This window comes from Streptomyces sp. NPDC046557, from assembly GCF_040645975.1.
In the GTDB taxonomy this organism is placed as follows: domain Bacteria; phylum Actinomycetota; class Actinomycetes; order Streptomycetales; family Streptomycetaceae; genus Streptomyces.
Map to the genome: position 1 here is coordinate 121121 of NZ_JBEYZH010000005.1, position 111957 is coordinate 233077.

Here is a 111957-nt window from a genome sequence, read left to right on the forward strand (position 1 = left end):
CCGACGGCGGCAGCGGCAGACGGTAGCGGTCCGCCAGGATCCGCCCCGCGTAGTCCTCCACTCCGCCTCCCCCGAGTGCGCCGGGCCCCTTTGGTCCCCGCGGACACGATACGTCGCCCGGAGCTCCCGCGTCCCGGGTTGACGAGGGCCGCCCCGGACGGGGCCGTCAGGCGGTCAGCCCAGGATCTGGAAGGTCTGGAACGCCGTGTCGCGCAGCTGCGTGCACTCGGGACCGTCCCACTGGTCGGCCGGGCAGCTGATCATGATGGCGTAACCGTGTTTGGCGTCGGCCCTGAAGCCCCGGTTGAGCACGCGGACCCGGGTGCCCTGCTGATCGCGTTCGAACTCCCAGTCGGCGACGGTCGGGTAGTCGCGGTAGCCGACGGTGTCGATCCGGCGCAGGTGGTAGCCGTTGCTGCTCGACGCGACGGCCGGCGCCAACTCGACCCAGGCGAGGCGGGCGTCCTTGCCCGGGCTGTCGGTGAAATCGACCTGGATGCTCGGGAAACCGCCGTTGCGACTGAAGATCGCACCGGAGTCCGTGCCGGCGGTCCCGGTCTGGTGGAAGCCCTCGGGCATGGCCATGGAGAAGTGGAACCGAAGGTTGGTCACCTGAGCGTAGCCGGCGGGCAGTGCGCCGCCCGGGGATCCGGGAGAGGCGCCCTGCCCCTGGCTCTGGCCCTGCCCGGGGTTGGGTGACGCGTCGTTCGCCGCGCCCCCCGGCGACGTGCTCGGGGTCGGGGTCGGGGTCGGGGTCGGGGTGGCGACCGTCGAACCGCCGGCCGAGGTGCGGGGGCTCGGCGTCCGGGAGGCGGACGGCTGCGGGCCGCCCTTGCCCTGGTTCTTGTGGCCGTCCGCGTCGTCATCGCTCAACGCGTAGGCGATCAGCGAGCCGACCAGGGCGAGCACGACCACCAGCCCGGCTATCGCCAGGGCTATGGTGCGGGGCGCCATCACATCGGTCAGCGGTGCCACGGCCTTCGCGGGCCGCGCCGGCGGGGCCTCGGCGGCCGAGGCCGCGGCCGCCTCCGCGGCGGCGGCCTTGCGGGCCGCCTTCAGCGCGGCGCGGGCCCGCTCTCGCTGCTCCCGCTCACGCCGCTCGCGTTCCTTCTTCTCCGCTTTCGCCGCGGCGGCCTCCGCCGCCTTGGCCGCCTTCTCGGCCTTCTCCGCCTTCTCGGCATCCGCCTTGTCCGCCGCCGCTTGGGCGTCGGCCAGGGATATCGCCCGGGTCTGCTCGACCGCCGGGGGCAGCACCTCCGGGACGGGTTCGGGCTCGGGGGCGTCGATGACGGCGGTGAGCATGGCCCGCGCCCGCACCTCGTCGAGGCGCTGGGCGGGGTCCTTGGCCAGCAGCCCGTAGATCACCTCGGTCAGCGGCCCGGCGTTCTTCGGCGGGTCCACCTGCTCGGTCATCACGGCGGTGAGGGTGGCGAGCGCGGACCCCTTGTCGTACGGGGGCACTCCCTCGACGGAGGCGTACAGCAGGCCGCCGAGCGACCACATGTCGGCGGGCGGGCCGGGCTTGTAGCCGCGGGCGCGCTCGGGGGAGATGTAGGAGGGGGCGCCGACGAGCATGCCGGTGGAGGTGATGGAGGGGTCACCCTCGACCTGCGCGATACCGAAGTCGGTGAGGACGACGCGGCCGTTGTCGGCCATGAGCACGTTGGACGGCTTCACGTCGCGGTGCAGGATGCCCTGGCGGTGGGCGGCACTCAACACGTCGAGCACCGCGAGCCCGACCTCGGCCGCCCGACGGGGGGTCAGGGCGCCGTGCTCGCGGATGAACTCCGCCAGCGAGGGGCCCTCGATGAGCTCCATGACGATCCACGGGCGGGCGTCCTCGTCGACGACGTCGTAGACGGTGACGGCGCCGCCACTGCGGATGCGGGCGATGGCCTTGGCCTCGCGGAGGGTACGGGTGATGAGCCGGCGCTTCTCGTCCTCGTCGACCCCGTTGCCGAAGCGGAGTTCCTTGACGGCGACCGTCCGGCCGAGGATCTCGTCCTCGGCGCGCCACACGGTCCCCATCCCGCCCTTGCCGAGTACGGCGCCCAACCGGTACCGGCCGGCCAGCAACCGCCCCCGGTCCCGGCCCGCGCGCTTCGCCTCGTCCGGCTTCCCGTGGGCGGCGCCGGGCTCGGCGTCGGCCGCGTTCGCCGCCACGGACTCGGCACGCCCCGGGTTCGTCGGCGCCGGGACCGCCTTCGCGGGCTCCGTAGCGCCCGAGCCCGGCTTCGCCCCGACTCGGGCCGCCTTGCCCGGATCCGCCTTCGCCCCCTGCGGCTCGGCGTCCGCGGGTACATCGACCGACGCCCCGGCAGCCGCCGGTTTCACTTCCGCGGACCCGGCGTCAGCACGCTTGGCGTCCGCCGGCTCCTCAGACACGGGCTTCCGTGCAGCCGGGACCGCCTTCGCATGGGCCGCCTCGTCAGCCCGCACCCCGTCCCGAGCCGCCTTGCCCAGATCCGCTTTCGGACCCCGCGAGGCCTCAACCGGCTTGCCGTCAACCGGCTCCTCCGGCCCGGGCTTCCGCGCAGCCGGAACCGCTTTCACGGGGGCCTTCACGGGTCCCGCCTCCGCCGGTTCCACCGTGCCCGAACCCGGCTTCGCCCCGGTGGGCCCTGCCTCGGTGGACTTCACGTCGGCGGGCTCGCCGCCCTCCGCCTTCACACCGGTTGCCCCGGCCTGAGCGGGCTTCGCGTCTGCGGACTCACCGCGGACGGGCTCGGCGTCGGCGGGCTCGGCGTCGGCGGGCTCGGCGTCATCCGCTTTCGCCGCCGCGCGCTCCGCCTTCACGGGCGCAGCCTCGTCCGACCGCACCGCGTCCCGGACCGCCTTGCTCAGGTTCGCCTTCGCGCCCAGCGCGGCCTCAACCGGCTTGCCGTCAACCGGCTCCTCCGGCACGGGCTTCCGCGCAGCCGGAACCGCCCTCGCGGGGGCCTTCGCGGGGGCCGGCTTCGCTCCGGACCCCGCCTCGCCCGCACCCCGATTCGCAGCGGCAGCATCTCCGGCGGCAGCTTCCCCGGCGGCAATGCCACCGGCAGGCGATTCGGTGTGATCCGGCTTCGACATGCGTCCCCTCTGCGATCGTGCAGCCTGCCCCGGCTGCCCCGGCAGCCGCCGGGGGGCACGGTAAACCGCCCCGGCAGAAACCTCATTGTTGCTCACTCCGCAACGGACGGGCGCCCCGGGTCCGCGGTTCCCCCCTCCCGGATCCCGGAGTTACAACGGAACGATGTCGGGCGCCCCGAGCCGCGCCGCGTCCGCCGTCTGGTCGTCCGGCTGGCGCTGCGATTCCCGCTCGGCCTCCACCCGCTTCTCGTAGTGCTCGACCTCTTTCTCGATCTGCTGCTTGTCCCACCCCAGGACCGGAGCCATCAACTCCGCGCACTCCCGCGCCGATCGCGTCCCCCGGTCGAACGTCTCGATCGAGATCCGCGTCCGCCGCGTCAGTACGTCCTCCAGGTGCCGCGCCCCCTCGTGCGAGGCGGCGTACACCACTTCTGCCCGCAGATAGTCGTCCGCACCCGGCAGCGGCTCCCCCAAACCCGGATCGGCCGCGATCAGGTCGAGCAACTCCTCCGTCAGCGAGCCGTACCGGTTCAACAGGTGCTCCACCCGCACCACATGCAGGCCCGTCCGCCCGGCGATGCGCGCGCGCCCGTTCCACAGCGCCCGGTACCCCTCCGCGCCCACCAGCGGCACGTCCTCCGTCACGCACTCGGCCACCCGCTGGTCCAAGCCGTGCACGGCCTCGTCCACCGCGTCCTTCGCCATGACCCGGTACGTCGTGTACTTGCCGCCCGCGACCACCACCAGCCCCGGCACCGGGTGCGCGACCGTGTGCTCGCGCGAGAGCTTGCTCGTCGCGTCGGACTCGCCCGCCAGCAGGGGCCGCAGGCCCGCGTACACGCCCTCGACGTCGTCCCGCGTCAGCGGCACCGCCAGCACCGAGTTCACGTGCTCCAGCAGGTAGTCGATGTCGGCGCTCGACGCCGCCGGATGCGCCTTGTCGAGGTCCCAGTCGGTGTCCGTGGTCCCCACGATCCAGTGCCGGCCCCACGGGATGACGAACAGCACGGACTTCTCGGTGCGCAGGATCAGCCCGGTGGAGGAGTTGATCCGGTCCTTCGGTACGACCAGATGGATGCCCTTCGACGCCCGGACGTGGAACTGACCGCGCTCCCCGATCAGCGCCTGGGTGTCGTCCGTCCACACGCCCGTCGCGTTGACGATCTGCTTGGCGCGGATCTCGTACTCCCCGCCGCCCTCGACGTCCCGGACCCGCGCGCCGACCACCCGTTCGCCCTCGCGCAGGAACCCGATGACCTTCGCCCCGTTGGCGCAGTGCGCCCCGTACACGGCGGCCGTGCGGACCAGAGTCGTCACGTACCGGGCGTCGTCCATTTGGGCGTCGTAGTACTGGAGGGCCCCCACGAGCGCGTCCTTGCGCAGGGCGGGCGCGATCCGCAACGCGCGCTTGCGCGAGAGGTGCCGGTGGGTCGGCAGGCCCCGGCCGTGGCCGCTGGACACCGACATCGCGTCATAGAGGGCCACGCCCGAGCCGGCGTAGAACCTCTCCCAGGCCGCGTGCTGGAGCGGATAGAGGAACGGGACGGGCTTGACCAGGTGCGGGGCCAGCCGTTCCAGCAGCAGGCCGCGCTCTTTCAGGGCCTCGCGGACGAGCGCGAAGTCGAGCATCTCCAGGTACCTGAGTCCGCCGTGGATCAGCTTGCTCGACCTGCTGGACGTGCCGCAGGCCCAGTCCCTGGCCTCCACCAGTCCGGTCGAAAGGCCCCTCGTCACGGCGTCGAGGGCGGTTCCGGCGCCGACCACGCCCGCGCCGACCACCAACAGGTCCAGTTCGCGTTCGGCCATTGCGGCGAGCGCCTCAGCGCGCTGCGCCGGTCCCAGTGTCGCTGTCCTCACGGCTGCCTCCCGTTGGTGCGGGCGAACCCGCTCGATGCGGGCGAACCCGCCTGCCGCGGGCGTACCCGTACACATCCCCGTCCACGATTCTCACCGGCCGCTCCCGACTCGGCCACCGCCTGTGGACAACACAACGGTAGCCATCCCCTCGGAATGCGACATTTCTGTCATATATATGCCTAGTCTGACATTGCGCCGGCTCCAATCACCACAGACCGGATCATCCGCATTCCGGGTCATCCGCGGACTTGCGCGCGCAGCCCGCTCATGTAAGGGAAGGGAAGGGACGGCTACCCCCATGCCCGCAGATCTCGCCGTCATCGGACTCGGCCACCTCGGCCTCCCCCTCGCCCAGGCGGCCGTCGCCGCCGGAATCGAGACAGTCGGCTACGACAGCGGTCCGGCCACGGACAGCACCCTCACCGCCGCCGAGATCCGCCGCATGTCGGCGGCCGGCTTCCGGATCACCACCAACCCCGCCGAGCTGGGCCGGGTCCGCACCGCCGTCATCTGCGCCCCCACCCAGCTCGGCGCCGACCGGGCCCTCGACCTCTCCGCCGTCGGCGAGGCCGGCCACACGCTCGCCGCCCGGCTGCGGCCCCACACCACCGTCATCCTCGAATCCGCGGCCCATCCGGGTGTCACCGAGGACTACCTGCTGCCGATCCTCGAAGCCGGCTCCGGACTGCGCGCCGGCCGGGACTTCCACCTGGCCTACTCCCCCAGCCGCCTCGACCCCGGCAACCGCACCCACGGCATCGCCAACACCCCCAAGGTCATCGGCGGTCTCACCCCCGCCTGCACCGAGTCGGCGCACGCCTTCTACGCCCGCATCACCGAGAAGGTCGTCCGCGCGCGGGGCCTGCGCGAGGCCGAGACCGTACAGCTGCTGGAAACCAACTACCGGCACGTCAACATCGCCCTCATGAACGAGATGGCGGTCCTCTGCCACGACATCGGCGTCGACCTCTGGGACGTCATCCGGTGCGCCGAGACCAAGCCGTACGGATACCAGGCGTTCCGCCCCGGCCCCGGCGTCGGCGGCCACGGCATCCCCCTGGACCCCACCTACCTCCCCCACACCACCCGCACCCCGGGCCACCCGCTGCGCATGGTCGGCCTGGCCCAGGAGATCAACACCCGGATGCCGCAGTACGTCATCCAACGCTCCGCCACCCTGCTGAACGAGCACGGCAAATCCGCGCGCGGCGCCCGCGTCCTGCTGCTCGGCGTCACGTACAAGCCGGACCTCGCGGACCAGGAGGGATCCCCGGCCCCGGAGATCGCGAGCCGGCTCATCGACCTCGGCGCGCTGATCAGCTACCACGACCCGTACATCTCGGGTTGGCGCGTCCGGGACCGGCCGGTCCCCCGGGCCGAATCGTTGTACGAGGCCGCGGCCAACGCCGATCTGACGATCCTGCTCCAACACCACCGCACGTACGACCTCCAAGGTCTCGCGGTGAAGGCCCAGTTGCTCCTCGACACCCGTGGCGCCAGCCCCCCGGGCGCCGCCCACCGGCTCTGACACGCCGCCAAATCCCCCCACCGGATGTCGGAGCGGCCTGCTGGCCTGCGGCGTCGCTTATCTCGCACTTACGTCCCTGGGACGTACATGCGTACGCATCCCTGGGGGGATTTCTTCATGAGTCAGCAGTTCCAGCCGCCCGCGCCCTCGTCGTACACCGAGGCGCCGACCCCGGCCCCGACCCGCCCGGGCAACCTCGGCCTCGGTCTCGTCGCCGCCGTCGTGGCGGCCCTGGTCGCGGCCGGCGTCTACGGCGGCATCATGCACGCCATCGAGCGCCAGATCGGCTACGCCGCCGTCGGCGTCGGCCTGCTCGTCGGCTACGCAGCCGGAAAGCTCGGTGGCCGCAACCCCGTCCTGCCCGTGGTCAGCGTCGTCCTGTCGCTGGGCTCCGTCTATGCCGGCCAGCTCTTCTTCACCGCGCTCGTGATGGCCGACGTCAACCACGTCGGCCTCGCCGATGTGCTGGACCAGGTCGGCATCGGCGGCGTGAACGACGTCTGGAAGGAGTCGGCCGAGATGGTCGACTACCTGTTCCTGGCGATCGGCGGCTTCATCGCCTTCGGCGCGGCCAAGAAGTCCGCGGCCTGACCCCGGACCACGCACGCCGCAGGGCCCGGCTCCCCCGATGGGGGAACCGGGCCCTGCGGCCGTACGGGGTGCGGAAGCCGCTCAGCGGCTGTGCTGGGAGTCCGCGACCGTGACCTCGACCCGCTGGAACTCCTTGAGCTCGCTGTAGCCGGTGGTGGCCATCGAGCGGCGCAGCGCACCGAAGATGTTCATCGAGCCGTCCATGGTGTGCGACGGTCCGGTGAGGATCTCCTCGGTGGTGCCCACCACGCCCAGGTTGACCTTCTTGCCGCGCGGCACGTCCTCGTGCACGGCCTCCATACCCCAGTGGTTGCCCTTGCCGGGCGCGTCCGTGGCACGGGCCAGCGGGGAGCCCATCATCACGGCGTCCGCGCCGCACGCGACGGCCTTGGGGATGTCCCCGGACCAGCCCACACCGCCGTCGGCGATGACGTGCACGTAGCGGCCGCCGGACTCGTCCATGTAGTCGCGGCGGGCCGCGGCCACGTCCGCGACGGCGGTGGCCATCGGGACCTGGATGCCGAGGACGTTGCGCGTGGTGTGCGCGGCGCCGCCGCCGAAGCCGACCAGGACGCCCGCGGCGCCGGTGCGCATCAGGTGCAGGGCCGCCGTGTACGTCGCGCAGCCGCCCACGATGACCGGCACGTCGAGCTCGTAGATGAACTGCTTCAGGTTCAGCGGCTCGGCGGCGCCGGAGACGTGCTCCGCCGACACCGTGGTGCCGCGGATCACGAAGATGTCCACGCCCGCCTCGACGACGGCCTTGGAGAACTCGGCGGTGCGCTGCGGGGAGAGCGCGGCGGCGGTGACGACACCGGAGTCGCGCACCTCCTTGATGCGCCGGCGGATCAGGTCCGCCTGGATCGGCGCGGAGTAGATCTCCTGGAGCCGACGGGTCGCGGACGCCTCGTCCAGCTCCGCGATCTCGTCGAGCAGCGGCTGCGGGTCCTCGTAGCGGGTCCACAGTCCTTCGAGGTTCAGCACGCCGAGGCCGCCGAGCTCGCCGATGCGGATCGCGGTCTGCGGGGAGACCACCGAGTCCATGGGGGCGGCCAGGAAGGGGAGCTCGAAGCGGTACGCATCGATCTGCCAGGCGATCGAGACCTCCTTCGGGTCCCGCGTACGCCGGCTCGGGACGATGGCGATGTCGTCGAACGCGTACGCCCTGCGGCCGCGCTTGCCGCGCCCGATCTCGATCTCAGTCACGTGTGGTGGCCTTTCCTCTGGGTCTGCCCGTCCAGTATCCCCGAACGCCGGCGGCCCGCGTTCCGGTGACCGCTGTACGGACGCATGACGCCGCACGGACGCACGGCGAAGGGGCGGCCCCGCCGTACGCGGGTCCGCCCCTTCATGGAACCGATCAGCCCTTGCGGGAGTAGTTCGGCGCCTCGACCGTCATCTGGATGTCGTGCGGGTGGCTCTCCTTGAGGCCCGCCGAGGTGATGCGGACGAAGCGGCCCCGGTCCTGCAGCTCGGGGACCGTACGACCGCCGACGTAGAACATCGACTGGCGCAGGCCGCCGACCAGCTGGTGAACGACCGCCGACAGGGGGCCGCGGTAGGGCACCTGGCCCTCGATGCCCTCGGGAATCAGCTTGTCGTCGCCGCCGACGCCTTCCTGGAAGTAGCGGTCCTTGGAGAAGGAGCGCTGGTCGCCGCGGGACTGCATCGCGCCGAGCGAGCCCATGCCGCGGTACGACTTGAACTGCTTGCCGTTGATGAAGAGCAGCTCGCCCGGGGACTCCTCACAGCCCGCGAGGAGCGAGCCGAGCATCACGGTGTCGGCGCCGGCGACGAGTGCCTTGGCGATGTCACCGGAGTACTGGAGGCCGCCGTCGCCGATGACCGGGACGCCCGCGGCCTTCGCGGCCAGCGCCGCCTCGTAGATGGCGGTGACCTGCGGGACGCCGATGCCGGCGACGACACGGGTGGTGCAGATGGAGCCCGGGCCGACGCCGACCTTGATGCCGTCACAGCCGGCGTCGATCAGTGCCTGGGCGCCGTCGCGGGTGGCGACGTTACCGCCGATGACATCGACACCGGAGTTCGACTTGATCTTGGCGACCATGTCGCCGACCAGGCGGGAGTGGCCGTGGGCGGTGTCGACGACGATGAAGTCGGCGCCCGCCTCGATCAGGGCCTGGGCGCGCTCGTAGGCGTCGCCGGCTACACCGACGGCCGCGCCGACGAGCAGCCGGCCGTCCTTGTCCTTGGCGGCGTTCGGGTACTTCTCGGCCTTGACGAAGTCCTTGACCGTGATGAGGCCCTTGAGGATGCCCGCGTCGTCGACGAGCGGCAGCTTCTCGATCTTGTGGCGGCGCAGCAGCTCCATGGCGTCCACACCGGAGATGCCGACCTTGCCCGTGACCAGCGGCATCGGGGTCATGACCTCGCGCACCTGGCGGCTGCGGTCCGACTCGAAGGCCATGTCGCGGTTGGTGACGATGCCCAGCAGCTTGCCGGCCGCGTCGGTGACCGGGACGCCGGAGATGCGGAACTTCGCGCAGAGCTGGTCGGCCTCGCCGAGCGTCGCGTCGGGGTGGACGGTGATCGGGTCGGTGACCATGCCCGACTCGGAGCGCTTGACCAGGTCGACCTGGTTGGCCTGGTCCGCGATGGAGAGGTTGCGGTGCAGCACGCCCACGCCGCCCTGGCGGGCCATCGCGATGGCCATGCGGGCCTCGGTGACCTTGTCCATGGCCGCGGAGAGCAGCGGGACGTTCACCCGGACGTTGCGGGAGATGAGGGAAGAGGTGTCGATCTCGTCCGGCGCCATGTCCGACGCGCCCGGCAGCAGCAGGACGTCGTCGTAGGTCAGTCCGAGCGTGGCGAATTTGTCGGGCACTCCGTCGGCGGTCATGACACCTTCCCAATGGTCTTGCTCAGCGCGGATGTCCATGCTAACGGGATCGTGAGGCGTCTCATTCCACTACCAAGGTCAACCGGCACTTTCGTCGGTTCCTACGACCGGTGGCGAAACGTTCCCTCTTGATCGGTACGGCTCGACTTCGACTCGACCACGACACGGTGACGGCTCGGCCACGGACTCGACTACTGCTCGGCCAGGGCCCGCAACCGACTGAGCGCCCGGTGCTGGGCCACCCGGACCGCGCCGGGGGACATGCCGAGCATCTGCCCGGTCTCCTCGGCGGTCAGTCCGACCGCCACCCGCAGGACGAGCAGCTCGCGCTGGTTCTCCGGAAGGTTGGCCAGCAGCTTCTTGGCCCAGGCGGCGTCGCTGCTGAGCAGCGCGCGCTCCTCGGGGCCCAGCGAGTCGTCGGGCCGTTCCGGCATCTCGTCGGACGGGACGGCGGTGCTTCCGGGGTGGCGCATGGCGGCCCGCTGGAGATCGGCCACCTTGTGCGCGGCGATGGCGAAGACGAACGCCTCGAAGGGGCGGCCGGTGTCGCGATAGCGCGGCAGCGCCATCAGGACGGCGACGCACACCTCCTGCGCGAGGTCCTCCACGAAGTGACGAGCGTCACCGGGAAGCCGCGACAGACGGGTACGGCAGTAGCGGATGGCGAGCGGGTGCACGAAGGCGAGCAGGTCGTGCGTGGCCTGCTCGTCGCCCTCCACCGCGCGTCGTACGAGCGCGCTGACAGCCCCGGCACCGCCGCCTTTGGCGGCGTCCGTGGGGCCGGTGGCCGTGGGTGACCCCTGGGCCTCGTCGTCGCGCATCGATCCATGGTGCCTTGGCGCGGGACCGTTCGTGGCACCGCGGCCCTGGTTGTGCGTCGAAGCGTTATGAGCGGGTGCGCCGGAACTCATGGTGTGCGCCCTCCCCTCCGCTCGGCCCGAATGATCCCTGAGGCCACATCTTCGAAAATGCGGCACACCCTCAAGGATGCGGCATCGCGCCCGAAGCGACACGTCCCCCGGATTGTGCCCCGCCAACCCCCGCTTGCGCAGCGGGTACGGCGGGACACTCTGGGTGGTCCGCCGTCAGCGGACCAGGCCCCAGCGGAACCCGAGTGCCACCGCGTGCGCCCGGTCCGAGGCGCCGAGCTTCTTGAAGAGCCGGCGGGCGTGCGTCTTGACCGTGTCCTCGGAGAGGAAGAGTTCGCGCCCGATCTCCGCGTTGGAACGGCCGTGGCTCATGCCCTCCAGCACCTGGATCTCGCGCGCGGTGAGGGTGGGCGCGGCGCCCATCTCGGCCGAACGGAGCCGGCGCGGAGCCAGTCGCCAGGTCGGGTCGGCGAGCGCCTGGGTGACCGTGGCCCGCAGTTCGGCGCGCGAGGCGTCCTTGTGCAGGTAACCCCGGGCTCCGGCGGCGACCGCGAGGGCCACGCCGTCCAGGTCCTCGGCGACCGTCAGCATGATGATGCGGGCGCCCGGGTCGGCCGAGAGCAGCCGGCGGACCGTCTCCACACCGCCGAGGCCCGGCATCCGTACATCCATCAGAATGAGATCGGAGCGGTCGGCACCCCAGCGGCGGAGGACTTCCTCGCCGTTGGCAGCCGTCGTCACACGCTCGACGCCGGGCACGGTGGCCACCGCGCGACGGAGCGCCTCTCGGGCAAGCGGGGAGTCGTCGCAGACGAGGACGGAAGTCATGACCGCCCTCCGCAGCTGATGCGCGTCACCTTGAGCCTCCAGGCTGGTACGTATCGTCACCTGTGCGGTCGATGCCCCCGGACACCTGTCCGAGAACTTCTTGGTTCAACCGCCTTCGCACTCTCAACGATGGTCACTCGAAAGAGTTACGGGTCGGACGGACACCTTCGGCACTCTACGTGAGGACGCGATCACGGCGCAGGAGCCACGAGCCCCCCGTCCTCCATCTGGAGCTATGACCTATTTGGCGGCTTTCCTTCCGTTCGCCATGTGTCTGAGGCTAGATTCCCAATGAGTCATATTTACATCTACTACGACTGTAGATGTGGAGACATGGATCCCATCCGCCTCAGTACCGGCACCAAGAGGACTACCCATGGCAGATTTCTCACGGCTCCCCGGACCGAACGCCGACCTCTGGGACTGGCAGCTACTGGCTGCCTGCCGGGGGGTCGACAGCTCCCTCTTCTTCCACCCGGAAGGCGAGCGGGGCGCGGCCAGGAGCGCGCGCGAGACCTCGGCTAAAGAGGTCTGCATGCGCTGTCCGGTGCGCGCGGAATGCGCCGCGCACGCACTCGCCGTCCGTGAGCCCTACGGGGTGTGGGGCGGCCTCACCGAAGACGAGCGCGAAGAACTGATGGGTCGCGCCCGGCACCGTCTGATCCCCGCGTCGAGCGCGACCGGCCCGGCCGCTCCGCACTGACCGCCGCTCGCCGAACCGCCCGAAGGAACGTTTCCTCACCACGAAGGCGGATCATCCGAAGATCATCCCGACAGCTCTCCGACGAACCTCCGCATCCTCTTCCGCGGAACCCGACAGGCGGCGCGCTCCCGGGCGTGTCGCACCCGCCGAACGTGTCGTCCACGGCGCGGTGCCGTCACGCCCCCATGGACGCGGCGGCCCGCTCCAGTTCCACCAGGGTCGCGGCCACCGCCGGCACCCGCGCCAGGTCGGGCAGGGTCAGCGCCACGACCTCCCGTTCGACGGCCGGCTCGACGACCACGGTGCTGACCCCCTTGGCCCGTACGGACTCCACCGCGAGCTCCGGCAGCACCGCCACCCCCAGCCCCGCCCCGACCAGGCCGACCACCGCCGGGTAGTCGTCGGTCGCGAAGTCGATGCGCGGGGTGAACCCGGCGTCCTCGCACACCTCCACCAGATGGCGGCGGCAGCGCGGGCAGCCCGCGATCCAGGGCTCCCCGGCCAGTTCGGCCATGCCCACCCGGTCGGCCCCGGCCAGCCGGTGCCCCCGGGGGACCAGCCCCACGAGCCGGTCGGTCAACAGGGGCCGCACCACCAGGTCCTCCCATTCGGCGGCGGACCCGGCCGAGCCCCCGTACCGGAAGGCCAGCGCCAGATCGCAGTCGCCCTCGCGCAGCATCTCCACCGAGCGCGGGGGCTCGGCTTCGACCAGCGAGATCCGGGTGCCGGGGTGCTCGGCGCGCATGGCCGCCAGCGCGGTGGGGACCAGCGTGGAACTGCCGCTGGGGAAGGACACCAGCCGGACCCGGCCCGCGCGCAGCCCGGCGATCGCCGCGACCTCCTCCTCGGCGGCCGTCAGCCCGGCCAGGATGCCGGCGGCATGGCGGACCAGCGCCTCGCCGGCCTCGGTCAGCCGCATCTCGCGGCCGGCCCGGATCAGCAGCGGGGTGCCGGCCGACTGCTCCAGCGCCTTCATCTGCTGCGACACGGCCGGCTGGGTGCAGCCCAGTTCACGGGCGGCGGCGGAAAAGGACCCGGTCCCGGCGACGGCGCGCAGGACCCGTAGATGACGTGCCTCGATCACCCTTCGAGCATAAGCCCCGCTTTGACCACGAGCAGAATGCCCAGGACTGGCTTTGGGAAGTTCGCCCGGTGACGCCGGCCGCGCTGCCCGCAGGCGAACCCCGCCCCGAATAAAGCTAGGTTGCGCGTATGACGACTGCGTTGATTACGGGATCCACGGCGGGCATCGGCGCCGCCTTCGCCCGGCGGCTCGCCGCCCAGGGGCACAACCTGGTGCTGGTGGCGCGGGACACCGAGCGCCTGGGCGAGCAGGCCACCGAACTCCACGACCGGCACGGCATCGAGGCGGAGGTGCTGACCGCCGACCTGTCCACCGAGAAGGGCATCGCCGCGGTCGAGACCCGCCTCGGCGACCGCACCCACCCGGTGGACCTGCTGGTCAACAACGCCGGCTTCGGCAACAAGGGCCGCTACCTCCAGGTGTCCATGGCGGACGAACTGACGATGCTGAAGGTGCACATCGAAGCGGTGCTGCGGTTGACCTCGGCGGCGGCCGAGTCGATGCGCTCGCGCGGGCGGGGCGGCGTGATCAACGTGGCCTCGGTGGCCGCCTTCGTACCGCGCGGGACCTACGGGGCGAGCAAGGCGTGGGTCGTGCAGTTCACCCAGGGCGCCGCGAAGGACCTGGCCGGGAGCGGGGTGCGGCTGATGGCGCTGTGCCCCGGCTTCGTACGGACCGAGTTCCACGAGCGGGCCGGGATGGGCACGGACAACATCCCGGGCTGGCTGTGGCTGGACGCCGACAAGCTGGTGGCGGCGGCGCTGGACGACCTGGCGCGCGGCAAGACGGTCTCCATCCCCGACCCGCGGTACAAGGCGCTGATGGGCGTGGTGAAGCTGACGCCGCGCGCGCTCCTCGGCGGGGTCTCCTCGCGTACGGGCCGCAAGTACGGGCCCCAGTAGGCGCCTGCGGCAAGCGGCCGGGGGCGGGCAGCCGGGGGCGGGCAGCCGGCGCCGAAAGGGGCATTCCTCCCTAAACTGGATGTGTCTCATCCACCCGGGAGGCGACGCGATGACATTCGTACAGGTGATTGATTACGAAACCACGCGGTTCGAGGAAATGAACGCGCTCATCGACCGCTGGGCGGAGCAGGCGAGCGGCCGACGGACGGTCACCCACACCATGATCGGCCGGGACCGCGACGCGAAGACGCACTACGTCGATCTCGTCGAATTCCCGTCGTACGAGGAGGCGATGAGGAACTCTCAGCTTCCGGAGACGGACCGGATGTTCCAGGAGATGGTGGCCCTCTGCGAGGGCATGCCGAGGTTCATGAACCTGGACGTCGTCCGCGACGAGTACCTCAACAAGCTGCTCGTGAACCGGATCTTCGAGGAGCTGGCGGAGAAGGGCAACTTCGACGTCATGGAGGAATGCGTCGCGGCCGACTACATGGAACACGACATGATGCAGCAGCCGGGCACCGGCGACGGACGCGAGGGGCTGCGCCGGAGCATGACCATGTGGCGCGACGCCTTCGACTTCACCTTCGACCTGCACCGCCAGATCGCCGAAGGCGACTGCGTCACCACCCTGTGGAACTGGACCGGCCGGCAGAAGGGCGACTTCATGGGAATGGCCCCGACGGGCAAGGAGGTCGGCATGTCGGGCTGCACCACCTTCCGGATCGAGAACGGCCAGATCGCGGAGGGCTGGTGGTACTACGACGCCCCGGGCCTGATGAGGCAGATGGGCATGGGCATGGGCATGGACATGGGCGCAGGCACGGGAACGGGCACGGGCACGGGCACGGGCACGGCGTCCGACATGGGCACGGCCTCCGGCGGCGCGGCCCAGGACATGGGCATGTGACGGCCCGCCCCACGGCACGGGAAAGCCCCGGTCACCACCGCTTCGCAGCGGCGGGACCGGGGCTTTCCTCAGCTCAGCCCGGCTCTGACGAGGTCAGTGGCTGTGGCCGTGACCGTGACCGTGACCGGCGTCGGCCTCTTCCTCGGCCGGCTTCTCGACGACCAGGGTCTCGGTCGTGAGCAGCAGGGAGGCGATGGAAGCGGCGTTCTCCAGCGCGGAGCGGGTGACCTTGACCGGGTCGATGACGCCGGCCTTGACCAGGTCGCCGTACTCGCCGGTCGCGGCGTTGAAGCCCTGGCCCTTGTCGAGCTCGGCGACCTTCGCCGTGATGACGTAGCCCTCCAGGCCCGCGTTCTCGGCGATCCAGCGCAGCGGCTCGACGGCCGCGCGGCGGACGACGGAGACACCGGTGGCCTCGTCGCCGGTGAGGCCGAGGTTGCCCTCCAGCACCTTCACGGCGTGGACGAGCGCGGAGCCACCGCCGGAGACGATGCCCTCCTCGACCGCGGCACGGGTCGCCGAGATGGCGTCCTCGAGGCGGTGCTTCTTCTCCTTGAGCTCCACCTCGGTGGCGGCGCCGACCTTGATGACGCAGACGCCACCGGCGAGCTTCGCCAGGCGCTCCTGCAGCTTCTCGCGGTCCCAGTCGGAGTCCGTGGACTCGATCTCGGCCTTGATCTGGTTGACGCGGCCGAGGACCTCCTCGGAGCTGCCACCACCGTCGACGATGGTGGTGTCGTCCTTGGTGATGGTCACGCGGCGCGCGGAACCCAGGACGTCGAGACCGGCCTGGTCGAGCTTGAGGCCGACCTCCTCGGCGATGACGGTGGCACCGGTGAGGGTGGCCATGTCCTGGAGCATCGCCTTGCGGCGGTCACCGAAGCCGGGGGCCTTGACGGCGACGGCGTTGAAGGTGCCGCGGATCTTGTTGACGACCAGGGTCGACAGGGCCTCGCCCTCGACGTCCTCGGCGATGATCAGCAGCGGCTTGGAGGCGCCGGCCTGGATGACCTTCTCCAGCAGCGGCAGCATGTCCTGGATGGAGGAGATCTTGCCCTGGTTGATCAGGATGTACGGGTCGTCGAGGACGGCCTCCATACGCTCCTGGTCGGAGACCATGTACGGCGAGAGGTAGCCCTTGTCGAAGGCCATGCCCTCGGTGAACTCCAGCTCCAGGCCGAAGGTGTTGGACTCCTCGACGGTGATGACACCGTCCTTGCCGACCTTGTCCATCGCCTCGGCGATGAGCTCGCCGACCTGCTGGTCCTGCGCGGAGAGCGCGGCCACGGCGGCGATGTCGGACTTGTCCTCGATCGGACGGGCGGTCGCGAGGAGCTCCTGCGACACGGCCTTGACGGCGGCGTCGATGCCCTTCTTGAGGGCGGCCGGGGAGGCGCCGGCGGCGACGTTGCGCAGACCCTCGCGGACCAGCGCCTGGGCCAGCACGGTGGCGGTGGTGGTGCCGTCACCCGCGATGTCGTTGGTCTTGGTCGCCACCTCCTTGACGAGCTGGGCGCCCAGGTTCTCGTACGGGTCGTCCAGCTCGACCTCGCGAGCGATGGTGACACCGTCGTTGGTGATGGTGGGGGCGCCGAACTTCTTGTCGATGACGACGTTGCGGCCCTTGGGGCCGATCGTCACCTTCACCGTGTCGGCAAGCTTGTTCACACCGCGCTCGAGGGCGCGACGGGCGTCCTCATCGAACTTCAGAATCTTCGGCATGGGAGCGGTTCAGTCCTCTCGTTGCGATCCTCGGCCGCTCACCGCGACCGCCACCGCCTAGAACGAACTACGCCCCTCGCCCCCCGGCATCAGCAGGGTGACCAGGGGCGCAGCTCAAAGCAAAACTGGAGAAGTGACTTACTTCTCGACGATCGCGAGCACGTCGCGGGCCGAGAGGACGAGGTATTCCTCGCCGCTGTACTTCACTTCGGTGCCGCCGTACTTGCTGTACAGCACGATGTCGCCGACGCTGACGTCCAGCGGGAGACGCTGGCCGTCCTCGAAGCGACCCGGACCGACCGCAAGGACGACGCCCTCCTGGGGCTTCTCCTTCGCGGTGTCCGGGATGACCAGGCCGGAGGCCGTGGTCTGTTCGGCGTCGAGCGGCTGGACCACAATGCGGTCCTCAAGCGGCTTGATGGCAACCTTGGAGCTGGCGGTCGTCACGATCCGACCTCCCCCTTCGGAGATCCGGGGTTAACTGTCTGAGGTGGCGACCAGGTCGATCCGTCGTCGCGGGTGCCGGACCTGCCTGTCGCTGTGTTGGCACTCACCAGGGGCGAGTGCCAGGTGCGAGACTATTCCGGCGATTAGCACTCGGTCAAGCGGAGTGCCAACACGCCACCCGACAGATTGCGGATCACCCCCTTCCGGAAGGCCCCGCCGGGCCCCCAGGAACCATCACCGGGGGTTCCTCGTCGTAGTGGATATGAAGATAAAACGCCCTAATACCGACGGCGAAGGCACCCCGTGCGGGGACTGAGGCCGCTGACGGTCACCGGCGCACGCCGGCGGACCGAGGCATTGCTGCTGGTTCTCGTCATCTGCATCGCCGTTTTCGGCCACGCCCAGGCCGGTCTGGCGATGAACGGCGTGCTGCCGCCGCAGCTCACCGGCTTCACGATCAGCCTGTCGCTGCTCGCGCTGGTGGGGCACCTGGGCATCCGCCGGTTCGCGCCGTACGCGGACCCGCTGATCTTCCCCCTCGCCATGCTGCTGACCGGGCTCGGGCTTGTCCTCATCCACCGCCTCGACCAGGGGTACATCGAGCGCTACGGATCGGACGCCAACGCGCCCGGCCAGTTGATGTGGACCGTGGTCGGGGTCGCCGCCTGTCTGCTCGTGGTGGCGCTGCTGCGCGACCACAGACTGCTGCAGCGGTTCATCTACATCACGATGGCCGTCGCACTGGTGCTGCTCATCGCCCCGGCCTTCTTCGGCGCGGACACCTACGGCGCGAAGCGCTGGATCATCCTGTTCGGGTTCTCGCTCCAGCCCGGCGAGTTCGTGAAGATCATGATCGCGATCTTCTTCGCGGGCTACCTGGTCGTCCACCGGGACTCGCTGGCCCTGACGGGCCGCAAGTTCCTCGGCTTGCGACTGCCGCCGATGCGCCAGCTCGGGCCGATCGTCACCGTCTGGATCCTGTCGCTTCTGGTGCTGGTCTTCGAACGCGACCTGGGGACGTCGCTCATCTTCTTCGGCGTGTTCGTGGTGATGCTGTACGTGGCCACGGAACGCACCAGTTGGATCGTCTGCGGCCTCGTCATGGCGGCGGGCGGCGCGTTCGTGGTGGGCTCGACGGAGCCGCACGTGAAGGCGCGCGTGGCCGCCTGGCTCAATCCGCTGTCCTACTACTGGAAGGACCGGCCGCCGGGCGTCACCTCCGACCAGTCCGCGCAGGCGCTGTTCAGCTTCGGCACGGGCGGGATCACCGGTACCGGACTCGGCATGGGCCACCCGGAGCTGATCAAGTTCGCGGGGCGCAGCGACTTCATCCTGACGACCGTGGGCGAGGAACTCGGCCTGGCGGGCGTGATGGCCGTTCTGCTGCTCTACGCGCTCCTCGTCCAGCGGGGGCTGCGGATGGCGCTGGCCGCGCGGGACCCGTTCGGCAAGCTCCTGGCGGTGGGCCTCGCGGCGGCGCTGGCGCTCCAGGTGTTCGTGGTCGCCGGCGGCGTGACGGGCCTGATCCCCCTGACGGGCAAGGCCCTGCCCTTCCTGGCCAAGGGCGGCTCGTCCCTCCTCGCGAACTGGATCATGATCGCCCTGCTGCTCCGCATCAGCGACAGCGCGGAACGCCAACGCGAGGCGGACGCCCGGGGCCCGGTGGAAACCACCATCACACCGCTGGTGGGACCGGCGGGGCGTTGAGGCGGGGGCGGGCGGGTGCCGGGGGCTGCGGGGGCGGGGTCCGACCCCCGTCCTTGGCTGATATCGCCTAGGCGGCTGTCAGGGCGCGCTCAGCGGCGCTGCGTTCCACGCAGAACTCGTTGCCTTCGGGGTCGGCCAGAGTCACCCAGCCGGTGCCGTCGGGCTTGCGGTGGTCGTCCACCAGCGTCGCGCCCAGCGCGAGGACGCGCTCCACCTCTTCGTCGCGCGACCGGTCCTGCGGCTGTAGGTCCAGGTGCACCCGGTTCTTCACCGTCTTGGCATCGGCCACCGTCACGAAGAGCAGGTGCGCACCGGACGCCACGACCGTTGCCTCGGGGTCACCGGGAAAGTCATCGGGGGCCGGCGAGCCGTCCAGCACGGCGGCCCAGAACTGCGCCAGACGGTAGGCGTCGGAGCAATCGATGGTGATGTGTCGGATCAAGGAAGTCATTGGCGCACTATCGACCGGCCCGACGACCGATGTCCACCGACTTTGCGTGCGGGTTCATGACCGGCCACGGAGGGGGTCAGACGCCGAGACGAGAGGAGCACGCAGCGATCCCCCGCCCCCACCGAAACCCCGCCCCACCCCTACAGGTAGTCCTCCAGGCGGGCCACCTTGAAGCCCTGCTCCTGGATGCGCTGGAGCATGTGGGTGGTCATCTGGGTTTCCGTCTCGCCCTTGAGTTCGGCCGGGCCGCGGAAGTGGGCGAGGATGATGTCCCCGGGACGGAGCGCGGAGCCCTCGGCGTACTGGAAGCCGGTGATCTGCATCGACACGCGCCACAGGAGGACCTGGGAGATGCCGCACTCGGAGGCGGCCCTGAGGGTGTCGTCGTTGTAGTTGCCGAACGGCGGGCGGAAGCGGGTCGGTTTGGTGCCGAAGCGCTTCTCCAGGCGTTCCTGCTGACCGCATATCTCCTTCTTCTGCGCCGCGAAGCCCAGCGTGCGCAGGTTCGGGTGGGTCAGGGTGTGGTTGTTTATCGTGCTGCCGCTGCCGTTGTCGCGCAACGTCTGGAAGTGGCCGTAGTCGGACGAGGCCACGTTGTCCGTCAAGAACATGCTGATCGGCAGCTTGAGGTCGGCCGCCATCTTCAGGAACTGCGGGTCCTTCTCCGCGCCGTCGTCGAAGGTCAGGAAGACGACCTTGTCGCCCGGCGCGACGGGTATTCGGTCTATGACGGCCGGCTTTCCCGGTGCGGGCTTGGGGAGTTGCGGCTTCTGGGCGGGCTTGGGCGCGTACTGGACCGGGGCCGTCAGTCCCCACTTGCGGTACGCGTCGTCCGCCGACGCCGACGGCGCGGGGGACGAGGCGGCGGTGGACGGGGAGGCCGAGGGCTTCCCCGTCTCCTGCTTGGTCTTGCGCCCCAGTCGTTCGATGGGGTCCACGCTGTTCCCGCACCCCGAAAGGGACAGCGCGAGCGCGCCGGCTGCGAGCGTCCCGGCCACCAACCGGCGCGCGTACTTCACCTGGCTTCTCCCAAGTTGCCCCGGCCTTCAGGTCGGAGAGGAATGGGTCCATGGCTCGAAGCCGCGAGGCGATGGAGTTCTCTACGCATCTGCCATGACCTGCACTTTCGGCTGTTGTCAGTGGTCGGGGCCAGGTTGAAAGCGTGAAGATTGTGGTGCGGGTGAAGCTGCAGCCGTCACCCGAGGTGGCGACGGCTTTGTCCACAACCCTGCACGCGTGCAACCGGGCGGCCGATATCGTATCGGGGGTGGCGTACGAGACGGGCATCACGTCCCGCAACGAGTTGCAAAAGGTCGTTTACGCCCGTCTCAAGACCGAGTTCAGGCTTGCGGCCCAGCCGGCCGTCCGCACGGTGAAGAAGGTCGTGGACGCCTACACGACCTTGAGTGCGAACATTCGGGCGGGCGGCCTCGGCACCCAAGGGTCGAACCGGCGTAGGCGCGCGGAGTCGAAGCCGATCCGGTTCCGGTCGGATGCGGCCCAGCCGTATGACGACCGGATCCTGTCCTGGCGGCACGAGGCGCGTACCGTCACCTCTGACGGGGACAAGTACCAGGGCCGCCGTCTGGCACGGTACCGGCGCTGGCACGCCCGGAAGCGCGCGGAACTCCAGGTGAAGCAGACCCGCTCCGCCACCCGGCGCGTCAACCGGCGGGCCAAGCGCGAGGCCCGGCATGCCACACACGTCAACCACGAGATCAGCGAGGAGATCGTGGCCGTCGCACGACGCACCGGTCGCGGAATCGCCCTCGAAGAACTGAGTGGCATCCGCGACCGGGTACGGCCTTCCCGCGACCAGCGGGCCGCGCTATCCTCCTGGCCGTTCCACCAGCTCGAAGAGCACATCCGGTACAAGGCCCAGCGGGCCGGAGTGCCGGTGGTCTTGGTGGACGCCCACTACACCTCGCAGATGTGCCCCAGATGCGGGCACACAGCGAGGCACAACCGTCCCACCCGGGACACCTTCCCGCTGTCGTCGGTGCGGGCTCGCCGGCCCCGCCGATCACGTCGCCGGGGTCAACGTGCGCAACCGCGCGCGCTCGGCGTGGGTTATCGCCAACGGACCCGTACCACAGAGGGCTTAGCATCCCTGGCTGGTAGATGCGACCCGTGACCGCCCTGTCGTAGGGGGCAGCCGGGAGCGCGACAAGGCGTAGGCGACTGAGTCGACAAGCTCGGTCGTTTACGGCTGAGGAGTTGGCAAGTAGTCCTCCAGGCGAGCCACGGCGTAACCCTTGTCCGTGACGGTCTTCATGACATGACGGATCATGTCAGGCATCGTGCCCTTCCAGTCCTCCCGCCCCCGGAAGTGCGTGAGGATGATGTCACCTGGGTGGAGGTCACGGTCCCATTCCCGGTAGTCCATCCGGTTGACGAACGCCTCGGCGTTCCACAGCGGGACCGCCTTGATGCCGCAGGACTTCGCCGCGCGCAGGGTGTCCCGGTTGTAGTTGCCGTAGGGCGGCCGGAAGAGTGTCGGCCGTTTGCCGAACTCCTTCTGGATGGTGTCCTGCTGCCCGCAGATCTCCTCGCGCTGCTTCTCGTAGTCGAGGGCCGGCAGGTAGCGGTGGTTGAGCGTGTGGTTGTTCAGGGTGACGCCCGCGGCCTGCATCTCCTTGAAGTACGGGTAGTTGTCCCGCACCAGGTAGTCGCTGAGGAAGGCCGTGTAGGGGATCTTGAGTTCCTTCATCATCTTGAGGAACTCGGGGTCCTTCTCGGCGCCGTCGTCGATCGTCAGGAAGACGACCTTGTCCTCGGTGGGGACCGTGGTGAAGACCGGCGGGAGGTCCTCCTGGCCCTCGACCTCGAAGCCGTCGCGGGTGGTGATCTCCGGCTTCGTCTTGGGCGCGGGCGGGGCGGTCAGCGGCGGCTTGGCCAGTTTCCACTTCTTCACCGCGGCGATCCGGGCCTGCTGGGCGGCCTTCTGCTGCTCGGCCGGGTTGGCGAGCGCGCCCGCCGCGCCGGCTCCTTCGGCGCGCCGGTCGCCCTTGTGCTTGGTGGCGGGCGCATCGGAGGAGCCGCATGCGGTGCCCAGCGCGGCGACCAGCAGCGCGGCGAGGGCCACCCCGTACCGGCCGAGCGGACGCGCCGCCGACCGATGACCTTGTTGCGTCGCATTTCCCTTTTGTCGTACAGGCTGCATAGCGTCGGATACTCCCAGGACGCTCCCCCGGTCCCCCGCAGACACCGCGAGCGGGGTTCGACCTTCCATCGACTGGCCCACACTGGCCGACAATGGACCGCGTGACCCCCGAAGACTTCGCCGCCCTCCTCACCCCCGAGGGGCGCGCCCTCCTCGACTCGCTCCACGACTACGACCCGGCCCGGGAGCTGGCCGTGGCCACCCGGCTGCGCCGGGAACACCCCGCCGCCCTGGTGTCCGCCGCGCTCGGGCAGGCCCGGCTGCGGCAGCGGGCGGTGGCGAAGTTCGGGGCCGAGGACGCCTTCCGGATGTACTTCACCCCCGGCGGCGGCGAGATGGCCACCCGCGCCTCGGTGGCGACCTACCGCGCCGGCCGGCTCGCGGCCCTCGGCGTACGCAGCGTCGCGGACCTGTGCTGCGGCATCGGTGGCGACGCCCTGGCCATGGCCCGGCTGGGCATCCGGGTGCTCGCGGTGGACCACGACCCGCTCACCGTCGCCGTCGCCCGGGCCAACGCCGAGGCGCTGGGGCTGGCGGAGCTGATCGAGGTCCGGGAGGCGGATGTGACCGCCGTCGACACCGCCGGCTACGACGCCGTCTTCATCGACCCGGCGCGGCGCGGCGGCCGGGGCCGGATCTTCGACCCCGAGAGCTACTCCCCGCCGCTGTCCTGGGCCGTCGCCGCCGCGCGCAGCGCCCCGTACGCCGCGATCAAGATCGCTCCGGGCATCCCGCACGAGGCCGTCCCGGCGGAGGCCGAGGCCGAGTGGATCTCCGACCAGGGGGACGTGAAGGAAGCCGTGCTGTGGTTCGGTACGGAGCCCGGCGGCGTACGGGCCACCCTGCTGCCCGGGCCACGCGCGCTGCGCACCGCCGATCCGCTGCCCGATCCGGAGGCGGGGCCGGTCGGCCGGTACCTCTACGAGCCCGACGGCGCCGTGATCCGCGCCCACCTCGTCGCGGAGGTCGCCGAACAGCTCGGCGGCCGCCTCATCGACCCGACCATCGCCTACATCACCGCGGACGAGCTGCGGGCGACGCCGTACGCGACCGCGTACGAGATCACCGACGTGCTGCCGTTCGGCCTGAAGAAGCTCAAGGCCCTGCTGCGCGAGCGGGGCGTCGGCATCCTGACGGTGAAGAAGCGCGGTTCGGCGATCGAGCCGGAGGAACTGCGCAAGAAGGTCAAGCCACAGGGACCGCACTCGGCGACGGTGATCCTGACCCGCGTCGACGGCGCGCCCTCGATGCTGATCGGCGCGCCCGTCACGGGGCGGTGACGGGGCCGCCCCGCCTCCGGACCGGCCCCGTGTCGGACACCCCCTAGCCGGACACCTCGCGGCCGGGGGTCCGGAACGCGCGCGCGGCCCAGCGGTAGTGGGCGCCGGCCTTGCCGAGGCCGAGGAGGCCGGTGATCCACAGGATCAGGCCGAGGCCCATGAAGTACGTGACCTCGCCGTACGTCACCTCGCCCGGCCGGGCCCCCGCCGCCGTCCCGAAAGTCACCCAGAGCCCCAGCACGCCGAGGGCGAAGGACGTGAGCAGCCAGGTCAGGCTCCGCCAGGGCGCGCGCACGAGGGCGTCGGCCGCCGGGTCCCGGTCGGATTCGGCCCACGCGCACAGCAGGTGCCGCATCTGCCGGTCCCGTTCGGCGCCCTTGGCGAACCAGATCCCGGCGGGGACGAGCACCCCTACGCCGAGCACGCCGAAGATGAGCCCGAAGAGGTACGAGAGCGGATCGCCGCTCTCGAACGCCATCAGCGCCATGCCGATGAAGGTCCAGCCGAGCGCGAACACGGCGGCCACCGCCCAGAGCAGCAGCAGCCGGCCCGGACCGAGGGTGCGCCGGCCCAGTTCCTTGAGGAAGCGCGCACGGTCGGCGCGCACGACGGACTCGTCCATCCAGTCCCGCAGGTGCGCGGGCGGCGGCGGAGGCGGCAGGTCACGGCTGGACATGCACATGACCATACCGGGATCTGATGCAGAGTCACTCGACAGGCGCTCAGCCCCCCGTGACCTCCACCGACTCGAAGCGCCAGCGGTGCACCGCCCGGGTGATCAGGTCGGCGGCCGGCTCGGGCAGCTCGGGCAGCTCCGCCGCCACGCCCTCGGCGGCCTCCCACCAGGTGACCACCAGCACCCGGTCCTGCGGGGCTCGCAGCACCTCGCGGCGCACCGGCTCCCGGGCCAGGACCTGGGCCCGGGCCCACTCCAGCAGTTCGTCGCCGCGGCCGGGCACCGCCCGGGCCTCCCACATCAGCGCGACCGTGCTCATGAGTAGAGGTTGTCCTTGCTCAACTCGTGCACGTGGTCGTGGTCGTGGCTGTGACCGTGACCCTGCGTCCCCGGCACGTGCGGGTCCGTCACCGGCAGCGAGGAGTCGGCCGACAGGTCCCAGTCCGAGGCCGGACGGTTCCGCTTGACCATCTCCGCGCCCAGTGCGGCCACCATCGCGCCGTTGTCCGTGCACAGCTTCGGCCGCGGTACGCGCAGGATGATCCCCGCGTCGTCGCACCGCTCCTGGGCCAGCGCCCGTAGCCGGGAGTTGGCCGCGACACCGCCGCCGATCATGAGGTGGTCGACGCCCTCGTCCTTGCAGGCGCGGATCGCCTTGCGGGTGAGCACGTCCACCACGGCCTCCTGGAAGGACGCCGCCACGTCCCGCACCGGCACCTCCTCGCCCGCCTTCCGCTTCGCCTCGATCCAGCGGGCCACCGCCGTCTTCAGTCCGGAGAAGGAGAAGTCGTACGCCGCGTCGCGCGGCCCCGTCAGACCGCGCGGGAAGTCGATCGCCTTCGGGTCGCCCTCCCGCGCGAGCCGGTCGATGACCGGACCGCCGGGGAAGCCCAGCTGCAGCACGCGGGCGATCTTGTCGAACGCCTCGCCGGCCGCGTCGTCGATGGTCGCGCCGAGCGGCCGCACGTCGGCGGTGATGTCCGGAGCCAGCAGCAGCGAGGAGTGTCCGCCCGACACCAGCAGCGCCATGGTCGGCTCCGGCAGCGGCCCGTGCTCCAGCTGGTCGACGCAGATGTGCGAGGCCAGGTGGTTGACCCCGTACAGGGGCTTGCCCAACGCGTAGGCGTACGCCTTGGCCGCCGAGACGCCCACCAGCAGGGCGCCCGCGAGGCCCGGGCCGGCGGTGACCGCGATGCCGTCGAGGTCGCGGGCGCTGACGCCGGCTTCCTTCAGGGCGCGGTCGATGGTCGGGACCATGGCCTCCAGGTGCGCGCGGGAGGCCACCTCGGGCACGACCCCGCCGAAGCGGGCGTGCTCGTCGACGCTGGAGGCGATCGCGTCGGCCAGCAGGGTGGTGCCGCGGACGACGCCGACGCCGGTCTCGTCGCAGGAGGTCTCGATGCCGAGGACGAGCGGTTCGTCAGCCATGGGTCTCACCTTGTACGTGTACGGACGGTGCGGAGTCTGGGGATGTGGGGCCGGAGAGGCGCATCACGAGCGCGTCGACGTTGCCGGGCTGGTAGTAGCCGCGCCGGAAGCCGATCGGCTCGAAACCGAAGCGCTCGTAGAGCTTCTGGGCGCGCGTGTTGTCCACCCGCACCTCCAGCAGCACCTCGGCGCACTCGAACGCGGTCGCCGCGCGCAGCAGGTCCTCCAGCAGGCGGGCGCCTAGACCGGTGCCCCACTGGTCGCGGGAGACGGCGATGGTCTGTACGTCGCCCAGGTCGCCGGAGGCAGCCAGTCCGGCGTAGCCGACGATGCGACCCCCGGACCCCTCGGCGACGACGTAGCGGCGGGTGGCGTGCGGGCCGCGCGCGTGGGCGAGCTCGGACCAGAACATGCCGGCGGACCAGGCGTCCTCCGGGAACAGCTCCTGTTCCAGTTCCAGCACGGGCTCTATGTCCCACCAGCGCATCTCGCGCAGTACCGGGGTCACTGCGGGGTGACCACCTTGTAGTTCTTGGGCACCTGGGCGTCGGGCCGGCGCAGGTACAGCGGCGTCGGAGGCATGCCCTCCGCGTTCTCGAAGGGAGCCCCGGCGGCGAGTCGTTCCGCCGCCAGCGCGGCGAGGGCGCCGGCGCTCTGGTGCTCGGGCTGCCGGGCGTCGGTGAAGACCTCCGGGTACAGCAGCGCGCCCTGCCCGACGGCGGGCAGGCCGGCGACCCGCTCGGCGATGTCGGCCGGGCGGTCCACGGCCGGGGCGCCGACGCGCGTGCGCGGGTCCTCGTACCGGGCCCAGTAGACCTCCTTGCGCCGCGCGTCTGTGGCGACGGTGAAGGGGCCCTCGATCCCGGCGGCGCCGGCCGCGTACGCCAGGCCGTCCAGGGTGCACAGGCCGTGCACGGGGACGCCGAGGACGGCGGCGAAGGTGGAGGCGGTGACGAGGCCGACGCGCAGTCCGGTGTAGGGGCCGGGGCCGACGCCGACGACGATGCCGGTGACGGCTTCGAGCTTCACCCCGGCCTCGGCGAGGACCGCGTCGACGGAGGGCAGCAACAGCTCCCCGTGACGGCGGGCGTCGACCTGGTTCGATTCGGCGAGGACCGACTCGCCATCGTGCAGGGCGACGGTGACGGCGGGCGTGGCGGTATCTACAGCGAGCAAGAGCACGCGAACAGCCTACGACTCCTTGGGCCCCGGCCCTCGCGGCCGGTCGCGGACCACCCCGGCTGCTACCTTTCGACCGAGGCGGTCAGTGCGGTGCCCGACCGGATGTTCCAGCGCCCCGCAGACCCGGTGGCCCGTGGACGACGCGCCACAGAGAACGCGACAAAGAGAACGCGGGAGACCGCGGAGAGGCGGAGCAAGGTGGCACGCAGCAGCTCGGGAATCGTGGCCGGGCTCACCGTCGCGGCGCTGGTCGCCATCGCATTCCTCGGCTACCAGGCGTCGGCCACGGCGCCCGCGCACCCTGCGAAGGCGGCGCCGCAGGCCCCCGCGCCCGCGCCGGCCCCCGCCAGGCAGGACCCCTCGCAGCCCGCGCCGGTGCCGGCCGACTCCGGGACCGGGATGCGCGTCGTGTACTCGGTGTCGCAGAAGCGGGTGTGGCTGGTCGGCGAGGACGGGCAGCAGCCGAAGTCCTTCGCGGTCATGCCGAGCACGGTCCACCCGGCGCCGGGCAGCTACCCGGTGGGCTCGCGCTCGGGCACGGTCACCGGTTCGGACGGGGTGCCGATCGAGCACGTCGTACGGTTCGCCACCACCGACGGCATCGCCATCGGCTTCAGCGCGCGCGTGGACGACCAGGTGCCGGAACCGGACCAGACGAAGAAGACCGGCGGCATCCGCATGTCGCGGGCCGCCGGCGACGCGATGTGGGCCTTCGCGACGATCAACACGAAGGTGGTCGTCGTGCCCTGACGGGCACCCTTCGTGTTTCACCCGTACGGGCGATGCGCGTACGGGCCTCAGGCCGCTTCGGGCTCCGGAGCGGCCTGTTCGCCGTCGAGGGCCACGTCGGGGGCCCCGTCCCGGCGCTCGGGCCGTACGGGGAGGGAGGCGGGCGGTGTGGAGACGGCGGTGGCGGCCGCGCAGGAGGCGAGCAGCGCCCCCATGGACACGTCCCTGCCCGACGCCCGTTCTGCTCCCGCTGCTGCGCGTGCTGCTCCTGCTGCCGACATGGCTGCCTCCTGGACCGGCCCGGGGCGCTGTACTTAGGCACACCTAACCAGCGCTCGGTACCATGTCACCACGAGCATCCGCACTCGCGCAACGTTTTCCCGACGGACTGTCGGAACGTTGTCCGCCACGGGCCGGGATGTCGGTCGCCCGGCGCCGCGCGTCGGTTGCCCGTCGCCATTGCCGGTCGCCGGTCGCCTGCCCGCTAGCGGGCCACCCGCTCCGCGAGTCCGGCCAGGCCGTCGGCGGCGCCGGCCCAGCGCGTCCCGATCCCCCGCACCGCGACCTCGCGCACGTCGTCGAGGACCTCCTCGTGGCCGACGGCGCGCGCGATCACCACGTGCAACCGGTCGTCGGAGAGTTCCTCGACCTTGCCGTCGCCCCACTCGACGACGACCACGGACTCGGGCAGCGACACGTCGAGGTCCAGGTCCTCCATCTCCTCCAGCCCGCCGCCGAGCCGGTACGCGTCCACGTGCACCAGGGCCGGTCCATCGCCCAGCGGCGGGTGCACGCGGGCGATCACGAAGGTGGGGGAGGTGACGGCCCCGCGCACGCCGAGGCCCTCGCCGAGGCCGCGCGTGAGGGTGGTCTTGCCCGCGCCGAGCTCGCCGGTCAGCAGGACCAGGTCCCCGGGACGCAGCAGGCCGGCGATCCGGCGGCCCAGCTCGCGCATGGAGTCGGGCGAGTCGACGGTGATCAAGGTCTCGGTGACGGTGCCTTCGCCCGCACCGGGCGCGGCGGCCTCAGGAGCCGGGGTGTGCGGCGCTTCTCGCGGTACTTCTTCCATGCGGGCCAACGTTAGTCGCTCCGGAAGTCGCTCCGGTCGCCTCGGCGGGTACATCGCCGGGCGCGTCCACGGGCGGGTTCCGGTGCGCGTTGCCGGGCGCCGCCGCCGGCACGGCGCCGGTGCGCGCCAGCAGACCGTTCAGCAGCGCGGTCACGGCGTCCGGGCGCTCCAGCATCATCAGGTGGCCGGTGTGCTCCAGGACCACCAGTTCGGCGGCGGGCAGCACCTCCTTGATGGCGAGGCTGTGTTCGGGCGGGGTGATCATGTCGCGGTCCCCGGCGATGACGGTGACGGGGATGTCCGCGAACCGCCGCAGCGCGACGGTCTTGTCGTGGACCTGGAAGGCCGGATAGAACTCGGCGACCACGTCGATGGGGGTCGCCTCGATCAGCCGCTCGGCGAAGCGGGCCACGCCCGGGTCGATGTCCCGGGAGCCGAACGAATACTGCTTGATCATGCCCGCGAAGAGGTCGGCGGTGGCGCGGCGGCCCCGCTCCACGAGCTCCACCTGCGAGCCGAGTACCTTGAGCACCCCGGGCAGGAGACGGCGTACGGCGCCCATGCCGACGGCCGGAAGACCGTACGTGACCTCGGACAACCGTCCGCCGGAGGTGCCGACCAGGGCCACGCCGAGTACGCGCTCCCGTACGAGGTCCGGGAACTGCTCGGCCAGCGCCATGATCGTCATACCGCCCATGGAGTGGCCGACGAGCACCAGCGGGCCGTCGGGGGTGGTGGCGTCGATCACCGCCTTGAGGTCCCGGCCGAGCTGCTCGATGGTCACCGGTTCGCCGTCGGCCTGGGCGAGGCCGCGCATGCTGCGGCCGTGGCTGCGCTGGTCCCAGTAGACGGAGCGGACGGTTCCGCGCAGGGCGGCGCGTTGGAAGTGCCAGGAGTCCTGGCCGAGGCAGTAGCCGTGGCAGAAGACGACGGTCGCGGCGGGCGGCTTCTTGCGGCGGGGCCTCCCGCGCCGGCCCGGCTCCTCGGGCAGTTCGTCGACCTCGTAGTACAGCTCGGTGCCGTCCTCGGCGTGGCAGATGCCCTCCGCCCCGCGCAGGGACCCGTAGTCCCCGGCGGCGTCGAGGGCGAGCCGCGCCTTCCTGCGGATGCCGCGACCCACGGTGATCCGCTCGACCGCGACGCCGGCGGCCGCGCCGGCGGCTATGACGCCGATGGCCGCTCCGGCCCAGCCGGCCTTGCGCCAGTTCTCGCTCACGCGGTCGCCGTCCTCACTCGGCCGTCCTCAGCCGTACTCCGCCCCGCTCAGCCGTTGCGGTACACCCTGGGCACGCGGCCCCCGATACGGGTGACGATCTCATACGCGATGGTGCCTGCCGCTTGAGCCCAGTCCTCGGCGGTGGGTTCGCCCAGGTCACCGGGTCCGAAGAGGATCGCCGGGTCCCCGGCGCGCACGTCGGCGCCCTCGATGTCGACGACGAACTGGTCCATGGCCACCCGGCCGGCGACCCGCCTCACGGCGCCGCCGACGAGGACGGGACCGGTTCCGGAGGCGTGGCGGGGGACGCCGTCCGCGTACCCGACCGGGATCAGGGCCAGCCGCGTCTCACGGTCCGTCACGTAGTGGTGTCCGTAGCTCACTCCGTGACCGGCGGGCACGTCCTTGACCAGCGCGACGGACGCCCGCAGGGTCATCGCGGGGCGCAGGCCGAGCTGCTCGGGCGTGCCCAACTCGGGCGCGGGCGAGACGCCGTAGACGGCGATCCCGCAGCGCACGAGGTCGAAGTGGCTGTCGGGGAGGGTGAGCGTGGCGGGCGAGTTGGCGATGTGCCGGACCTCGGGCTCGACGCCCTCCTTCTCGGCGTAGACGAGCATCTCGCGGAAGGCGGTGAGCTGGAGGGCGATGGAGGGGTGTCCGGGCTCGTCGGCACAGGCGAAGTGCGACCACACACCGGTGACGTGGACGGTCCCCTCGGCCTGCGCGGCGACGGCGGCGCCCACGAGTTCCGCCCAGTCGGCGGGCTGGCAGCCGCCCCGGCCGAGGCCGGTGTCGGCCTTGAGCTGGACACGCGCGACCCGCCCGGCCGCGCGGGCGGCGGCCCGCACCTCCTCCAGGGCCCACATCGCGCTGACGGAGACGTCCAGATCGGCCTCGACGGCCTCCCGCCAGGGGCCGCCCGGCGTCCACAGCCAGCACATGATCCGGGCCCCGATGCCGGCGGCGCGCAGCGCGAGCGCTTCCTCGGGGGTCGCGGTGCCGAGCCAGGTCGCACCGGCGTCCAGGGCGGCGCGCGCGCAGGGGACCGCCCCGTGGCCGTAGGCGTCCGACTTGACGACGGCCATGAGCTCGGCCCGGGGCGCCCGCTCGCGCAGTGCGCGCACGTTGCCCCGCACGGCGGCTAGGTCGATCTCGGCGTACGCGCGCGTCGGTGTCTCGTTCATCGAGCACAGTCTCTCAGAACCCCTGCCGGCCGCCTCGCGTCCCGCCCGGCGGAGGCGCCCGGCGGAGGCGCCCGGCGCAGACCCGGGGATCAGGGAGGGGCGGACGGGGGTCATGGGGTGCGGACGTCGCGCCAGGCGGACGGGAGGGCTTCGGCGACCTCGTGGGCGAGGAGGGGGGCGCCGCTGGCGGCGCGGCGGGCCGCCAGGCCGTGGAGGTAGGCCGCCACCGAGGCGGCGTCCGGTGCGGACAGTCCCGCCGCCAGCAGGGAGCCCGCCAGTCCGGACAGCACGTCACCGCTGCCGGCGGTGGCCAGCCACGGGGTGCCGGTCGGGTTGACCCGGACCACCCCGCCGTCGCAGACCAGCGTCGTCGAGCCCTTCAGCAGCACCGTCGCCCCGTACCGCCGCGCCAGTGCCCGTACGGCGGCCAGCCGCCCGGCCTCCACCTCCTCGCGCCGGACGCCCAGCAGGGCCGCCGCCTCGCCCGCGTGCGGGGTCAGCAGCGTCGGCGCCGTCCGGGCCCGCACCGCCCCGGGGTCCAGCCCGCGCAGCCCGTCGGCGTCCACCAGGACCGGCACCGGGTCCGCCAGGACCTCCGGGCCCCGCTCGTCCCCCAGTCCCGGCCCGATCACCCACGCCTGCACCCGGCCGCGCCCGATCAGCGTCTCCGGGTACCTGGCCAGGACCGCCTGGCCGACCGCCGCCGGGCCCACGTACCGCACCGCGCCCGCGCCGCCGCGCAGGGCCCCCGCGACGGCGAGCACCGCTGCGCCCGGGTACCGGGCCGAGCCGGCCACGATGCCGACCACGCCCCGTCGGTACTTGTCGCTGGCCGCGCCCGGCTCGGGCAGCAGCCGCGCCACGTCGGCGTGCTGCAACGCCTGCGCGTCCGGCGCGGGGAGGGCGAGTCCGATGTCCACCAGCCGTACCGCCCCGGCCCGCTCGGCGCCCGGGTCGATCAGCAGCCCCGGCTTGTACGCCCCGAACGTCACCGTGACGTCGGCCCGCACCGCCGCCACCGCCACCTCGCCCGTGTCCGCGTCCACCCCGCTGGGCAGGTCCGCGGCCACCACCACCGCGCCCGCCGGAATCCGCTCCACCAACGCCGCGGCCGGCGGCCGCAGTCCGCCGCGGCCGCCGATGCCGAGCAGCCCGTCCACCACCAGGTCGGCCCGGACCGGCACGGCCGCCGCCACCGTGCCGCCCGCGCCGCGCAGGGCGGCCAGGCCGCCCGGGTGCATCCGCTGGGGGTCCATCGGCACGGCCGTCACGCCGGCGCCGCGCCGGGCGAGCCGTGCGCCGGCGTACAGCGCGTCGCCGCCGTTGTCCCCCGGGCCCACCAGCAGCACGACCCGCGCTCCGTACACCCTCCCCAGCAGCCCTGCGCAGACGGCGGCCAGCCCGGCCGCCGCCCGCCGCATCAAGGTGCCCTCCGGCAGCCGCGCCATCAGCTCGTGCTCGGCGGCCCGTACGGTCTCCACGCTGTAAGCAGTACGCATGCCCCCACCCTGCCCGAAAAGGGCGCAGCGACCACCGAGGCGGTGGCGTCTACCCCTCGGCGATGACCACGGCGGAGGCCACACCCGCGTCGTGGCTCAGCGAGATGTGCCACGACTTCACGCCGAGCGCCACCGCTCGCGCCTCCACCGTCCCCGACACCCGCACCCGCGGCTGCCCGGTCTCCTCGACGTAGACCTCGGCGTCCGTCCACAGCATCCCGCCGGGCGCGCCGAGCGCCTTGGCGAGTGCCTCCTTGGCCGCGAACCGGGCGGCGAGCGAGGCGGTTCCGCGCCGCTCGCCGCTGGGCAGGGTCAACTCGGCGTCGACGAAGAGCCGTTGCGCCAGGTGTGGCGTCCGCTCCAGGGCGGCGCCGAACCGCTCGATCTCGGCAACGTCAATTCCCACACCGATAATCACAACACCAGATCCCTACTCGACCGTGACCGATTTGGCGAGGTTACGCGGCTGATCCACCTCGTTCCCCCGCGCGGTCGCCAGCTCGCACGCGAACACCTGCAACGGCACCGCCGCCACCAGCGGCTGGAGCAGAGTCGGCGTGGCCGGGATGCGGATCAGGTGGTCCGCGTACGGGACCACCGCCTCGTCACCCTCCTCCGCGATCACGATCGTGCGCGCACCGCGGGCCCGGATCTCCTGGATGTTCGACACGATCTTGTCGTGCAGCACCGAACGCCCGCGCGGCGACGGCACCACGACCACCACCGGCAGATCCTCCTCGATCAGCGCGATCGGCCCGTGCTTGAGCTCGCCCGCCGCGAAACCCTCCGCGTGCATGTACGCCAGTTCCTTGAGCTTGAGCGCGCCCTCCAGCGCCACCGGGTAGCCGACGTGACGCCCGAGGAACAGCACGGTGTTCTTGTCGACCAGCGACCGCGCCAGCTCCCGCACCGGCTCCATCGTCTCCAGCACCGTGTCCACGGCCGCGGCGATGTCCGACAACTCGCGGATGACCGCGCGGATCTCGTCGCCCCACTTCGTACCCCGCACCTGTCCGAGGTACAGCGCGACCAGGTAGCAGGCCACCAGCTGGGTCAGGAACGCCTTGGTCGAGGCGACGGCCACCTCCGGGCCGGCGTGCGTGTACAGCACCGCGTCCGACTCGCGGGGGATCGTCGACCCGTTCGTATTGCAGACGGCCAGCACCTTGGCGCCCTGCTCGCGCGCGTGCCGCAGCGCCATCAGGGTGTCCATGGTCTCGCCGGACTGCGAGATCGCGATCACCAGCGTCCGCTGGTCCAGGATCGGGTCGCGGTAGCGGAACTCGCTGGCCAGTTCCGTCTCGCACGGGATGCGCGTCCAGTGCTCGATGGCCAGCTTCGCGATCATGCCCGCGTGGTACGCCGTACCGCACGCCACGATCACGACCTTGTCGACCTCACGGAGTACCGAGGCGGGGATGCGTACCTCGTCCAGGGTCAGCAGGCCGCTCGCGTCGATCCTGCCCAGGAGGGTGTCGGCGACAGCCTTCGGCTGCTCGGCGATCTCCTTGAGCATGAAGTAGTCATATCCCCCCTTCTCGGCCGCCGAGGCGTCCCAGTCCACGTGGTACGCCCGCACCGTCGCGGCCGAACCGTCGAAGTTGGTCACCGAGACCCCTCCGCGGCGGAGCTCGACGACCTGATCCTGCCCCAGCTCGATCGCGGACCGCGTGTGGGCGATGAACGCGGCCACGTCCGAGGCGAGGAAGTTCTCACCCTCTCCAACGCCCACCACCAAGGGGGAGTTCCGGCGCGCCCCGACCACCACGTCCGGCGCGTCGGCGTGCACCGCTACCAGCGTGAACGCGCCCTCCAGCCGCCGGCAGACCCGCCGCATGGCCTCCGCAAGATCCCCTGACGCGACATCGAACTGCTCGGCGAGCAGGTGCGCCACGACCTCGGTGTCCGTCTCGGACTCCAGCTTGTGCCCGCGCTCGGCCAGCTCGGCGCGCAGCACGGCGAAGTTCTCGATGATCCCGTTGTGCACGACCGCCACGCGCCCCGAATTGTCGAGGTGCGGATGGGCGTTGACGTCGGTGGGGCCGCCATGGGTCGCCCACCGGGTGTGTCCGAGGCCCGTGGAGCCGGCCGGCAGCGGGTGCCCGACCAGTTCCTTCTCCAGGTTGACCAGCTTGCCGGCCTTCTTGACCGCGTCCAGGCCCCCGTCCGCGAGCACGGCGACACCCGCCGAGTCGTAGCCGCGGTACTCCAGCCGCTTGAGCCCGGCGATGACCACATCGAGCGCCGACTGCGCTCCCACGTAACCCACAATTCCGCACATAGGCGGCAGGGTACGCCGTGGCCGGCCCCCTGCCCCGTACCCGAACCGGACGAAAACCCCGCCCCGGCGAATGTGCCGGAGCGGGGTTGACGCCCAGCTGAGGGCAAGTCAGTCGATCAGGGGAGCAAAGGTCGCTCAGAGCTTCTTCGCCTGCGCGTCCACGACGGCCTTCGGCTGCTCGGCCTCGCCGGTCAGGCTGAGCGCGGTGAACGTCGCGAGGGTGTTGCCCTTGCGCAGGACGACCACGCGGGCCACGTTCCTGTCGCCGTCGCCCAGGTCCATCACGGTGACGAAGGAGACGGCCTCGTCGCCGCCGGGGAGCACGGTGTCCGCCTTGACGCTCTCGATGGCCGTCTTCTCCCCCGCCTGCGTCACCGAGAAGCCGCCCGCGCACGCCTCGACGCCCGCCTTGACGGCGCCGATGGCCTCCTCGGCGCCCTTCCCGTCGTAGGAGACCAGCGCCACCGACGTGGCCGTCGTCTTGGAGGTGTCCGCGCGCGCGTCCGCCTTCTCGGCGCCCGCGCCCTGGGCCGCGGCCCGGGGCTTGCCGCTCGCGACCACCCGGGCGACGCCGGCGGACGCGCCGATCGGCTGCATGCCCTCGGTCTGGGCCAGCGGCTTGCAGGGCGCCTTGTCGGTCTCGATCGGGTCGTCCTGCGCCGCGCTGTCCTCCACCCGCTCCAGCCGGTGGTCCGGCAGGTCCGCCTCGGTCACCAGCAGCGGGCGCAACTCGCCGGCCGTCTTCCCCTTGGCGCCCGCCGCGGCCACGCTCGAAGCCGCGGCGGACGGCCGGGTGGCGGACGAGCGGGCGGCGTTTTTGAAGTCGGCCTCGGCCCCGCCGTCCTTGCCCGAGCCGCAGGCCGTGGCCAACAGCGTCAGGGACACCGCCGAGGCGGTCAGGACGGCACGACGAACAAGCACGGTACGCACGAAAGATCTCCCCCGGAACACGAAAACACACAGAGGCAGCCCCGGGCGGCGCCCTCGGTCGGAGGCGCGCACCGGAGCTGCGGCGATCAGCAATGTACGGCGGGAAGCACACGCGGACGATCCGGTTTTCACAGACCGTCGTCAATCGTGATCGCCGCGAGACCGACACGACACTCGAATCGATATCCGCCCCCGGCAGGGCCCCGTCCGCACGGGGCCCCGGCCCGCTCCGGCCCTCCTCCGGCACGTGACCGACCACACCACCCATAAGCGAGCCCGAGCCCCGACAATGGCCATGTGATCACTTCGCCGCCACGGAGCACGCCCGGCCGCGCAACGGAGCGCGCCGGCCACCGCCGGCCCGCCGAGGCTTCCCCCTACGTCGACCTCACCCGGGCCGAGTGGAGCGCCCTGCGCGAGCGCACCCCGCTCCCGCTCACCGCCGACGAGGTCGAGCGGCTCCGCGGCCTCGGCGACGTCATCGACCTCGACGAGGTCCGGGACGTCTACCTCCCGCTGTCCCGATTGCTGAACCTCTACGTCGGCGCCACCAGCAACCTCCGCGGCACCCTGAACACCTTCCTCGGCGACGCCGGCAACGGCCACGGCGCACAGCAGGGAACCCCCTTCGTCATAGGGGTCGCCGGCTCCGTCGCCGTCGGCAAGTCCACCGTCGCCCGTCTGCTCCAGGCGCTGCTCGCGCGCTGGCCGGAGCACCCCCGGGTCGAGCTCGTCACCACCGACGGCTTCCTGTACCCGATGAAGGAACTCCGGCGCCGCGGCCTGACCGCCCGCAAGGGATTCCCCGAGTCGTACGACCGCCGGGCGCTCACCCGCTTCGTCGCCGACATCAAGGCAGGCAAGGACGAGGTCACGGCCCCCGTGTACTCCCACCTGATCTACGACATCGTCCCCGGCGAGCAGCTCGTCGTCCGCCGCCCGGACATCCTCATCGTCGAGGGGCTCAACGTCCTCCAGCCGGCCCTGCCGGGCAAGGACGGCCGGACCAGGGTGGGCCTCGCCGACTACTTCGACTTCAGCGTGTACGTGGACGCGCGCCCCGAGGACATCGAGCGCTGGTACCTCAACCGGTTCCGGAAGCTGCGCGAGACCGCCTTCCAGAATCCTTTCTCCTACTTCCGCAAGTACACGCAGGTCTCCGAGGAGGAGGCCCTGGAGTACGCGCAGACGATGTGGCGGACCATCAACAAGCCCAACCTGATGGAGAACGTGGCCCCGACCCGCGGCCGCGCCACCCTCGTCGTGCGCAAGGGTCCGGACCACAAGGTGCAGAAGCTCAGCCTGCGCAAACTCTGAAAAAGCTACTGTTCCGGCATGTTGCACCTGCGGATGATCACCCCGCCCGACCGGACGCACGCCGTCCTCCGCCTCGTCGAGAACACCGTCGGCACCACCCACCTGGTGGTGCTGACCGGTGCGGCCCTCGTCCCCGCCGGTGATGTCGTCCTGTGCGACGTCGCGCGCGAGGCGGCCGACGAGCTGCTGCAGGCCCTGCGCGCACTGGGCATCGACGAGGACGGCGCGATCTCGGTCGAGAACATCGCCCTCACCCTCTCCAAGCGTGCCGACGAGGCCGAGGAGGAGGCGCCCGGCGAGGCCGCCGACGCCGTGCTGTGGGAGCAACTGAGCGAGGCGACGCACGAGGAGTCGACCCTCACGGTCACCTACGTCGCATTCATGATCGTCGCGACCCTGATCGCCGCCTGCGGCGTGGTCCTGGACAACGCCATCCTGATCGTGGGCGCGATGGCCGTCGGCCCGGAGTTCGGCCCCCTGGCCGGCGTCTGCACGGGCATCGTCCGGCGGGCCCTCAAGCCGGCGGTGCGTTCGCTGGTCGCCCTGCTGACCGGGTTCGCCGCGGCCATCACGGCGACCACCCTGTTCAGTCTGGCGATGGAGGCGCTGGGCCTGTTCCACCGGTCCATGCTGGACAACCCGCGACCCAACACCAGCTTCATCTGGCAGCCCGACCCGTTCTCCTTCGTCGTGGCCCTGCTCGCGGGGGTGGCCGGGGTGCTGTCCCTGACCTCCGCCAAATCGGGCGCGCTGGTCGGCGTGGCCATTTCGGTGACCACCGTCCCGGCGGCCGCCAACGCCGCCGTCGCCCTCAGCTACGGCGAGGTGGGCCAGATGTGGGGCTCGGCAGAGCAGTTGCTGGTCAACCTGGGCGGGATCATGCTGGCCGGCACCCTGACCCTGTACGGGCAGAAGCTGCTGTGGCGCACCCAGCGTGGCCGCTGGAGCCGCACGCCGCCCGGAACGACCTGAGCCACGCCCCCCCGGCCGGGGACGACCGGGCGGGTACGACCCGAGCCCCGCCGCCCCACGAAGGGGCGACGGGGCTCGGGTGACGACTCCGGTGGCAGGGGCCTAGCCGAGCGCCGATTTCACGGCGTCCGCCAGGCGCCCCGCGACCGCGCGGGCCTGCTCGATGTCGGCGGCTTCCACCATCACCCGTACGAGCGGCTCCGTACCGGAGGGACGCAGCAGCACCCGTCCGGTGGCGCCCAGCTCGCGCTCTGCGTCGCCCACCGCGGCCGCCAGGTCCCCGGAGGTCGCGACCCGGGACTTGTCCACGTCGGGCACGTTGATCAGGACCTGCGGCAGCCGCTGCATCACGCCCGCCAGCTCCGCCAGCGACCGCCCCGTGGCCGCGACGCGGGCGGCCAGCAGCAGACCGGTCAGGGTGCCGTCGCCGGTGGTGGCGTGGTCGAGGATGATCACGTGGCCGGACTGCTCACCGCCCAGCGCGTAGCCGTGCTCCTTCATCGACTCCAGCACGTAGCGGTCGCCGACGCCGGTCTGCACGACCTGGATGCCCTCGGCCTCCATGGCCAGCTTGAAGCCCAGGTTCGACATGACGGTGCCGACCACGGTGTTCTCACGGAGCTGTCCCGCCTCGCGCATGGCCAGCGCCAGCACCGCGAGGATCTGGTCCCCGTCGACCTCCGCGCCGGAGGCGTCCACGGCCAGGCAGCGGTCGGCGTCGCCGTCGTGCGCGATGCCGAAGTCGGCGCCGTGCTCGACGACGGCCTGCTTCAGCAGACCGAGGTGGGTGGAGCCGCAGCCGTCGTTGATGTTCAGGCCGTCGGGTTCGGCGCCGATCGTGACGATCTCCGCGCCCGCCCGGGCGAACGCCTCGGGGGAGACGTACGCGGCCGCGCCGTGTGCCTCGTCCAGGACGACCTTGAGGCCGTCGAGACGGTTGGGGAGGACCCCGATGAGGTGGGCGACGTACTTCTCGAAGCCCTCGGTGTAGTCCGAGACCCGACCCACGCCACCTCCGGTGGGACGGTCCCAGGGGGCGCCGGTGCGGTGCTCCTCGTAGACGGACTCGATCCGGTCCTCCAGCTCGTCGGCGAGCTTGTGGCCGCCGCGCGCGAAGAACTTGATGCCGTTGTCGGGCATCGCGTTGTGGCTGGCGGAGAGCATCACGCCGAGGTCGGCGCCCAGCGCACCGGTGAGATACGCCACCGCCGGGGTGGGCAGCACACCGACGCGCAGGACGTCCACGCCCGCGCTCGCGAGGCCCGCGACGACCGCGGCCTCCAGGAACTCACCGGAAGCGCGGGGATCCCGGCCGACCACGGCGGTCGCCCGATGGCCCGCGAAGGTACCCGCCTCGGCCAGTACGTGCGCGGCCGCCACGGAGAGACCGAGCGCGAGCTCGGCCGTCAGATCCGCGTTGGCGACGCCTCGTACACCGTCCGTCCCGAAGAGTCGTCCCACTGTTGTCCTCCCGAGTTCACGCTTCGCTTAGTACCGCTGTGTGACAGATATGTGCCGCTTGTGGCGGTAAACGAACCGCCCCGGCAGCACAGAGAGTGCTGCCGGGGCGGTTTCGTTGCAGAACAGCAGGCGCAGATTAACGCTTGCTGTACTGCGGAGCCTTACGGGCCTTCTTGAGACCGGCCTTCTTGCGCTCGACCGCACGGTCGTCGCGGGAGAGGAAGCCGGCCTTCTTGAGCGCCGGGCGGTTGTTGTCGACGTCCGCCTCGTTCAGCGCACGGGCCACACCGAGGCGCAGGGCGCCGGCCTGGCCGGAGACGCCGCCACCCGCGATGCGGGCGATGACGTCGTAGCGGTTGTCGAGCTCAAGGAGCTTGAACGGCTCGTTGACTTCCTGCTGGTGCACCTTGTTGGGGAAGTAGTCCTCAAGGGTGCGACCGTTGATCTTCCACTTGCCGGTGCCCGGGACGATCCGGACGCGGGCGATGGCGTTCTTGCGACGACCCAGGCCGGCGGCCGGCTGGGGGTCGCCGAAGCGACCGGCAAGGGACTCGGAGGTGTAGTCGCCCTCGACGACGACCTCGGACTCGCTGGTGTACTCCTCGACGTTGCCCTCGAACTCTTCGACGGGGGTCGTCTCGGCGGTGGTCTCGGCCACGATGCTCCTCAGAATTTTCTACGTCTTAGGGGGTGGCCGGAACTACTGCGCGACCTGGGTGATCTCGAACGGCACCGGCTGCTGGGCAGCGTGGGGGTGCTGGTCGCCCGAGTAGACCTTCAGCTTCGAGAGCATCTGACGGCCCAGGGTGTTCTTGGGGAGCATGCCCTTGACGGCCTTCTCGACGGCCTTCTCCGGGTTGTTCGCCAGGAGGTCGTCGTAGCGGACGGAACGCAGACCACCCGGGAAGCCGGAGTGGCGGTACGCCATCTTCTGGGACGCCTTGTTGCCGGACAGGTGGACCTTGTCGGCGTTGACGATGATGACGAAGTCGCCCATGTCCATGTGGGGGGCGTAAGTCGGCTTGTGCTTACCCCGCAGGAGGGCAGCGGCCTGGGTCGCCAGACGGCCGAGGACAACGTCCTGGGCGTCAATGACGAGCCACTGGCGCGAGATGTCGCCGGGCTTGGGGCTGAACGTACGCACGCGTATGCCTTCGCTTCTTCAGTGGTGGGTCATCCCCAGGGCGTGAGCCCACAGGGAAGGGTCCTGACAAGGGTCACCACGGACGATCACGACAGCCCTGGTCCACTACGGGGACGCAACCCGTGTGAACCGCTGGTCATCGGCCCGGTGGACCGGCGTAAGGCCCTTTCACGTGAGAATGAGAAAGCCAATACGCATAACAAACCAGCAGAGTACCCAAGAGGACCCGTACGGGTCAAAACGCGGTCCGCGATGCCGATTCTGCAGGCGTCGCGGCGCACTCCGGTTCGGTCCTGGGTGGGGACCCCGCAGTTGTTACTGGATCCAGAGTAACCCGAACGGAGCGCAGCGCTCGACGCACCAGCATGATCGCGAGCCCGCACAGGGTGGCGCAGTCCTTGAACGCCCGCCGCTTGTGGGCCAGCTCGGAGGGCCACGGCACCAGCGCCACCTGGGGCGTCAGGGCCAGCCAGAACCAGGGCGAGCGGGGCATCGAGCCCGGCCGCACTGCCGAGGCCAGCAGCAGCGGAAGCACCACCAGCAGGTAGTGGTCGAAGGACGGCCGCGAGACCAGGAATGCGGCGAGCATCACCATGCAGGCCGTCTCCGCGAGCCGCAGCTCTCCCCCGTCCGCGTCCCCCGGACCGTCCGTACGCCGCCACCGCCGCCACGCAGCGACCAGCCCGCCCAGCGCCCCTGCCCCCGTCAGCAGCACCGCGACCGGCTCCGGCACCCCCAGCCGGGGCAGCACCGCGATCGGCGAGGCGTCCCAGGGCAGCGCGTACGCGTCCTGCCCACGGAGCAGGAACGGCAGGGTCTTGGTGACGAACAGCGTCGGGCTCGGCATCATCAGCGCCCCGAGCAGCGAGACGCCGAGCGGCACCAGCACGGCCACCGCCAGCCCCCGCCACTGCCGGGCCAGTACGAAGAGCAGCCCGATCGGCACCAGCATGGGCTTGCAGGCGATGGCCAGCCCCACCACCAGCCCCGCCGCCGCCCAGGACCGACGGTGCGCGAACAGCAGCGCCATGGGCAGCGCGGCCGCCGAGATGGCGGTCCAGTTGCCGATCAGCACGAGGTTCACGTACGGCTTGTAGGCCAGGGCGAGCGCGGCGAACCCGCCGACCGCGAAGCGGGAGCGCGCCGGCACCGAGAACAGCCGCAGCGCGGCCCACCAGCCGACCGCCAGCAGGACGGACATCGCCGGCGGGAGCACCCAGCGCAGCACCGGCTGGGGCAGCAGCGCCTCGGGGACGGCCATGATCACGGCGCTCGGGAGGTAAAGGAACCGCTTGTCCTCGTACGGGGACCCGCCCCCCAGCAGCGTCTGGGCCGCCTTGACCACGAAGGCGTTGTCCGAGCCCCAGTTCTCCCGCAGGCTGGTGGAGACCGCGATGCCGAGCACCACGGCCAGCGCCACCGCGTGCCAGGGCCCCGACGCCGGCCGCAGCAGCCAGACCACCAGCCGGTGCCCGAACGCGGGGTCCCGTACGGTTTCCCATCCCCTGAGCAGGGTGCCAGGCCGCAGCCGCACAACGCCTCCCGATCGCCGCTCGGGGGCGGTCTCCCCCTAGCGCTCGCGCTCGACCCTACGTTCGTCCCAGACCGGTTCCAGAGTCTCTCGCACAACACCGTCCGAACCGAAGACCAAGTAACGGTCAAATGTGCGGGCGAACCAGCGGTCGTGCGTGACGCACAGCACCGTGCCGTCGTACGCCTCCAGGCCGTCCTGGAGGGCCTCCGCGGACTCCAGGTCGAGGTTGTCCGTCGGCTCGTCCAACAGCAGCGCCGTGGTACCGGCCAGCTCCAGCAGCAGGATCTGGAACCGCGCCTGCTGGCCGCCCGACAGCTTCTCGAACGGCTGGTCCCCCTGCCGCTCCAGCTCGTAGCGGCGCAATGCGCCCATCGCCGCGCCGAGCGGCTTGGCCGCCTCCGTCCACAGGATGTCGACGAGGGTGCGGCCGAACAGCTCCGGGTGCGCGTGGGTCTGGGCGAAGTGGCCCGGGACCACCCGCGCGCCGAGCTTCCAGGTACCGGTGTGCTTGACGTCATCGCCCGCCAGCAACCGCAGGAAGTGCGACTTGCCGGAACCGTTGGAGCCGAGCACCGCCACCCGCTCCCCGTAGAAGACCTCCAGCGAGAAGGGCTTCATCAGCCCCGTCAGCTCCAGGTTCTCCACGGTCAGCGCGCGCACACCCGTCCGGCCGCCCTTGAGCCGCATCCGGATGTCCTGGTCGCGCGGCGGCTCCGGCGGCGGGCCGGCCTCCTCGAACTTCTGGAAGCGGGTCTGCATCGCCCGGTAGCGGGAGGCCATGTCGGGGCTGGAAGCGGCCTGGTTGCGCAACCGCAGCACCAGGGCCCTCAGCCGGGCGTGCTCCTCGTCCCAGCGCCGCTTGAGCTCCTCGAAGCGCGCGAAACGCTCCTTGCGGGCCTCGTGGTAGGTGGCGAAACCCGCGCCGTGCACCCAGACGTCCGAGCCCGTCGGGCTCGCCTCCAGGCTGATGATCTTCTCGGCAGCCTGGGTGAGCAGCTCCCGGTCGTGGCTGACGAAGAGGACCGTCTTGCGGGTGGCCCGCAGCTGCTGCTCCAGCCACCGCTTGCCGGGCACGTCGAGGTAGTTGTCCGGCTCGTCGAGCAGCAGCACCTCGTCCGGCCCGCGCAGCAGCGCCTCTAGCACCAGCCGCTTCTGCTCACCGCCGGAGAGCGTACGGACCTCGCGGAACTGCGCCTTGTCGTACGGGACGCCCAGTGCGGCCGTCGTGCAGACGTCCCACAGGGTCTCGGCCTCGTACCCCTGGACGTCCGCCCAGTCCGAGAGCGCCTGCGCGTACGCCATCTGCGCTGCTTCGTCGTCGACCGTCAAGATCAGCTGCTCGGCGCGGTCGACGGCCTTCGCCGCCTCCCGGATCCGCGGCTGCGCCACCGACACCAGCAGGTCCCGCACGGTCGTCTCGTCCCGCACCGAGCCCACGAACTGCGACATCACCCCGAGGCCGCCGCTGACGGTGACCCCGCCGGCGTGCGGCTGGAGGTCGCCCGAGATCAGCTTGAGCAGGGTGGTCTTACCGGCCCCGTTCGCCCCGACCAGGGCGACCACCGACCCCTCCCCCACGCGGAAGGAGACGTCGGGGAGCAGGGCCCGCCCGTCGGGAAGGTAGTACTCCAGGTGGCCGGCTTCGAGATGTCCCATGCCGCGCATTGTCCAGCCCCGGCCCCGATCCGCCCAAACGGATAACCGGACCGGCCGGCCCGGCGGCGGTCAGCAGCAGCCGGCTCCCGGCAGGGTGCGCAGGTTCCGCGCCTCCTTGCTGCGGGCCGCCAGCAGCTCGTCCGCCGGGTATCCGACCTCCTCCAGGGTGAGGCCGTGCGGCTTGACCACGTGCACCGAGGAGTCCCGTACGGCCGCCTCCAGCACCTTGCCCGGCCAGTCGACCGGCCGGTGGCCGTCCCCGACGTGCAGCAGGGCACCCACCAGCGAGCGGACCATGTTGTGGCAGAAGGCGTCGGCGCGCACCGTCGCGGTGACGACGCCGTCCTCCGCGCGCTCCCAGGCGAGCTGCTGGAGCGTACGGATGGTCGTGGCGCCCTCGCGCTTCTTGCAGTACGCGGCGAAGTCGTGCTCGCCCAGCAGCGCGGCGGACGCCTCGTTCATGGCGTCCACGTCCAGCGGCCACTGGTGCCACAGCACGTGCCCTCGGCGCAGCGGATCGACGCCTGCCTGGTGGTCGCCCACCCGGTAGGCGTAGCGGCGCCAGATCGCCGAGAACCGCGCGTTGAAGCCCTCGGGGGCCCGCGCGGCCTTCCACACCCGTACGTCGTGCGGCAGGCGTCCCGCGAGGCGCCGCAACAGCTTGTCGTGGTGTTCGGCCCACACCTCCTCGGCCAGGTCGAACTGTGCGACCTGCCCGCGCGCGTGCACACCCGCGTCGGTCCGCCCGGCGACGGTCAGCTCGACGGGCTCCTTCAGCCGCATCACGGTCTGCAGGGCGTTCTCCAGCTCGCCCTGCACGGTCCGCAGCGTGCGCTGCTTCGCCCAGCCGGAGAAGTCCTTGCCGTCATAGCTCAGGTCCAGCCGTACCCGGACGTGTCCGGGCTCCACCTCGTCACTCACGTGACCGATCCTCTCAAAAACGCAAGGACGTCAGAAAACGCGGAACGGACCCGCCCCGGGAAGGGGCGGGCCCGTTCAGAGCCGATCAAGCAAGCTCGATCCCGACCGGGATCAGGCCTCCTTGGTCTCCTCGGCGGCGGGCGCCTCGGCCACGGCCTCGGCGTCCTTCGCGGCACGCTTGGTGGCGGCCTCGGCCTCACCGGTGGCCTGCTGCGCGACCGTCAGGGCCTCGACCAGCTCGATGACCGCCATCGGGGCGTTGTCGCCACGACGGTTGCCGATCTTGGTGATGCGCGTGTAACCACCGGGGCGGTTCTCGTAGCGCGGGGCGATCTCGGTGAACAGCGTGTGCACGATGCTCTTGTCCGTGATCGTCTGCAGCACCAGGCGACGGTTGTGGATGTCGCCCTTCTTGGCCTTGGTGACCAGACGCTCGGCGTAGGGACGCAGGCGGCGGGCCTTGGCCTCGGTGGTGGTGATGCGGCCGTGCTCGAAGAGCGCCTTCGCGAGGTTCGCGAGGAGGTGCTTCTCGTGCGCGGCGCTGCCGCCCAGGCGGGCACCCTTTGCGGGACGCGGCATGGTGTTACTCCTTCATATCTGCACCGGCCGTGTCAGGTACCGGTGTCAGTTCCCCCGGAGCGGATGCCCCGGGAAAGTCTCGATCAAGCCCGGCCGGCGACTGAGGCCAAGGACCTCGGCCGCCGGCAACGGGAAGAATCAGTACTGCTCGGTCTCGACGAAACCGGCGTCCGCGTCGTCGTCGGCGCCGAAGGCGTCGGCGGCGGCGGTCGGGTCGAATCCGGGCGGGCTGTCCTTGAGGGCCAGGCCCATGCCGGCCAGCTTCGCCTTGACCTCGTCGATCGACTTCGCACCGAAGTTGCGGATGTCGAGCAGGTCGGCCTCGGAGCGGGCGACGAGCTCACCCACGGAGTGGATGCCCTCGCGCTTGAGGCAGTTGTAGGACCGAACGGTGAGCTCAAGCTCCTCGATCGGCAGCGCCAGGTCGGCGGCAAGGGCGGCGTCCGTCGGGGACGGGCCCATGTCGATGCCCTCGGCGTCGATGTTGAGCTCGCGCGCCAGACCGAACAGCTCGACCAGGGTCTTGCCGGCGGACGCCATGGCGTCGCGCGGGCGCATGGCCTGCTTGGTCTCGACGTCGACGATCAGCTTGTCGAAGTCGGTGCGCTGCTCGACTCGGGTCGCCTCGACCTTGTAGGTGACCTTGAGGACCGGGCTGTAGATGGAGTCGACCGGGATGCGGCCGATCTCCTGACCCAGCTGCTTGTTCTGGACGGCGGAGACGTAGCCGCGACCGCGCTCGACGGTCAGCTCCATCTCCAGCTTGCCCTTGCCGTTGAGCGTGGCGAGGACCAGGTCCGGGTTGTGCACCTCGACACCGGCCGGGGGCGCGATGTCGGCAGCGGTGACCAGGCCGGGACCCTGCTTGCGCAGGTACATCACGACCGGCTCGTCGTGCTCCGAGGAGACGACCAGCTGCTTGATGTTGAGGATGATGTCGGTGACGTCTTCCTTGACGCCCGGCACGGTGGTGAACTCGTGCAGGACGCCGTCCACGCGGATGCTGGTGACAGCGGCACCCGGGATCGAGGACAGGAGCGTGCGGCGCAGGGAGTTGCCGAGGGTGTAGCCGAAGCCCGGCTCCAGCGGCTCGATCACGAACCGCGAGCGGTACTCGTCGACGACCTCTTCGGTCAGCGAAGGACGCTGAGCGATAAGCATGTCTGTGTTCCTTCAGTCGTGGACGCCCACTATTTGACGCCCGACAGATACTGCTGGGTACTGCAAGGGTACGGGCGGCACGGCCCCCGAAGGGGTCGTACCGCCCGGACACTCGAAGACGCACAGGTGCGTCCGCCGCGTCAGACGCGGCGGCGCTTCGGCGGGCGGCAGCCGTTGTGCGGGGTGGGGGTGACGTCCTGGATCGAGCCGACCTCAAGGCCGGTGGCCTGGAGGGAGCGGATCGCGGTCTCGCGGCCGGAGCCCGGACCCTTCACGAAGACGTCGACCTTGCGCATGCCGTGCTCCTGCGCGCGGCGGGCGGCCGACTCGGCGGCCATCTGCGCGGCGAAGGGGGTGGACTTGCGCGAGCCCTTGAAGCCGACGTGGCCGGCGGAGGCCCAGGAGATCACGTTGCCCGAGGGGTCCGTGATCGAGACGATGGTGTTGTTGAACGTGCTCTTGATGTGGGCGTGCCCGTGAGCGACGTTCTTCTTTTCCTTGCGGCGCACCTTCTTGGCAGCGCCCTGACGACCCTTGGGGGGCATCTAAATCTCCTACGGGAGGTGGTCGGTCCTACAGCGCAAGACCGCTGAACAGGACTACTTCTTGCCCGGCTTCTTCTTACCGGCGATCGCGCGACGCGGGCCCTTGCGGGTACGCGCGTTCGTGCTGGTGCGCTGACCGTGCACCGGCAGGCCACGACGGTGGCGGATGCCCTGGTAGCACTGGATCTCGACCTTGCGACGGATGTCGGCCTGGATCTCGCGGCGGAGGTCACCCTCGGTACGGAGGTTGGCGTCCACGTACTCGCGGATCTTGACCAGGTCCTCTTCGGCCAGGTCACGAACGCGGGTGTTGGGGTTCACGCCGGTGGAGGCGAGGATCTCCTTGGACCGGGTGCGCCCGATACCGAAGACGTAGGTGAGTGCGATCTCCACGCGCTTTTCGCGCGGGATGTCAACACCGGAAACGCGTGCCATTCAATGGCTCCTGTGTGTTCGGGGGTCTTCCGCAGAACCGTTCCCGACCGCCGACCACTCCTGATGGGTGATGGTACGTCCGGGTCCCCGGCCCCCGCCGGAGGTGCCGCCGGCCCCGTTCAGGGCTGGGCGGGTTCTGCGTATGTACGTTTTCTTACGTCGCGCGAAGAACTGCGGAAGGCAGGTCGGTCGGCGTGCGTCAGCCCTGGCGCTGCTTGTGGCGCAGGTTGTCGCAGATGACCATGACCCGGCCGTGACGGCGGATCACCTTGCACTTGTCGCAGATCTTCTTGACGCTCGGCTTGACCTTCATGTGGGTGAGGTTCTCCGGGTCAGTGCCACCACCCGCGCCGGACCAGATGCCCGGTCGGGAGTGAGGACAAGATCTACTTGTATCGGTAGACGATCCGGCCACGCGTCAGGTCGTACGGAGACAGCTCCACCACGACCCGGTCATCGGGAAGAATACGGATGTAGTGCATGCGCATCTTGCCGCTGATGTGCGCGAGGACTTTGTGACCGTTCTGCAGTTCCACCTTGAACATCGCGTTCGGGAGGGACTCGATCACGGTGCCCTCGATCTCGATGGCACCTTGCTTCTTGGCCACGCTTCGCCCTTCGAATCGGCTACCTTGATCAGCTCCGGTGCTTCGCATGAAGACATGCGGATGCAAAGGAGCCGACGAGTCAGTCTACGTCAGGGCACCCAGAAAGACGAATCCGGAAAGTTTGCCCCACACACTAGATCACCAATCCTGGACACCTCGCCCGGGACCGGTGGTACGCGGCTAGCCCAGCGGGTCGGGAGCCGTGGTGACCCCGTACTCCGCCAGCTTCGCCTTGCCGCAGTCCGGGCTCGTCAGCACGATCGGGCCCGCTTCCGTCAGGGCGATCGAGTGCTCCCAGTGCGAGGACCAGGTGCCGTCCGTGGTGATGACCGTCCAGTCGTCCGCCAGGACCTCCGTCTGGGCGGTGCCCAGCGAGACCATCGGCTCGATCGCCAGACACACGCCAGGGACCAGCTTGATGCCCTTGCCTCGCTTGCGCGAGACGTAGTTCAGCAGGTGCGGGTCCATGTGCATCTCGGAACCGATGCCGTGGCCGCCGTAGTCCTCGATGATCCCGTACTTGCCGGTGGCCGGACGCGGCTGGCGGCGGATGTAGCCTTCGATCGCCTTCGAGATGTCCACCAGGCGGTTGCCGAGCTTCATCGCGGCGATGCCGGCCCACATCGACTCCTCGGTCACCCGGGACAGCTCGATCAGCTCCGGGGCGTGACCGGTGCCCACGAACGCCGTGTACGCGGCGTCGCCGTGCCAGCCGTCCACGATCGCGCCCGCGTCGATCGAGATGACGTCGCCGTCCTTGAGGACCGTCTTGTCATCCGGGATGCCGTGGACGACGACCTCGTTCACCGACGTGCAGATCGTCGCGGGGAAACCGCCGTACCCGAGGAAGTTCGACTTCGCGCCGGCGTCCGCGATGACCTTGCGGGCCACCATGTCCAGGTCCCGGGTCGTGGCGCCCGGCACGGCCGCCTCACGGGTCGCCGCGTGGATCGCGGCGACGACCAGCCCCGCCTCGCGCATCTTCGCGATCTGCTCGGGCGTCTTGAGCTGCACCATGGAACGGCCTTCCACCTTCTGAAATCGGGACTTCTCAACAGTACGGCCGCGGTGCCTCTGGGACACCGCGGCCGTACCTGCACAACGAGGGGGTGAAACGGGGGCTACTTCTTCAGGGCGTCCATCGCGCGTCGCGTGACGTCCGCGACCTCACCGAGGGCGGGGATCGTCGACACGAGGCCCTGGGCCTTGTAGTAGTCGATGATCGGCTCGGTCTCCGCGTGGTACACGGCCAGCCGGTTGCGGACCGTGTCCTCGGAGTCGTCCCCACGCTGGTACAGCTCGCCGCCGCAGTGGTCGCAGACACCCTCGACCTTCGGCGGCGCGTACGCGACGTGGAAGACGTGCGCGGAGTCGTTGCGGCAGGTCCGGCGACCGGCGATGCGCTTGACGACCTCGTCCTCCTCGACCTCCAGGTCGAGGACGGCGTCGAGGTGGAGACCGGCGGCCTTGAGGATCTCGTCGAGCGCCTCGGCCTGCGACAGGTTGCGCGGGAAGCCGTCGAGCAGGAAGCCGTTCGCGGCGTCGGGCTGCTCCATCCGGTCCTTGGCCATCCCGATGGTGACCGAGTCGGGGACGAGCTCGCCGGCGTCCATGTACGACTTCGCGCTCTTGCCGAGCTCGGTGCCCTGGCTGATGTTGGCGCGGAACAGGTCGCCCGTGGAGATGTGCGGGATCGACAGGTTCTTGGCGAGGAACGCGGCCTGTGTTCCCTTGCCGGCGCCGGGGGGCCCGACGAGGACGATACGCATCAGCGGAGGAACCCTTCGTAATTACGCTGCTGGAGCTGGCTCTCGATCTGCTTCACGGTTTCCAGACCCACACCCACGATGATGAGGATGCTCGTCCCGCCGAACGGGAAGTTCTGGTTCGCTCCGAAGCCCGCCAACGCCATTGTCGGCACGAGAGCGATCAGACCCAGGTACAGCGACCCCGGCCAGGTGATCCGGTTGAGTACGTAGCTCAGGTACTCGGCGGTAGGCCGGCCGGCGCGGATGCCCGGGATGAACCCACCATACTTCTTCATGTTGTCTGCAACTTCCTCGGGGTTGAACGAGATCGCCACGTAGAAGAACGCGAAGAACACGATCAGGAGGAAGTAGGCCGCGATGTAGTAAGGGTGGTCGCCCTTGACGAAGTGCTTCTGGATCCAGGTCGCCCAGCTCGCCGTCGAGCCGCTGAACTGCACGACCAGCGCGGGGATGTAGAGCAGCGACGAGGCGAAGATGACCGGGATGACACCGGCCTGGTTGACCTTGAGCGGGATGTAGGTCGACGTCCCGCCGTACGCGCGGCGCCCGATCATGCGCTTCGCGTACTGGACCGGGATCCTGCGCTGCGCCTGCTCGACGAAGACCACCAGGGCCACCATGGCGAGACCGACGAGGATCACCACGCCGAACTCGACCCAACCGTCGGCGATCTTGCCCTGGAGCTTGATCTGCCACATGGCGCCGATGAAGCCGGCCGCGATCGAGATGAACATCAGGATCGACATGCCGTTGCCGATGCCGCGGTCGGTGATGAGCTCGCCGAGCCACATCACGACACAGGTGCCGGCGGTCATGGTGAGCACCATCGTGATCATGGTGAAGATCGAGCGGTCCGAGACGATCTCGGTGCGGAGCTGGCAGGAACCGAAGAGCGCACCCGTCTTGGCGGTTGCCACCAGACCCGTGCCCTGGAGGATCGCGAGCGCGACCGTCAGGTAACGCGTGTACTGGGTGATCTTCGCCGTGCCGGACTGACCCTCTTTCTTGAGGTTCTCCAGCTTCGGGATGACCACGGTCAGCAGCTGCAGGATGATGCTCGCCGTGATGTACGGCATGATTCCGAGCGCGAAGATCGTGATCTGCAGCAGCGCGCCACCGCTGAACATGTTGACGAGGCCGAACAGGCTGTTGCCGGTCCCTGCCTGGTCCACACAGAACTGGACGTTCTTGTAGTTCACGCCGGGGACCGGGATGTGGGACCCGAGGCGGAACAGCACGATGATGGCGAGCGTGAAGAGCAGCTTCTTGCGCAGGTCGGGCGTCTTGAACGCCCGGGCGAACGCGGTGAGCACGGTGCCTCCTGCGACCCCCGCGCTACTGCGTCAGAGGTGACGGTCTGAGGGATCGACGAATACGTACAAGCAAAGGTGCAGGCCACCTTACCGGCGACTGCGCCCCCCGTGGAACGACCAACCGGGGATGCCCCATATGTGAGGCACCCCCGGTCGGGTTTCAGCTATTTGTCACGTGCGTTCGTCTTAGACGAGCTCGGTGACGGTGCCGCCGGCAGCGGCAATCTTCTCCTTGGCGGAGGCGGAAACGGCGTCAACCGAAACCGTCAGCGCCACGGAGATCTCGCCCTGGCCCAGGACCTTGACGAGGCTGTTCTTGCGAACCGCGCCCTTGGCGACCAGGTCGGCCACCGTGACCTCTCCACCCTCGGGGTAGAGGGCACCGAGCTTGTCCAGGTTGACGACCTGGAACTCGGTGCGGAACGGGTTCTTGAAGCCCTTGAGCTTCGGCAGACGCATGTGGAGGGGCATCTGCCCACCCTCGAAGCGCTGCGGGATCTGGTAACGGGCCTTCTGGCCCTTCGTACCACGACCGGCCGTCTTACCCTTCGACGCCTCACCACGACCGACACGGGTCTTCGCGGTCTTGGCGCCGGGGGCGGGACGGAGGTTGTGGGCCTTCAGCGGGCTGTTCTCAGCCATGATTAGTCAACCTCCTCAACCGTCACGAGGTGGCGGACGGTCTGCACCATTCCGCGGAACTCGGGGCGGTCCTCCTTGACGACCACGTCGTTCAGGCGCTTGAGCCCGAGCGAACGCAGAGTGTCGCGGTGGTTCTGCTTGCTGCCGATGTACGACTTCGTCTGCGTGATCTTGAGGCGGCCCATCAGACACCCGCCCCAGCACGCGCACGAAGCAGAGCCGCGGGGGCGACGTCCTCGAGGGGCAGACCACGGCGAGCCGCGATCTCCTCGGGACGCTGCAGGCCCTGGAGGGCCGCCACGGTCGCGTGCACGATGTTGATCGCGTTCGAAGAGCCGAGCGACTTCGACAGGATGTCGTGAACGCCGGCGCACTCCAGCACGGCACGCACCGGACCACCGGCGATAACGCCGGTACCCGGGGAAGCCGGCTTGAGCATGACGACGCCCGCCGCCTTCTCGCCCTGAATCGGGTGAGGGATGGTGCCCTGGATGCGCGGAACCTTGAAGAAGTTCTTCTTGGCTTCCTCGACACCCTTGGCGATGGCCGCGGGAACTTCCTTGGCCTTGCCGTAACCGACACCTACGGTGCCGTCACCGTCGCCCACCACGACCAGCGCGGTGAAGCTGAAGCGGCGACCACCCTTGACAACCTTGGCGACGCGGTTGATCGCGACAACGCGCTCAACGTAAGCGGTCTTCTCGGCGGCAGGGCCACCGTCGCGACCCTTCCGGTCCCGCCGCTCGCCGCCACCGGCACCGCTTCCGCGGCGCTGGGGTCCAGCCATTGGATTACCTCTCTCTGTTACGTCCGTGAGTCCCGGAACCGGGGCTTAGAACTTCAGCCCGGCTTCGCGGGCGGCGTCAGCCAGAGCGGCAATGCGCCCGGCGTATCGGTTGCCACCGCGGTCGAACACGACGGTCTCGACACCCGCGGCCTTGGCACGCTCGGCGACGAGCGCGCCGACAGCCTGGGCCTGGGCGCTCTTGTCGCCTTCGCCACCGCGGATCGAAGCGTCCAGGGTCGACGCCGACGCCAGGGTGTGACCCTGGAGGTCGTCGATGACCTGAGCAACGATGTTGCGGTTGGAACGCGTCACGACGAGGCGCGGACGCTCCGCCGTACCCGAGACGTTCTTGCGGATGCGGATGTGGCGGCGAGCCTTGGCAGCGCGCTTGTACGCGTCGCCCTTGGCGATCTTCACACCGTATGCCATGGCTACTTACCAGCCTTTCCGACCTTGCGGCGGATGACTTCGCCGGCGTACTTGACACCCTTGGCCTTGTACGGGTCGGGCTTCCGCAGCTTGCGGATGTTGGCGGCGACCTCGCCGACCTTCTGCTTGTCGATGCCCTCGACCGTGAACTTGGTGGGCGACTCGACCTTGAAGGAGATGCCCTCGGGCGCCTCGATCAGGATCGGGTGGCTGTAGCCAAGCTGGAACTCCAGGTCGGAGCCCTTCGCGGCGACGCGGTAACCAACACCGCTGATCTCGAGAGCCTTGACGTATCCCGTGGTCACACCGGTGATCATGTTCGCCACCAGCGTGCGGGACAGGCCGTGAAGGGCCTTGTTCTGACGCTCGTCGTTCGGGCGGATGACGTTCAGAACGCCGTCCTCACCCTTGGCGACGGCGATGGGCGCAGCGACGGTGTGCGAGAGGGAACCCTTGGGGCCCTTCACCGCGACCGTGCGGCCATCGATGGTGACGTCCACACCGGCGGGAACCTGGATGGGGAGCTTGCCGATTCGCGACATTGCTTTTCCTCCGTTCCCGACTACCAGACGTAGGCGAGGACTTCCCCACCTACGCCCTTCTTGCCTGCCTGCTGGCCGGTGAGGAGACCGTGGGACGTGGAGATGATCGCCACGCCCAGGCCGCCGAGCACCTTCGGCAGGTTGGTGGACTTCGCGTACACGCGCAGACCGGGCTTCGAGATCCGCTTGATGCCCGCGATGGAGCGCTCACGGTTCGGCCCGAACTTCAGCTCGAGGACGAGGTTCTTGCCGACCTCGGCGTCCTCGACCTTCCAGCCGGTGATGAAACCCTCCTGCTTGAGGATCTCTGCGATGTGCGACTTGATCTTGCTGTGCGGCATCACGACGGTGTCGTGGTACGCCGAGTTAGCGTTACGCAGACGCGTGAGCATGTCTGCGATCGGGTCAGTCATGGTCATGAAGTGGCCTTCGGCCTCTCTCGCCGGGGTTTCCTGTATGCGCCATCCCTCTCCCCACTCAGTGGCGGGACGGGTGCGGTGCGGGGACCTACGGCGTAGTAAGTCGTTATGGGCGGCGGACGCCCAACCACACAAGCCTAAGGCATGCGCGGCCGGGCATCCGCCGACCAGATGCTTACCGAGAGTGCCTGGAAGTTCCCAAGTCCTTGCGGACCTGCGGAATTACCAGGAGCTCTTGGTCACGCCCGGCAGCTCGCCACGGTGAGCCATCTCACGAAGGCACACGCGGCACAGGCCGAACTTGCGGTACACGGAGTGGGGGCGACCGCAGCGCTGGCAGCGGGTGTACGCACGCACACCGAACTTGGGCTTGCGGGCAGCCTTCGCGATGAGAGCCTTCTTCGCCATCTCGCTTACGCCTCCTTGAAGGGGAAGCCGAGGTGACGAAGGAGGGCACGGCCCTCGTCGTCGTTGGTCGCCGTGGTAACCACGGTGATGTCCATACCCCGGGTACGGTCGATCTTGTCCTGGTCGATCTCGTGGAACATGACCTGCTCCGTGAGACCGAAGGTGTAGTTGCCACGGCCGTCGAACTGCTTCGGCGACAGACCACGGAAGTCACGGATACGCGGCAGCGCGAGCGACAGCGTACGGTCCAGGAACTCCCACATGCGGTCACCACGGAGGGTGACGTGGCAGCCGATCGGCTGACCCTCACGCAGCTTGAACTGCGCGATGGACTTGCGGGCCTTCGTGACGGCCGGCTTCTGACCGGTGATCGTCGTCAGGTCGCGGATGGCGCCGTCGATCAGCTTGGAGTCGCGGGCGGCGTCGCCCACACCCATGTTGACCACGATCTTCACGAGACCGGGGATCTGCATGACGTTCTCGTAGGAGAACTCCTCACGCAGCTTGCCCGCGATGTCCTCGCGGTACTTCGTCTTGAGACGCGGAGTGGTAGCCATCAGATGTCCTCACCCGTCCGCTTGGCAACGCGGATCTTGTTGCCCTCGTCGTCGAAGCGGTAGCCGACGCGGGTGACGACCTTCTGGCCGTCCTTCTCCACGACCAGCTGAACGTTGCTGACGTGGACCGGCGCCTCGGTGATCACGATGCCACCGGTCTGCGAACCACCAGCGGTCTGACCGGCCTTGGTGTGCTTCTTGACCCGGTTGACACCCTCGACGAGGACGCGGTTCTCGCTGGGCATGGCCGCGATGACCTTGCCCTGCTTGCCCTTGTCCTTACCGGTGATGACCTGAACCAGGTCGCCCTTCTTGATCTTCATGCTTACAGCACCTCCGGCGCGAGCGAGATGATCTTCATGAACTTCTTCTCGCGCAGCTCACGGCCCACGGGGCCGAAGATACGGGTGCCGCGAGGGTCGCCGTCGTTCTTGAGAATGACAGCGGCGTTCTCGTCGAAGCGGATGTACGAGCCGTCCTGGCGGCGGCGCTCCTTGACGGTGCGAACGATGACCGCCTTGACGACGTCACCCTTCTTCACGTTGCCACCGGGGATCGCGTCCTTGACGGTGGCGACGATGACGTCACCGATGCCCGCGTAGCGGCGACCGGAGCCACCGAGAACACGGATGCAAAGGATTTCCTTGGCACCAGTGTTGTCGGCGACACGCAGTCGCGACTCCTGCTGGATCACGTCTATCTCCTGATTGTCTGCCGGTTCCCGGCGAGGGGTCCGTTACCGGAGCCCCTCGCCGAGCCTGGCGGAACTGACCTGAGGGGAACCCCCCAGGCTATGTCTGGCGGAACTCGCTTGCGCGAGGTTCCTTACTTGGCCTTCTCGAGGATCTCGACGATGCGCCAGCGCTTGCTCGCCGACAGCGGACGCGTCTCCATGATGAGGACGCGGTCGCCGACACCGGCAGCGTTCTGCTCGTCGTGAGCCTTGAGCTTGTTCGTACGGCGGATGACCTTGCCGTACAGCGCGTGCTTCACGCGGTCCTCGACAGCGACGACGACGGTCTTGTCCATCTTGTCGCTGACGACGAGACCCTCACGGGTCTTGCGGAAACCGCGCTCGTTCGTCTCAGTCACATTCTTCTCGCTCATCAGGCGCTCTCCACCGTCTCGATACCGAGCTCACGCTCGTGCATCAGGGTGTAGATGCGAGCGATGTCCTTACGGACGGACTTGAGCCGGCCGTTGTTCTCCAGCTGACCCGTGGCCGCCTGGAAACGCAGCTTGAACAGCTCTTCCTTGGCCTCGCGCAGCTTGGCGACGAGCGCCTCGCTGTCGAGCTCGCGCAGCTCAGACGCCTTGGTTCCGGTCGCCATCACGACTCACCTGCCTCGCGCCGAACAATCCGGCACTTCATCGGAAGCTTGTGAGCAGCGCGGGTGAGCGCCTCACGAGCAATCTTCTCGTTCGGGTAGGACAGCTCGAACATGACCCGACCCGGGTGCACGTTCGCGATCCACCACTCGGGAGAACCCTTACCGGAACCCATGCGGGTCTCGGCAGGCTTCTTCGTCAGCGGGCGGTCCGGGTAGATGTTGATCCAGACCTTGCCGCCACGCTTGATGTGGCGGGTCATCGCGATACGAGCCGCCTCGATCTGGCGGTTCGTCACGTACGCCGGGGTCAGCGCCTGGATGCCGTACTCGCCGAACGAGACCTCAGTACCGCCCTTGGCCATACCACGGCGCTTCGGGTGGTGCTGCTTGCGGTGCTTGACCCTACGAGGGATCAGCATGTCGGTCAGGCCTCCGTTCCGGTGCTCTCGGCCGGAGCGGCGGCGGGAGCGTCGGCCTTGGGGGCCTCGGCACCAGCAGCCTGCTGCGGCTTGCGGCCACCACGGCCGCCGCGCTCGCCACCACGGCCACCACGGCCGGCGGGACGGTCGCCAGCGCCACCCGCGCCACGGGCCGGGCGGTTACCCGCACGGGCCGCAGCGTTCTCGGCGCGAACCTCGGCGATGTTCTTGACGTCGCCCTTGTAGATCCAGACCTTCACACCGATACGGCCGAAGGTGGTCTTGGCCTCGAAGAAGCCGTAGTCCACGTTCGCGCGCAGCGTGTGCAGCGGCACACGACCCTCGCGGTAGAACTCGGAGCGGGACATCTCGGCGCCGCCGAGACGGCCGCCACACTGGATCTTGATGCCCTTGGCGCCGGCCTTCATCGTGCCCTGCATGCTCTTGCGCATGGCACGACGGAAGGAGACGCGGGAGGAGAGCTGCTCGGCAACGGCCTGGGCAACCAGCTGAGCGTCGAGCTCGGGGTTCTTGACCTCGAGGATGTTCAGCTGGACCTGCTTGCCCGTGAGCTTCTCGAGGTCACCGCGGATGCGGTCGGCCTCGGCGCCACGGCGGCCGATGACGATGCCCGGACGAGCGGTGTGGATGTCCACACGCACGCGGTCACGGGTGCGCTCGATCTCAACCTTCGAGATGCCGGCGCGCTCCATGCCGGACGTCATCATCCGACGGATGGCGACGTCTTCCTTGACGTAGTCCTTGTACAGCTTGTCGGCGTACCAACGCGACTTGAAGTCGGTGGTGATGCCGAGCCGGAACCCGTGCGGGTTTACCTTCTGGCCCATTACCGGGAACCTTCCTTGCTGCTGACGACCACGGTGATGTGGCTGGTCCGCTTGCGGATCCGGTAGGCACGGCCCTGGGCACGCGGACGGAACCGCTTCAGGGTCGGACCCTCGTCCACGAACGCCTCGCTGATGAACAGCGAAGAAGCGTCCGGGTGGTTGTAGTTGTGTGCGGCGTTGGCAATGGCGCTGTCAAGCACCTTGCCGACCGGCACGCTCGCGGCCTGCGGGGCGAAACGCAGGACCGCCTGAGCCTCCGTGGCATCCATGCCACGGATAAGGTCCACCACGCGGCGGGCCTTCATGGGCGTGACGCGGATGTACCGCGCCTGGGCCCTGGCTTCCATGGTTGTCCCTTCGGTGTAAGTCATAGTCGTTACCACCCCGCCTTTAGCGGCGCTTCGACTTCCGGTCGTCCTTGACGTGGCCGCGGAAGGTGCGAGTCGGCGAGAACTCGCCGAGCTTGTGGCCGACCATCGACTCGGTGACGAACACCGGGACGTGGGTCTTGCCGTTGTGCACCGCGATGGTGTGACCCAGCATGGCCGGGATGATCATCGAGCGACGGGACCAGGTCTTGATGACGTTCTTGGTACCAGCTTCGTTCTGAGCGTCCACCTTCTTGATGAGGTGTCCGTCGACGAAGGGTCCCTTCTTGAGACTGCGCGGCATCTAAACCCGCTCCTAGCGCTTCTTGTTCGTCTTGCGGCGGCGGACGATGTACTTGCTCGAAGCCTTCTTCGGCGAGCGAGTACGACCCTCCTTCTGACCCCACGGGGAGACCGGGTGGCGACCACCGCTGGTCTTGCCCTCACCACCACCGTGCGGGTGGTCAACCGGGTTCATCGCGACACCGCGGACGGACGGGCGAACGCCCTTCCAGCGCATACGGCCGGCCTTGCCCCAGTTGATGTTCGACTGCTCGGCGTTGCCGACCTCGCCGACCGTGGCGCGGCAGCGCGCGTCGACGAGACGGATCTCACCGGACGGCATGCGGAGGTGGGCCATGGTGCCCTCCTTCGCCAGCAGCTGCACGGACGCACCCGCGGAGCGGGCGAACTTCGCACCGCCGCCGGGACGCAGCTCGATCGCGTGGATGGTCGTACCGACCGGGATGTTGCGCAGCGCCAGGTTGTTGCCGGGCTTGATGTCGGCCGTGGGGCCGTTCTCGATCCGGTCACCCTGCTGCAGACCGCGCGGCGCGATGATGTAGCGCTTCTCGCCGTCGGCGTAGTGCAGCAGCGCGATGCGCGCGGTGCGGTTGGGGTCGTACTCGATGTGCGCGACCTTGGCCGGCACGCCGTCCTTGTCGTGACGACGGAAGTCGATCACGCGGTAGGCGCGCTTGTGTCCACCACCCTGGTGGCGAACGGTGATCCGACCGGTGTTGTTACGGCCGCCCTTGCTGTGCAGCGGGCGAACCAGCGACTTCTCCGGCGTGGACCGCGTGATCTCGACAAAGTCGGCGACGCTGGAGCCACGACGGCCCGGGGTCGTCGGCTTGTACTTGCGGATACCCATTTCTCAGTCCTCGTCCGATTCCGGACGACTCAGGACTCCGTTAGGAGCCCTGGCCGCCGAAGATGTCGATTCGGTCGCCCTCAGCGAGGGTCACGATGGCGCGCTTGGTGTTGGCGCGCTTGCCGAAACCGGTCTTGGTCCGCTTGCGCTTACCCTGACGGTTGATCGTGTTGACCCCGGTGACCTTGACCGAGAAGACCGCCTCGACGGCCTGCTTGATCTGGGTCTTGTTGGCGCCAGGCGCGACGATGAACGTGTACTTGTTCTCGTCCAGCAGCGCGTAGCTCTTCTCCGAGACAACCGGCTTGATCAGCAGGTCGCGCGGGTCAGAGAAGGTCTTGCTGGTAACGGTCGCCTCGGACATCAGGCGTCGCTCCCTTCGGTCTCGTCGGCCTTGGGGCCAGACACGAAGGACTCGAGCGCGGCCTGGGTGAAGACCACGTCGTCAGAGACGATCACGTCGTACGTGTTCAGCTGGCCCGGCTCCAGGATGTGAACCTGGGGCAGGTTGCGGGCGGACAGCCACGCGGCCTCGTCGGCGCGCTCGACGACCAGGAGCAGGTTCTTGCGCTCCGAGATCTTGCCGAACAGCGTCTTGGCGGCCTTCGTGGAGGCGGCACCCTCGACCACGCCGGTGACGACGTGGATGCGGGAGTGACGCGCACGGTCCGACAGGGCACCGCGGAGGGCGGCGACCTTCATCTTCTTCGGGGTCCGCTGCGAGTAGTCACGCGGCTGCGGGCCGTGGACGACGCCACCGCCGGCGAACTGCGGAGCGCGGGTGGAACCCTGACGCGCGCGGCCGGTGCCCTTCTGGCGGTACGGCTTGCGGCCACCACCACGGACTTCGCCACGGGTCTTGGTCTTGTGCGTGCCCTGACGGGCAGCGGCCAGCTGTGCGACGACGACCTGGTGGATCAGCGGAACGCTGGTCTTCGCGTCGAAGATCTCCGCGGGGAGCTCGACGGTACCGGCCTTGTCGCCTGCCGGCGAAAGGATGTCAATGGTGCTCATTAACCTCAAGCCCCCTTGGCCGCGGTACGGACCAGGACGAGGCCGCCGTTCGGACCGGGGACTGCGCCCTTGATGAGGAGCAGACCCTTCTCCGCGTCTACCGCGTGGATGGTCAGGTTCTGGGTGGTGACGCGCTCGTTGCCCATACGACCAGCCATGCGCATGCCCTTGAAGACACGCCCAGGGGTGGCGCAGCCACCGATCGAACCGGGGGAGCGGTGCTTGCGCTGCACACCGTGACCGGCGCCGAGGCCCCGGAAGTTGTGCCGCTTCATGACACCGGCGAAGCCCTTGCCCTTGCTGTTGCCCGTGACGTCAACCTTGACGCCGGACTCGAACACCTCGGCAGTGATCTCCTGGCCGAGCGTGTACTCGCCGGCGTCGGAGGTGCGGAGCTCCACCAGGTGGCGGCGGGGGGTCACGTCGGCCTTGGCGAAGTGGCCCTTGAGGGGCTTGTTCACCTTGCGCGGGTCGATCTCGCCGAAGGCGATCTGGACCGACTCGTAGCCGTCGATGTCGTTCGTACGGACCTGGGTAACGACGCAGGGTCCGGCCTTGACCACGGTCACCGGGACGACACGGTTGTTCTCGTCCCAGACCTGGGTCATGCCGAGCTTCTCGCCCAGGACGCCCTTGATCTGCTTTGCCATCTTCTCGACGCCTCTCAGAGCTTGATCTCGATGTCAACGCCGGCCGGAAGGTCCAGGCGCATCAGCGAGTCAACGGTCTTGGGAGTCGGGTCGAGGATGTCGATCAGGCGCTTGTGCGTGCGCATCTCGAAGTGCTCGCGCGAGTCCTTGTACTTGTGCGGCGACTTGATGACGCAGTACACGTTCTTCTCAGTGGGCAGCGGCACCGGGCCCGCGACCGACGCACCAGTGCGCGTCACCGTCTCGACGATCTTCTTCGCCGAGGAGTCGATGACCTCGTGGTCGTAGGCCTTGAGCCGGATGCGGATCTTCTGTCCCGCCATGGCTACTCCGTAGTCCTGTCTGTTGTGGAAACGCTCTGGCTCCCGGGCGGCTGTGGATCACTCCACGGCTTCCCTCCGACCCACGCGGTCGGGCGTGTCGCACTCCCTCCAAGAAAATTCCCATACGGAAATTCCCTCGTCCAAGGGGGTGCGGTCCCAAGACCGCGCTTCGGGGGAGAAACACCCACCGGGTGCCTGGTGGGCCCCGTGCTGACACTTCCCAGAAGATTCCCGTACGTCCGTCCCCATTGCTGCCCCGAGGGGCAGATAAGGACGACGAGTACTGTGGGACTCGCTTCCGGTCCTCCCGGCGGGAGGCGCGCAGCATCGGCACTCAACCGAGCAACTTGAGTAGTCTGCCACATGAGACACGTACTGCGCCAATCGGGCGCAGAACAATACCCCGCCGCGCGGACACGTCAAACCCTGCCACGCGACGGGGACCCCGTGGGGAGGCCTCGCCAGGCCCTTACGAGGGCGGCTCAGGGACGGATCAGGAGCGGGAGACGGTCCCGCACTCCTTCGGCAGCGCCGACACGTCCGTACTGCGGTCGTACGGATCGGTGACCGGTCCCGACGGTCGTGGGTCGGGCCGCGTCTGCTGCTCGGACGCGAACATGGGGTGCAGATAGCCTTCGCCGTCGCGCGAGCAGTCGTCGTTGCCCGCCGATTCGGACCAGCTCACGATCCGCAGCTTGCCGGGAGTCGCCGCTATCCGCTCGGGGTCGGCCAGGGCCACGGTGAGCTCTCGCCGCACGATGGTCCGCGCCACCTCGTCCGCGCCGGCGCGCGCCCGCACCAACGGGTACACGAAGGTGTAGTCGGAGTGCACCAGCACCTCTCCGGAGCGCGTGCTGTCGAACCACATCCGCCCGCGCGTCTTGACGACCTCGCCGTGCACCCGCACCTGGGCCGGCTCGAAGCGGGTGAACAGCGCCAACGGGTCGGCGTCCTTGGTGGGCCGGGCGAGGGCCCTCTCCATCAGCCCCCGGCCGTCGTCCTGCGCCGGGTCCAGCAGGTCCAGGGCCGCCTGCGGGCGCTCGCCGCGCAGGGTGGCCGGCTCCAGGTTGGCCGCCACCAGCAGCCGGCCGGTCTTCGCGAGCGCGTCCGCCACCTGCTCGCGGGAGAGCCCGCCCGTGGGCTTCGCCTCGGGCAGCTCGATGCCCGAGGCCCCGTCCGCCCACTGCCGGGCCGGGGAACCGCGGAACGGGTCCTGGAGGGTCGGCCGGTCCGGGTACTCCTGTGACGGCGCGGCCGACGGCCGCGCCGTCTCGGCGGCGAGCGGGGCGGCGTTCGCGGCCTTCTCCCGGGCCGCCGTCTTCCCCGTGAGCCGGTCTATGACCAGCTCCGGCCGTACGGCGATCACCGCGAGGGCGGCGATGAAGACGATGGCCCCGGTGGCCTTGAGCCGCCGCTTGCCCTTCCCGCGGCCCTCCATCTCCTGCCAGGCCGGCCCGGTCCGCCACCCGACCGGCTCGGCGGCCTCCCGGGCCTTGCGCGCCTTACGCCCCTTCCAGCCCTTCTCCCGCGCCGCCCGCTCCTCGTCCTCGCGCCGCAGCCGCGCGGTCACCATCCGCGCCCGCGCCGACGGCTCCACCGGGGCCTCCCCGGCCCCTGCGGCGGCCTGCTCCACGAACCGGGCCCACTCCTCGTCGGAAATACCCGTCCCGCGCGCGTCGTCGCTCTTCCCCATGCCCCCACCTTGATATGTCCACACCATGCGCAGCGGAGCCTCTCACACCCCTCCGACAAGCCGTTTCCCTCCCCCTGGCCAAAACCGGCGCCCGCCGCGGACGCCCCCTCCGGCAACCGCCCGGGCCGACGCGGCTGACGCCCCGGCCGTCGGATACGGCGTCGGGTACGACGAAGGGCCCCTTCCCCGGCGCCGAAGCGTCGGGGAAGGGGCCCCTCTGTCAAACATGGTGCCCGCTCGCGCGAGCTACCAGGTCAGAGCACGAATTACTTCGTGATCTTGGTGACCTGGCCGGCGCCCACGGTACGACCACCCTCGCGGATGGCGAACTTCAGGCCCTCTTCCATCGCGACCGGCTGGATGAGGGAGACCGTCATGTCGGTGTTGTCACCGGGCATGACCATCTCGGTGCCCTCAGGCAGGGTCACAACGCCCGTCACGTCCGTGGTACGGAAGTAGAACTGCGGGCGGTAGTTGTTGAAGAACGGGGTGTGACGGCCACCCTCGTCCTTCGACAGGATGTACGCGGCGGCCTCGAACTCGGTGTGCGGCGTGACCGAACCGGGCTTGATGATGACCTGACCGCGCTCGACGTCCTCGCGCTTGATGCCACGGAGGAGCAGACCGACGTTCTCACCGGCCTGGCCCTCGTCGAGGAGCTTGCGGAACATCTCGATACCGGTGACCGTGGTGGTGGTCTTCTCTTCCTTGATACCGATGATGTCGACGGTCTCGTTGACCTTCAGGACACCACGCTCGATACGGCCGGTGACGACCGTACCGCGACCGGTGATCGTGAAGACATCCTCGACCGGCATCAGGAAGGGCTTGTCGGTGTCGCGCGGCGGGGTCGGGATGGCCTCGTCCACGGCGTCCATCAGGCCGAGGAGCTTGTCACCCCACTCCTTGTCGCCCTCGAGCGCCTTCAGCGCGGAGACCTGGACGACCGGCAGGTCGTCGCCCGGGAAGTCGTACTCGGAGAGCAGCTCACGGACCTCGAGCTCGACGAGCTCCAGGATCTCCTCGTCGTCCACCATGTCGGCCTTGTTCAGGGCGACGACGATGTACGGAACGCCGACCTGGCGGGCCAGGAGCACGTGCTCCTTGGTCTGCGGCATCGGGCCGTCGGTGGCGGCGACCACGAGGATGGCACCGTCCATCTGCGCGGCACCGGTGATCATGTTCTTGATGTAGTCCGCGTGACCCGGGCAGTCGACGTGGGCGTAGTGACGCGCCTCGGTCTGGTACTCGACGTGCGCGATCGAGATGGTGATACCGCGCTGGCGCTCCTCAGGAGCCTTGTCGATCTGATCGAAGGCCGAAGCCGCGTTCAGGTCCGGGTACTTGTCGTGCAGCACCTTGGTAATGGCGGCCGTGAGGGTCGTCTTACCGTGGTCAATGTGACCAATGGTGCCGATGTTGACGTGCGGCTTAGTCCGCTCGAACTTCGCCTTCGCCACGGGGGTCCTCCTGAGAGTGGTTCTGTACGCCTTACAGATCGGCGCCAGGTGATCTTTGCTGGGATGCCAGTCCCCCGGGGCAATGGAAGCGGGTTGCTCCTGTTGCCCCAGAGGTACCGGTGACAAGCCTAAAGCGTGGACTCCGAAGAGTTACTCGCCCTTGGCCTTCGCGATGATCTCCTCAGCGACGTTCCGGGGAACCTCGGCGTAGGAGTCGAACTGCATCGAGTAGCTGGCGCGACCCGAGGTCTTGCTGCGGAGGTCTCCGACGTAGCCGAACATCTCCGAAAGCGGCACGAGGCCCTTCACGATGCGAGCACCGTGACGCTCGTCCATGGCCTGGATCTGGCCACGACGAGAGTTGATGTCGCCGATGACCTCACCCATGTAGTCCTCGGGCGTGGTGACCTCAACGGCCATCATCGGCTCAAGGAGCACGGGAGAAGCCTTGCGCGCGGCCTCCTTGAAGGCCTGCGAACCGGCGATCTTGAACGCGAGTTCGGAGGAGTCGACCTCGTGGTAGCCACCGTCGAGAAGAATGACGCGGACGCCAGTCATCTCGTAGCCGGCGAGGATGCCGAACTTCATGGCTTCCTGGGCACCGGCGTCCACCGACGGGATGTACTCACGCGGGATACGTCCACCGGTGACCTTGTTGACGAACTCGTAAGCCGCCTCGCCGCCCTCGATGGGCTCGATCGCGATCTGCACCTTGGCGAACTGACCGGTACCACCGGTCTGCTTCTTGTGGGTGTAGTCGTGACGCTCGACGGACTTGCGGATCGTCTCGCGGTAGGCCACCTGCGGCTTGCCGACGTTCGCCTCGACCTTGAACTCGCGACGCATGCGGTCGACGAGGATGTCGAGGTGGAGCTCGCCCATACCACCGATGATGGTCTGGCCGGTCTCCTCGTCCGAGTGAACCTGGAAGGAGGGGTCCTCTTCCGCGAGACGCTGGATGGCGACACCCAGCTTCTCCTGGTCACCCTTGGACTTGGGCTCGATCGCGACCTGGATGACCGGGGCCGGGAAGTCCATGGACTCCAGGATGACCGGGGCCTTCTCGTCGCACAGCGTCTCACCGGTGGTGGTCTGCTTCAGGCCCATGACGGCGACGATGTCACCGGCGCCCACCGACTCGATCTCCTCACGCTTGTTCGCGTGCATACGGTAGATCTTGCCGATGCGCTCCTTCTTGCCCTTGACGGAGTTCAGCACCGCGGTGCCGGCCTCCAGGCGACCGGAGTAGATCCGGACGAAGGTGAGCTTACCGAGGTGCGGGTCGCTCGCGATCTTGAACGCGAGGGCCGACAGCGGCTCGGAGTCGGCCGGCTTGCGCTTGACGACGACCTCCGCGTCCTTGACGTCGTGGCCCTCGATGGCCTCGACGTCCAGGGGGGAAGGCAGGTAGCGCACGACGGCGTCGAGCAGGGGCTGAACGCCCTTGTTCTTGAACGCGGTGCCACAGAACACGGGGGTGACAGTGGTGTCGCCGCCCTTGCCGGAGGCGATGGTGATACGACGGACGGCGGCGTAGAGCTGCTCCTCGGTGGGCTCGGTGCCCTCCAGGAACAGCTCCATCATCTCCTCGTCGTTCTCCGCGACGGCCTCGACGAGCTTGCCGCGCCATTCGTCGGCGAGCTCGACGTGCGAAGCGGGGATGTCGACGACGTCGTACATCTCGCCCTTGGAGGCCTCGGCGGACCAGACAAGGGCCTTCATGCGGACCAGGTCGACAACGCCCTGGAAGTCCATCTCGGAGCCGATGGGCAGCTGCATGACGATCGGGGTCGCGCCGAGGCGGTCCACGATCATGTCGACACAGCGGAAGAACTCGGCGCCGGTACGGTCCAGCTTGTTGACGAAGCAGATGCGCGGCACGCCGTAACGGTCGGCCTGACGCCACACCGTCTCGGACTGCGGCTCCACACCGGCGACACCGTCGAAGACGGTGACGGCACCGTCGAGGACGCGGAGCGAACGCTCCACCTCTACGGTGAAGTCGACGTGACCCGGGGTGTCGATGATGTTGATGGTGTGGTCGACCTCGTCAAGAGGCCAGTGGCAGGTCGTCGCGGCAGACGTGATGGTGATACCACGCTCCTGCTCCTGCTCCATCCAGTCCATCGTGGCGGCGCCGTCGTGGACCTCACCGATCTTGTACGACACACCGGTGTAGAACAGGATGCGCTCGGTGGTGGTCGTCTTGCCCGCGTCGATGTGGGCCATGATCCCGATGTTGCGGACCTTGGCCAGGTCAAGCGAAGTGGTAGCCATAAGGCTTCGGTCTTCTCTCGGTCTCGATGTGGGGTGGGACTACCAGCGGTAGTGCGCGAACGCCTTGTTGGACTCGGCCATCTTGTGCGTGTCCTCGCGCTTCTTGACGGCAGCGCCAAGACCGTTGGAGGCGTCGAGCAGCTCGTTCATGAGGCGCTCGGTCATGGTCTTCTCGCGGCGGGCGCGGGAGTAACCCACGACCCAGCGCAGCGCCAGGGTGGCGGCACGACCGGGCTTGACCTCGATCGGCACCTGGTAGGTGGCGCCACCGACACGGCGGGACTTGACCTCAAGCGACGGCTTGACGTTCTCCAGCGCGCGCTTCAGCGTGATGACCGGGTCAGCGCCGGTCTTCTCGCGGAGGCCCTCCATCGCGCCGTAGACGATGCGCTCGGCGGTGGAGCGCTTGCCGTTCAGGAGGATCTTGTTGATGAGCGACGTCACCAGAGGAGATGCGTAGACCGGGTCGATGATGACCGGGCGCTTCGGGGCGGGGCCCTTACGAGGCATTCTTACTTCTCCTTCTTGGCGCCGTAGCGGCTGCGGGCCTGCTTGCGGTTCTTGACAGCCTGCGTGTCAAGCGCACCGCGGATGATCTTGTAACGAACACCCGGCAGGTCCTTCACACGGCCACCACGCACGAGCACGATCGAGTGCTCCTGCAGGTTGTGTCCCTCACCCGGAATGTAAGCGGTGACCTCGATGCCGGAGGTCAGACGCACACGCGCGACCTTACGGAGCGCCGAGTTCGGCTTCTTCGGGGTGGTCGTGAACACACGCGTGCAGACGCCGCGACGCTGGGGCGAAGCCTCAAGCGCGGGGGTCTTTGTCTTCTCGACCTTGTCCTGCCGGCCCTTACGGACCAGCTGCTGGATCGTAGGCACTACTTCTCCGGTTTCTGTGTGCCGTGTAGTGAAGCTAACCTGGAACTTTGCCGACCCACGCGGTCGGGTGTGTCGGATCCGGTGGAGCTCCGCGCTAACGGAGATCACGTGGATCGCGGTGGCTTGATGTGGCTCTTATGCGGGTGATGGACACGCACGGGAGCCCAGGCACACCCCAGGCACAAGGTCTGAGCGTACCCATCCCATCCACTCCGGTCAAAACAAAAGCCCGGCGCCCGCCGCGCGGCCCGCTCCCCCACAGACCCGCAGGCCAGACGGGGCACGGGATTCGGGCCTGGACCCCGCCCCCGCACGGGCTCTGATGTGCGGAACCCGCGCACATGTGGTACGTGGCCGCGCGCTGCCCGCGCCGCCCTAGACTGACGAGCCGGACAAACCGCCACCGGCGAAGTCGATCAGCAGGGAGCAGCGCATTGGGAACCGTGGCCTCGGAGCCCACCACACGGGAAGCTCCCGCCCGGCGGCGGCCCGCCTCGACCCGGCGCCGCCTGGGTCGCCTGCGCGGCCCACTGCTCGCCTTCCTCGTCACCTCGGGCGCGTTCTGCGCGGCCTGGGTGGCCCGCGGCACCTTCCCCTTCGGGAACACCGGCCGCGCCCTCAACGACCAGGCCAATCAGTACGTGCCCTTCCACCGCGCCCTGTGGGACCTGGTGCACGGGCAGGCCGCCGGTGACCTGCTGTTCAGCTGGCGCGGGGGCTTCGGGCAGCAGTTCCTGTCCGACTACTACACCTACCTCGGCAACCCGTTCTCCTGGCTCGCCGTCCTCGTGCCCCGGGCCCACGTCGACCTCGCCGTCTTCGTCGTCACCCCCCTGACGATGGGCACCGCGGCCGCCGTGATGACGGTGTACCTCGGGAAGCTGCACCCCGGCCCGTGGTGGCAGCGGGGGGTGCTCGGAGCGACGTACGGACTGTGCGGGTGGGCGCTCAGCGACGCCTCGTACATCCCGATGTGGCTGTGGGGGCTGGTGGCCCTGCCACTGCTCGGCATCGCCGTCGAGTGGTGTCTGGAGCAGCGGCGCTGGCCCGGCGTCGCGCTGTTCGTCGCGCTCGCCTGGTTCGGGAACTTCTACACCGCGATGATGGCGACGATGGCCGCCTGCGTGCTCCTGGCGATCCGGCTGGCCACGCGCGAGATGACCGGCTCCGAGCGGCTGCGCGCCGTGTGGCGGGCGGCCACGGCAACCGTCACGGGCGTCTTCCTCACCCTGCCCCTGCTCCTGCCGTCCTTCCTGTCGAGCGGCGCCGCGCAGCCCACCCGGGCCGGCTCCTTCGAGCCGGTCCGGATCGAGATCCTGCTCGCCGGGATGCTGCCCGCCACGCACCTGTGGGGCGGCCGGCCCCGGCTGTACGTCGCCTCCCTGGGGCTGATCCTGGCGGGCGCGTTCCTCTTCAACTCCGCGATCGCGCGCAAGACGCGCCTGGTGTGGGCGGGTGCGACGCTGCTGGTGCTCGCCTCGTTCCAGTTCCCGCCGACCCAGTACGTGTGGCACGGCCTGGCGGTCCCGAACGGCAACCCGTACCGCGAGGCCTTCGTGTTCAGCGGGATGGTGGTGATCGCCGCCTGGCTGGCGCTCGCCCACCGCCCGCGCCCGCTGCACCTCGCGCTGTCGGCCGCCCTGCTGGTGGCGGCCACCTTCGTGCTGCGGCACACCGACGACTTCGGCGGCTGGACGTGGCCGGCCGTGCTCGGCGGCGGGGCCCTGTCGCTGCTCGCGCTGGTCCTGCTCTCCCTCGGCGAGAAGCGTCGCCACCTCGTCCCGATCGCGGCCGTACTGATGGTCGGCGTCGTCTTCGCGGAATCCACCGCCGCCGCGCTGGGCGCCGACACCCGGCGGGCCCGCGAACGCTGGGCGGCGCCCGCCGCCACCTCCAACGCGTCGATCAGCCGGCACTTCGACGCGGTCCGGGCCGTGGACGGCTGGCCCGCGTACCGGACCGACTCGGGCGCGCCGCAGACCTCGTACAACGACGCCCTGGCCCTGCGCGCGGAGGGGCCGCAGTACTACAGCAGCTACCTCCCCGAGGCCACGTACCGGGCCCTGGAGCCCCTGGGATACGGCTTCAAGAACGACGGCCGGACCTTCTTCGGGGCCGACAACCCGGTCCTCGACGCGATCTTCTCGATCGGCGCGCGGGTACGGCCGGGGGACGCGAAGAACAGCTGGACCGCGACGACGTTCCCCGCCCCGCCCCTGGTCACCCTGCGCGGCGGCGCCTACACCTCCCCCAACCCGGCCGACAGCGTGTACGCCCGCCAGGAGAACGTCCTGGGCGCGACCGTCTACCAGGTCCCGCAGGTCACCCGGGGCGGTACCGCCACCGCCCAGACGTACGCGGCCCAGTGCGCCCCCGGCTCCGCCGCCTACTGGTACTCCCCCGAGCTCTTCGGCACGCTCTCCCAGGGTTCCCTCACCCGCACCCTCCAGGACCGCATGAGCGGGGTCGTCCCCCTCGGCACGGTCCCCGCCTCGGGCCGCCTCGACGTCACGGTCGCCACGCACACCGCGCACGCCACCGCCGGCACCCACCCCATCGGCTGCCTGGACCGCCCGGCGCTCGACTCGACGGTCCGCCGGCTCACCACCACCGGCGCCACGCAGGTCTCCGCGGAGGGCCACACCATCGAAGCCACCCTCCCGAAGGGCTCCACGGGCACCGCCGTCTTCGCGATGACCGCCGTCCCGGGTTGGCAGTGCTCCGCCCCGGTCCGGCCCTTCCACGGCCTGGTCGCCCTCGCCGTGCCCGCGGGCACCACGAAGGTCTCCTGCACCTTCACCCCGAAGGGCCTCACCCCCGGCCTCGCCGCCGCCACCCTCGCGCTCCTGGCCCTGGCCTCCGTCACGGTCGCCTCCCGCCGCCGCCGTAACTGACGTGCCCGGGCCCGGGCCGGCCCCGGAACACGAAGAAGCAGGAACACGAAGAAGCCCCCCGCCGCTCCTCTCGGAGCGGCGGGGGGCTTCTTCGTATGACCTTTAGCCGTTGTACGGGCCGTAGTCGTAGTCCTCCAGCGGGACAGCCTGGCCGGAGCCGGTGCCGAAGGGCGAGTAGTCGATGTCGTCGTAGCCGACGGCCGAGTACATCGCGGCCTTGGCTTCCTCGGTCGGCTCGACCCGGATGTTGCGGTAACGGGCGAGGCCCGTACCGGCCGGGATGAGCTTACCGATGATGACGTTCTCCTTGAGGCCGATCAGGGAGTCGGACTTGGCGTTGATCGCCGCGTCCGTCAGAACCCTGGTCGTCTCCTGGAAGGACGCCGCCGACAGCCACGACTCGGTGGCGAGCGAGGCCTTGGTGATACCCATCAGCTGCGGACGGCCGGAGGCGGGGTGACCGCCCTCGGTGACCACACGACGGTTCTCGGTCTCGAACTTCGACCGCTCGACCAGCTCGCCCGGCAGGAGCTCCGCGTCGCCGGACTCGATGATCGTCACGCGGCGCAGCATCTGCCGGATGATGATCTCGATGTGCTTGTCGTGGATCGACACGCCCTGCGAGTTGTAGACCTTCTGGACTTCGCCGACCAGGTGGACCTGGACGGCACGCTGACCGAGGATGCGCAGCACGTCGTGCGGGTTGGTGGCACCCATGGTGAGCTTCTGGCCCACCTCGACGTGGTCGCCCTCGTGCACGATGACCTTGGCGCGCTTGGAGATCGGGAACGCCGTCTCCTCGCTGCCGTCGTCGGGCGTGATGACGATCTTCTTCGTCTTCTCGGTCTCCTCGATCCGCACGCGACCGGCGGCCTCGGAGATCGGGGCGACACCCTTCGGGGTACGGGCCTCGAAGAGCTCGACGACACGCGGCAGACCCTGCGTGATGTCGTCACCCGCCACACCACCGGTGTGGAAGGTACGCATCGTCAGCTGGGTACCGGGCTCACCGATGGACTGGGCGGCGATGATGCCGACCGCCTCACCGATGTCGACCAGCTTGCCGGTGGCCAGGGAGCGGCCGTAGCAGAAGGCACAGGTGCCGACCGCGGACTCGCAGGTCAGGACCGAGCGGGTCTTGACCTCCTCGACACCGTTCGCGATGAGGGCGTCGATGAGCACGTCACCGAGGTCCACGTTCGCCGGCGCGATGACCTTGCCGTCGATGACGACGTCCTCGGCCAGCATGCGGGCGTACACGGAGGTCTCGACGTCGTCCGCCTTGCGGAGGACACCCGCCTCGTCCTTGACACCGATCTTGAGCTTGAGGCCGCGCTCGGTGCCGCAGTCCTCCTCGCGGATGATGACGTCCTGCGAGACGTCCACCAGACGACGGGTGAGGTAACCCGAGTCGGCGGTACGCAGGGCGGTGTCCGCCAGACCCTTACGGGCACCGTGCGTGGAGATGAAGTACTCCAGAACGGTGAGGCCCTCACGGAAGGACGCCTTGATCGGACGCGGGATGGTCTCGTTCTTCGCGTTCGACACCAGACCACGCATACCGGCGATCTGTCGCATCTGCATCATGTTTCCTCGGGCACCCGAGTCAACCATCATGAAGATGGGGTTCGTCTTGGGGAAGTTCGCGTTCATCGCCTCGGCAACCTCGTTGGTCGCCTTGGTCCAGATCGCGATGAGCTCCTGCGTGCGCTCGTCCTTGGTGATCAGACCGCGCTCGTACTGCTTCTGGACCTTCTCGTCCAGCTCCTCGTAGCCCTTGACGATGGCCTTCTTGGCCTCGGGCACGACGACGTCGGAGATGGCCACGGTGACGCCCGAACGGGTCGCCCAGTGGAAGCCGGCCGCCTTCAGGTTGTCGAGCGTCGCCGCCACGATGACCTTGGGGTAGCGCTCCGCCAGGTCGTTGACGATCTCGGAGAGCTGCTTCTTGCCCACCGAGTAGTCGACGAACGGGTAGTCCTCGGGCAGCAGCTCGTTGAAGAGCGCGCGGCCCAGGGTGGTGCGCAGACGGAAGCTGTCGCCCGGCTGGAACTCCTGCTCGCCTTCCTCGGCCACCGGCGGCACCCAGCCGCGCGGCGGGATGGTGCCCACCGGGAAGCGGATGTCGACCTGCGACTGCAGCGCGAGCTCGCCGTTGTCGAACGCCATGGTCGCCTCGGCCGTGGAGCCGAACGCACGGCCCTCGCCCTTGGTGTCACGCAGCTCACCGTCGGTGGTCAGGAAGAACAGACCGAGGACCATGTCCTGGGTCGGCATCGTGACCGGACGGCCGTCGGCCGGCTTGAGGATGTTGTTCGAGGACAGCATCAGGATGCGGGCCTCGGCCTGCGCCTCCGCGGAGAGCGGCAGGTGCACGGCCATCTGGTCACCGTCGAAGTCCGCGTTGAACGCGGTGCAGACGAGCGGGTGGATCTGGATGGCCTTGCCTTCGACCAGCTGGGGCTCGAAGGCCTGGATGCCGAGACGGTGCAGCGTGGGCGCACGGTTCAGCAGCACCGGGTGCTCGGCGATGACCTCTTCGAGCACGTCGTAGACGACCGTACGGCCGCGCTCGACCATGCGCTTCGCCGACTTGATGTTCTGCGCGTGGTTCAGGTCGACCAGGCGCTTCATCACGAACGGCTTGAAGAGCTCCAGCGCCATGGCCTTGGGCAGACCACACTGGTGCAGCTTCAGCTGCGGACCGACGACGATCACGGAACGCGCGGAGTAGTCCACGCGCTTGCCGAGGAGGTTCTGACGGAATCGACCCTGCTTGCCCTTGAGCATGTCGCTCAGGGACTTCAGCGGACGGTTGCCGGGGCCCGTGACGGGGCGACCACGACGGCCGTTGTCGAAGAGGGCGTCGACCGCCTCCTGGAGCATCCGCTTCTCGTTGTTCACGATGATCTCGGGGGCACCGAGGTCGAGCAGACGCTTCAGACGGTTGTTGCGGTTGATCACGCGGCGGTACAGGTCGTTCAGGTCGGAGGTCGCGAAGCGGCCACCGTCCAGCTGCACCATCGGACGCAGGTCCGGCGGGATCACCGGCACGCAGTCGAGCACCATGCCCTTGGGGCTGTTGCTGGTCTGCAGGAACGCGGAGACGACCTTGAGGCGCTTGAGCGCACGGGTCTTCTTCTGGCCCTTGCCGGTACGGATGATCTCGCGAAGGCGCTCGGCCTCTTCCTCGAGGTCGAAGGACTCCAGGCGCTTCTGCAGCGCCGCGGCACCCATCGAACCGTCGAAGTAGGTACCGAAGCGGTCGCGCAGCTCGCGGTAGAGCAGCTCGTCGCCTTCGAGGTCCTGGACCTTGAGGTTCTTGAAGCGGGACCAGACCTCGTCCAGACGGTCGATCTCGCGCTGCGCACGGTCGCGCAGCTGCTTCATCTCGCGCTCGGCACCTTCGCGCACCTTGCGGCGCACGTCGGCCTTGGCGCCCTCGGCCTCAAGCTCGGCCAGGTCGGTCTCGAGCTTCTTGGCCCGGCCTTCGAGGTCCGCGTCACGGCGGTTCTCGATCTGCTGGCGCTCGACGGAGACGTGGGCCTCCAGCGACGGGAGGTCGCGGGTGCGGCGCTCGTCGTCCACGAACGTGATCATGTACGCGGCGAAGTAGATGACCTTTTCGAGGTCCTTCGGCGCGAGGTCCAGCAGGTATCCGAGGCGCGACGGGACGCCCTTGAAGTACCAGATGTGGGTGACGGGAGCGGCAAGCTCGATGTGGCCCATCCGCTCACGACGCACCTTGGCGCGCGTGACCTCGACGCCACAGCGCTCACAGATGATGCCCTTGAAGCGGACACGCTTGTACTTGCCGCAGTAGCACTCCCAGTCCCGGGTCGGACCGAAGATCTTCTCGCAGAAGAGTCCGTCCTTCTCGGGCTTGAGGGTGCGGTAGTTGATGGTCTCCGGCTTCTTGACCTCGCCGTGCGACCAGGTTCGGATGTCGTCCGCGGTGGCAAGGCCGATCCGCAGCTCGTCGAAGAAGTTGACGTCGAGCACTGTGCGTCAATCCCTCTTTCGGGGTCGAGTCTCAATCATGGTCTGAACGGTCCCGGGGATGACGGGGGGCTCTTGAGCGAGCCCCCCGTCAGGCCCGTCAGACCTCTTCGACGCTGCTCGGCTCACGCCGGGACAGGTCGATACCGAGCTCCTCCGCCGCGCGGAAGACGTCCTCGTCGGTGTCGCGCATCTCGATGGACATGCCGTCCGAGGACAGCACCTCCACGTTGAGGCAGAGCGACTGCATTTCCTTGATGAGCACCTTGAAGGACTCGGGAATGCCCGGCTCGGGGATGTTCTCGCCCTTGACGATGGCCTCGTAGACCTTCACGCGACCGGTGACGTCGTCGGACTTGATGGTCAGCAGCTCCTGGAGGGCGTAAGCGGCGCCATAAGCCTCAAGCGCCCACACCTCCATCTCACCGAAGCGCTGGCCACCGAACTGCGCCTTACCACCCAGCGGCTGCTGCGTGATCATCGAGTACGGACCGGTCGACCGCGCGTGGAGCTTGTCGTCGACCAGGTGGTGGAGCTTGAGGATGTACATGTACCCGATCGAGATCGGGTCCGGGAACGGCTCGCCGGAGCGGCCGTCGAACAGACGCGCCTTGCCGGACGGCAGGACCAGGCGGTCACCGTCGCGGTTCGGGATGGTGTGCTCGAACAGGCCGGCCAGCTCGTCCTCGCGGGCACCGTCGAACACCGGGGTGGCGACGTTGGTACCGGGCGCGACCTTGTCGGCGCCGATGACCTTGAGCCGCTCGGCCCATTCCTCGCCGAGCCCGGAGACGTCCCAGCCGCGGCTGGCGAGCCAGCCGAGGTGGATCTCCAGGACCTGTCCCGGGTTCATTCGGGACGGGACACCCAGCGGGTTCAGGATGATGTCGACCGGCGTGCCGTCTTCCAGGAAGGGCATGTCCTCGATCGGAAGGATCTTGGAGATGACACCCTTGTTGCCGTGACGGCCGGCGAGCTTGTCGCCGTCGGTGATCTTGCGCTTCTGGGCGACGTAGACGCGGACCAGCTGGTTCACGCCCGGGGGAAGCTCGTCGCCCTCCTCGCGGTCGAAGACGCGGACACCGATGACCTTGCCGATCTCACCGTGGGGGACCTTGAGCGAGGTGTCGCGCACCTCGCGGGCCTTCTCACCGAAGATCGCACGGAGCAGGCGCTCCTCCGGCGTCAGCTCGGTCTCGCCCTTGGGCGTGACCTTGCCGACCAGGATGTCGCCGGCGACGACGTCCGCACCGATGCGGATGATGCCGCGCTCGTCGAGGTCGGCGAGGACCTCCTCGGAGACGTTCGGGATGTCCCGGGTGATCTCCTCGGGGCCCAGCTTGGTGTCACGGGCGTCGACCTCGTGCTCCTCGATGTGGATCGAGGAGAGGACGTCGTCCTGCACGAGGCGCTGCGACAGGATGATCGCGTCCTCGTAGTTGTGGCCTTCCCACGGCATGAACGCGACGAGCAGGTTCTTGCCGAGGGCCATTTCGCCCTCTTCGGTGGCCGGGCCGTCGGCGAGGACCTGGGCCTCGACGATCCGGTCGCCCTCGTTGACGATGACCTTCTGGTTGACCGAGGTGCCCTGGTTCGAGCGGGAGAACTTCGCGACGCGGTACGTGGTGTACGTGCCGTCGTCGTTGGCGACGGTGATGTAGTCGGCCGAGACCTCCTGGACGACACCGTCCTTCTCCGCCTTGATCGAGTCACCGGCGTCGACGGCGCAGCGGTACTCCATGCCGGTGCCGACGAGCGGCGCCTCCGCCTTGATGAGCGGAACGGCCTGGCGCATCATGTTCGCGCCCATGAGGGCGCGGTTTGCGTCGTCGTGCTCCAGGAAGGGGATCATCGCGGTCGCGACGGACACCATCTGGCGCGGGGAGACGTCCATGTAGTCGACGTCGTCGCCGGCGATGTAGTCGATCTCGCCACCACGACGGCGAACCAGGACGCGGTTCTCGGTGAAGCGCATCTCGTCGTTCAGGCCGGCGTTCGCCTGGGCGATGACGAAGCGGTCTTCCTCGTCGGCGGTCAGGTAGTCGACCTCGTCGGTGACGACACCGTCGACGACCTTGCGGTACGGGGTCTCGACGAAACCGAACGCGTTGACGCGACCGTAGGACGCGAGCGAGCCGATCAGACCGATGTTCGGGCCTTCGGGGGTCTCGATCGGGCACATGCGGCCGTAGTGCGACGGGTGGACGTCACGGACCTCGAAGCCGGCCCGCTCACGGGACAGACCACCGGGGCCCAGCGCCGACAGGCGGCGCTTGTGGGTCAGGCCCGACAGCGGGTTGTTCTGGTCCATGAACTGCGACAGCTGGCTGGTGCCGAAGAACTCCTTGATGGAGGCGACGACCGGCCGGATGTTGATCAGGGTCTGCGGCGTGATCGCCTCGACGTCCTGGGTCGTCATCCGCTCGCGGACGACGCGCTCCATACGGGCCAGACCCGTACGGACCTGGTTCTGGATGAGCTCGCCGACGTTGCGCAGACGACGGTTGCCGAAGTGGTCGATGTCGTCGGTCTCGACGACGATCGAACGGCCCGACTCACCGGTGGTCTCGGTCTCGCCCGCGTGGAGCTTCACGAGGTACTTGATCGTCGCGATGATGTCGTCGGTGGTGAGCACACCGGCGTCCAGCGGCTCGTCGGCGCCGAGCTTCTTGTTCACCTTGTAGCGGCCGACCTTCGCGAGGTCGTAGCGCTTCGGGTTGAAGTAGAGGTTCTCGAGCAGCGTCTGAGCGGCCTCGCGCGTCGGCGGCTCGCCGGGACGCAGCTTGCGGTAGATGTCGAGCAGCGCGTCGTCCTGGCCCTGGGTGTGGTCCTTCTCCAGGGTGGCGCGCATGGACTCGTACTCGCCGAACTCCTCCAGGATCTGCTCGGTGGTCCAGCCGAGTGCCTTGAGGAGGACGGTGACGGACTGCTTGCGCTTGCGGTCGATGCGGACACCGACCATGTCGCGCTTGTCGACCTCCATCTCCAGCCAGGCACCCCGGGACGGGATGATCTTGGCGGAGAAGATGTCCTTGTCGGACGTCTTGTCGATGGAGGAGTCGAAGTAGACACCGGGGGAACGGACGAGCTGCGACACCACGACACGCTCGGTGCCGTTGATGACGAAGGTGCCCTTGTTGGTCATGAGCGGGAAGTCGCCCATGAAGACCGTCTGAGACTTGATCTCTCCGGTCTCGTTGTTCGTGAACTCGGCGGTAACGAAGAGCGGCGCCGCGTACGTGAAGTCGCGCTCCTTGCACTCGTCGACCGAGTTCTTCGCCGGCTCGAAACGGTGGTCGCGGAAAGTCAGCGACATCGACCCGGAGAAGTCCTCGATCGGCGAGATCTCCTCGAAGATCTCTTCAAGACCGGACTTGGTGGGGACGTCCTGTCCACTCTCGAGAGCCGACTCGACGCGAGCCTTCCAAGCGGCGTTGCCGAGCAGCCAGTCAAAGCTCTCGGTCTGCAGCGCCAGGAGGTTCGGAACCTCGAGGGGCTCCTTGATCTTTGCAAAGGAGATGCGCAGCGGGGCGGTGCTGGCACCGTTGTTCGTATTGGTCGAGGCGTTGCGCGAGGCGGCCAAGAGGGGGTCCTTCCGAGGGCTCGGACTCACTACGCGCGTACCGGTCCCAGCCGACACAGAAGACAGACGCTTTAAATCCGGTCCGAAAGACCAGGTCAGGGCGGATCAGTCAGGTGTGCTCGAGCGTGGGCATGCCCCTGGCGACGGGCAGGGGGCAGCTAACAGGCAGCGCAAAGGGTCAGTGTAGCCACTTGGCTCACTGATGTCCAGACCAGGTTTCCGGAAACCGGCAACAGGCCCTTCCCCACTCGATCAACCAACACCGTGTTCAACCAACACCGTGCCCAACCCTGCCGCGCTCGTAAACAGAGCGCGTATCAGTACTGCCCTCTTCGTAGTCGATCCATGCCTCGAACCGCAGATCCGCAAGCGCCGATCCGTGGCCTCGGGCCGGAGCGGTGCGGGCGGATCTCCCACGACGGGACTGAGAATTGCGCGCCGCCGCCCGTTCGTCAAGGCCCCCTGCTCCGAGCGGATCAGCTCCGGACCCCGGTCCGGGACGACGAAGATCACCCTACTCCTCAACGAGAGCAGGGCAAATCAGGCACTCCGGGTATACCAAAGGGCGACCACCCTTACGGGTGACCGCCCTTTGAAGAGGCCCCAGAGGGCCTCAGAGGTGTTACTTGACCTCGACAGCCGCGCCGGCAGCCTTGAGGGACTCGGCGGCCTTGTCAGCGGCCTCCTTGTTGACCTTCTCGAGGACCGGCTTCGGGGTGCCGTCGACGAGGTCCTTGGCCTCCTTCAGACCCAGGGAGGTCAGCTCACGCACGACCTTGATGACCTGGATCTTCTTGTCGCCCGCACCGGTGAGGATGACGTCGAACTCGTCCTTCTCCTCCTCGGCCTCGGCGGGGGCACCCGGGCCGGCCGGACCGGCAACGGCGACGGCCGCGGCGGCGGTGACGTCGAACTTCTCCTCGAAAGCCTTCACGAACTCGGAGAGCTCGATGAGGGTCATCTCCTCGAACTGGGCGAGGAGGTCGTCCTGAGAGAGCTTCGCCATGATGGGCGATCCTTCCACTAATTCGGCAGGTGCCGGATGTATAGAGAGGCGGGCGTAACGGCCCGCTACGACCCACGCGCTAGGCGGCGTGGATCAGTGCGCGAGCCGAATTACTCGGCACCGCCCTGCTCGGCGAGCTTGACGCGAAGCGCTTCCGCGGTGCGGACGAACTTCGACGGCAGCGCCTGGAAGAGCGAGGCAGCCTGAGACTGCTTGCCCTTGAACGCGCCGGCCAGCTTGCTGAGCAGAACCTCGCGGGACTCGAGGTCCGCAAGCTTCTTGATCTCATCGGCGGTGAGCGCCTTACCATCAAGGACACCCGCCTTGATGATGAGGTTCGGGTTCTCCTTGGCGAAGTCACGCAGGCTCTTCGCCGACTCCACCGGGTCACCGGTGATGAAGGCGACCGCGGTCGGACCAGCGAAGTGCTCGTCCAGCGCGGTGATCCCGGCCTGGTTGGCCGCAATCTTGGTCAGCGTGTTCTTCACCACGGCGTACTGGGCGTTCTCACCGAGCGAACGACGCAGCGTCTTGAGCTGCGCGACGGTGAGACCCCGGTACTCGGTCAGCACGGCGGCGTTCGAGCTCTGGAACTGGTCCGTGAGCTCGGCTACCGCGGCAGCCTTGTCGGGCCTTGCCATAGAGCGTCGGCCTCCTTCCGGGTGATGAGGACCGCTCAGAAGGGGCTACATACAAAACGCCCCGGCGCAGGCGCCAGGGCGTAGCTCAACCGAATCGTGAGACTCGGGAACTTTCCTCAGTCACCTACGCGGGTCGTCCGCATCCAGCGGATCCTTCGGCCACCGCACCCTTGCGGGCACGGCAACGACCAGCGGTCTTTGGCTTCTGGGGAACTGTACGTGAAGCGCACGACCCGAGGCAAATCGCCCCCGGACCGCCCGCCGGTCCCGGGGCTCAACCCTGGGCGCCGCCGTCCTTCATCATCTCGGCCATGTCGACGACCTGGTCGGCCGGAGGCGCGGTGATCTCGACCGGCTGGTTGTAGTCGGTGAACTTGATCGTGACGTCCATCGGACCCTTGGCGGTCTGGGCCTGGGTACGCACCTGCTTGGTGTGGTTCGTGGCGTCGATCCACATGTCCATCACCATGCTCCGCACGCCCTGGTCCTGGAGCTGCTTGACGGTCTTCTCCTGGCGGTCCTTGGCCTCCGGGGAACCCGCGGCCGCGGCGGCCTTCATCTGCTCCAGGCCGACCGTGCCGGTCAGGTGCGTGGTCTTCTGCCCGTCGATGGTCTCCTCGCCGAGCGACTTCAGGTCCTTGGCCCCGCTCAGCCGGCTCGCCTGGTCACCCGGGTTCTCGCCGGTCTGGCCGGCCTTGCCGAGCGCGTCCAGCTGCGCCGTCGCGTCCGGGCTCGCGCTCTTGAGGTCGATCTTGAGGAACTTGCCCTCGCTGCCCATGTACATCACGTTGCCGATGAGACGCAGGTCGACGGTGCCGCCGTCCTCCTCCGGGGAGGCCATCTTCATGGACATGGCCACCTCGGGCTTGAGGCGCATGGCCACGTCGCCGGAGACCGACTGGCCCGCCACGTTGCCGGACATGGTGTAGCGGAGCGAGGTGATCTGCTCGGAGCCCTTCTTCACCTGCTCCAGGAAGGCGGCCGGCTCCCCCTGCGCCGGCTTCTGGGCGCTCGGTGTCGCGGACGCGCTCGACGCGCCCTTCGGCGGAGCGGCACCGTCCTTCTTGCCGCCCTCGCACGCCGTGGCCCCGCCGGCGAGCAGTACGGCCGCGGCGACGGCGACGACGGTCTTCTTGCGGTACGTGTTCATGGAAATCCCACCCCTGTTCGCTGTCGATCAGCAGCGACCTTACTGGGTGGTCACAACATGGCTCGCACGGATATCCGAGGGACGGGCGCCATGGCGAACGGGCCGAACGCCGTGCGGGCCCCAGGACGACCGGGCCCTACGAAAAGCGGGCCCTACGAGAAACGGGCCCCCCGCTCCCGGGAAGGGAGCGAGGGGCCCGTTCAGCCACTCGGTGAGCCGTGACCGCGGTCAGGCTCGGACCGGACCGGTCAGACCGCGGCCGGGTCTTCCTCGACGAGGAGGTTCCGGGTGCGGTTGGAGTCCAGCTGGATGCCGGGGCCCATCGTGGTGCTGAGGGCGGCCTTCTTGACGTAGCGGCCCTTGGCGGCGGACGGCTTCAGACGAAGGATCTCGTCCAGCGCGGCGCCGTAGTTCTCGACCAGCTGCTCATCGGTGAAGGAGACCTTGCCGATGATGAAGTGCAGGTTCGAGTGCTTGTCGACGCGGAACTCGATCTTGCCACCCTTGATCTCGGTGACAGCCTTGGCGACGTCCATGGTGACGGTGCCGGTCTTCGGGTTCGGCATCAGGCCACGGGGACCGAGCACGCGGCCGAGGCGGCCGACCTTGCCCATGAGGTCCGGCGTGGCGACAACGGCGTCGAACTCGTTCAGGCGGTTGCCCTTGGCGATCTCGTTGATCAGCTCGTCGTCGCCGACGATGTCGGCGCCGGCGGCTTCCGCGGCCGCAGCACGGTCACCGGTCGCGAAGACCAGGACCCGGGCGGTCTTACCGGTGCCGTGCGGGAGGTTCACGGTGCCGCGGACCATCTGGTCGGCCTTGCGCGGGTCGACACCCAGGCGGAAGGCGACCTCGACGGTGGCGTCGAACTTGGTCGTGGAGGTCTCCTTGGCGAGACGGACGGCCTCGAGCGGGGCGTACAGCTTCTCCCGGTCGACCTTGGCGTCCGCAGCGCGGAGAGTCTTGCTGCGCTTCACTTCTGCTCCTGTATTTCGGCTTCAGGCATGGAGTCGTGGTGCGGGCCAGCGCTTGGCCCTACCACTGGTGGTACGGGGTGGCTGAATCAGCCTTCGACCGTGATGCCCATGGAACGGGCGGTGCCGGCGATGATCTTCTCGGCGGCGTCGAGGTCGTTGGCGTTGAGGTCGGGAAGCTTGATCGTGGCGATCTCGCGGACCTGGTCACGCGTGAGCTTCGCGACCTTGGTCTTGTGCGGCTCGCCCGAGCCCTTCTCGACGCCCGCGCTCTTCAGGATCAGGCGCGCGGCCGGCGGCGTCTTGGTGATGAAGGTGAAGGAGCGGTCCTCGTAGACCGTGATCTCCACCGGCACGACCATGCCACGCTGCGACTCGGTCGCGGCGTTGTAGGCCTTGCAGAACTCCATGATGTTGACGCCGTGCTGACCGAGCGCGGGGCCGACCGGCGGAGCCGGGTTGGCCGCACCGGCCTTGATCTGGAGCTTGATAAGCCCCGTGACCTTCTTCTTCTTGGGAGGCATTGCTCTCTCCGGGTCCTAGTGAGAGTTTTTCGCCGCCAATCCGGTCATCCGGATGGAGGCATACCGCACCACGATAACGGGTATCGGTGCGGGGCTGAAAACCGAGCAGGTCAGACCGCCCTTTACGGGGCGTTCTGACCTGTTCGGAAGCGTGGGACCAGAAGATCAGTTCTTCTGGATCTGATCGAAGCTCAGCTCGACCGGGGTCTCGCGACCGAAGATCTCGACGAGGCCCTTGACCTTCTTCGAGTCCGGGTTGATCTCGTTGATCGTCGCCTGGAGCGTCGCGAACGGACCGTCGGTGACGGTGACCGAGTCGCCGACCTCGAAGTCGAGGACCTCGATCTGACGCTTGACGGCGGGCGCGGGCAGACCGGCCTCTTCCGCGGCGGCCTTGGCGGCCTTCTCCTGCGCCTCCGGGGCGAGCATCTTGACGATCTCGTCCAGGGTCAGCGGGTACGGGTCGTAGGCGTTGCCGACGAAGCCGGTGACACCCGGGGTGTTGCGGACGACGCCCCAGGACTCGTTCGTCAGATCCATGCGGACGAGAACGTAACCGGGCAGCTTGTTCTGCCGGACGTTCTTGCGCTCGCCGTTCTTGATCTGGACGATCTCTTCCTCGGGCACCTCGGCCTGGTAGATGAACTCCTCGACGTTCAGCGAGACGGCGCGCTGCTCCAGGTTGGCCTTCACGCGCTTCTCGTAGCCCGCGTAGGTGTGGATCACGTACCACTCGCCGGGCAGCCGGCGGAGCTCCTCGCGCAGCGCCTCGACGGGGTCGACCGGCTCGGCGGGCTCTTCGGCCTCGGCCTCGGCGGCGTCCTCCGCGGCTTCCACGGCGTCGTCATCGTCCGCGGCGGCGGCGTCGGACTCGACGTCCTCGGACTCCTCATCGGCGGCGTCGGCAGCATCGACGTCGGCAGCGTCGGCGTCGGCTTCCGCTTCGTCGGCGGCCGCGTCGTCGGACTCGACGTGCAGCGCGGCTTCCTCGGCAGCGGCACCCGCTTCGGCGTCGGCGGCCTCGGCCTCATCGAGGTCCGCGTCCGCCGCCTCGACGATGTCGAGCTCGTCCTCGACGGACTCGACGGAGTCGTGGCTCGCGTTCAGGTTCGGGTCAGACACGGTGGCTGCTTCTTCCTGGATACAAAAGGTGGTCGAACATGCGAAAACGGGCGGCACCCATCAAGGCGCCGCCCTCCGCGGGGATCAGCCGAAGACGAACTTGATGGCCTGCTGGAACCCATAGTCAATCACGGTCACCAGACCGATCATGATGACGACGAAGACAATCACCACGGTGGTGTACGTCGTGAGCTGGTTGCGAGTCGGCCAGACAACCTTGCGGAGTTCCGCGACGATCTGGCGGTAGAACAGCGCAAGCCGGCCCAGAGGACCCTTCTTGCCGCGCTTGCCGCCCTTGCGGGCCTTCTTCTCGCGGGTGTCGTCCTCGGCGTCAGGCATGTCGATGGAGCCCAGGGCGTCCGTCACGTCTCTCACCTGAATCCGGGTCGTGGCCGTAGCCGCGCCCGGTTGCGCCGCACGGCGTTGCATCGAAGTACGTACCTGCGCACACGTCCGAGAAGGAGTGTGGAGCAGGGCCGGAGGGACTCGAACCCCCAACCGCTGGTTTTGGAGACCAGTGCTCTACCAATTGAGCTACGACCCTTTGCGTTCCCAACCTACCGCATCCGGACGAGTGCACGGAGTGCTCACGCTCTGGGGCGGTCGGCGAGGACCAACGACAGGTGAGTGTACGTGGTCCGGGCCCTGACGTCGAACAGAAGCCGCCGGGGGCACATCCGGATCTTCTGCGTCCGCTGAGTGAAACGGTGTGCGGCCGTCGTTTGCGGTCTGGGACGATTGCCACATGACCTCTGCAACGCCTTCCTCCGAGCGCCGGGTGTCCGCCCGTATCGGCGCAATCTCCGAGTCCGCGACCCTCGCCGTCGACGCCAAGGCCAAGGCCCTCAAGGCCGCCGGGCGCCCGGTGATCGGCTTCGGCGCGGGCGAGCCCGACTTCCCGACCCCGGACTACATCGTCGAGGCGGCGGTCGAGGCCTGCCGCAACCCCAAGTACCACCGTTACACGCCGGCCGGCGGGCTGCCGGAGCTCAAGACCGCGATCGCCGCGAAGACGCTGCGCGACTCGGGCTACGAGGTCGACGCCTCCGAGGTCCTGGTGACCAACGGTGGCAAGCAGGCCATCTACGAGGCGTTCGCCGCGATCCTCGACCCGGGCGACGAGGTCATCGTCCCGGCCCCGTACTGGACCACGTACCCGGAGTCGATCCGGCTCGCGGGCGGTGTCCCGGTGGAGGTCGTCGCCGACGAGACCACCGGCTACCGGGTCTCCGTCGAGCAGCTGGAGGCCGCGCGCACCGACCGCACCAAGGTCGTCCTGTTCGTCTCCCCCTCGAACCCGACCGGTGCCGTCTACGGCGAGGACGACGCCCGCGCCATCGGCGAGTGGGCGGCGGAGCACGGGCTGTGGGTGCTCACCGACGAGATCTACGAGCACCTCGTCTACGGCGACGCGAAGTTCACCTCCCTCCCGGTGCTGGTCCCGGCCCTGCGCGACAAGTGCATCATCGTGAACGGCGTCGCCAAGACGTATGCGATGACCGGCTGGCGGGTGGGCTGGGTCATCGCCCCGAAGGACGTCATCAAGGCCGCGACCAACCTGCAGTCGCACGCCACCTCCAACGTGTCCAACGTGGCGCAGGTCGCCGCGCTGGCCGCCGTCTCGGGCAACCTCGACGCGGTCGCGGAGATGCGGAAGGCGTTCGACCGCCGCCGCCAGACCATGGTCAAGATGCTGAACGAGATCGACGGCGTCTTCTGCCCGACCCCCGAGGGCGCGTTCTACGCGTACCCGTCGGTGAAGGAGCTCCTCGGCAAGGAGATCCGCGGCAAGCGCCCGCAGTCCTCGGTCGAGCTGGCGGCCCTGATCCTGGACGAGGCCGAGGTGGCGGTCGTCCCGGGCGAGGCGTTCGGCACCCCGGGCTACCTGCGCCTCTCGTACGCCCTGGGCGACGAGGACCTGGTGGAGGGCGTGACCCGCATCCAGAACCTCCTGGCGGAGGCCAAGGCGTAAGCCTCCGGCGGCCCCCTGATCCACCCTGAGCGGTGACGCCCCTCCCGGGCGCCACCGCTCAGGCATGTCCGGCAGAACCGGCCCCCCGCCCGGGCACCCCGCAGACCCCCTCCGGCCCAGCCGAACCAAGCCCCACCGGCGCCCGGGCCGCGGGCCCGGGCGGGGCCGAACCCAGCCCCGCCGGCGATTGAGGCGCGGGCCCGGGCAGAGCCATCGGCCCCGGGGGGCCGGCCCCCCGGGTGGGTCCCGGCGGGCCGGACCCGGGCTGGGGCCCCGGCAGAAGTCCGGCCGGGCCACGCCCAGCCCCGCCTACGCTCGGTGCGCGGGGCGGGGCGAAGCCCGGTCACAGCGGGGTGCATCAAGCCCGGCCGGCGTTTGAGGCGCCGGGCCGGGCCCGAGGCCGGGCCAGGGGTCCAGACCCCGCAGGCGCAGCTCCCGGCGCAGCCGAACCCAGCCCCGCCGGCGATTGAGGCGCGGGCCCGGGGCGGGGCCCGGGTAGGCCCCCGCGCAGCGGAAACGGGCCCGCCCGCGCGTTCGAACAAGCCCCCGATCGGCAAAACCCCCTCCCGCCGAGCGCAGCGGTACGGCAGGATCACCGGATGGAGCACGTACGCGATCTCACGCTTCTGCCGAAAGCCCACCTGCACCTGCACTTCACGGGGTCGATGCGGCCGTCCACCCTGCTGGAGCTCGCCGACAAGTACGGCGTGCGCCTGCCCGACGCCCTGACCGCCGGCGAGCCGCCCAAGCTGCGCGCCACCGACGAGCGCGGCTGGTTCCGCTTCCAGCGGCTCTACGACGCCGCCCGCTCTTGCCTCCGCGAGCCCGACGACATCCGCCGCCTGGTCCGCGAGGCCGCCGAGGAGGACGTACGGGACGGCTCCGGCTGGCTGGAGATCCAGGTGGACCCCACCTCCTACGCCCCCCTGCTGGGCGGCATGATCCCCGCCGTCGAGATCATCCTCGACGCTGTCGACGCCGCCTCCCGCGACACCGGCCTGGGGATGCGCGTCATCATCGCCGCCAACCGCATGAAACACCCCCTCGACGCCCGCACCCTGGCCCGCCTCGCCGTCCGCTACGCCGATCGCGGCGTCGTCGGTTTCGGGCTGTCCAACGACGAGCGTCGCGGCATGGCCCGTGACTTCGACCGGGCCTTCGCCATCGCCCGCGAGGGCGGCCTGCTCGCGGCCCCGCACGGCGGTGAGCTGACGGGCCCGGCCTCCGTGCGGGACTGCCTCGACGACCTGCACGCAACCCGCGTCGGGCACGGCGTCCGGGCCGCCGAGGACCCCCGACTGCTCAAGCGGCTCGCGGACCGGCAGGTCACCTGCGAGGTCTGCCCCGCCTCGAACGTGGCCCTCGGGGTGTACGAACGGCCCGAGGACGTGCCGCTGCGCACGCTCTTCGAGGCGGGGGTGCCGATGGCGCTGGGCGCGGACGACCCGCTGCTGTTCGGGTCCCGGCTGGCGGCCCAGTACGAGATCGCGCGCCGCCACCACGCCTTCACCGACGAGGAACTGGCCGAACTGGCACGGCAGTCGGTGCGCGGTTCCGCGGCACCCAAGGAGGTACAGGCGAAGCTGCTGGACGGGATCGACCACTGGCTCACCGGGTGAGCCGCAGGTCCCCTTCGTAGCAGTCGGCGCGCACCCGGTCGCCGTCGGCGAAGCCGATCTCCAGGTGGGTCCGGCCCGTGTCGGGGGCGGCGTACTCGGCGACGGTCGCCACGGTTTCGCCGAGGTGGCGCAGGAAGGGGTGGTCGCCGAGGTCCTCACCGACCTCGATCCGGCCCCACTCGCCCATGTCGTACGGCTGGTGCGGGATCTCGGACTCGACGATGAGGCACTGGTCGGAGCCGGTGGTGATGCGGGTGGACTCGCCCTCGCTGTCGAGGAGCCAGACGTCGAGCGGCGCCTCGGAGCGTTCTCCCTCGTAGACGTGCCAGGACGCGACGACGGCCTTGATCGCGCGGCCCACCAGCCGGGTGGGGTCCGTACCGGCCCCGTGCAGGGGACATCGCATGGCGGCCGGTGCTCCTCAGATGCTGACGCCGACCGTCACCGGTTCGTTGACCAGGGTGACGCCGAACGCCTCGTGGACGCCCGCGACGACCTCGCGGGCCAGGGCGAGGAGGTCCTCGGTGGTGGCCTCGCCGCGGTTGGTGAGGGCGAGGGTGTGCTTGGTGGAGATGCGCGCGGGCCCGGTGCCGTAGCCCTTGGTGAAGCCCGCCTTGTCGATCAGCCAGGCGGCGCTGGTCTTCGTACGGCCCTCGCCGGCGGGGTACGCGGGCGGGGTGGTGTCGGCGCCGAGGCGGTCTTGGACGCGGGCGAGGAAGGCGGCGTACGCCTCGTCGGTCAGGATCGGGTTGTGGAAGAAGGAGCCCGCGGACCAAGTGTCGTGGTCGGCCGGGTCGAGGACCATGCCCTTGCCGGCGCGCAGGCGCAGCACGGTCTCGCGGGCGACGGCAGCCGGGACGCGGTCTCCGGCTTCGACGCCGAGGGCGCGGGCGGTCTCGGGGTACTTGATGGGGGCGGAGAGCCCGCCGGCGTCTTCCAGGGCGAAGCGCACGCGCAGGACGACGTAGCGGTCGGGCTGGTCCTTGAAGGTGCTGTTGCGGTACCGGAAGTCGCACTCGGCGGCGCTGAGGGTGACCGTTTCGCCGCTGGTGCGGTCGTACGCGACGACCTCCGTGACGGTGTCGCAGACCTCCTGGCCGTACGCCCCGACGTTCTGGATCGGCGTGGCACCGGCGGAGCCGGGGATACCGGCCAGGCACTCGATCCCGGCGAGGCCGGCGTCGACGGTGCGGGCGACCGCGTCGCTCCAGTTCTCGCCCGCGGCGAGCTCCAGGCGGGTCCCGTCGAGGTGGAAGCCGGTGGTGGCGATGCGCAGGGCGGTGCCGTCGAAGCCCCGGTCGCCGATGACGAGGTTACTGCCGCCGCCGATGACGAGCAGCGGGGTGCCGGTGGCGTCCGCGGCGCGGACGGCGTCGATGACCTCGGCGTCGGTGGTCGCGGTGACCAGCCGGGCGGCGGGGCCGCCGAGCCGGAAGGTGGTCAGCGGGGCGAGGGGGGCGTCGTGGAGTTCCTGCACGGGGACAAGAGTACGGTCCGTCTCCCTCGCATCCTTGCGGGGCACGGACCGTGACTCGATGGCGGGCGCGGCGGCCGTTTCGACGGGCCGGTGGGCGGCCGTGCGGCGGCCGGCGGGCCGGCCGGTGGGGCTCAGCTCGCGGCGGGCACCTTGCGCGCGCCCACGCCGGAGGCCGGCGCCGCGTCCTCGGCGGGCGCGGCCGGCGCGGCGGCGACCGGCGGGGTCTTCGCCTTGCGGGGCAGCAGCAGGGCGAGCCCGGCGGCGAGGGCCACGGCCCCGGCGCCGATCCACAGCGCGGGGACGGTGCCGTCGGTGAAGGCTTGCGGGGTCTCGTAGCCGCCCTGGGCGGAGAACACGGATGCCAGGACCGCGACGCCGAAGGCGCCGCCGACCTCGCGCAGCGCGTTGTTGGTGCCGGACGCCTTGCCCTGGTCGGCGGGGCTGACGGTGGACATCAGCGCGTTGGAGGCGGGGGCGAAGTACAGCGCCATGCCGATGCCGCTGAGGATCAGGGCGGGCAGTTGGGCGGCGTAGGAGACGTCCGCGCTCAGGATCACCGCGAACCAGCCGAGGCCGATGGCCTGGAAGGCGAGACCGGCGGTGACGACGGGACGGCTGCCGATCCGGTCGGAGAGGATTCCGGCGATCGGCGCGACGATCATCGGCATTCCGGTCCAGGGCAGCATGCGCAGCCCCGCCTCGGTGGGCGAGTAGCCGGCGACGCCCTGGAGGAACTGGCTGAGCAGGAAGATCGACCCGAACATGCCGAGGAACATCAGGAGGCCCGCGAAGTTGATGCCGAGGAAGCCGCGGTCGCGGAAGAGGCGCATCGGGAGCATGGCGTGCGGGTTGCCGGCGCCGTGGCGGATGAAGCCGCCGACGAGCGCGACACCGAGGATCAGGCCGGTCAGGACGGGAGCGCTGGTCCACCCCTTGGCATTGGCGTTGACCAGGGCGTAGACGATCCCGAAGAGACCACCGCTGATCAGGAGGGTGCCGGGGACGTCGAGGCGGGCGCCGGGGGCGGTGGATTCGGCGAGGCGGAGGCGGGCGAGCGGGACCAAGGCCACGCCGATCGGGACGTTGATCCAGAAGATCCACTGCCAGGAGACGTGCTCGGTGAGGCTGCCGCCGATGAGGGGCCCACTGGCGACGGCGAGGCCGGTCACGGCTCCGTAGACGCCGAGGGCCATGCCCCGGCGCGCGGCCGGGACGGCGGCGGTGAGCAGGGTGAGCGTGAGCGGCATCATGACGGCGGCGCCGACACCCTGGACGGCCCGGGCGGCGATGAGCTGGTCGATGCCGGGCGAGAGGGCGGCCGCGGCGGAGGCGACGGTGAAGAGCGAGAGCCCGCCGATGAAGAGGCGTCGCCGGCCGAAGCGGTCGCCGAGGGCGGAGCCGAACATGAGGAGGACGGCGAAGGTGAGCGTGTAGGCGTTCACCGTCCACTCCAGGTCTTCGAGCTTGCCGCCGAGGTCCGCGCGGATGGCGGGGAGGGCGGTGGTGACGACGAGGTTGTCGAGGGCGGCCATGAAGCTGGCGGCGCCGGTGATGACCAAGGCCCAGACGGCCGAGCGGCTGAGGGCGGGTGGTGCGGCTATCTGCTCGTTCACGGGTCCCCCTGAGAGACGATGTTAGTTATTGCTGACTAACTTGACGGGCCAAACGAAAGGGCGGCGCGTACGGTGCGCCCGAACGCCGGAACGCCGGAGGTGCGGGAGGCGGCGGAGGTGCGGAAGACACCCAAGGCGCCGGTCCGGCGCCTACGCCTCCACCTCGGCGTTGCCGCCCGGCTCCTTGCCGGTGAGGTAGCAGCCCTCCCAGACACGGTGACCGGACGGGAAGCCGAGGGCGGTGAGGGTGTTGATCAGCATCCCGTGCGCCATGAAGTCGGTGGTCTGTCCGATGTCGGCCCCGAGCGCGAGGTGGACGGTGTCCCACAACCTCATCCAGCCGGCCCGCACCATCTCCCCGAACTCCGCCTCCCCTGCGGCCTCGGCGGCGGCGACGGTGAGGCCGGCCTGGAGTTGCATCTGCAGCTTGTCGGGGTGCTCGGCGATGAGCCGCAGGTAGGCGTCCCCCATGGAATGGAGGGCCTCCTCGCTCGTACGCCCTTCGGCAGCCTCTTCGAAGACGATCCGAATGTCCTCGGTACACCGGGCGACGGCGGCGACGAAGATCGCCTGCTTGTTGGGGAAGAGCCGGAAGAGGTACGGCTGCGAGACGCCCACGCGCTTGGCGATCACCTCGGTGGACGTTCCGTAGTAGCCGCCGCGGGCGAACTCGTGCATCGCCGCACGGATGACGCTCTCGCGTCGCTCTTCTGCGCTCATCCTTGCCATGAGAGAAAGTTAGTGTGCAATCACTAACTTAGCAAGGGGAGCCGGAAAAGAGCCGGAGCGGGGCGGGCGGGGTCGGCCTGCGGACGCCCTCCGGGCGGTGGTCGGTGCCGGTTTCGGCGGCCTGTTGCCGGCCGATGACGAGCGGTTCGGCGCCGGGGCAGGTCAGCGGTTCCACGATCCGTGGCGGCCTGTGACCGGCCCCGGACGGGCCGCAGACGCTGTGCCAACGGGAGCGCGTAGCGATCTGTCGCGCCGATGGGTGGACCCCTCTCGCTACGCTCGGGGCTTTCCGGGGCTTCGCCCCACGCCCCGCGCCTGAAACGCCGGCGAGGCTGGAACTGCCCAGGCGGCCCAGGCCGGACCCGGGGCTTCGGTCGGGCATCTCCGAGGCCGGGGACTTGAAGCGTGACCCCCCGACCGTTCCCTCCCCTGGGGGCTTCCCGGCAGTCTCTGGCGTTTCGGGGCGGGACGGGCGGTCAAGGGTGGCCGAAGGCCATCGCGTAGCGACGCGACGACGAGGGACGAGGAGGAGCGCCCTTGAGGGGCCGGCACGACACGAAAGGACAGTGGTGGACTGACGGGACGCCCCCAGCACCTCCCCGAGACCGAGGAAGGGTGCACCGCCCCCGTGAGGGGCTCCGCAAGCCGACCCGGAGTCGCCCCGCCCCGCCGCCCCTACGCCAGCCGCACCACAGCCCGGGACATGCCCAGGACCTTCTGGCCCGCGCTCGTGGCCGTCAGGTCGACCCGGACGCGGTTGTCGTCCAGCTTCGCCGCGACCTTGCCGGTGACCTCGATCGCCGCGCCGGCGTCGTCGTTCGGGACGATCACCGGCTTCGTGAACCTGACCCCGTACTCCACGACCGCGCCCGGGTCGCCCACCCAGTCGGTGACCACACGGATCGCCTCGGCCATGGTGAACATGCCGTGCGCGATCACGTCGGGCAGCCCGACCTCCTTGGCGAACTTCTCGTTCCAGTGGATCGGGTTGAAGTCACCCGAAGCCCCGGCGTACCGGACGAGCGTGGCCCGCGTCACGGGAAAAGACGCCGCCGGCAACTCGGTGCCGACCTCGACGTCGGCGTACTGGATCTGCGCGGTCATCTCATGCCTCCTCAGGAGCGCGGGACACGAGCTTCGTCCACGCCGTCACCACGTGCTCGCCGGATTCGTCGTGCACTTCACCCCGGATGTCGATGATGTCGTTGCCCGCCATCGACTTCACGGCCTCGATCGTCGAGGTCACCGACAGCCGGTCCCCCGCCCGCACGGGGCGGGAGTACGCGAACTTCTGGTCGCCGTGCACGACGCGGCTGTAGTCCAGCCCCAGCTGCGGATCCTCGACGACCTGACCCGCGGCCTTGAACGTGATGGAGAACACGAACGTCGGCGGCGCGATCACGTCTGGGTAACCGAACGCCTTGGCGGCATCCGGGTCGGTGTAGACGGGGTTGGTGTCACCCACCGCGACCGCGAATTCGCGGATCTTCTCCCGGCCGACCTCGTACGGATCGGTGGGCGGGTAGCTCCGCCCCACGAAGGTCTGGTCGAGGGCCATGGCTCACTACCTCCTGTTGAGGGACACGAAAGTCGTCCGACGCCGATCGTCGGTCTCCGGCATCGCCCGCCCAGCTCCGGCCGGGCCGGGCCGGGCCGGGCCGGAGCGGAAACGACACGAGGCCGCCCCCAATGACGGGGACGACCTCATGACGGTGCCTGTATTCGAGACTCGCTAAGGCTTAGCGGGTCTCGCGGTGCGCGGTGTGCGAGTTGCAACGCGGGCAGTGCTTCTTCATCTCAAGACGGTCCGGGTTGTTACGCCGGTTCTTCTTGGTGATGTAGTTCCGCTCCTTGCACTCCACGCAGGCCAGCGTGATCTTCGGGCGGACGTCGGTGGCAGCCACGTGAGTGCTCCTTGACGGACAATTGGGACGGATGAACGCATACAAGAGTAGCCGACCGGGAGACCGACCCCGCAATCGGCTACTGTGTGTAGCGGCGACCGGACTTGAACCGGTGACACAGCGATTATGAGCCGCTTGCTCTACCGACTGAGCTACGCCGCTTTGATGTGATCGACTCCCCACCCGAGGGTGGGGAACCTCTCTCACCAGAGCCCCAATGCGGAATCGAACCGCAGACCTTCTCCTTACCATGGAGACGCTCTACCGACTGAGCTATTGGGGCGAGCGATGAAGACATTACACGGTTGCCCGCCGATCGCCCAAATCCTTTGGGGCGACAGGGCTCGCGGGCGCTCCGGCCTCGATTCCCGTCCGGCTCACAGGTCACGCCCGGCCCGTTTTTCCCCCGTATTCGCGGAGATTTGTGTCCGACGTCACACGACGGCCCGCGCCGCCGTCACGCAGCGCATGCGACGCCACGGGACACCGCACCGCAGCGCGCCCCGTGGCACCACACCGGTACGACTATTGCGCTCCTCCGCCAACCGGGCACCCCCGCGCCCTAGGCTCTGACCACGCTGCGTGATCTTGGGCCGCGGGCCGCGGGCCGTGGCCCAGGAACCGCCCGAGCCACCGCAGGAGCGCGATGTCCGACAGCCAGCCGCAGCAGCCCTCCCCTCCTCCGCGCGGCGGCCGGGGTGACGGCGGCGGGTACGGACCCGCGCGGGGCGCCGCCGGAGGGTCCGCCGCCGGGGCCGAGGTCGCCACGCTGCTCCTCGTCGGCGCGCGCCTCACCGACGGCCGGACCGTCGACATCCGGCTGCGCGGCGGCCGTATCCAGGCGGTGGGCGCCCCCGGCAGCCTGCCCGTCCCCGCCCCCTCCCGCGTCGACCTGAGCGGCTACCTGCTGCTTCCCGCCCCCGCCGAACCGCACGCCCACGGCGACACCGCCATGACGGCGGACGGGGAGGGCCCCGTGTCGTACACCGCCGACGAGGTCCAGCGCCGGGCCACCGAGTCCGCGCTGCTCCAGCTCGGCCACGGCGCGACCGCCCTGCGCTCGCACGTACGCATCGGCGAGGCCCACGGGCTCGGCCCCTTGGAGGCCGTGCTCCAGGCCCGCCGCTCCCTTCGCGGCCTCGCCGACCTGACCACGGTCGCCGTCCCCCGGCTGCTCACCGGTGCCGCCGGGGCGGACGGCCGTGCCATGCTGCGCGACGCCGTCAAGATGGGCGCCTCGGTGATCGGCGGCTGCCCGGACCTGGACCCCGACCCGGCGGGCTACCTCGACACCGTCCTGGAGCTGGCCGGTGAGCAGGGCTGCCCCGTAGACCTGCACACGGATGGTGACGACCCCGCCCGTCTCACCCGCCTCGCGGCCATGGCCGGCGGCCTGCGTCCCGGCGTGACCATCGGCCCCTGTGGCGGCCTGTCGCGCCTCCCGCTCGACGTGGCGAGCCGCGCCGCCGACGAGCTGGCCGCGGCCGGGGTGGGGGTGACCTGCCTCCCGCAGGGCGACTGCGCCGCGCTGGAACGCCGGGGCCTGCGCACCGCGCCCGTACGCCTGCTGCGCAGCGCCGGGGTCCGCGTCGCGGCGGGCAGCGGGGCGCTGCGGGACGCGGCCAACCCGGTCGGCCGCGGCGACCCGCTCGAAGCCGCTTACCTGCTGGCCTCCCAGGGCGGTCTGCGGCCGGCGGAGGCCTACGAGGCGGTCAGCGCCACCGCCCGCGAGGTGATGGGCCTGCCGGAGGTGCGGGTGGAGGCGGGGTTCCCGGCGGAGCTGCTCGCCGTACGCGGTGACCGCATCGCGGGCGTGCTGTCCCTGGCGTACAGCCGCATCGTGATCCACCGGGGGCGGGTGGTAGCCCGTACGAGTGCCGTACGGGAGTACTGCGACTCGGCGGTCGCGGTCGCCCTGGACCTGCCCCGGCAGGGGCGTACGGAGCCCGGACCCTGACCGGTGCCGGACCCGCGCCGGCCGTTCGCCGGCCGATCGCGGGCCGATCGCGGGCGGGCGGGCCCGGCTCGTCGTACGGTCGGGGCATGCGCATCGTCATCGCTGGTGGACACGGTCGGATCGCGCTGCGGCTGGAGCGGCTGCTCTCCGCGCGCGGGTACGAGGTCGCGGGCATCATCCGCGACTCTGAGCAGGGCGACGACCTGCGGGAGGCCGGCGCCGAACCGGTGCTGTGCGATCTGGAGACCGCCACGGTGGAGCACGTGGCGGGAATCCTCCAGGGCGCGGACGCGGCGGTGTTCGCGGCCGGTGCCGGTCCCGGCAGCGGTATCGCACGCAAGGACACGGTGGACCGCGCGGCGGCGGTGCTCTTCGCGGACGCGGCCGAACGCGCGCGCGTCCGGCGCTTCCTGATGGTCTCCTCGATGGGCGCTGACGCCCGCCACGAAGGCGAGGAGGTGTTCGACTACTACCTGCGCGCCAAGGGCGAGGCCGACGACCACCTCCGCACGCGCCTCGGCCTGGAGTGGACGGTACTGCGCCCCGGCGCGCTGACCGACGACGACGGTACGGGGTTGGTCCGTATGGAGGCGCGCACGGGGCGCGGGTCGATCCCGCGCGAGGACGTGGCGGCGGTGCTCGCGGAGCTGGTGGAGACCCCGGCGACGGCCGGTCTGACGCTGGAACTCGTATCGGGGTCCACCCCGGTCTCGGTTGCCGTCAAGGACGTGGCGGGCAACTGACCGGGGGCGGAATCCGGGCGCCTAGTGGGGGCGGGGCCTGGGGCGGCGGCGGGGCCCGGGGCGGGGGCCGGGCCCGGGGCGGGGGCCGGGGTTAGAACTCGGCCGTGACCTCGTCGTCGGAGCGGCCGACGGAGTCCTGTTCGTACTGCCGCTCGTACGCCTGGCGGATCCGCTCGATGCGCACGCTGCGGTCGTCGGCCTCCTTCTTCGGGTAGAGCAGCACCACTTCGTACGACGTCTCGTGGACGATCGCGCCGTCTTTGCCGCGCCACTGGCCGTGCGCGTCCTGGACGGTGAGCCCCTCGGGGAACGCCGGGGTGATCTCGCGGTCGATGAAGCGGTTGAACTCCGCCTCGTCGACCGGCTCCCGGCCGACGGGCCGCGCGGTGCCGAAGTAGAGCCGGGTCTCCTGGTACGGCTGCCCGACATGGGGGTGCAGGGCTGCTCCGACCAGGGCCGGGATGCCGGCGCCCAGCAGGGCGATGAGCACCCCGCCGCCGACCTGGCCACGTGTATGCGATGTCCAATTCACGCCCCGTGAACGACGGGACGCGTTGATCGTTGCGCCGGGGGCGCCCGATAGGGTCACCCGGTTCTGCCGCCGCGAGGCGAACGGGGCGTTGAGCGTGCAGGCGAGGAATGGCTCGTCGAGCGGGGTGAGTACGGCGCGCAGCTCCCGGGCCGACCGGCGCGGCAGGACACGGCACATGACAGGGCGGCCATGGGGTGCCAAGGCCTGCGCGGCCCGCCCACCGATGTCCCGGCGTGCCGGGGGGACTTGTCGCCGGGCCGGGGAGCAGGGCAGGGGGCGGGGCAGGGGGCGGGGCGGGGCCGGGGCAACGAAAGAACCCCCGTTCTCTGCGTTTCCGCAGAGAACGGGGGTTCCACTCGCGTGGCGGCGCCAGGGTTCGAACCTGGGTAGGCTGAGCCGGCAGATTTACAGTCTGCTCCCTTTGGCCACTCGGGCACACCGCCATGGGATGTTGCCGTTTTTCCGCCTTGCGGCGGCGCTCCGTGGCAACGACGTAAACAATACCCGATGCCCGGGGGTGCTTCGCCACCGGATTGATCAGCACCGCACGGGGGCGTGATGGCTAGGCTTGCGGAGCGGTCCGGGGATGTCCGGACCGTGGCCCCACGGGGCACAGCCAGCCGACTTCAAGGAGCCACAGCACATGGCCGACTCCAGTTTCGACATCGTCTCGAAGGTCGAGCGGCAGGAGGTCGACAACGCCCTCAACCAGGCCGCCAAGGAACTTTCGCAGCGCTACGACTTCAAGGGCACGGGCGCGTCGATCGCCTGGTCCGGCGAGAAGATCCTCATGGAGGCGAACTCCGAGGAGCGCGTGAAGGCCGTACTCGACGTTTTCGAGACCAAGCTGGTCAAGCGCGGCATCTCGCTCAAGGCACTGGACGCCGGCGAGCCCCAGTTGTCCGGCAAGGAGTACAAGATCTTCGCGACGATCGAGGAAGGCATCTCCCAGGAGAACGCCAAGAAGGTCGCGAAGATCATCCGGGACGAGGGTCCCAAGGGCGTCAAAGCGCAGGTCCAGGGTGAGGAGCTGCGTGTCAGCTCCAAGAGCCGCGACGACCTCCAGGCCATCCAGGCGCTCCTCAAGGGGAAGGACCTGGACTTCGCGATCCAGTTCGTGAACTACCGCTGATCAGCGGCTTCGCCCTGCGCGAGCGCGGCCGGGTCAGCGCTGCAGGGCGCAACGGGGACATGGCGCCGAGGACCGCCTCGACGGCTGCCCGCGTTGCGCCCTCGCCGTGCCGGACGTGAGCGCGGGCTTCTGTACCCGTGGGCGAGACGGCCCGGGCCGCCGCCCGGCACCGGGGGTTCCGGGCGGGGCGTGGGGCGTGGGTGGGGTGCGCCGGGCGTGAGCGGCGCGTGCTCCGCCAGGGCTCCCGGTGGTCACTAGGCACCGGGTGGCGCGCCCGTCACGCTGAGTGCCATCCGTCACCGTGTGACAGGGGGTTCTCGCATGCCTGGGGCCGACACGTTTCGCGAAGACTTCGGTGCGTCCGTCGTCGTCGCGCTCGTCGCGCTGCCGCTCTGTGTGGGGGTGGCCGTCGCCTCCGGCGTGCCGGCCGAGCTGGGCATAGTGACCGGGATCGTCGGCGGGCTGCTGACCGGCTGGTTCCGTGGGAGCTCGCTCCAGGTCAGCGGGCCGGCGGCGGGGCTGACCGTGCTGGTCTACGAGGCGGTGCAGGCGTACGGCCTCGCCGCGCTCGGGGTGCTGGTGGCCGCTGCCGGGGTGGCGCAGCTGGGTATGGGGATGCTTCGGCTCGGGCGGTGGTTCCGGGCGATCTCGGTTGCCGTGGTGCACGGGATGCTGGCCGGGATCGGGCTCGTGCTGATCGCCGGGCAGCTCTATGCCCTGGGTGGTGTGGAAGCGCCGGCGAAGACCCTGGGGAAGCTGGCCGGCGTCGCCGCGTTGGGCGCGCGGGCCGACTGGGGGGCCGTGGCGCTCGGGGTCGGGACCATCGCCGTCCTGGTGGTGTGGCGTCGGATGCCGGCCCGACTGCGGCTCGTGCCCGGGGCGCTGGTCGGGGTGGCGGCCGCCACCGCGGTGGCCACGCTGCTGCGGCTGCCGCTCGCACGGGTACGGGTGACGAGCGTACTGGGCGCGGTGTCGCTGCCCCGCTGGGAAGACCTCGGGGCGCTGGCGTCCGTGGGGGCATTCGGGACGGTGGTGGCGATCGCCCTGATCGCCTCCGCGGAAACCCTGTTCAGCGCGGCCGCGGTGGACCGGATGCACGACGGGCCCCGCACCGACTACGACCGGGAACTCGTGGCCCAAGGCGTCGGCAACCTGGCGTGCGGGCTACTCGGGGCGCTGCCGATGACGGCGGTGATCGTACGCAGCGCCGCGAACGTGGAGGCCGGGGCCCGGACCCGGGCGGCCAGGGTGATGCACGGCGGCTGGCTCCTGCTGTTCGCCGTGGCCTTCCCCCGGGCACTGGAGGCGGTGCCGCTGGCCGCGCTGGCCGGGGTGCTGCTGCACGCGGGGTGGAAGCTTCTCCCCCTCCGGGCGGTCGCCGCCCTGTGGCGCACCCACCGCGGCGAGGCCGTCGTCCTGGTGGCGACGGCCGGCGCGATCGTGGCCACCAACCTCTTCGAGGGTGTGCTGGTCGGTCTGGGACTGGCCGTCGCCAAGGCGGCCTGGGAGACCTCCCAGGTGCACATCGAGGAGGTCTGGGAGGCGGAGGGGGACGTACTGTGCGTGCGCATGGTGGGGACCGCCAGCTTCCTACGGCTGCCCAAGATGCTGGACTCCCTCGACGGCCTGCCGCCGGGCCAGTCGGTGCGGCTCGACCTCACCGGGTTGCGGCACCTGGACCACGCCTGTCTGACCGCCCTCGACGGCTGGGAGAAGCAGCGCTCGCCACTCCCTCGGCCCCGGGGCGTCATGTAGGGCGGTTAGCCTCCCCCCATGGACGACCTGCCCAGAGACGATCTGCCCGGTCACGACCTGCCCGGGCACGACTCGCCGGTGGGTGGCTCACCGGCGGAGAAGCCGCGGATCGACGCGGAGTTGAAGCGCACCCTCGGTGTCTTCGATGCCGTCGTGGTCGGGCTGGGCGCGATGGTGGGTGCCGGTATCTTCGCGGCGCTCGCCCCGGCCGCCCGTGCGGCGGGTCCGGCGGGTGGCGCGCTGCTCACCGCGCTCGGGTTGGCGGGCGGCGTGGCGTACTGCAACGCACGGTCCTCCGCGCGGCTCGCCGCCCGGTACCCGTCCTCCGGCGGCACGTACGTGTACGGCCGCGAGCGGCTCGGCCCGTTCTGGGGATATCTGGCCGGCTGGGGCTTCGTCATCGGCAAGACGGCCTCGTGCGCGGCGATGGCGCTGACCGTGGGGGCGTACCTGTGGCCGGGGCAGCGGCATGTGGTGGCCGTGGCGTCGGTGGTGGCGCTGACCGCCGCGAGCTACGGCGGTGTGCGGAAGTCGGCCAGGATCGCCCGGGTGATCGTGGCGACGGTGCTGGTGGTGCTGGCCGGGGTGGTGGCCGTCTGTCTGGCCTCCGGCGCGGCGGACCCGGGGTGGCTCGGTGCCGGCCCGGCGGCCGACGGGCGGTCGGTAGGCGGGCAGTGGGGAGGCGTGGCCGGCCTGTTGCAGGGCGCCGGGCTGCTGTTCTTCGCCTTCGCCGGCTATGCCCGGATCGCCACCTTGGGTGAGGAGGTGCGTGATCCGGAGCGGACGATCCCGCGCGCCGTGCCGATCGCGTTGGGCATCGCTCTACTGGTGTATGCCGCCGTGGCCGTGGCGGTCCTGTCGGTGCTGGGCGGTGCGGCGCTGGCGGGGTCCACTGCCCCGTTGGTCGATGCCGTGCGCGCGGCGGGGTGGTCCGGACTGGCCCCTGTCGTCCGGGTGGCTGCGGCCTTGGCCGCCTTGGGCTCGCTGCTCGCCTTGGTGCTCGGGGTGTCGCGCACCAGCCTGGCGATGGCCCGGGACGGCCATCTGCCGCGCCTGCTGGCCGCCGTACATCCCCGGCGTCAGGTGCCGCACCACGCGGAGCTCGCGGTGGGCACGGTGGTGGCGGTGCTCGCCGCGACCACCGATCTGCGGGGCGCGATCGGGTTCTCCTCCTTCGGAGTGCTGGTCTACTACGCGATCGCGAACGCCTCCGCGTGGACTCTGGATTCAGGTGTCAAGGACCGGGCCGGGGCAGCGGTCGGGCTGGCCGGCTGTGTGGTGCTCGCCTGCGCGCTGCCCGTCGCGTCGGCGGTCGCGGGGGCGGCGGTGCTGGGGGCGGGCGCGGTCGTCTACGCCGTGCGGAAGCGGCGTGGGCACGGCATATGAGGACGGGTCAGGTGTGCGGTGCGCAGGGGCGGCGGGCGCGGCCGGGAGCGACCGCCTATGCGGTCGGCGCGGGAGGGCGTACCGGTTTCCGGCAGGGCGCGTGAGGGCTTTCCGTAGGACTTCCCGTACGCCTGCGCGGAGTTGGTTCGCCGGTGGGGCGCTTGCTGTGGCAACTGCTTGGTCTGCTCGGTCTCGTTCATGTGTTCATGGTGGACCACCCCACTGACAATCGCCCTGATAACCGTCTGACCTGCGCGGACCCGTCAGCGGGAGGTGAAGGGGGCGTCCGTCGGGACGATCTCGCGGCCCAGCGGCAGCAGGGAGAGCGGGACCATCTTGAAGTTGGCGATGCCGAAGGGGATGCCGATGATCGTGACGCACAGGGCGAGGCCCGTGACGATGTGGCCGATGGCCAGCCACCAGCCGGCCAGGACGAGCCAGAGCACGTTGCCGACGCAGGACGCGGCGCCCGCGTCGCGGCGCTCGACCGTGGTGTAACCGAAGGGCCAGAGGGCGTACAGCGCGATGCGGAAGGCGGCGATGCCGAAGGGGATGCCGATGATCGTGACGCACAGGATCAGACCGGCGAGGCAGTAGCCCAGGAACAGCCAGATGCCGCTGAGTACGAGCCATATGACGTTCAGAATGGTCTTCACTGGGTCCTGCCTGCCATCTGTTCGAGCCGGGCGATGCGCTCGGCCATCGGGGGGTGCGTCGAGAACATCTTGGAGAGCCCCTCGCCCGGGCGGAAGGGATTGGCGATCATCATGTGACTCGCCGTCTCCAGTCGGGGCTCGGGCGGCAGCGGGAGCTGCTTGGTGCCCGCGTCGAGCTTGCGCAGGGCGCCGGCGAGGGCCAACGGGTCCCCGGTCAACTGGGCACCGGAGGCGTCCGCCTCGTATTCGCGCGAGCGGCTGATGGCGAGCTGGATGACGGAGGCGGCCAACGGACCCAGGATCATGATCAGCAGCATGCCGAGGAGGCCCGGCCCCTCGTCGTCGTCGGAGCGGCCGATCGGGATCAGCCAGGCGAAGTTCACCAGGAACATGATCACGGAGGCGAGGGCTCCGGCGACCGAGGAGATGAGGATGTCCCGGTTGTAGACGTGGCTCAGCTCGTGGCCGATGACACCGCGCAACTCGCGCTCGTCGAGGATGCGCAGGATGCCTTCGGTGCAGCACACGGCGGCGTTGCGCGGGTTGCGGCCGGTGGCGAAGGCGTTGGGGGCTTCGGTGGGCGAGATGTAGAGCCGGGGCATGGGCTGGCGCGCGGAGGTGGAGAGTTCGCGCACCATGCGGTAGAGCTCGGGCGCCTCGAACTCGCTGACGGGACGGGCGCGCATCGCGCGTAGAGCCAGCTTGTCGCTGTTCCAGTACGCGTACGCGTTCGTCCCGAGGGCGATGAGGACGGCGACGATCAGGCCACCGCGCCCGAAGAAGCTTCCGATGACGATGATGAGTGCCGACAGCCCGCCGAGGAGTACGGCGGTCTTCAGCCCGTTGTGCCGGCGGTGCACGGTACGCCCTCCAAATCGTGCGGCAGGGGAACCCGTCCAGGTGGTGTGGAACGGAGGGTCTTCCGGTCCAGTGGACCCTCCCTTCCTGGTCAACGCGAGGTGAGCGCGCCAGGTTCCCGGGGCCGCGCCCCCGCCCCCGTCCCCGGGGGGCCGGTGGGCGGGCGACCTGGGGCGTTGCTCCGTCCGGGCTACCGCGGAGGTACCGACCGGCGTAGGCGCTGCCGCGGAGCGCCGACGTACGGCTACTGCGGGAAGAGGCTTCCCGACGCGAAGCGCAGCACCAGTTGTGGCGCACCCGAGAGGACGAGCGCGGTGACACCGGTGAGCAGGATCGCGACGGTGACCGGCCAGGGGGCGGGGACCACGGCGGGGGCTCCGCCGGCGGGCACGGCCCCGGTGGGCGCGGCCCCGGTCGGTACGGCCCCGGTAGGTACGGCCTCGGTGGCTGCGGGGCGGAAGAGCAGGGCCGTCCACCGCAGGTAGTAGTACAGGGCGATGACCACGTTGATCGCCATGACCACGGCCAGCCAGCCCAGGCCCGCGTCCACCGCCGACCGGAAGACGGTGACCTTGGCGAAGAGGCCGATGATGCCCGGTGGCAGGCCGGCCAGGCAGAGCAGGAAGAAGGCCAGCGTGAGGGCGGTCAGGGGGCGCTCGGCGTACAGGCCGCGGTAGTCGTCGATCCGGTGCAGCGGCTTCGTCCGGGCCACCACCGCGGCCACGGCGAAGGCGCCCAGGTTCACGGCTCCGTACATGAGCGCGTACGCGACGGTGGAGCCGATCTGGTCGCGCTCCGCGTACGCGGCGGCGGCGATCGGCACCAGCAGGTAGCCGGCCTGTCCGACCGAGGACCAGGCGAGCAGCCGTACGGCGCTGTTCGTGCGGTCGGCGGCCTGGCGCAGGGCGGCGACGTTGCCGACGGTCATGGTGAGGGCGGCGAGGACCGCCAGCGCCGGGCCCCAGACGGCGGAGTACGCGGGGAAGGCGACGACCGTGACGAGGATCAGGCCGGTGAAGCCGACGGCCTTGCCGATCACCGACAGGTAGCCGGCGATGGGCAGGGGCGCGCCGACGTACGTGTCGGGGACCCAGAAGTGGAAGGGGACCGCGGCCGTCTTGAAGGCGAAGCCGACGAGGGTGAGGGCGACGCCAGCCATGGCGAGGGTGTCGAGCTGCGCGGGGACGTCTTCCAGGCGGTCGGCGACCTGGGTGAGGTGCAGGGTGCCGGTGGCGGCGTAGACGAAGCTGATGCCGAGCAGGGACACGGCCGTGGCGGTGACCGAGGACAGGAAGAACTTGAGGGCGGCCTCGGAGGAGAGCCGGTCTCCGCGGCGCATGCCGACGAGGGCGAAGGCGGGCAGCGAGGCGACTTCGAGGGCGACGATCAGGGTGGCGAGGTCGCGGGCGGCGGGCAGCAGGGCCGCGCCGGCGGCGGAGGAGAGCAGCAGGAACCAGTATTCGCCGGCGGGCATGCGCGACTCGTGGACGGCGGTGATCGACAGCAGGGCGGTGACCAGGGCGCCGGCCAGGACGAGGAACTGGACGACGAGCGTGAAGTGGTCGGCGGTGTAGCTGCACGCGGCGGCGTCGCCGGTGAGGCAGAAGGTGGCGCGGTCGCCGGCGCGCAGCGGCAGCAGGGTGGCGGTCGCGGCGGCGAGTCCGGCCACGGAGAGCCAGCCGAGGAGCGACTTGTGCTTCGGCGCCACGAAGAGGTCGGCGACCAGGACGACCAGGGCGACGGCGGCGGGGATCACGACGGGTGTGATCGCGAGCCAGTCGACGGACTGGACGAGGCTCGGCGCGGCCGGGCCGGGGGCCGGGGCGGCCGCGATGGACAGGACCGTCATGAGTTGCCTCCTGCGAGGAGCTTCTGGACGGCCGGATCGGTGAGGCCGAGGAGGACGGCGGGCCACAGGCCGGCGAGGACGGTGAGGGCGACGAGCGGGGTCCAGGCGGCGAACTCGTAGCGCTGGACGTCGGCGAGGGCGACGGCGGGGCCTTGCTTGGGGTCGCCCATGCACACCCGTCGTACGACGATCAGAAGGTATGCGGCGGTGAGCAGGGTGCCGAAGGCGCCGAACGCCATGTAAGTGAGGAAGGCCGGGCGGGACAGGCCCGCCGCCGGGTCGAACGCGCCGAACAGGGCCAGCATCTCGCCCCAGAAGCCGGCCAGGCCGGGCAGTCCGAGCGAGGCGACGGCGGCGAAGGCGAGCAGCGCGCCGAGGCGGGGGGCGCGGCCGTAGAGGGCGGCGCCGGTGGCTCCGGCGAGGGTGTCGAGATCGGCGGTGCCGTAGCGGTCCTTGAGCGCGCCGACCAGGAAGAAGAGCAGGCCGGTGATCAGGCCGTGGGCGATGTTGGCGAAGAGCGCGCCGTTGACGCCGGTGGGGGTCATGGACGCGATGCCGAGGAGCACGAAGCCCATGTGGCCGACGGAGGAGTACGCGATGAGGCGCTTGAGGTCGCCCTTGTTGCCCTTGCGGGTCAACGCGAGGCAGGCGAGGGACCCGTAGACGATGCCGATGGCGGCGAACGCCCCGAGGTAGGGGGCGAAGGTGTGCATGCCTTCGGGGGTGACGGGGAGCAGGATGCGCACGAACCCGTACGTGCCCATCTTGAGCAGTACGCCCGCCAGCAGGACCGAGCCGACGGTGGGCGCGGCGGTGTGGGCGTCCGGGAGCCAGCTGTGCAGCGGCCACATCGGGGTCTTCACGGCGAGGCCGATGCCGATGGCGAGGACGGCCAGCAGTTGGGTGGTGTGGGTCAGTCCGCGGCCGTTGTCAGAGGCGAGTGCCACCATGTCGAATGTGCCGCTGTTCAGTCCGATCAGCAGCAGACCGAGCAGCATGACCACGGACCCGAGGAGGGTGTAGAGGATGAACTTCCAGGCGGCGGCCTGCCGCTGAGCACCGCCCCAGCGGGCGATGAGGAAGTACATCGGGATGAGGACCATCTCGAAGGCGAGGAAGAACAGCAGCAGGTCGAGGACGGCGAAGGTCGCGAGGGTGCCGGACTCGAGGACCAGGAGCAGTGCGACGAACGCCTTCGGGGAGGGGCCGTCGGGCAGCTTGAAGTAGCTGTAGAGCGCGCAGAGGAAGAACAGCAGCGCGGTCATCAGGAGGAGGGGGAGCGAGATGCCGTCGACGCCGAGGTGGATCCGGATGTTCAGCGCCTGGATCCAACTGATGTCCGTCGTCGCCTGGAAGCGGGACGGGGTGTCCTGGTCGAAGCCCACGGCGAGGGCGATCGCCGCGGCGAGGATCACGCCGGTCACGGTCACGCCGTGGCGCAGTACGGCCTGTTCGGGGCTCTTTCCCTTGAGCCCGGGCGGGGCGGGCAGCAGGGCCGCGACGGCGCCGAGGAGCGGTGCGGCCACGATGAACGCCAGAAGGAACTGCATCACGGACGGGCTGATATCAATCACGGCTGGCTCACGGCTCACGATCCGGCGTTGACGTTGGCGATGACGGCGGTGGCGATGGCCAGGACCACGGCGCCGGCGAGCAGGGCGCTCAGGTAGCTCTGCACGTTGCCGGTCTGGGCGCGGCGTACGAGACCGCCGAGCAGCCGGGGGCCGGTGCCCGCGCCGCGGACGTACGTGTCCACCACCTCGCGGTCGAGGAAGCGGACCAGGCTCGCCGCGCCGCGGACGGGGCGGACGAAGAGCCGGTCGTAGACGGCGTCGAGGTGGAAGCCGTCGGCGGCGTGGCGGTGCAGGGGACCGAGGAGGGCCTTGCCGGGGTCGGGGGCCGGCCCGGCGGGCACGGCGGGGTGGTCGTGGGTGACCTCGGCGACCTCGGGGGTCTCGGCGGCCGACTCCGCGGCGGCGGCAGCGGCGGGCACTCCGGTCGCGGCCAGGCCCGCGCCGGCGGCGGCCTTGGTGGTGGCGCGCTGCCACAGGCCGTAGGTGAGCAGGGCTCCGATGAGCGCGGCGCCGGTGCCGAGGAGGGAGGTCGTCAGGGTCGGGGTGAGTGCGCGGCCGTCGAACCAGTCGGCGATCGGTCCGGCGGCGAGGCCGAAGCCGATCGACGGAATCGCCAGCAGCCACAGCACGCCGGTCATGGCGAGGGGTTCCCTGCCGTGGTCGGGGGCGGCGGCGCCCCGGCCGTGGAAGGCCATCAGCCACAGGCGGGTGGCGTAGGCGGCGGTGAGCAGGGCGGTCAGCACACCGGCGGCGAGCACGACCCAGCCGGCGGCGGCGGGCGCGAACTCGGAGTGGCCGCCGGCGGTGTGTTCGGCGGCGACGAGGACGGCTTCCTTGGAGAAGAAGCCGGCGAAGGGCGGGATCGCGGCGAGCGCGAGGAGCGCGATCGTCATGGTCCAGAAGGCGTCGGGGATGCGCTTGGCCAGGCCGTCCATCCGGGACATGGCGGCCAGGGAGTTCGTTCCGGCGGCGTGGATGATGACGCCCGCGCCCAGGAAGAGGAGCGCCTTGAAGGCGCCGTGGGAGAGGAGGTGGAAGACGGCGGCGCCACGGTCGCCGACGGCCAGGGCTCCGGTCATGTAGCCGAGCTGGCCGATGGTGGAGTAGGCGAGGACGCGTTTGATGTCGTCCTGCGCCAGGGCGGCCAGGGCCGAGCCGACCATCGTGAGGGCCGCCATGACGGCCATGACCATCAGCGCGGCGCGGGAGGCCGCGAAGACGGGGAGGAGGCGGGCGACGAAGTAGATACCGGCGGCGACCATCGTGGCCGCGTGGATCAGGGCGGAGACGGGGGTGGGGCCCGCCATGGCGTCGGGGAGCCAGGTGTGCAGCGGGAATTGCGCGGACTTGCCCGCCACTCCGGCCAGCAGGAGCAGGGCGATCAGCGTCGGGTGGTTCAGGCTGCCGGAGGCGACGGCGCCCAGGATCTTGGTGATCCGGAAGGAGCCGGCGTCGGCGGCGAGCGCGAACAGGCCGATGAGGAAGGGCACGTCGCCGAGCTTGGTGACGAGGAACGCCTTGAGGGAGGCGGAGCGGGCCGCCTCGGTCTCCCAGTAGTGGCCGACCAGGAAGTAGGAGCAAATGCCCATGACCTCCCAGCCGACCAGCAGCACCATCAGGTCGCCGGAGTAGACGACGAGCAGCATGGCGGAGGTGAACAGGGAGACCAGGGCGGCGTACGACGGATAGCGCGGGTCGTCGCGGAGGTAGGCCGTCGAGTAGATCTGCACGCAGGTGGCGACGGCCCCGACGAGGACGGCGACCAGCGCGGCGAAGCCGTCGATGTCGAGGGAGAGCTCGATCGGCACGGAGCCGGTCGGAGTCAGCTCGGTCGCCGTTTCGATGGCCTGGCCGCCGCCTTGGCGGACGGCGACGAGTACGGCGAGGACGGCGGCGGCCAGTGTCGGGAGTACGGCCAGCGGCCGGGTGAAGCCGGGGGCCCGGCGGCCGAAGAGGAGTCCGGCGACCGCGGCCAGGAAGGGGAGGACGGGGACGAGGACCGCGAGGGTCGTGGTGCTCACGCGGTGACCTCGCTCTGCTGGTTCGCGGCGGTGGAGGAGTCGGGGGTGGCCGGGGGCGGTTCGTGGCCTTCGGCGGTGTCGCGCAGCCGGTCGATGTCGGAGCTGCCCCGGTTGCGGTACACCATCAGCACGATCGAGAGGCCGATGCCGATCTCGGCGGCGGCGATGGCGATCGTGAAGAGGGTGAGGGCCTGGCCGGCGTGCAGGGTGTCGCGCAGCCAGACGTCGAAGGCCACCAGGTTGAGGTTGACCGCGTTGAGCATCAGCTCGACGGACATCAGGACGAGGATGGCGTTGCGGCGGGCGAGCACTCCGTACAGGCCCGTGGAAAACAGCAGCGCCGCGAGCACGGCGGGGTATGCGAGGTGCATCAGCGCTGCCCCTTCCGGGTGGCGCGGGGGCCGGTGGGGCGGGGGGTGACGGGGCTTGGGGTCACGGCGTCGGGGTCCGCCGGGTCGGTCCTGCGGGAGAGCACGATGGCACCGATCAGGGCGGCGAGGAGGAGGACGGAGAGCGCCTCGAAGGGCAGCACCCAGTGCCGGAAGAGGATCTCGCCGGAGACCTTCGTCGAGCCTTGGACCGGCCCGTCGAGGTCGATCCAGGTGGTGCGGAAGGCATCGACGACGACCCAGACGAGCGCGGCGGCGGCGACCGCCGCGACGCCGAGGGCGACCGGGCGGTTGCGGGAATCGGCGTCCGGTGAGGGCCCGATGGGGGCCTTGGTGAGCATCAACCCGAAGAGGAGGAGGACGACCACGGAACCGACGTAGATCAGCACCTGCACCCAGGCGATGAACTCGGCGGTCAGCAGCAGGTACTCGACGGCGATCCCGCCGAGCGCGACGACCAGCCACAGGGCGGCGTGCACGAGCTGCTTGGTGGTGACGGTGATGGCGGCCGCGCCGAGGGTGGCGAGGCCGACCAGGACGAAGGCGATCTCCACGCCGGTCGGGGACAGGAAACCCGGTCCCGCCGTCGTGGCCAGGGCGTGGGTCGTGGCCAGGATGTGGGCGGCGGGGCTCACGCGTCTGCCTCCGGCGTGCTGTCGGTGGCCGGCCCGGCGGTGGGCTCGGTGCTGGTCGGCGCGGTGGCCGCGGCGGCGGCGGCCTCGGCCTTCTCCACCGCCTTGCGGGCGGCGGCGACTTCCTTCGGCTCCTCGGCTGCCGGGTCGAGGGCGGGCGGGGCGGGCACGGTCCACATCCACTCGCGGAGCTTGTCGCGCTCGTGGGTGAGTTCCAGGATGTCCGTCTCCGCGTACTCGAACTCCGGCGACCAGAACAGGGCGTCGAAGGGGCACACCTCGATGCAGATGCCGCAGTACATGCAGAGGGAGAAGTCGATGGCGAAGCGGTCGAGGACGTTGCGGCTGCGCTCGCGGCCGCCGGGGGCCGCGGCCGGCACCGTCTCCTTGTGGGAGTCGATGTAGATGCACCAGTCGGGGCACTCACGGGCGCACAGCATGCAGACCGTGCAGTTCTCCTCGAACAGGCCGATGACCCCGCGCGAGCGGGGCGGGAGTTCGGGCTGCACCTCGGGGTACTGGGCGGTGTGCGAGCGCTTCGTCATCGTGCGCAGGGTGACGGCCAGCCCCTTGGCGAGGCCGGATCCGGGGATGGGGGGCATTACTGGATCGCCACCTTCACGATGCCGGTGAGCGCGATCTGGACGAGCGCGAGGGGGATGAGCGCGGTCCAGGCCAGCTTCTGCAACTGGTCCTCGCGCAGTCGCGGGTAGCTCACCCGGAGCCAGATCACCGCGAAGGCGAGGATCGCGACCTTGAGGAGGGTCCAGACCCAGCCGAGGCCGTCGGCGCCGAACGGGCCGTGCCAGCCGCCGAGGAAGAGGACCGTGGTCAGGGCGCAGAGGACGACGATGCCCGCGTACTCGGCGAGCAGGAACAGCGCGAAGCGCAGGCCGGTGTACTCGGTGTACGCGCCGAAGATGATCTCGGAGTCGGCGACGGGCATGTCGAAGGGGGGCCGCTGGAGTTCGGCGAGGCCGGCGGTGAAGAAGACGACGGCGCCGATGATCTGCCAGGGCAGCCACCACCAGTGGAACGATTCGAGGATGCCGGGCAGGGACACGGTCCCGGCGGCCATGGCGACCGAGGCGGCGGCGAGCAGCATCGGCAGCTCGTAGGCGAGGAGCTGGGCGGCGGTGCGCAGGCCGCCGAGCAGGGAGAACTTGTTCGCGGACGCCCAGCCGGCCATCAGGCTGCCGAGTACGCCGACGCCCATGACGGCGAGCGCGAAGAAGAGACCGGCGTCGATGACCTGGCCGACGGCGCCGGGGCCGGGGCCTAGCGGGATCACCACCAGGACCAGGAGGTACGGGAGCAGCGCGACGGCGGGCGCCAGCTGGAAGATCCGCCGGTCGGCGTTGGCCGGGACGATGTCTTCCTTCTGCGCGAACTTCACGCCGTCCGCGACGAGCTGCGCCCAGCCGTGGAAGCCGCCGGCGTACATGGGGCCGAGGCGGCCCTGCATGTGGGCCATGACCTTGTGCTCGGTCTGGCCGACGACGAGCGGGAGCACGAGGAAGACGGCGAAGACGAGGACCAGGCGCAGGGCGACGTCGAGTACGTCGTTCACGCGTCGCCTCCATCGTGGGGGTCGGGGGTGTTCGGGCTGGTGGTGTCGGGTCGGGCGTCCGGCTCCGGGCTCGGCGCCGGTTCGCCGGCGGCGGGCTTCGCGGGGGCCGGGTCGTCGAAGGCAGGCTTCGGGTCGTGCCACGGGGCGTCGCGCCTGGCCGGCGTTTTCGCGGCGGGGGTCGTTGCCCCCGGCGCCGGCTCAGCCGGAGCGGCCTCGGTCGGCGTTGGCTCGGTCGGCGCGTCCTCCGTCGGCGGGGTCGCCTGGCTCGCCGAGCCTTCCGACACCGAACGGGTACGCCGGGCCGGACGCGGGGGCGGGGCTTCCTCCGTGGGCGCCTGGCCGGCGGAGCCTTCGGCGACCGAGCGGGTGCGGCGGACCGGGGCGCCCTCGCGCGCGGCGGCGGCGCGGGGGGTGCGGGCCGGGCGGGCCGGGGCCGGGGGCAGCTGGCCCTTGAGCGGGCCCCAGTCGTTCGGGTCGGGCACGCCCGGCGGCAGCATCTGCCGCCGCTTCGGCGCGTCCGGGTCGTGGGCCTCGCCCGGCTCCTTCGCGCCCGGCCACGCCTTGGCCACGCGCGCCGCCAGGACGAAGTCCTTGCGCAGCGGGTGTCCCTCGAAGTTCTCGGGCAGCAGCAGCGGTACGAGGTGCGGGTGGTCGGTGAAGGTCACCCCGAACATCTCGAAGGTCTCGCGCTCGTGCCATTCCGCGCCCGCGTAGACCGCGACCGCCGACGGCAGCGACGGCGCCGCGTGCGGAACCGTCGTCCGCAGCAGGAGGCGACGTACGCGGTGGCCCTCCAGCGCGACGACGTGCGCGCAGATCCGGAAGCCGGTGCCCGGCTCGTCCACCGCGCTCAGCCAGTCGAAGTAGGTACAGCCCAGCTTGTCGCGGGCGATCTCCAGCGCGGCGATCCAGGACCCGACGGGCACGTCGACCGTGAGGACGTCGTACGCGAACGAGCCCACGGCCTCGGCTCCGAAGACCGTCGGGGCGCCGTCGGGCAGGGTGTCGTAGAGGTTCACTTCGCCGCCCCCTCGACGGCGGGCGGCGCGACCAGGCCGCTGGTGAGCTGCGCGACCGACGAGCCGGCGGAGGCGTAGCGGTCGGCGAGCGACTCCCGGGCGATCTTCTCCTGGAGCTTGAGGATGCCTTGGAGCAGCGCCTCGGGGCGCGGCGGACAGCCGGGGACGTAGACGTCGACGGGGATGATCTGGTCGACCCCCTTCGTCACCGCGTACGAGTCCCAGTACGGCCCCCCGCAGTTGGAACAGGCGCCGAAGGAGATGACGTACTTCGGCTCCGGCATCTGCTCGTAGAGCCGCTTGACGGCCGGGGCCATCTTGTCCGTGACGGTCCCGGAGACGATCATCAGGTCGGCCTGGCGGGGTCCGGGCGCGAACGGGATGACGCCGAGCCGGATGAAGTCGTGCCGGGCCATCGAGGCGGCGATGAACTCGATCGCGCAGCAGGCGAGGCCGAAGTTGAAGACCCACAGGCTGTACCGGCGTCCCCAGTTGAGGACCACCTTCATGGGTTCGGGGGCCAGCCGGGAGAGCACCCCGAGCCGCTTCGGCTCCGGGAGGAACTCAGGGGTGGTCGCGGCCGGTGGCAGGTCCGGCGTCATGGCCGGTGTCACGTCCGGTGTCACGTCCATTCGAGGACGCCCTTCTTGTACGCGTAGAGCAGGCCGACGGCCAGGAAGCCCAGGAAGACGAACATCTCCACGAGCGTCGTGGCGCCGTAACCGGCGGCGGCGAAGACCGTCGCCCACGGGAAGAGGAAGATCGAGTCGACGGCGAAGATGACGTAGAGGAACGCGTACACGTAGTAGCGGACCTGGGTGTGGGCCCAGCCCTCGCCCACCGGGTCCACACCGCATTCGTACGTCAGCAGCTTTTCGGGGGTGGGGACC

114 protein-coding genes, 4 tRNA genes and 1 pseudogene (2 of these 119 only partly in view) are annotated in these 111957 nt (G+C 70.0%); 19 read left to right on the forward strand and 100 right to left on the reverse strand.

Annotated elements, in window-relative coordinates; genetic code table 11:
• From ABZ934_RS13785 to ABZ934_RS13795, 3 genes are all read right to left on the reverse strand, one after another.
• Positions 1–61: the 5' end (the start) of a serine/threonine protein kinase gene (locus tag ABZ934_RS13785; protein WP_361312360.1), read on the reverse strand. It extends 2543 nt beyond the left edge of the window; 61 of the gene's 2604 nt are visible here — the first part of the coding sequence; its start codon is at positions 59–61; its stop codon lies off the left edge, out of view.
• Between the two features lie 113 nt (positions 62–174).
• Positions 175–2904: a protein kinase gene (locus ABZ934_RS13790; protein WP_361312362.1), complete on the reverse strand. Its 2730-nt coding sequence runs from the start codon at positions 2902–2904 to the stop codon at positions 175–177.
• A gap of 318 nt (positions 2905–3222) precedes the next feature.
• Positions 3223–4929 (reverse strand): glycerol-3-phosphate dehydrogenase/oxidase, encoded by a 1707-nt coding sequence (locus ABZ934_RS13795; protein WP_361312364.1) that lies wholly within the window; start codon positions 4927–4929, stop codon positions 3223–3225.
• 298 nt (positions 4930–5227) lie between these two features.
• Here ABZ934_RS13795 and ABZ934_RS13800 point away from each other — a divergent pair, with 298 nt between their 5' ends.
• Positions 5228–6457, forward strand: a complete 1230-nt coding sequence (locus ABZ934_RS13800) for a nucleotide sugar dehydrogenase (RefSeq protein WP_361312365.1) — start codon at positions 5228–5230, stop codon at positions 6455–6457.
• A gap of 117 nt (positions 6458–6574) precedes the next feature.
• Positions 6575–7048 carry a hypothetical protein gene (locus ABZ934_RS13805; RefSeq protein ID WP_361312367.1) on the forward strand — a complete coding sequence of 158 codons (474 nt, stop codon included), beginning with the start codon at positions 6575–6577 and terminating at the stop codon, positions 7046–7048.
• A gap of 81 nt (positions 7049–7129) precedes the next feature.
• Here ABZ934_RS13805 and ABZ934_RS13810 read toward each other — a convergent pair whose 3' ends face one another.
• From ABZ934_RS13810 to ABZ934_RS13825, 4 genes are all read right to left on the reverse strand, one after another.
• Positions 7130–8254 carry a GuaB3 family IMP dehydrogenase-related protein gene (locus ABZ934_RS13810; protein WP_361312369.1) on the reverse strand — a complete coding sequence of 375 codons (1125 nt, stop codon included), beginning with the start codon at positions 8252–8254 and terminating at the stop codon, positions 7130–7132.
• Positions 8255–8408: 154 nt separating this feature from the next.
• Complete coding sequence (gene guaB, locus ABZ934_RS13815) at positions 8409–9908, reverse strand: IMP dehydrogenase (RefSeq protein ID WP_361312370.1); 1500 nt, start codon at positions 9906–9908, stop codon at positions 8409–8411.
• A gap of 191 nt (positions 9909–10099) precedes the next feature.
• The gene (locus tag ABZ934_RS13820) at positions 10100–10729 is read right to left on the reverse strand and encodes a sigma-70 family RNA polymerase sigma factor (RefSeq protein WP_361312372.1); all 630 of its coding nucleotides are present in this window, start codon (positions 10727–10729) and stop codon (positions 10100–10102) included.
• A 264-nt stretch (positions 10730–10993) separates the two neighbouring features.
• A complete protein-coding gene (locus ABZ934_RS13825; protein ID WP_003948568.1) occupies positions 10994–11605 on the reverse strand; it encodes a response regulator transcription factor in 612 nt (203 codons plus the stop codon).
• A 376-nt stretch (positions 11606–11981) separates the two neighbouring features.
• Between ABZ934_RS13825 and ABZ934_RS13830 the strand changes: the two genes are divergently transcribed.
• Entirely contained in the window at positions 11982–12308 is a 327-nt protein-coding gene (locus tag ABZ934_RS13830) for a WhiB family transcriptional regulator (RefSeq protein ID WP_361312373.1), read from the forward strand.
• Positions 12309–12483: 175 nt separating this feature from the next.
• On the opposite strand, the gene ABZ934_RS13835 is transcribed toward ABZ934_RS13830, so the two are convergent.
• On the reverse strand, positions 12484–13392 hold the full coding sequence (locus tag ABZ934_RS13835) for a LysR family transcriptional regulator (protein ID WP_361312374.1): 909 nt from the start codon (positions 13390–13392) through the stop codon (positions 12484–12486).
• 128 nt (positions 13393–13520) lie between these two features.
• Between ABZ934_RS13835 and ABZ934_RS13840 the strand changes: the two genes are divergently transcribed.
• Both ABZ934_RS13840 and ABZ934_RS13845 read left to right on the forward strand, forming a co-directional pair.
• Positions 13521–14294: an SDR family oxidoreductase gene (locus ABZ934_RS13840; RefSeq protein ID WP_361312376.1), complete on the forward strand. Its 774-nt coding sequence runs from the start codon at positions 13521–13523 to the stop codon at positions 14292–14294.
• 124 nt (positions 14295–14418) lie between these two features.
• Positions 14419–15204, forward strand: a complete 786-nt coding sequence (locus ABZ934_RS13845; protein ID WP_361312377.1) for an ester cyclase — start codon at positions 14419–14421, stop codon at positions 15202–15204.
• Between the two features lie 93 nt (positions 15205–15297).
• Here ABZ934_RS13845 and groL read toward each other — a convergent pair whose 3' ends face one another.
• Positions 15298–16926, reverse strand: coding sequence for a chaperonin GroEL (gene groL / locus ABZ934_RS13850; RefSeq protein ID WP_361312379.1), 1629 nt, complete (start codon positions 16924–16926; stop codon positions 15298–15300).
• A 138-nt stretch (positions 16927–17064) separates the two neighbouring features.
• Positions 17065–17373: a co-chaperone GroES gene (gene groES / locus ABZ934_RS13855; protein WP_030230757.1), complete on the reverse strand. Its 309-nt coding sequence runs from the start codon at positions 17371–17373 to the stop codon at positions 17065–17067.
• Between the two features lie 303 nt (positions 17374–17676).
• On the opposite strand from groES, the gene ABZ934_RS13860 reads away from it, so the two are divergent.
• The gene (locus ABZ934_RS13860) at positions 17677–19080 is read left to right on the forward strand and encodes an FtsW/RodA/SpoVE family cell cycle protein (RefSeq protein ID WP_361312381.1); all 1404 of its coding nucleotides are present in this window, start codon (positions 17677–17679) and stop codon (positions 19078–19080) included.
• Positions 19081–19147: 67 nt separating this feature from the next.
• On the opposite strand, the gene ABZ934_RS13865 is transcribed toward ABZ934_RS13860, so the two are convergent.
• Positions 19148–19531: a VOC family protein gene (locus ABZ934_RS13865; RefSeq protein WP_361312382.1), complete on the reverse strand. Its 384-nt coding sequence runs from the start codon at positions 19529–19531 to the stop codon at positions 19148–19150.
• A 140-nt stretch (positions 19532–19671) separates the two neighbouring features.
• Positions 19672–20550: a polysaccharide deacetylase family protein gene (locus tag ABZ934_RS13870; RefSeq protein ID WP_361312384.1), complete on the reverse strand. Its 879-nt coding sequence runs from the start codon at positions 20548–20550 to the stop codon at positions 19672–19674.
• A gap of 248 nt (positions 20551–20798) precedes the next feature.
• Here ABZ934_RS13870 and ABZ934_RS13875 point away from each other — a divergent pair, with 248 nt between their 5' ends.
• Positions 20799–21665, forward strand: a complete 867-nt coding sequence (locus ABZ934_RS13875) for a transposase (protein WP_361312386.1) — start codon at positions 20799–20801, stop codon at positions 21663–21665.
• 69 nt (positions 21666–21734) lie between these two features.
• On the opposite strand, the gene ABZ934_RS13880 is transcribed toward ABZ934_RS13875, so the two are convergent.
• Complete coding sequence (locus ABZ934_RS13880) at positions 21735–22616, reverse strand: polysaccharide deacetylase family protein (protein ID WP_361312388.1); 882 nt, start codon at positions 22614–22616, stop codon at positions 21735–21737.
• 170 nt (positions 22617–22786) lie between these two features.
• Between ABZ934_RS13880 and ABZ934_RS13885 the strand changes: the two genes are divergently transcribed.
• On the forward strand, positions 22787–23974 hold the full coding sequence (locus tag ABZ934_RS13885; protein ID WP_361312390.1) for a methyltransferase domain-containing protein: 1188 nt from the start codon (positions 22787–22789) through the stop codon (positions 23972–23974).
• A 43-nt stretch (positions 23975–24017) separates the two neighbouring features.
• On the opposite strand, the gene ABZ934_RS13890 is transcribed toward ABZ934_RS13885, so the two are convergent.
• Genes ABZ934_RS13890 through tsaB form a run of 5 tightly spaced genes read right to left on the reverse strand, consistent with a single transcriptional unit; the run spans position 24018 to position 27260 of the window.
• Positions 24018–24650 (reverse strand): hypothetical protein, encoded by a 633-nt coding sequence (locus tag ABZ934_RS13890; protein ID WP_361312391.1) that lies wholly within the window; start codon positions 24648–24650, stop codon positions 24018–24020.
• Positions 24651–24696: 46 nt separating this feature from the next.
• A complete protein-coding gene (locus tag ABZ934_RS13895; protein ID WP_361312393.1) occupies positions 24697–24969 on the reverse strand; it encodes a hypothetical protein in 273 nt (90 codons plus the stop codon).
• Positions 24966–26078 (reverse strand): tRNA (adenosine(37)-N6)-threonylcarbamoyltransferase complex transferase subunit TsaD, encoded by a 1113-nt coding sequence (tsaD, locus tag ABZ934_RS13900; protein WP_361312395.1) that lies wholly within the window; start codon positions 26076–26078, stop codon positions 24966–24968. The genes ABZ934_RS13895 and tsaD overlap by 4 nt, the downstream gene beginning before the upstream one ends.
• Positions 26071–26565 (reverse strand): ribosomal protein S18-alanine N-acetyltransferase, encoded by a 495-nt coding sequence (gene rimI / locus ABZ934_RS13905; RefSeq protein WP_361312601.1) that lies wholly within the window; start codon positions 26563–26565, stop codon positions 26071–26073. Before rimI ends, tsaD begins: the two co-directional genes overlap by 8 nt.
• A 17-nt stretch (positions 26566–26582) precedes the next feature.
• Positions 26583–27260, reverse strand: a complete 678-nt coding sequence (gene tsaB / locus ABZ934_RS13910) for a tRNA (adenosine(37)-N6)-threonylcarbamoyltransferase complex dimerization subunit type 1 TsaB (RefSeq protein WP_361312397.1) — start codon at positions 27258–27260, stop codon at positions 26583–26585.
• Between the two features lie 198 nt (positions 27261–27458).
• On the opposite strand from tsaB, the gene ABZ934_RS13915 reads away from it, so the two are divergent.
• Positions 27459–28010, forward strand: coding sequence for a hypothetical protein (locus ABZ934_RS13915; RefSeq protein ID WP_361312399.1), 552 nt, complete (start codon positions 27459–27461; stop codon positions 28008–28010).
• 47 nt (positions 28011–28057) lie between these two features.
• Here the strand turns inward: ABZ934_RS13915 and ABZ934_RS13920 are convergent, their stop codons facing one another.
• From ABZ934_RS13920 to ABZ934_RS13955, 8 genes are all read right to left on the reverse strand, one after another.
• Complete coding sequence (locus ABZ934_RS13920) at positions 28058–28270, reverse strand: hypothetical protein (protein WP_361312401.1); 213 nt, start codon at positions 28268–28270, stop codon at positions 28058–28060.
• Positions 28271–28473: 203 nt separating this feature from the next.
• A complete protein-coding gene (tsaE, locus tag ABZ934_RS13925) occupies positions 28474–29058 on the reverse strand; it encodes a tRNA (adenosine(37)-N6)-threonylcarbamoyltransferase complex ATPase subunit type 1 TsaE (protein ID WP_361312403.1) in 585 nt (194 codons plus the stop codon).
• Positions 29015–30274, reverse strand: coding sequence for an alpha/beta hydrolase (locus ABZ934_RS13930; RefSeq protein WP_361312405.1), 1260 nt, complete (start codon positions 30272–30274; stop codon positions 29015–29017). Before ABZ934_RS13930 ends, tsaE begins: the two co-directional genes overlap by 44 nt.
• Before the next feature lie 47 nt (positions 30275–30321).
• The gene (gene alr, locus ABZ934_RS13935; protein ID WP_361312407.1) at positions 30322–31458 is read right to left on the reverse strand and encodes an alanine racemase; all 1137 of its coding nucleotides are present in this window, start codon (positions 31456–31458) and stop codon (positions 30322–30324) included.
• A 110-nt stretch (positions 31459–31568) separates the two neighbouring features.
• Positions 31569–32957 carry an NAD(P)H-hydrate dehydratase gene (locus ABZ934_RS13940; protein ID WP_361312409.1) on the reverse strand — a complete coding sequence of 463 codons (1389 nt, stop codon included), beginning with the start codon at positions 32955–32957 and terminating at the stop codon, positions 31569–31571.
• 49 nt (positions 32958–33006) lie between these two features.
• The gene (locus tag ABZ934_RS13945) at positions 33007–33375 is read right to left on the reverse strand and encodes a holo-ACP synthase (protein WP_361312411.1); all 369 of its coding nucleotides are present in this window, start codon (positions 33373–33375) and stop codon (positions 33007–33009) included.
• A gap of 12 nt (positions 33376–33387) precedes the next feature.
• Entirely contained in the window at positions 33388–35238 is a 1851-nt protein-coding gene (gene glmS, locus ABZ934_RS13950) for a glutamine--fructose-6-phosphate transaminase (isomerizing) (RefSeq protein WP_361312412.1), read from the reverse strand.
• 135 nt (positions 35239–35373) lie between these two features.
• Positions 35374–36168 carry a hypothetical protein gene (locus ABZ934_RS13955; protein WP_361312413.1) on the reverse strand — a complete coding sequence of 265 codons (795 nt, stop codon included), beginning with the start codon at positions 36166–36168 and terminating at the stop codon, positions 35374–35376.
• Positions 36169–36465: 297 nt separating this feature from the next.
• Between ABZ934_RS13955 and coaA the strand changes: the two genes are divergently transcribed.
• Positions 36466–37485 (forward strand): type I pantothenate kinase, encoded by a 1020-nt coding sequence (coaA, locus tag ABZ934_RS13960; RefSeq protein WP_361312415.1) that lies wholly within the window; start codon positions 36466–36468, stop codon positions 37483–37485.
• Between the two features lie 18 nt (positions 37486–37503).
• Complete coding sequence (locus tag ABZ934_RS13965; protein WP_361312417.1) at positions 37504–38457, forward strand: DUF389 domain-containing protein; 954 nt, start codon at positions 37504–37506, stop codon at positions 38455–38457.
• 102 nt (positions 38458–38559) lie between these two features.
• On the opposite strand, the gene glmM is transcribed toward ABZ934_RS13965, so the two are convergent.
• From glmM to rpsL, 41 genes and pseudogenes are all read right to left on the reverse strand, one after another.
• Positions 38560–39918, reverse strand: coding sequence for a phosphoglucosamine mutase (glmM, locus tag ABZ934_RS13970; RefSeq protein WP_361312419.1), 1359 nt, complete (start codon positions 39916–39918; stop codon positions 38560–38562).
• Between the two features lie 136 nt (positions 39919–40054).
• Entirely contained in the window at positions 40055–40576 is a 522-nt protein-coding gene (rpsI, locus tag ABZ934_RS13975) for a 30S ribosomal protein S9 (protein WP_361312420.1), read from the reverse strand.
• Positions 40577–40618: 42 nt separating this feature from the next.
• Positions 40619–41062 carry a 50S ribosomal protein L13 gene (gene rplM / locus ABZ934_RS13980; RefSeq protein WP_136213237.1) on the reverse strand — a complete coding sequence of 148 codons (444 nt, stop codon included), beginning with the start codon at positions 41060–41062 and terminating at the stop codon, positions 40619–40621.
• 235 nt (positions 41063–41297) lie between these two features.
• The gene (locus ABZ934_RS13985) at positions 41298–42596 is read right to left on the reverse strand and encodes a glycosyltransferase family 87 protein (RefSeq protein ID WP_361312422.1); all 1299 of its coding nucleotides are present in this window, start codon (positions 42594–42596) and stop codon (positions 41298–41300) included.
• 36 nt (positions 42597–42632) lie between these two features.
• Positions 42633–44252, reverse strand: a complete 1620-nt coding sequence (locus tag ABZ934_RS13990) for an ATP-binding cassette domain-containing protein (RefSeq protein WP_361312424.1) — start codon at positions 44250–44252, stop codon at positions 42633–42635.
• 69 nt (positions 44253–44321) lie between these two features.
• A complete protein-coding gene (gene truA, locus ABZ934_RS13995; RefSeq protein WP_361312425.1) occupies positions 44322–45173 on the reverse strand; it encodes a tRNA pseudouridine(38-40) synthase TruA in 852 nt (283 codons plus the stop codon).
• Between the two features lie 111 nt (positions 45174–45284).
• Positions 45285–45752 carry a 50S ribosomal protein L17 gene (gene rplQ, locus ABZ934_RS14000; protein WP_030298228.1) on the reverse strand — a complete coding sequence of 156 codons (468 nt, stop codon included), beginning with the start codon at positions 45750–45752 and terminating at the stop codon, positions 45285–45287.
• A gap of 138 nt (positions 45753–45890) precedes the next feature.
• Positions 45891–46913, reverse strand: coding sequence for a DNA-directed RNA polymerase subunit alpha (locus ABZ934_RS14005; protein WP_007265920.1), 1023 nt, complete (start codon positions 46911–46913; stop codon positions 45891–45893).
• 140 nt (positions 46914–47053) lie between these two features.
• Positions 47054–47458, reverse strand: coding sequence for a 30S ribosomal protein S11 (gene rpsK, locus ABZ934_RS14010; protein WP_003956432.1), 405 nt, complete (start codon positions 47456–47458; stop codon positions 47054–47056).
• A gap of 54 nt (positions 47459–47512) precedes the next feature.
• On the reverse strand, positions 47513–47893 hold the full coding sequence (rpsM, locus tag ABZ934_RS14015) for a 30S ribosomal protein S13 (RefSeq protein WP_030710357.1): 381 nt from the start codon (positions 47891–47893) through the stop codon (positions 47513–47515).
• A gap of 199 nt (positions 47894–48092) precedes the next feature.
• Complete coding sequence (rpmJ, locus tag ABZ934_RS14020) at positions 48093–48206, reverse strand: 50S ribosomal protein L36 (RefSeq protein ID WP_003956441.1); 114 nt, start codon at positions 48204–48206, stop codon at positions 48093–48095.
• 73 nt (positions 48207–48279) lie between these two features.
• A complete protein-coding gene (infA, locus tag ABZ934_RS14025) occupies positions 48280–48501 on the reverse strand; it encodes a translation initiation factor IF-1 (RefSeq protein WP_003956442.1) in 222 nt (73 codons plus the stop codon).
• A 180-nt stretch (positions 48502–48681) separates the two neighbouring features.
• Positions 48682–49518 carry a type I methionyl aminopeptidase gene (map, locus tag ABZ934_RS14030; RefSeq protein ID WP_361312427.1) on the reverse strand — a complete coding sequence of 279 codons (837 nt, stop codon included), beginning with the start codon at positions 49516–49518 and terminating at the stop codon, positions 48682–48684.
• Positions 49519–49622: 104 nt separating this feature from the next.
• Entirely contained in the window at positions 49623–50270 is a 648-nt protein-coding gene (locus ABZ934_RS14035) for an adenylate kinase (RefSeq protein ID WP_361312429.1), read from the reverse strand.
• A complete protein-coding gene (gene secY / locus ABZ934_RS14040) occupies positions 50270–51583 on the reverse strand; it encodes a preprotein translocase subunit SecY (RefSeq protein WP_136213232.1) in 1314 nt (437 codons plus the stop codon). The genes ABZ934_RS14035 and secY overlap by 1 nt, the downstream gene beginning before the upstream one ends.
• A 186-nt stretch (positions 51584–51769) precedes the next feature.
• Positions 51770–52225, reverse strand: coding sequence for a 50S ribosomal protein L15 (rplO, locus tag ABZ934_RS14045; protein WP_030154704.1), 456 nt, complete (start codon positions 52223–52225; stop codon positions 51770–51772).
• Positions 52226–52227: 2 nt separating this feature from the next.
• Positions 52228–52410 carry a 50S ribosomal protein L30 gene (rpmD, locus tag ABZ934_RS14050; protein ID WP_361312431.1) on the reverse strand — a complete coding sequence of 61 codons (183 nt, stop codon included), beginning with the start codon at positions 52408–52410 and terminating at the stop codon, positions 52228–52230.
• Complete coding sequence (rpsE, locus tag ABZ934_RS14055) at positions 52410–53012, reverse strand: 30S ribosomal protein S5 (protein WP_136213231.1); 603 nt, start codon at positions 53010–53012, stop codon at positions 52410–52412. Before rpsE ends, rpmD begins: the two co-directional genes overlap by 1 nt.
• A 45-nt stretch (positions 53013–53057) precedes the next feature.
• Positions 53058–53441 (reverse strand): 50S ribosomal protein L18, encoded by a 384-nt coding sequence (gene rplR / locus ABZ934_RS14060; RefSeq protein WP_030026334.1) that lies wholly within the window; start codon positions 53439–53441, stop codon positions 53058–53060.
• Positions 53442–53443: 2 nt separating this feature from the next.
• Positions 53444–53983, reverse strand: coding sequence for a 50S ribosomal protein L6 (gene rplF / locus ABZ934_RS14065; protein ID WP_053682616.1), 540 nt, complete (start codon positions 53981–53983; stop codon positions 53444–53446).
• A gap of 20 nt (positions 53984–54003) precedes the next feature.
• On the reverse strand, positions 54004–54402 hold the full coding sequence (gene rpsH, locus ABZ934_RS14070; protein ID WP_007265911.1) for a 30S ribosomal protein S8: 399 nt from the start codon (positions 54400–54402) through the stop codon (positions 54004–54006).
• A 222-nt stretch (positions 54403–54624) separates the two neighbouring features.
• Positions 54625–54810 (reverse strand): type Z 30S ribosomal protein S14, encoded by a 186-nt coding sequence (locus ABZ934_RS14075; protein ID WP_003956452.1) that lies wholly within the window; start codon positions 54808–54810, stop codon positions 54625–54627.
• 5 nt (positions 54811–54815) lie between these two features.
• On the reverse strand, positions 54816–55367 hold the full coding sequence (gene rplE, locus ABZ934_RS14080; RefSeq protein WP_030298216.1) for a 50S ribosomal protein L5: 552 nt from the start codon (positions 55365–55367) through the stop codon (positions 54816–54818).
• Positions 55367–55690, reverse strand: a complete 324-nt coding sequence (gene rplX / locus ABZ934_RS14085) for a 50S ribosomal protein L24 (protein ID WP_136213229.1) — start codon at positions 55688–55690, stop codon at positions 55367–55369. Before rplX ends, rplE begins: the two co-directional genes overlap by 1 nt.
• A 2-nt stretch (positions 55691–55692) precedes the next feature.
• Positions 55693–56061 (reverse strand): 50S ribosomal protein L14, encoded by a 369-nt coding sequence (gene rplN, locus ABZ934_RS14090; RefSeq protein ID WP_003956455.1) that lies wholly within the window; start codon positions 56059–56061, stop codon positions 55693–55695.
• Between the two features lie 131 nt (positions 56062–56192).
• On the reverse strand, positions 56193–56474 hold the full coding sequence (gene rpsQ / locus ABZ934_RS14095; RefSeq protein ID WP_030026328.1) for a 30S ribosomal protein S17: 282 nt from the start codon (positions 56472–56474) through the stop codon (positions 56193–56195).
• Complete coding sequence (gene rpmC, locus ABZ934_RS14100) at positions 56474–56698, reverse strand: 50S ribosomal protein L29 (RefSeq protein ID WP_361312434.1); 225 nt, start codon at positions 56696–56698, stop codon at positions 56474–56476. Before rpmC ends, rpsQ begins: the two co-directional genes overlap by 1 nt.
• Positions 56698–57117, reverse strand: a complete 420-nt coding sequence (rplP, locus tag ABZ934_RS14105; protein WP_030026326.1) for a 50S ribosomal protein L16 — start codon at positions 57115–57117, stop codon at positions 56698–56700. Before rplP ends, rpmC begins: the two co-directional genes overlap by 1 nt.
• A gap of 5 nt (positions 57118–57122) precedes the next feature.
• Positions 57123–57965, reverse strand: a complete 843-nt coding sequence (gene rpsC, locus ABZ934_RS14110; RefSeq protein ID WP_356811231.1) for a 30S ribosomal protein S3 — start codon at positions 57963–57965, stop codon at positions 57123–57125.
• Positions 57965–58312 (reverse strand): 50S ribosomal protein L22, encoded by a 348-nt coding sequence (rplV, locus tag ABZ934_RS14115; RefSeq protein ID WP_136213228.1) that lies wholly within the window; start codon positions 58310–58312, stop codon positions 57965–57967. Before rplV ends, rpsC begins: the two co-directional genes overlap by 1 nt.
• Positions 58313–58355: 43 nt before the next feature.
• Positions 58356–58637 (reverse strand): 30S ribosomal protein S19, encoded by a 282-nt coding sequence (gene rpsS, locus ABZ934_RS14120; RefSeq protein WP_043230274.1) that lies wholly within the window; start codon positions 58635–58637, stop codon positions 58356–58358.
• Between the two features lie 12 nt (positions 58638–58649).
• Positions 58650–59486 (reverse strand): 50S ribosomal protein L2, encoded by an 837-nt coding sequence (gene rplB / locus ABZ934_RS14125; protein ID WP_136213227.1) that lies wholly within the window; start codon positions 59484–59486, stop codon positions 58650–58652.
• Positions 59487–59526: 40 nt separating this feature from the next.
• Positions 59527–59829: pseudogene (rplW, locus tag ABZ934_RS14130) on the reverse strand (50S ribosomal protein L23); the annotation flags it as partial.
• Between the two features lie 20 nt (positions 59830–59849).
• On the reverse strand, positions 59850–60500 hold the full coding sequence (gene rplD / locus ABZ934_RS14135) for a 50S ribosomal protein L4 (protein ID WP_031152736.1): 651 nt from the start codon (positions 60498–60500) through the stop codon (positions 59850–59852).
• A 5-nt stretch (positions 60501–60505) separates the two neighbouring features.
• Complete coding sequence (rplC, locus tag ABZ934_RS14140; protein WP_361312436.1) at positions 60506–61150, reverse strand: 50S ribosomal protein L3; 645 nt, start codon at positions 61148–61150, stop codon at positions 60506–60508.
• A gap of 14 nt (positions 61151–61164) precedes the next feature.
• Positions 61165–61473, reverse strand: a complete 309-nt coding sequence (rpsJ, locus tag ABZ934_RS14145) for a 30S ribosomal protein S10 (RefSeq protein ID WP_003948644.1) — start codon at positions 61471–61473, stop codon at positions 61165–61167.
• Positions 61474–61966: 493 nt separating this feature from the next.
• Positions 61967–63166, reverse strand: coding sequence for a hypothetical protein (locus tag ABZ934_RS14150; protein ID WP_361312438.1), 1200 nt, complete (start codon positions 63164–63166; stop codon positions 61967–61969).
• A 266-nt stretch (positions 63167–63432) separates the two neighbouring features.
• A complete protein-coding gene (tuf, locus tag ABZ934_RS14155; protein ID WP_361312440.1) occupies positions 63433–64626 on the reverse strand; it encodes an elongation factor Tu in 1194 nt (397 codons plus the stop codon).
• Positions 64627–64776: 150 nt separating this feature from the next.
• Complete coding sequence (fusA, locus tag ABZ934_RS14160; RefSeq protein WP_361312442.1) at positions 64777–66903, reverse strand: elongation factor G; 2127 nt, start codon at positions 66901–66903, stop codon at positions 64777–64779.
• 39 nt (positions 66904–66942) lie between these two features.
• On the reverse strand, positions 66943–67413 hold the full coding sequence (gene rpsG / locus ABZ934_RS14165; RefSeq protein ID WP_053682626.1) for a 30S ribosomal protein S7: 471 nt from the start codon (positions 67411–67413) through the stop codon (positions 66943–66945).
• Positions 67414–67415: 2 nt separating this feature from the next.
• A complete protein-coding gene (gene rpsL, locus ABZ934_RS14170) occupies positions 67416–67787 on the reverse strand; it encodes a 30S ribosomal protein S12 (RefSeq protein WP_007265893.1) in 372 nt (123 codons plus the stop codon).
• A gap of 443 nt (positions 67788–68230) precedes the next feature.
• On the opposite strand from rpsL, the gene ABZ934_RS14175 reads away from it, so the two are divergent.
• Positions 68231–70681, forward strand: coding sequence for a YfhO family protein (locus ABZ934_RS14175; RefSeq protein ID WP_361312602.1), 2451 nt, complete (start codon positions 68231–68233; stop codon positions 70679–70681).
• Positions 70682–70783: 102 nt separating this feature from the next.
• Here ABZ934_RS14175 and ABZ934_RS14180 read toward each other — a convergent pair whose 3' ends face one another.
• From ABZ934_RS14180 to ABZ934_RS14225, 10 genes are all read right to left on the reverse strand, one after another.
• Entirely contained in the window at positions 70784–74683 is a 3900-nt protein-coding gene (locus ABZ934_RS14180; RefSeq protein ID WP_361312444.1) for a DNA-directed RNA polymerase subunit beta', read from the reverse strand.
• A gap of 97 nt (positions 74684–74780) precedes the next feature.
• Entirely contained in the window at positions 74781–78263 is a 3483-nt protein-coding gene (rpoB, locus tag ABZ934_RS14185) for a DNA-directed RNA polymerase subunit beta (protein WP_361312446.1), read from the reverse strand.
• Positions 78264–78885: 622 nt separating this feature from the next.
• Entirely contained in the window at positions 78886–79269 is a 384-nt protein-coding gene (gene rplL, locus ABZ934_RS14190) for a 50S ribosomal protein L7/L12 (RefSeq protein WP_361312448.1), read from the reverse strand.
• Positions 79270–79379: 110 nt separating this feature from the next.
• On the reverse strand, positions 79380–79910 hold the full coding sequence (rplJ, locus tag ABZ934_RS14195; RefSeq protein ID WP_215144029.1) for a 50S ribosomal protein L10: 531 nt from the start codon (positions 79908–79910) through the stop codon (positions 79380–79382).
• A 274-nt stretch (positions 79911–80184) separates the two neighbouring features.
• Complete coding sequence (locus ABZ934_RS14200; RefSeq protein ID WP_361312450.1) at positions 80185–81060, reverse strand: LppX_LprAFG lipoprotein; 876 nt, start codon at positions 81058–81060, stop codon at positions 80185–80187.
• Between the two features lie 248 nt (positions 81061–81308).
• Complete coding sequence (gene rplA, locus ABZ934_RS14205) at positions 81309–82037, reverse strand: 50S ribosomal protein L1 (protein ID WP_030154662.1); 729 nt, start codon at positions 82035–82037, stop codon at positions 81309–81311.
• A gap of 86 nt (positions 82038–82123) precedes the next feature.
• Positions 82124–82558 carry a 50S ribosomal protein L11 gene (gene rplK / locus ABZ934_RS14210; protein ID WP_190182990.1) on the reverse strand — a complete coding sequence of 145 codons (435 nt, stop codon included), beginning with the start codon at positions 82556–82558 and terminating at the stop codon, positions 82124–82126.
• Between the two features lie 165 nt (positions 82559–82723).
• Entirely contained in the window at positions 82724–83680 is a 957-nt protein-coding gene (gene nusG, locus ABZ934_RS14215) for a transcription termination/antitermination protein NusG (RefSeq protein ID WP_361312452.1), read from the reverse strand.
• 84 nt (positions 83681–83764) lie between these two features.
• Positions 83765–84046, reverse strand: a complete 282-nt coding sequence (gene secE / locus ABZ934_RS14220; RefSeq protein WP_037792022.1) for a preprotein translocase subunit SecE — start codon at positions 84044–84046, stop codon at positions 83765–83767.
• Between the two features lie 105 nt (positions 84047–84151).
• Positions 84152–84224: transfer RNA gene (locus ABZ934_RS14225), tRNA-Trp, on the reverse strand.
• Positions 84225–84425: 201 nt separating this feature from the next.
• On the opposite strand from ABZ934_RS14225, the gene ABZ934_RS14230 reads away from it, so the two are divergent.
• Positions 84426–85652, forward strand: a complete 1227-nt coding sequence (locus tag ABZ934_RS14230) for a pyridoxal phosphate-dependent aminotransferase (protein WP_361312454.1) — start codon at positions 84426–84428, stop codon at positions 85650–85652.
• Between the two features lie 599 nt (positions 85653–86251).
• Positions 86252–87271, forward strand: a complete 1020-nt coding sequence (locus ABZ934_RS14235; RefSeq protein WP_361312456.1) for an adenosine deaminase — start codon at positions 86252–86254, stop codon at positions 87269–87271.
• On the opposite strand, the gene ABZ934_RS14240 is transcribed toward ABZ934_RS14235, so the two are convergent.
• The 9 genes from ABZ934_RS14240 to ABZ934_RS14280 form a co-directional block, all read right to left on the reverse strand.
• Positions 87261–87677: a hypothetical protein gene (locus ABZ934_RS14240; protein WP_361312458.1), complete on the reverse strand. Its 417-nt coding sequence runs from the start codon at positions 87675–87677 to the stop codon at positions 87261–87263. The genes ABZ934_RS14235 and ABZ934_RS14240 overlap by 11 nt on opposite strands.
• A gap of 15 nt (positions 87678–87692) precedes the next feature.
• Entirely contained in the window at positions 87693–88748 is a 1056-nt protein-coding gene (locus ABZ934_RS14245) for a UDP-N-acetylmuramate dehydrogenase (protein ID WP_361312460.1), read from the reverse strand.
• Positions 88749–88879: 131 nt separating this feature from the next.
• Complete coding sequence (locus ABZ934_RS14250; protein WP_361312462.1) at positions 88880–90361, reverse strand: MFS transporter; 1482 nt, start codon at positions 90359–90361, stop codon at positions 88880–88882.
• Between the two features lie 150 nt (positions 90362–90511).
• On the reverse strand, positions 90512–91090 hold the full coding sequence (locus tag ABZ934_RS14255; protein ID WP_361312463.1) for a TetR/AcrR family transcriptional regulator: 579 nt from the start codon (positions 91088–91090) through the stop codon (positions 90512–90514).
• Between the two features lie 675 nt (positions 91091–91765).
• Entirely contained in the window at positions 91766–92194 is a 429-nt protein-coding gene (locus ABZ934_RS14260; RefSeq protein ID WP_361312465.1) for a MaoC family dehydratase, read from the reverse strand.
• 1 nt (position 92195) lies between these two features.
• A complete protein-coding gene (locus ABZ934_RS14265; protein WP_361312467.1) occupies positions 92196–92648 on the reverse strand; it encodes a MaoC family dehydratase N-terminal domain-containing protein in 453 nt (150 codons plus the stop codon).
• Between the two features lie 181 nt (positions 92649–92829).
• Complete coding sequence (rpmG, locus tag ABZ934_RS14270) at positions 92830–92994, reverse strand: 50S ribosomal protein L33 (RefSeq protein ID WP_003956487.1); 165 nt, start codon at positions 92992–92994, stop codon at positions 92830–92832.
• An 89-nt stretch (positions 92995–93083) separates the two neighbouring features.
• A tRNA-Met gene (locus ABZ934_RS14275) sits at positions 93084–93156 on the reverse strand.
• Positions 93157–93204: 48 nt separating this feature from the next.
• Positions 93205–93277, reverse strand: a tRNA-Thr gene (locus ABZ934_RS14280).
• Positions 93278–93640: 363 nt separating this feature from the next.
• Here ABZ934_RS14280 and ABZ934_RS14285 point away from each other — a divergent pair.
• Both ABZ934_RS14285 and ABZ934_RS14290 read left to right on the forward strand, forming a co-directional pair.
• On the forward strand, positions 93641–94951 hold the full coding sequence (locus ABZ934_RS14285; RefSeq protein ID WP_361312469.1) for an amidohydrolase family protein: 1311 nt from the start codon (positions 93641–93643) through the stop codon (positions 94949–94951).
• Positions 94952–95037: 86 nt separating this feature from the next.
• Positions 95038–95694, forward strand: coding sequence for an SDR family oxidoreductase (locus ABZ934_RS14290; protein ID WP_361312471.1), 657 nt, complete (start codon positions 95038–95040; stop codon positions 95692–95694).
• Positions 95695–95785: 91 nt separating this feature from the next.
• Here the strand turns inward: ABZ934_RS14290 and ABZ934_RS14295 are convergent, their stop codons facing one another.
• Both ABZ934_RS14295 and ABZ934_RS14300 read right to left on the reverse strand, forming a co-directional pair.
• Positions 95786–96184 carry a DUF3574 domain-containing protein gene (locus tag ABZ934_RS14295; RefSeq protein WP_361312473.1) on the reverse strand — a complete coding sequence of 133 codons (399 nt, stop codon included), beginning with the start codon at positions 96182–96184 and terminating at the stop codon, positions 95786–95788.
• Between the two features lie 403 nt (positions 96185–96587).
• A tRNA-Tyr gene (locus tag ABZ934_RS14300) sits at positions 96588–96669 on the reverse strand.
• Between the two features lie 200 nt (positions 96670–96869).
• Between ABZ934_RS14300 and ABZ934_RS14305 the strand changes: the two genes are divergently transcribed.
• The 3 genes from ABZ934_RS14305 (at position 96870) to ABZ934_RS14315 (ending at position 100499) form a co-directional block, all read left to right on the forward strand.
• Positions 96870–97358 (forward strand): YajQ family cyclic di-GMP-binding protein, encoded by a 489-nt coding sequence (locus ABZ934_RS14305; RefSeq protein ID WP_361312475.1) that lies wholly within the window; start codon positions 96870–96872, stop codon positions 97356–97358.
• A gap of 321 nt (positions 97359–97679) precedes the next feature.
• Entirely contained in the window at positions 97680–99113 is a 1434-nt protein-coding gene (locus ABZ934_RS14310) for a SulP family inorganic anion transporter (protein ID WP_361312477.1), read from the forward strand.
• 108 nt (positions 99114–99221) lie between these two features.
• Positions 99222–100499 (forward strand): APC family permease, encoded by a 1278-nt coding sequence (locus ABZ934_RS14315; protein WP_361312603.1) that lies wholly within the window; start codon positions 99222–99224, stop codon positions 100497–100499.
• 263 nt (positions 100500–100762) lie between these two features.
• Here ABZ934_RS14315 and ABZ934_RS14320 read toward each other — a convergent pair whose 3' ends face one another.
• The 12 genes from ABZ934_RS14320 to ABZ934_RS14375 form a co-directional block, all read right to left on the reverse strand.
• Positions 100763–101155, reverse strand: coding sequence for a YccF domain-containing protein (locus ABZ934_RS14320; RefSeq protein ID WP_361312478.1), 393 nt, complete (start codon positions 101153–101155; stop codon positions 100763–100765).
• A complete protein-coding gene (htpX, locus tag ABZ934_RS14325) occupies positions 101152–102015 on the reverse strand; it encodes a zinc metalloprotease HtpX (protein WP_361312480.1) in 864 nt (287 codons plus the stop codon). Before htpX ends, ABZ934_RS14320 begins: the two co-directional genes overlap by 4 nt.
• Before the next feature lie 242 nt (positions 102016–102257).
• Positions 102258–103862 (reverse strand): NADH-quinone oxidoreductase subunit N, encoded by a 1605-nt coding sequence (locus ABZ934_RS14330; RefSeq protein ID WP_361312482.1) that lies wholly within the window; start codon positions 103860–103862, stop codon positions 102258–102260.
• Positions 103859–105412: an NADH-quinone oxidoreductase subunit M gene (locus tag ABZ934_RS14335; protein WP_361312605.1), complete on the reverse strand. Its 1554-nt coding sequence runs from the start codon at positions 105410–105412 to the stop codon at positions 103859–103861. Before ABZ934_RS14335 ends, ABZ934_RS14330 begins: the two co-directional genes overlap by 4 nt.
• A 38-nt stretch (positions 105413–105450) precedes the next feature.
• The gene (locus ABZ934_RS14340) at positions 105451–107457 is read right to left on the reverse strand and encodes an NADH-quinone oxidoreductase subunit L (protein ID WP_361312484.1); all 2007 of its coding nucleotides are present in this window, start codon (positions 107455–107457) and stop codon (positions 105451–105453) included.
• Positions 107454–107828 carry an NADH-quinone oxidoreductase subunit NuoK gene (gene nuoK / locus ABZ934_RS14345; protein WP_361312486.1) on the reverse strand — a complete coding sequence of 125 codons (375 nt, stop codon included), beginning with the start codon at positions 107826–107828 and terminating at the stop codon, positions 107454–107456. Before nuoK ends, ABZ934_RS14340 begins: the two co-directional genes overlap by 4 nt.
• On the reverse strand, positions 107828–108460 hold the full coding sequence (locus ABZ934_RS14350) for an NADH-quinone oxidoreductase subunit J (RefSeq protein WP_361312606.1): 633 nt from the start codon (positions 108458–108460) through the stop codon (positions 107828–107830). Before ABZ934_RS14350 ends, nuoK begins: the two co-directional genes overlap by 1 nt.
• A 17-nt stretch (positions 108461–108477) precedes the next feature.
• A complete protein-coding gene (locus ABZ934_RS14355) occupies positions 108478–109080 on the reverse strand; it encodes an NADH-quinone oxidoreductase subunit I (protein WP_361312488.1) in 603 nt (200 codons plus the stop codon).
• Positions 109080–110048, reverse strand: a complete 969-nt coding sequence (locus ABZ934_RS14360; RefSeq protein ID WP_361312490.1) for a complex I subunit 1 family protein — start codon at positions 110046–110048, stop codon at positions 109080–109082. The genes ABZ934_RS14355 and ABZ934_RS14360 overlap by 1 nt, the downstream gene beginning before the upstream one ends.
• On the reverse strand, positions 110045–111067 hold the full coding sequence (locus ABZ934_RS14365; protein ID WP_361312491.1) for an NADH-quinone oxidoreductase subunit C: 1023 nt from the start codon (positions 111065–111067) through the stop codon (positions 110045–110047). The genes ABZ934_RS14360 and ABZ934_RS14365 overlap by 4 nt, the downstream gene beginning before the upstream one ends.
• Positions 111064–111669 (reverse strand): NADH-quinone oxidoreductase subunit B family protein, encoded by a 606-nt coding sequence (locus tag ABZ934_RS14370; protein WP_361312607.1) that lies wholly within the window; start codon positions 111667–111669, stop codon positions 111064–111066. Before ABZ934_RS14370 ends, ABZ934_RS14365 begins: the two co-directional genes overlap by 4 nt.
• 20 nt (positions 111670–111689) lie before the next feature.
• Positions 111690–111957 carry the 3' portion of an NADH-quinone oxidoreductase subunit A gene (locus ABZ934_RS14375; protein ID WP_361312492.1) on the reverse strand. The gene runs 140 nt beyond the window's last position, so only the last 268 of its 408 coding nucleotides appear in the window; its start codon lies off the right edge, out of view — the gene reads right to left on this strand; it ends in the stop codon at positions 111690–111692.

Coding starts and splice junctions, on each gene's coding strand:
- ABZ934_RS13805 (WP_361312367.1), top strand. CDS start 6,575: ATGAGTCAGCAGTTCCAGCCGCCCGCGCCCTCGTCGTACACCGAGGCG.
- rpsH (WP_007265911.1), bottom strand. CDS start 54,402: ATGACCATGACTGACCCGATCGCAGACATGCTCACGCGTCTGCGTAAC.
- rpsC (WP_356811231.1), bottom strand. CDS start 57,965: ATGGGCCAGAAGGTAAACCCGCACGGGTTCCGGCTCGGCATCACCACC.
- rpsJ (WP_003948644.1), bottom strand. CDS start 61,473: ATGGCGGGACAGAAGATCCGCATCCGGCTCAAGGCCTACGACCACGAG.
- ABZ934_RS13885 (WP_361312390.1), top strand. CDS start 22,787: ATGGACCGCGTGACCCCCGAAGACTTCGCCGCCCTCCTCACCCCCGAG.
- rpsM (WP_030710357.1), bottom strand. CDS start 47,893: ATGGCACGCGTTTCCGGTGTTGACATCCCGCGCGAAAAGCGCGTGGAG.
- ABZ934_RS14310 (WP_361312477.1), top strand. CDS start 97,680: ATGCCTGGGGCCGACACGTTTCGCGAAGACTTCGGTGCGTCCGTCGTC.
- rplP (WP_030026326.1), bottom strand. CDS start 57,117: ATGCTGATCCCTCGTAGGGTCAAGCACCGCAAGCAGCACCACCCGAAG.
- map (WP_361312427.1), bottom strand. CDS start 49,518: ATGGTGCAGCTCAAGACGCCCGAGCAGATCGCGAAGATGCGCGAGGCG.
- ABZ934_RS14285 (WP_361312469.1), top strand. CDS start 93,641: ATGTCCGACAGCCAGCCGCAGCAGCCCTCCCCTCCTCCGCGCGGCGGC.
- rplF (WP_053682616.1), bottom strand. CDS start 53,983: ATGTCGCGAATCGGCAAGCTCCCCATCCAGGTTCCCGCCGGTGTGGAC.
- rpsK (WP_003956432.1), bottom strand. CDS start 47,458: ATGCCCCCCAAGGGTCGTCAGGGCGCTGCCAAGAAGGTGCGCCGCAAG.
- ABZ934_RS13800 (WP_361312365.1), top strand. CDS start 5,228: ATGCCCGCAGATCTCGCCGTCATCGGACTCGGCCACCTCGGCCTCCCC.
- ABZ934_RS14230 (WP_361312454.1), top strand. CDS start 84,426: ATGACCTCTGCAACGCCTTCCTCCGAGCGCCGGGTGTCCGCCCGTATC.
- ABZ934_RS13895 (WP_361312393.1), bottom strand. CDS start 24,969: ATGAGCACGGTCGCGCTGATGTGGGAGGCCCGGGCGGTGCCCGGCCGC.
- rplX (WP_136213229.1), bottom strand. CDS start 55,690: ATGAAGATCAAGAAGGGCGACCTGGTTCAGGTCATCACCGGTAAGGAC.
- tsaD (WP_361312395.1), bottom strand. CDS start 26,078: ATGGCTGACGAACCGCTCGTCCTCGGCATCGAGACCTCCTGCGACGAG.
- ABZ934_RS13830 (WP_361312373.1), top strand. CDS start 11,982: ATGGCAGATTTCTCACGGCTCCCCGGACCGAACGCCGACCTCTGGGAC.
- ABZ934_RS13865 (WP_361312382.1), bottom strand. CDS start 19,531: ATGACTTCCTTGATCCGACACATCACCATCGATTGCTCCGACGCCTAC.
- ABZ934_RS14370 (WP_361312607.1), bottom strand. CDS start 111,669: ATGACGCCGGACCTGCCACCGGCCGCGACCACCCCTGAGTTCCTCCCG.
- ABZ934_RS14200 (WP_361312450.1), bottom strand. CDS start 81,060: ATGAACACGTACCGCAAGAAGACCGTCGTCGCCGTCGCCGCGGCCGTA.
- rpmD (WP_361312431.1), bottom strand. CDS start 52,410: ATGGGCCGCCTCAAGATCACGCAGACGAAGTCGTACATCGGCAGCAAG.
- rplE (WP_030298216.1), bottom strand. CDS start 55,367: ATGGCTACCACTCCGCGTCTCAAGACGAAGTACCGCGAGGACATCGCG.
- tsaE (WP_361312403.1), bottom strand. CDS start 29,058: ATGGAAGAAGTACCGCGAGAAGCGCCGCACACCCCGGCTCCTGAGGCC.
- rplV (WP_136213228.1), bottom strand. CDS start 58,312: ATGGAAGCCAGGGCCCAGGCGCGGTACATCCGCGTCACGCCCATGAAG.
- ABZ934_RS14035 (WP_361312429.1), bottom strand. CDS start 50,270: ATGCGTATCGTCCTCGTCGGGCCCCCCGGCGCCGGCAAGGGAACACAG.
- rplL (WP_361312448.1), bottom strand. CDS start 79,269: ATGGCGAAGCTCTCTCAGGACGACCTCCTCGCCCAGTTCGAGGAGATG.
- ABZ934_RS14330 (WP_361312482.1), bottom strand. CDS start 103,862: ATGACGGTCCTGTCCATCGCGGCCGCCCCGGCCCCCGGCCCGGCCGCG.
- ABZ934_RS14240 (WP_361312458.1), bottom strand. CDS start 87,677: ATGCGATGTCCCCTGCACGGGGCCGGTACGGACCCCACCCGGCTGGTG.
- rplD (WP_031152736.1), bottom strand. CDS start 60,500: ATGAGCACCATTGACATCCTTTCGCCGGCAGGCGACAAGGCCGGTACC.
- ABZ934_RS14355 (WP_361312488.1), bottom strand. CDS start 109,080: ATGCCCCCCATCCCCGGATCCGGCCTCGCCAAGGGGCTGGCCGTCACC.
- rplJ (WP_215144029.1), bottom strand. CDS start 79,910: ATGGCAAGGCCCGACAAGGCTGCCGCGGTAGCCGAGCTCACGGACCAG.
- rplC (WP_361312436.1), bottom strand. CDS start 61,150: ATGGCAAAGCAGATCAAGGGCGTCCTGGGCGAGAAGCTCGGCATGACC.
- rpmJ (WP_003956441.1), bottom strand. CDS start 48,206: ATGAAGGTCAAGCCGAGCGTCAAGAAGATCTGCGACAAGTGCAAGGTG.
- glmS (WP_361312412.1), bottom strand. CDS start 35,238: ATGTGCGGAATTGTGGGTTACGTGGGAGCGCAGTCGGCGCTCGATGTG.
- ABZ934_RS14290 (WP_361312471.1), top strand. CDS start 95,038: ATGCGCATCGTCATCGCTGGTGGACACGGTCGGATCGCGCTGCGGCTG.
- rpsQ (WP_030026328.1), bottom strand. CDS start 56,474: ATGAGCGAGAAGAATGTGACTGAGACGAACGAGCGCGGTTTCCGCAAG.
- rplQ (WP_030298228.1), bottom strand. CDS start 45,752: ATGCCGCGTCCCGCAAAGGGTGCCCGCCTGGGCGGCAGCGCCGCGCAC.
- ABZ934_RS14075 (WP_003956452.1), bottom strand. CDS start 54,810: ATGGCGAAGAAGGCTCTCATCGCGAAGGCTGCCCGCAAGCCCAAGTTC.
- ABZ934_RS13990 (WP_361312424.1), bottom strand. CDS start 44,252: ATGGGACATCTCGAAGCCGGCCACCTGGAGTACTACCTTCCCGACGGG.
- ABZ934_RS13890 (WP_361312391.1), bottom strand. CDS start 24,650: ATGTCCAGCCGTGACCTGCCGCCTCCGCCGCCGCCCGCGCACCTGCGG.
- rplK (WP_190182990.1), bottom strand. CDS start 82,558: ATGCCTCCCAAGAAGAAGAAGGTCACGGGGCTTATCAAGCTCCAGATC.
- rpsS (WP_043230274.1), bottom strand. CDS start 58,637: ATGCCGCGCAGTCTCAAGAAGGGACCCTTCGTCGACGGACACCTCATC.
- ABZ934_RS13965 (WP_361312417.1), top strand. CDS start 37,504: ATGTTGCACCTGCGGATGATCACCCCGCCCGACCGGACGCACGCCGTC.
- nuoK (WP_361312486.1), bottom strand. CDS start 107,828: ATGCACCTCGCATACCCCGCCGTGCTCGCGGCGCTGCTGTTTTCCACG.
- rpsE (WP_136213231.1), bottom strand. CDS start 53,012: ATGGCTGGACCCCAGCGCCGCGGAAGCGGTGCCGGTGGCGGCGAGCGG.
- ABZ934_RS14150 (WP_361312438.1), bottom strand. CDS start 63,166: ATGGGGAAGAGCGACGACGCGCGCGGGACGGGTATTTCCGACGAGGAG.
- ABZ934_RS14235 (WP_361312456.1), top strand. CDS start 86,252: ATGGAGCACGTACGCGATCTCACGCTTCTGCCGAAAGCCCACCTGCAC.
- fusA (WP_361312442.1), bottom strand. CDS start 66,903: ATGGCTACCACTTCGCTTGACCTGGCCAAGGTCCGCAACATCGGGATC.
- ABZ934_RS14305 (WP_361312475.1), top strand. CDS start 96,870: ATGGCCGACTCCAGTTTCGACATCGTCTCGAAGGTCGAGCGGCAGGAG.
- rpmC (WP_361312434.1), bottom strand. CDS start 56,698: ATGGCGACCGGAACCAAGGCGTCTGAGCTGCGCGAGCTCGACAGCGAG.
- ABZ934_RS14335 (WP_361312605.1), bottom strand. CDS start 105,412: ATGCAGTTCCTTCTGGCGTTCATCGTGGCCGCACCGCTCCTCGGCGCC.
- alr (WP_361312407.1), bottom strand. CDS start 31,458: ATGAACGAGACACCGACGCGCGCGTACGCCGAGATCGACCTAGCCGCC.
- ABZ934_RS13840 (WP_361312376.1), top strand. CDS start 13,521: ATGACGACTGCGTTGATTACGGGATCCACGGCGGGCATCGGCGCCGCC.
- ABZ934_RS13940 (WP_361312409.1), bottom strand. CDS start 32,957: ATGCGTACTGCTTACAGCGTGGAGACCGTACGGGCCGCCGAGCACGAG.
- ABZ934_RS14260 (WP_361312465.1), bottom strand. CDS start 92,194: ATGACCGCGCAGATCCAGTACGCCGACGTCGAGGTCGGCACCGAGTTG.
- ABZ934_RS14265 (WP_361312467.1), bottom strand. CDS start 92,648: ATGGCCCTCGACCAGACCTTCGTGGGGCGGAGCTACCCGCCCACCGAT.
- rimI (WP_361312601.1), bottom strand. CDS start 26,565: ATGCGCTGGTGGGACATAGAGCCCGTGCTGGAACTGGAACAGGAGCTG.
- ABZ934_RS14255 (WP_361312463.1), bottom strand. CDS start 91,090: ATGGCAAGGATGAGCGCAGAAGAGCGACGCGAGAGCGTCATCCGTGCG.
- guaB (WP_361312370.1), bottom strand. CDS start 9,908: ATGACCGCCGACGGAGTGCCCGACAAATTCGCCACGCTCGGACTGACC.
- groL (WP_361312379.1), bottom strand. CDS start 16,926: ATGCCGAAGATTCTGAAGTTCGATGAGGACGCCCGTCGCGCCCTCGAG.
- ABZ934_RS13825 (WP_003948568.1), bottom strand. CDS start 11,605: ATGACTTCCGTCCTCGTCTGCGACGACTCCCCGCTTGCCCGAGAGGCG.
- ABZ934_RS14005 (WP_007265920.1), bottom strand. CDS start 46,913: ATGCTTATCGCTCAGCGTCCTTCGCTGACCGAAGAGGTCGTCGACGAG.
- rplR (WP_030026334.1), bottom strand. CDS start 53,441: ATGGCATACGGTGTGAAGATCGCCAAGGGCGACGCGTACAAGCGCGCT.
- rplO (WP_030154704.1), bottom strand. CDS start 52,225: ATGGCTGAGAACAGCCCGCTGAAGGCCCACAACCTCCGTCCCGCCCCC.
- ABZ934_RS13920 (WP_361312401.1), bottom strand. CDS start 28,270: ATGTCGGCAGCAGGAGCAGCACGCGCAGCAGCGGGAGCAGAACGGGCG.
- ABZ934_RS13820 (WP_361312372.1), bottom strand. CDS start 10,729: ATGCGCGACGACGAGGCCCAGGGGTCACCCACGGCCACCGGCCCCACG.
- rplB (WP_136213227.1), bottom strand. CDS start 59,486: ATGGGTATCCGCAAGTACAAGCCGACGACCCCGGGCCGTCGTGGCTCC.
- rpsG (WP_053682626.1), bottom strand. CDS start 67,413: ATGCCTCGTAAGGGCCCCGCCCCGAAGCGCCCGGTCATCATCGACCCG.